We start from the raw sequence: 113,889 nt of genomic DNA, 5'->3' as shown, positions 1-113,889 counted from the left end.
ATGCGTCTGCCCCCTGACCGGGTGCTGATACTCAGCTTACTGATGATCGGGTGGCGGGCAACCGGCGGATGTAATCGTGCGCTTTCTTTGGCATGCTGGGGCCATGGCTAACCGAGCGGGCACCGTAGCCCTCCCCAGCGACCTCGTCGACGTGACCAAGCTGCTCGACGCGTACTTCGACGTCGAACCCGATCTCGGGGATCCCGCGCAGCGCGTGGCCTTCGGCACCTCGGGGCATCGCGGTTCGTCGCTGAAGTCCTCCTTCAACGAGGGACACATCGCGGCGATCACGCAGGCGATCGTGGAGTACCGCGCCGGGCAGGGCATCACGGGGCCGCTCTTCGTCGGCAAGGACACGCACGCCCTCTCCGAACCCGCGCAGAACACTGCCCTGGAGGTACTGGCGGCCAACCGGGTCAGCGTCCTCGTCGATGCGCGCGGCGCCTACACCCCCACGCCGGCCGTCTCGCACGCCATCCTCGCGTACAACGCGTCACGCACGGAACGGGCGGACGGCATCGTCATCACGCCGTCGCACAACCCCCCGGGCGACGGCGGCTTCAAGTACAACCCGCCGCACGGCGGCCCGGCCGACTCGGACGCCACGAACTGGATCGCCGACCGGGCCAACGTCCTGCTGGAGGGCGGCCTGCGGGACGTCAAGCGCGTCCCGATCGCGCAGGCCCGCACGGCTGAGGGCATCAGCAGCTACGACTTCCTGCAGCACTACGTCGACGACCTCCCGTCCGTGCTGAACCTCGACGCCATCCGGTCGGCGAACGTGCACATCGGCGCGGACCCGATGGGTGGCGCCTCCGTGGACTACTGGGGCGCGATCGGGGAGCGCCACAACCTGAACCTCACCGTGGTCAACCCGACCGTGGACCCGCAGTGGGCGTTCATGACCCTGGACTGGGACGAGAAGATCCGCATGGACTGCTCGTCGCCGTCGGCCATGGCGTCGCTGATCGGGCGCGCCACGGAATTCGACATCGCCACCGGCAACGACGCCGACGCCGACCGCCATGGCATCGTCACCCCGGACGCCGGCCTGATGAACCCGAACCACTACCTCGCCGTCGCCATCCAGTACCTCTACGCGAACCGCCCGAACTGGCGCGCGGACGCCGTGATCGGCAAGACCCTCGTCTCGTCGTCGATCATCGACCGCGTGGCGGCGGACCTCGGCCGCGTGCTGCAGGAGGTCCCCGTGGGCTTCAAGTGGTTCGTGCCCGGCCTGCTGAGCGGCGAACTCGCCTTCGGCGGCGAGGAATCCGCCGGAGCCTCCTTCCTGCGCCTCGACGGGACCCCCTGGAGCACCGACAAGGACGGCATCCTCCTGGCGCTACTGGCCTCGGAGATCACCGCCGTCACGGGCAGGACGCCGTCGCAGCACTACGCCGGACTGACCGACCGCTTCGGCGCGCCCGTCTACGCGCGGATCGACGCCGCGGCCACCCGCGAGCAGAAGGCGGCGCTGGGGAAGCTCTCGCCGTCGGACGTCACCGCCACGACCCTCGCCGGCGAGGAGATCACCGCCCGCCTGACGGAGGCCCCCGGCAACGGCGCCCCCGTGGGCGGGCTCAAGGTCACCACCGAGAACGCCTGGTTCGCGGCCCGGCCCTCGGGCACCGAGGACGTCTACAAGATCTACGCGGAGTCCTTCCGGGGCGAGGAGCACCTGAGGCAGGTGCAGGCCGAGGCGAAGGCCCTCGTGGACGGCGTCATCAGCTGACCGGTCAGAGGAGCCTGCGCAGCAGCCTCCTCTTCAGCGGCCCGAAGGGCGGGTAGGCGAGGCGCAGCGTGTCCACCCGTGCGGGCTTCGAGAACACGGGCTGCAGGTGGCTGAAGGTGGCGAAGGACTGCCGGCCGTGGTAGCTGCCCGTGCCGCTCGCCCCTACCCCGCCGAAGGGCAGCCCCGGCACCGCGAGCTGGATGGTGCAGACGTTGTGCGCCAGGCCGCCCGCCTGGACCCGCTCCGTGAACGCATGGAGGTCCTCCTCGCGGTCGCTGAACAGGTAGGCGGCCAGCGGGTGCGGACGGGCCCCGATGAAGTCGATCGCCTCGTCCAGGTCCTGCACCTCGAGGAGGGGCAGCAGGGGGCCGAAGATCTCCTCCTGCATGAGGGTCGAGCCGGGGTCGACGTCGCGCAGGACCGTCGGTTCGAGGTACCGCTCGGCGCGCTCGTGCCGTCCGCCGGAGACGACCGTCCCGTCGGCCAGAAGGCCCACCAGGCGGTCGAAGTGGCCGTCGTTGATGATGCGCCCGTAGTCCGCGGAGGTCCTCGGGTCGCTGCCGTAGAACTCGCGGACCGCGTCCGCGAGCGCCCGTGCGAGGACGGGGGCCGCAGCCGGGGTCGTCAGGACGTAGTCGGGGGCCACGCAGGTCTGGGCGGCGTTCATGAACTTCCCGTAGGCGATCCGCCGTGCCGCCGTGCGGAGGTCGCCGCCCACCACGACGGCGGGCGACTTGCCGCCCAGCTCGAGCGTGACGGGCGTGAGGTGCTCGGCCGCCGCCCTCAGCACGATCCTGCCCACCCGTTCCCCGCCCGTGTAGAAGACGTGGTCGAACGGCTGCGCCAGCAGGTCCGTGCTGGCCTCGGGACCCCCCTCGACGACGGCCACGGCCTCCGGATCAAGGTACTGCGGGACGAGGCGGGCGAGCACCCGGGACGTCGAGGCGGCCAGCTCGCTGGGCTTCAGCACTGCCGTGTTGCCCGCGGCGAGCGCGCCGACGAGGGGGGCCAGGACGAGCTGGAGCGGGTAGTTCCAGGGTCCGATGATCAGGACGACGCCGAGGGGACGCGCCTGGGCCCAGGCCCGGGCAGGGCGCAGCCCGCCCGGTACCGGGATCCTCTCGGGCGCCATCCAGCGGTCCAGGTTCTTCAGTGCGTAGTCGGCTTCGGCCCGGACGACGGCGATCTCGGACAGGAACGCCTCCGTGCTGCTCTTGCCGAGGTCCTCCTGCAGGGCACGGGTGAGCTCCTCCTCCCGTTCGCCGAGGAGCCGGAGGAGCGCGTGCAGTTGTCCGCGGCGCCAGGTGGCGGACCGCGTCGCGCCGGAGCCGAAGTAGCGGCGCCGGCCGTCGAGGAGCCGTGCGGCACCCATCAGGTCGTCCTCCGGTCCGCGGAGGAGTCGCCGGGGCGCCCGGTGAAGTGCTCCATCGAGCCGTACACCCTGAAGACGCGTCCGGCGACGACGTCCCAGACGGGTTGGGGCAGGAGGTTCCGGAGCGTCCCGGCGAGCTGCACGGTCCAGGGCAGCTGGACGCGGGCCCGGCCGGCGAGCATGCCGCGCCAGGCCTTGTCCACCACGTACCCCGGCTCCATGAGCGGCGTGAGGAGGGGACCGCGGGCTCCCTCGAACATGCCGGTCCTGATGTAGCTCGGGATGAGGGTCGTCACGGCGATGGGGTGCCCGGCCGCCACGAGTTCGAGGCGGAGCGAGTCGCTCCAGCCGATCACGGCCCACTTCGACGCCGCGTACACGCTCATCCTGGGCACGGCGAGGGTCCCGGACGCGGACGCGACGTTGAGGATCCTGGCCGGGGTGCCGCGCTCCATCATCGCGGGGAGGAAGGCACGCGTGACGTGCATCGGGCCGCCGGCGTTGATGCGCAGCGTGAGGTCGATGTCGGCGTCGTGGTCGTGCTCCCAGAAGTACTTGCCGCGCACGATCCCGGCGTTGTTCACCAGCACGTCCGGCACACCGACCTCGGCGAGGACCGCCCTCGCCGCCGCCCGGACGGACTCCGTCGACGCGATGTCCACCACATAGCTGTGCAGCGTGGACGCCTCCGCCGTGAGGCCCGCGACCACCTCCTCGAGGGCCGCGCCGTCCACGTCCCACAGCACGACGGCGGCCGCCCCTTCCCGCACGGCGCGTTCGGCGTACAGCCTGCCCATGCCCCTCCCCGCGCCGGTCACCAGTACGGTGCGTCCTCGGACCGTGAGTACCATCGCCTGCCCTTCTCCTCGGGAAGTAGCAACGTAACATCCCGGTCACGTCCTGCCGATAGGATTCCGGGAAACCCCTCGCCCCTTCCGGAAGGCATGTCCATGAGCTCACGAGGTATCGGCTGGACCCAGCACGGGGACGGCAGGAACGTCCTCCCCGGGCGGTTCGTCGCGCCCGAGGAACGCCTGAGCTGGCCGAGGACCGTCGGCATCGGCGCCCAGCACGTCGTCGCGATGTTCGGCGCGACCTTCCTCGTCCCGCTCATCACCGGGTTCCCGCCCTCCACGACCCTGCTGTTCTCCGGCATCGGGACCATCCTGTTCCTCGTGATCACGGCCGGGAAGGTGCCGAGCTACCTCGGCTCCAGCTTCGCGTTCATCGCGCCTATCGCGGCGGCGCAGGCGCAGCACGGCGCGGCCGGCGCCCTCGGCGGCATCATCATGGCCGGCGCCGCCCTCGCGATCATCGGCCTGGTCGTCCACACCGCGGGCGCCCGGTGGATCCAGGTCGCCATGCCGCCGATCGTCACCGGCTCCATCGTGGCCCTGATCGGCCTGAACCTGGCCCCCACCGCGAAGGCGAGCTTCGAGCAGGCACCCCTCACCGCCCTCGTCACCGTCGTCGCGATCCTGCTCGTCACGGTGCTGTTCAAGGGCATCCTCGGGCGGCTCTCCATCCTCGTCGGCGTCCTCGCCGGCTACGTCGTCGCGATGATCCGCGGTGAGGTCGACTTCGCGGCGATCGGCAACGCCGCGTGGATCGGCCTCCCGGACTTCTCGGCGCCCGAATTCCACCTGTCCGTCGTGGGGCTCTTCGTGCCCGTGGTGCTCGTGCTCGTCGCGGAGAACATCGGCCACGTGAAGTCGGTGGCGGCGATGACGGACCGGGACCTCGATCCCCTGACCGGGCGCGCACTGATGGCGGACGGGCTCGCGACCATGATCGCCGGCGCGGGAGGCGGCTCCGGCACCACCACGTACGCCGAGAACATCGGCGTCATGGCCGCCTCCCGCGTCTACTCGACGGCTGCGTACTGGGTCGCGGGGATCGTCGCGATCCTGCTGAGCCTCTTCCCGAAGTTCGGGGCGCTCATCGCCACCGTGCCCGCCGGGGTCCTCGGCGGCGCGGGCGTGGTCCTGTACGGCATGATCGGCATCCTCGGTGTCCGCATCTGGGTGCAGAACCAGGTGAACTTCTCGAACCCCATCAACCTCTCGACGGCGGGCGTGGCGCTGGTCATCGGGATCGCCGACTTCACCTGGGTCATCGGCGACCTGACCTTCGCGGGGATCGCCCTCGGAACGGCCGCGGCGCTCGTGATCTTCCACGGCATGACGGCGATCGCCAGGGCGCGGGGCAGCGAACACGTGGCCGGCCCGGAGGACCTCGAGTCGAGCGACCACGGGAGCAGGCCCTCCAAGCTCGGCTGATGCGGTGTAACAATGAACGCATGCGTCACTCCGTCACCCCGTCCAGCGGCCGATGAACCCCCTCGAGGTGTGGGCGTCCCCTGAATGGAAAGCGGAGGCGGACCAGTGGATCGACGCCGCGCTGGAGGCCTTCGGCGTCCGGCGGCTGGGCCCGTCCCACCAGCCGCGCCTCCGCCTGTGGTCCACGCAGCTGACCGTTCCGACGGACCACGGGACGCTGTGGTTCAAGGAGAACAACCCGGGGCAGCTGGCGGAGGCCTCCATCATGTCCCTGCTCGGGGAGCTGGCGCCGGACCACGTGGCGGCGCCCCTGGCGATCGAGCCGTCCCGCGGATGGATGCTCACCGCCGACCACGGCGCCACCCTGGATAGCCTGGACCCGGACGACCCCGCCGCCTGGTCCCGCATCGCGGGGGACTTCGCCGACCTGCAGCAGCTCGTCGCCCCGCACGGCGAACGGCTCACCCGGGCCGGGCTGGTCCTCATGAATCCCGAGGTGGCCGCGAACTTCGTCGAGAACCAGCTGCTGCTCCATACGGGGCTGCCGGCCGGGCACCCGCTGTACCTGTCCGCGGAGGAGGCCGACGCCGTCGTGCGCGGCCTCCCCGCCCTCCACAGCGCCGTGGACACGCTGCGCGGCATCCCGGTACCCCTCTCGCTCGACCACAACGACCTGCAGGCGCGGAACTGCTTCCTCCCCGGGGCGGACACCGATCCGGTGCGGTTCTTCGACTTCGCCGACGCCTACTGGGCGCACCCGTTCAGCGCCCTGCTCGTCCCGGTCACCGAGATGTGCGGGCGGTGGGGCACGACGGCGGACGACCCGCGGATCCAGGCCGTGATCGGCACCTATTTGGAGCGGTGGACGGCCTACGCCCCCCTCGCGGACCTGCGTGCCGCCGTCGAGCCCGCGCTGAGGCTCGCCCGGGTGCACAGGTACGGAGCCTGGCTGCGCCTGCTGGTGTACGCCGACGACGCGTCGATGCGCTCGTACGCGCCTGCCGCCCTGCACCACCTGAGGACGCTGGCCGGGCCGGTCCTGCGGGCATAGGGACCCCGGCAGGGGCGGTCAGGGTCCTTCGGGCCGGCCCGGGGGCCTCCCCGAGCGGTCCAGCAGGCAGGACGCGAGGACGTCGGCGGCATCGGACACGAGGCCGTCGACGCCGAGATCGAGCAGCCGGTCCATGTCCTCCCGCGCGTTGACGGTCCAGACGTGGACCTGGAGGCCCGCGGCGTGGCACGAGGCGACGAAGCGGCGCGTCACCACGCGCACGCCGCGGTACGTCTCGGGGATCTGGAGGGCCTGGACGGCGGCCAGCCGGGCGACCGGTGCTGCCAGCCCGAGCGGCGCGGCCAGCCTCAGGAGTGCGTTGACCGCCATGCCTGCCGAGGACGCCGTCGGCGCGTCGAGGAGGCGCAGTACCCTGCGGCGCCGGCGGTCCGAGAACGACGCCACGAGCACACGGTCATGGGCGCCGTGCCGGTTGATCAGCTCCGCGAAGGGCTCCACGCAGTCGTCGCTCTTGATGTCGATGTTCAGGCGGACGTCGGGCCAGCGCAGCAGGACCTCCTCGAGCGGGGGGATGCCTCCGCCGCCACCGACGGACAGGACGGCCAGCTCCTCCGCCGTCCGTGCGGCGATCGGCCCGACGGCGCCGGTGACCCGGCCCAGGGTCTCGTCGTGGAAGACCATCACCACGCCGTCACGCGACGCGCGGACGTCGATCTCGAGGTACCGGAAGCCGAGCCCGACGGCCCGGGCGAAGGCGGCCATCGTGTTCTCCCCGCCGCCGGGGGCGAACCCCCGGTGCGCGAGCGCGAGGGGAAGGGCGCCGTCGTCCCGTCCGGAGCGGTTGTCGAGGTAGCGGTAGGGGCCGGGGTCAGGCCGTGCGGAGCGCCGCAAGCCGTTCCTCCAGCACCTGCGCCACGCCGTCCTCCTCGAACGGCGGCGCCACGAGGTTCGCGGCGGCGAGCGCGTCCGGGTGGCCCGACGCCATGGCGTAGCCTTGGCCGGCCCAGTCGAGCATCTGGACGTCGTTGGGCATGTCCCCGAAGGCGACGACGTCGGCGGCGTCGATCCCGCGTTCGGCCGCGTACCGGGCGAGCGTGACGGACTTGTCGATGTCCGGGACGGCCATCTCGAGCAGCGCGATGGTCGGCGCGGAGTGCGTCGTGGAGACGAGGTGGGCGACGGCCGGCCGCACGGCGGCGAGGAACTCGTCGGGCGAGACGGTCCTCTCGCGCGCCAGGAACTTCACGACGTGCTCTCCCGGCAGGGACTCCTCGAAGGGCTGCGCCGAGATGCCGCCGAGGAGTTCGGAGGTCGCCGCCTCGGCGAACCCGGACTCGATCTTGAACCCGGTCACCGTCTCGGCGGCGAAGGTGGCCCCGGGGAAGAGATCGCGGATGATGTCACGCGCCGCGTAGACGTCGTCCGGTTCCAGCAGCCTCGCGTCGAGGACGCGCTCCGCCTCGAGGTCGTACGTGAGCGCGCCGTTGGAACAGATGACCGTCCCCGTGTGGCCCAGCTGGTCCCGCAGGGGCTGCAGCCAGCGCGGGGGGCGGCCGGTGACGAACACGACGTCGACCCCCGCCTCCGTGCACGCGCGGAACGCACGGACGGTGCGCTCGCTCATCCTGCCGTCGTGGCCCACGACGGTCCCATCCATGTCGCTCGCCACCAGGCGCATCGCTGACTCCTTCAGGTTCCGGACCTCCACCCTACCGGCGGCCCCGCTCGTGCCGGGCGCCGGGTTCCCCGGCTTCCCCCCGCTTGCGCGTGAGGGGACGGAAACGACCGGTGACCGGCGGGGCCACCGGCCCTTCCTGTCCTCCCGCCGGGCGCGGGCGTCCGCCTACTGCTCGAACGTGCCGATCAGGCGGGCCCTGCCGATGGTGCTCGAGAAGAGGTTGAAGCCGAGGTAGGCGGGGGAGGCCCCGGGCTGGATCTCGAGGGATTCGACGTCCAGGGCGTGCACCACCACGTGGTAGTGGTGGGGGCCGTGACCGGCCGGTGGGGCGGCGCCCACGAAACCGGCGAAGCCGCCGTCGTTGCGCAGCTGCACGGCGCCGTCGGGCAGGAGGCCGGAGCCGTCGGTCCCGGCACCTGCGGGCAGGGACGTGGTGGTCACGGGCAGGTTGGCGACGGACCAGTGCCAGAACCCGCTCGCGGTGGGGGCGTCCGGGTCGTAGACGGTGACGGCGAAGCTCTTCGTGCCGTCGGGGAAGCCGCTCCAGCTGAGCTGCGGCGACTCGTCCCTGCCGCCTGCTCCCATCACCCCGGACGCCTGCGCCGGATCGAGGGGCCCGTTGTGGACGACCGTCTCGCTGGTCAGCTCGAACTCGGGTACCTGCGGGAGGTCTGCGTAGGGGTCGCGGGTCATGGGTGTGCTCCTCGTGTCGTGGTGCGGGGTCAGGCCTGGCGCGCCATCTCGTCGCGCGAGGGCGGGTTGGCGCCCGCGCGGGAGACGGTGATGGCTGCCGCCCGGGCCGCGTACTGCAGCATCCCGGTCAGCTGTCCGAGGGTGATTCGGCGCAGGTCGTCCCGCCGATGGGCGCCGTCGAGCTCGAGGTCCACGAGGGCTCCGACCAGGGCGGCCATGAAGGAGTCCCCGGCGCCCACGGTGTCCACCACGCTGGTGGGGGGTGCGGGGACGGCGGCCTCACCGGCGCGGCTCACACCCCAGGGCCCGCTCGACCCGCGGGTCACGACGACGACGGCGGCGCCGGCGTCCAGCCAGGCGCGTGCGGTGTCCTCGGGGCTGCGGTCGGGGTAGAGCCACGCGAGGTCCTCGTCGGAGGCCTTCACCACGTCGGCGAGCGCGACGAACCGCTCGGCCTGCCGGCGGGCGAACGCGGCATCACGGATGATGGTGGGCCGGCAGTTGGGATCGTACGTGACGGTGACGAAGGGGTGGGCCGCCGTCACGAGGGCCAGGACGTCGTCGGCCCCGGGGGCGAGCATCGTGGCGATGGACCCGGTGTGCAGCAGGGTGGTGCCGTCGAGGAGCACGTCCTTCCGCCCTGCGAGGCCCGGCAGGTCCCAGACGAGCTGGAAGTCGTAGGACGCCCCTCCCGCGGGGTCGAGGCGCGCCGTCGCGACGCTCGTGGGCGAGGCGTCGGGTTCCACCGGGAACGGCACCGAGTTGTCGCGGAGGTGCTTCCCGATCATCCGGCCGTACTCGTCGTCGCCGTAGCGGCCCACGAACTGGGCGGGGTGTCCGAGGCGCGCGAGTCCCACGGCCACGTTCATCGGGCTGCCGCCCACGTGTGCGCGCATGGGGGCGGTGTCGCTGACGACTTCGTCGATGAGGGTTTCCCCGATCACGGTGAGCACCCGTTCAACGTACCAGCCCCGCGCCTCCCGCACCCGGGCGTCCCGCCCCGCCTACTCCGTCTCCGCGCGCAGCCCGGAGGGGCGCGCGGGCATGGGCCGGCCGCGGAACCGGCGCACGCTGTAGACGATCAGCGCGAGGGCGATGATGGAGGAGACGATGAGGCTGATGCCCGTGCCCGCTCCCCCGAACAGCCACCACCTGTCCTCGAGGAACCACCAGGACGGCGCCTCCGGTTGGAGGATCCAGACCACGCCGAGGGTCATGATCAGCAGCGCGCTGGCACAGCTCACGGCGATCCTCGGGATGGTCTTCACGCCGAGCGCGGCCGCGTGGTAGGCGTTCGTCTTCAGGGGTTTCAGGTACCGGCGCGCCCAGTGGTACTGCTGCGACAGGACCGCCAGCCCGGCGGCGAGCATCAGGAGTCCCGGTCCGGGCAGCACGAGGGCGGCGACGCCGAGTACCACGAGGGTCCAGCCGACCACCTCGATCCCGGTGCGGCGGACCCACCCGGAGACCCGCCCTCTCGCTGCCATGCGAACAGGATGACACAGGAAGCTGGGGGGCCACGACGGTCAGCAGGCTGCGGATCGCTCTCCGGGGCTGTTCGGGGTGCCCGGGAACAAACTCCAGGATGCATGCGTTTGCATCGACATGCCGGTGCCCGCCCGCCCGGTACCCCGAAGGAGGACAGCGTGACTGTACAAACCGAAGGTCTCCACCACGTCACCGCGATCGCCGGTGACCCGCAGAAGAACATCGACTTCTACATCAAGGGACTGGGACTGCGACTCGTCAAGAAGACCGTCAACTTCGACGATCCCGGCACCTACCACCTGTACTACGGCGACGAGTCCGGGCGCCCCGGCTCGCTCCTGACCTTCTTCCCGTGGCAGGGCATCCGCAGCGGACGCATCGGCAGCGGACAGTCGACCACCACGGCCTTCTCCGTGCCCCAGGGCACGCTCGGCTGGTGGCAGGAGCACTTCAGGGACCTCGGCGTCGAGTCGACCGTCTCCCGCGCATCGTCCGAGGAGGAGCGGCTCTCGCTCCGGGACCCCGACGGCCTGCAGATCGATCTCGTGGCCTCCTCCGTCTCCGACCCGCGCAACCCCTGGGACTCCGCCTCCGTGCCCGCCGAGTACGCGGTGCGCGGCCAGCACTCCTCCGTCCTGACGGTCCAGGACCCCGCCCGCACCCTCGAGACGCTCACGCGCGACCTCGGCATGAAGGTCCTCGGCGAGCGGGACGGCCGCTACCGCCTGAGCACGCACGACGGCGAACCCGGCACGGTCGTCGACGTCGTCACCGATCCCCGCGGCGAGCGCGGGCTCGTGGCCGGCGGCACGGTGCACCACATCGCGTTCCGCGTCCCCGACCAGCAGACGCAGGAGCTCTGGCGCCAGGAGCTCGCCGAGCGCGGCTACGCGGTCACCGCCATCCTCGACCGCCAGTACTTCACCTCGATCTACTTCCGCGAGCCGGGGGGCACGCTCCTCGAGATCGCGACGGACACGCCGGGGTTCGACATCGACGAGCCCCTGCTGGAGCTCGGCCGCTCCCTGAAGCTGCCGCCGTGGCTCGAACCGAACCGGGAAGCCATCGCGCACTCCGTCGCGAAGATCGAGCTGCCCGCCGAGAACAACCCGGCCGTCCAGGCCTTCTTCAGGAGCTGACATGACCGCGATCCACCAGTGGCCGCACCTGTTCGCCCCGGGAGCGGCGGACACACCCGTGCTGCTGCTCCTGCACGGCACGGGCGGCACCGAACACGACCTCCTGCCGCTCGCGGAGCGCCTCGCTCCCGGCGCGGGCTACCTCGCCCCGCGCGGGCCCGTGCAGGAGCACGGCCTGAACCGCTGGTTCCGCCGCTTCGGCGAGGGCGTGTTCGACGTCGACGACGTGGTCCGCCGCGCGGGCGAGCTCGCGGTGTTCATCGGCTGGGCGCGGGAGCACTACGGCCTCGGCGAGCGACCGCTCGTCGCCGTCGGCTTCTCCAACGGCGCGAACATCGCGCTCGCCACCGCCCTGCTGCACCCCGACGCCGTTCGGAGTGCCGTCGCGTTCTCCGGCATGTTCCCGCTGGAGGGGCGCGCCATCGAGGCGGACCTCTCGGGATCGTCCATCGCCCTGTTCAACGGGGAGTCCGACGCCATGGCCCCGATCGACAGCGTGGTCCGCGTGGGTTCGATCCTCGAGAGCCGCGGCGCCGAAGTAGACCGGAACGTCCGCGAGGGCGGCCACGGAATCCATCCCACCGAGGTGGACGGCGCAGCCGCCTGGATCGCCTCGCATACCCGGAAAGTACTCCATGACTGAAGCACGCAACGACCTCGCCACGAAGGCCACCACTCTCGCCCGACTGCACTCCGCCCCCGGGATCCTGCAGGTCGTCAACGTCTGGGACGTCATCAGCGCGAAGACGGTCGCGGACGTCCCCGGCACGACGGCCCTCGCCACGGCGAGCCACTCGATCGCCGCGTCGCTCGGCTACGAGGACGGCGAGAACATCCCCCTCGAGGAGATGATCACCGCCGTCGGACGGATCGCCGCCGCGACGGACCTGCCCGTCTCCGCGGACCTCGAGTCCGGGTACGGCGACCCCGAGGACACCGTCCGCCGCGCGATCGGCGTCGGGATCGTCGGCGCCAACATCGAGGACCAGATGCGGCCGCTGGCCGACGCCGTGGCCCAGATGGAGGCCGTCCTCAGGGCCGGCACCGCGGAGGGCATCGACTTCGTGCTCAACGCCCGTACGGATGCCTTCGTGAAGGCGGGCGACCGCGCCCCGGCGGACGTCCTGGCCGACGCCGTCGAGCGCGGCAGGGCCTACCTGGCCGCCGGAGCCACGTCCGTCTTCGTCCCCGGCCTGCTGGACGAGCACGCGGTGACCGCGCTCGTCGAGGCCTTCGGGCCGCAGCGCCTGAGCGTCATCAACGTGCCGGGCAGCCTCGCGCCGTCGCGCCTGCAGGAGCTCGGCGTGGCCCGCATCTCCTACGGGCCGTGGACGCAGCGCGTGGCGCTCACCGCCCTGGCGGACTCCGCGCGGGAACTCCTCGCCGGCGGCGCCCTGCCCGAGGGCACGCTCCCGCTCAACTAGGCGCGCCCGCCCCCCGGACCCCGGTCAGCCCTCGGGCGGGCCGGGGTCCGCCGCGTCCGCAGCGGCGTCGAGCAGTCCGACGATCCGCCCCCAGGCCTCCGACCCGGGCGTGATGACGGCGAAGTGGTCACCCGGGACCAGGACCAGTTCGGCCACGGCACCCGCGGAGGTCGCCGCCTCGACGTAGTCCTCGGACTGGCTGAGCGGGACGGTGGTGTCCTTCGTGCCGTGGACCGCGTACACGGGGACGTCGAGGGGTATCGCGGTCATCGGATCGGCGAGCCGGTACCGCTCGGGGTCCTCGGGGGCGCCCAGCAGGTTCTCGACGGCGTCACCGCTCAGTCCCAGCTCCCGGGCCCCGCCGAGGTCGAGCACGCCGGCCTGGCTGACGACGGCCGTCAGCGGCACCGCGGGGGTCCCGGCCCCCGGCGCACCGGGCGGCAGCCCGGACCTGCCCGCCGCCCAGACCGCGAGGTGCCCGCCCGCCGAGTGGCCGAGTGCCGTCGTCGACCGCAGGTCGAGTCCGTGCTCCGCCGCAGCGGGCGCCAGGGCGTCGATGCCGGCGGCGACGTCGTCGAACGTGGCCGGCCAGCCGCCCCCGTTGCCCGCCCGCCGGTACTCGAGGTTCCAGCACGCGTACCCGCGCCCCGTGAGGTCCTGCGCGAGGGGCTCCCCCAGTTCAGCGCCGTAGGTGGAACGCCAGTAGCCGCCGTGGATGATGACGACGACGCCGCGGACGGCGAGGTCCGCGGCGGGCAGGTAGAGGTCCGCGAACTGGCTCGGATCGTCGCCGTAGCCGTACCGCCGGGGCACCGCCGCGGGCGTATCGCCGCGGGACCCCGTCCCCGTGTCCCCGATGCCGCACGCGGCGAGCACGGAGGCCCCGGCGGCGGCGAGCAGTGCGAGGAGGGAGCGTCGGCCCACGGGGTTCACCGGATTCACAGCTGAAGCGTAACCGTCGGCCGGGTTGGCTACGATGAAGGCTCTCCTCTCGAAAGGCACGGTGCATGGGCGCATGGGATGATCTCGACGAACGGCTGAGGCCGGCCGTCGAGGCGCATACGCGTGAGTACGAGCGCGTCCGGCCGGCCCTCGACCGCGTCACCGCCGCCATGCGGGACAGCATCGAGGCCATCTTCGACGGCACGGACCTCAAGCCCCTGTTCGTCACCGCGCGCACCAAGACCGTCGAGTCCTTCCGCGACAAGGCGTCCCGCACCCTGCCCTCCCCCGACGCCGGGGCGCCGCCGGTCGTCGTGTTCCCGGATCCCCTGCGGAACCTCACCGACCTGGTGGGCGTCCGCATCATCACCACGCTCCCGCACGAGGTGGACCTCGCGGCGACCCTGCTCAAGCGGCAGCGCCACGAGTTCGACTGCCGCGGCGACCGCGAGAAGGACATCGGGTCCATCGAGTCCGGTACGTACGGCTATTCGAGCCGCCACCTCATCATGCGCACCATCCACAACGACGTGGTCCGCGCCTTCCAGCAGACCGTGGACCCGGAGACGAAGGCGGCCGGAAGCTACCTGTTCGAGGTGCAGGTGCGTACCGTGCTCGCCCACGCCTGGTCGGAGATCGAGCACGACATCCGCTTCAAGGCGTCCAACCCGAAGGCCTGGAGCCCGTACTTCGACCGGCAGTTCACCGGGACGGCGGCCATGCTGGAGACGGTGGAATCGGCCTTCGCCGAACTGCACGAACGGTACGAGACGGTCACGGGCTTCTGGGACGAGGACGGGGAGGGCAGCGCACCCCTGACGCCGAACCGTATCCGCGACGTCTGGCAGACGCTCCTGCCGCACGTGGACCGGAAGGCCGACGACAACTGGGGCTGGGCGGCCGAACTGCTCGCCGCCCACGACCTGAAGACCACCCTCGGGCTCGTGGCCCTGCTGCAGGCGGACACCATCACCACCGTCCGCAAGGCGCTCGACCACCGGTACTCGCCGGGACCGGACCGGCTCCTCGACGACATGCTGCTCTGGCACTACGGCGAGCGGCACATCGATCTCACCGCCGAGGCGGCGGACGCGGAGAGCACTCCCCGCCGGGACAGCCTCCAGCGCCGGTACCGGCAGATGGAGCTGTACCGGGCGCAGCACCCCGCCTGACCGGGCGGCATCCCGGGGTCCCTCGTGGGAGCCGTGGCACCCGGTATCCGCGTCAGCCGGTCCCCGCCCGGTACTTCGCGGCGCGGCGCTCCAGCCGGTCCTCGGCAGGGAGTTCCTTCACGCGCGCCAGCTCGTACTCGATGGCATCCGCCATCCGCTCGCAGAAGGCCCGGCCCTCCTCGGCGGCGTCGGGCCGCTCGTCCACCACGTGGTCCACGACGCCCCGGCGGACGAGTGCGGCGACCTTCACACCCTGTGCCTCCGCCATCTCCGGCGCGCGGTCCACGGTGCGGTGCACGATGGCGCTGGCCCCCTCGGGCGGCAAGGGGGAGAGCCACGCATGCTCGGCGGCGATCGTGCTGTCCGCCGGCAGCAGGGCGAGCGCGCCGCCTCCGGCGCCCTGCCCGAGCAGCAGGGACACCGACGGCGACGCGAGGCCGATGAGATCGTGCAGGGACCGCGCGATCTCGCCTGCGAGCCCGCCCTCCTCGGCCTCCTTCGACAGGTCCGCTCCGGCGGTGTCGACGACCGTGAGCAGGGGCAGGCCGAGCTCCTCGGCGAGCTTCATGCCCCGGCGCGCCTCCCTGAGCGACGCCGGGCCCATGACGGAGTCGTCCGGCCGGCGGGGCCGCTGGTGTCCGAGCACGATGCAGGGCTGCTCCCGGAAGCGCGCCAGGGCCAGCAGGAGTCCGGGGTCCTTCTCGCCCTGGCCGGTGCCGTTGAGCGGCAGGACGTCCCGGGCACCGTAGGCGAGGAGGCGGCGGAGATCCGGCCGCCTCCGGTTGCGGGAGACGAGGATCGACGTCCAGGCGTCACCGGTGCCGGGGCGGACGGCGGTGGACGGCGGCGGTGCGGGCTTCCCCGCCGGCTGTGCGAGCAGGACGGTCAGGGCCTTGTCGACGATGCCCGCGAGGTGCTCCGGCGGGACGACGGCGTCGATGAGGCCCTTGTCGAACAGGTTCTCGGCGGTCTGGACGCCGGCCGGGAAGGGCTCCCCGTACAGCGCCTCGTACACGCGGGGGCCCAGGAACCCGAGGAGCGCGCCGGGCTCGGCGACCGTGACGTGGCCGAGCGACCCCCAGGAGGCCATGACCCCGCCCGTCGTGGGATGCCGCAGGTAGACGAGGTAGGGCAGGCCGGCCTGCCGGTGGGCCCGCACGGCCGCGGTGATGTCCACCATGGACAGGAACGCCGGGGTGCCCTCCTGCATGCGGGTGCCGCCCGACGCCGGACCGGCCAGCAGGGGCAGCCGCTCCGCCGTCGCCCTGCGGATCGCGGCGGTGATCCGGTGCGCGGCGGCGCTGCCGATCGAGCCCGCGAGGAAGGTGAACTCCGAGACGATGACGGCCACCCTGCGGCCGTGGATGAGGCCTTCGCCGGTCAGGACCGACTCGTCCGCCCCGCTCTTCTCCCGTGCGCGTTCGAGCTCCTGCTCGTAGGCGGGGCTCGCGCCGGGATAGGGGGACACCTCGCCGTCCCACGAGGTGAAGGACCCGGCGTCGAGGACGGCGCCGATGAGTTCGCGGGCCGTGAGGTGCCGTGGGGAGGTGCTCACGCCCGGGATCCACCCGGGGCGAGCCAGGCGCGGATGGCCTCGCCGTCGCCGTCGAGCAGGGGCGGGGCCCTGTGGCCGGCGGGCGTGGTCTCGGAGGCGCCGTCGAAGAAGCGCAGCGGCGGCCCCGGCAGGGCGATGTCACCCAGGACCGGGTGCTGCACGGTGAGGAGCAGCCCCTGCGAGTGCACCTGGTCCCAGGCGTAGACCTCGTCGAGGGTCCGCACCTTGCCGGCGGGGATGCCCACCTCGTTGAGCCTGGCGAGCAGCGGTTCCGCCTCGTACGCGGAGAACGCGTCCTCGACGACGCCGATCAGCAGGTCGCGGTTCCGCACGCGGTCGGCGTTGGTCGCGAACTCCGGGCGGGCGCCGTCGAGCCCGAAGGCGGCCGTGAAGGTGGCCCACAGCTTCTCGCTGCCCACACTGATCTGCACCTTGCCGCCCCGGCAGTTGAACAGCCCGTACGGCGCGATGGAGGGGTGGTGGTTGCCCTGCGCGCGCGGCACCTCGCCCGCGACGGTGGTGCGCGTGCCCTGGAAGGCATGGACGCCGATGATCGCGGCCAGCAGGGAGGTGCGGACCACCTGCCCCCGGCCCGTGTGCTCGCGCTCGAGCAGCGCGGCGACGGCGCCGTACGCCCCGTACATGCCGGAGAGCAGGTCGGCGATCGGCACGCCGACGCGCTGCGGGTTGTCGGGGTCGGGCCCCGTGACGGACATCAGCCCGGCCTCGCCCTGCACGATCTGGTCGTACCCGCTGCGCTTCGCCTCGGGGCCGTCGTGGCCGAACCCGGTGATGGAGAGGACGACCAGGCCCGGGTTCAGCTCGAGCATGGCCTCGGTGGAGAAGCCGAGCCGGTCCAGCACGCCGGGCCGGAAGTTCTCGACGACGACGTCCGCGCGGCGCAGCAGGTCCGTGAGGACGGTCCTGCCGTCGTCGCTCTTGAGGTCGAGCGCGATGGATTCCTTGTTCCGGTTGCAGGACAGGAAGTAGGTGGACTGGCGGTCGTCCTCCGGGCCGACGAAGGGCGGGCCCCATCCGCGGGTGTCGTCCCCCGTACCCGGGGTCTCGACCTTGATCACCCGCGCTCCCAGGTCGCCGAGCATCATGCCGGCGTGCGGTCCGGCGAGTGCCCGGCTGAGGTCGACGACGAGGCGACCGGCCAGCGGTCCTCCGCGCCCGGTCGTGCCGGCGGCGGTCTGTTCGGCGCTCATGCTTCCTCCGGTGGTCGTGCTGGGTCGGTCGGGTCGATCAGGACGATCAGGCCGGTCGGGTCGGTCGGATCGGTCGGGTCGGTCGGGGCCGGCCGGCTCAGAGCCAGCCGGGTACCACGAGGACGAGCCAGGCGATGATCGGCCCGGCCACGACGACGATCGCTCCGTAGCCGAGGATCTGCCTGTAGAAGCGGTCCTTGTCCGTCCCCTCGGGGGCGTTCGCGAGGACGAGGGCGCCATTGGTGGAGAACGGCGAGACGTCGACGATCGTGGAGGATACCGCGAGCGCGCAGACCACGCCGACGGCGCCCACGGCGCCGGTCTCCAGGAACGGGATGGCCAGCGGGATGAGCGCTGCGAGGATGGCCGTCGAGGAGGCGAACGCGGAGACGACGGCGCCGATGTAGCAGATGAGCAGCGCGGCCAGGAGCGGCATGCCGAGGCCCGCGACGCCGTCGGACACGTACTCGATGGTGCCGGCCGCCTGCAAAACGCCGACGAAGGTCAGCATGCCGCAGATGAGCAGGACGGTGGACCAGGCGATCTTGTTGACGGCCCCGCTCTGCGCCTTCGGGGAGATCAGGGCGAGGACGACGGCGACGGTGATGGCGACGAAGCCGACGTCGACCTTGAAGCCGAGCGCGATGACGGCGAGCGCGACGAGTCCGAGGATGGTGGCCCCCTGCGAGAAGCGGTCCTCCTTCGTCCTGGTGGCAAGGACGCCGTCCCCCGCGGGATCGCGGGGGCCGTAGGTTCCGCTGCCGGTCCCCTTGTAGGCGACGTCGGCCGCGCGGGCACCGGGGCTGGCCTTCAGGCGTGCCTCGGCGGCCTCCTCGACGAACTCGGTCATGCGGGAGGAGAGGAGCTTCCGGCCGCCGAGGACGATGAAGAGGACGACGGCGATGAGCAGGTTGAAGATGAAGCTCGCCAGGAAGACGGCGAGGGGGCTCGACTCGAAGCCGGATTCGCCCACGATGTCGTTCACGATCACGCCGTACACCGCGATGGGCGAGAACCCGCCGGCCTGCGCACCGTGGACCACCATCATGCCCATGAGCAGCGGTGAGATCTTGTGGCGGGCCGCGAAGCCGAGCGCCACGGGGGCCATGATCGCCACGGCGGCCGGGCCGAGGGCCCCGACGGCCGTGATGACGGCCGTGATGAGGAACATGACCCACGGGATGAGGGCCACCCGGTTGCGGACCAGCTTCACCGCACCCTGCACGAGGAGGTCGATGGTCCCGTTGTTCTGCGCGATGGCGAACAGATAGGTCACCCCGACCAGCGTGAGGAACAGCCCGCCCGGGAACTCGGCGATGATGTCGTCGGTATCCATCCCCAGGACGACGGCGCCGAGCAGGAAGGCGCCGACGAAGGCGAGGGCTCCCATGTTGATGGGGAGCAGGGTGGCGATCAGGAACATCGCCGCGAGGATGATGATCGATAGGAGTGGGGCGGACATCGTTATCCTCCAGCAGGCGACGGGCGGGGGCGGGCGAGCGTGTGACGTGGCTTACAGGACCACTGGCCTAGCCTGTAGGAGAGTATGTGTCCGTGTCAACTATTCACCGGTACCATGAGCGCACCACTATCTGGGGAGAGCCAGGATGACCGACGCCGCCAGTCCGCAACCGTTGGGACGCCTCGCCCGTCCGCGCCTCTACGAACAGCTCGTCGAGCAGCTGCTCGGTTACATCGAGTCCGCGAAGCTGCGCCCGGGGGACCTCCTGCCGGCCGAGCGTGAACTCGCCGAGCGCCTCGGGGTGTCGCGGGCCACCCTCGCGCAGGCCCTCGTGGCCCTGGAGGTGCTGGGGGTCATCGACGTCCAGCACGGCACCGGCGCGGTGCTGCGCCACCGGGCCAGTGTGGCGAGCGTGATCAAGGGGCTGCGCGAGCACCGGAGCCGCCTTCCGGACATCGTCGAGGCCCGCAGCACCCTCGAGGTGAGACTCGCAGCCCTCGCGGCCGAACGCCGCACGGCCGAGGACCTGGTCGCGATCGGGCGGGCCCTCGACACGATGCAGGCGGAGATCGACGACGGCGACCGCGGCGCGCACGGGGACGAACTCTTCCACCAGGCGGTCACGGCGGCGGCCCACTCACCCGTGATGGCACAGCTCATGGCGTTCATCGGCGAGATGGTGCTGGAGACGCGCCTGGAGTCCCTCGCCCAGCCCGGCCGTCCCGAGCAGTCCCTGGAATCGCACCGGGTCATCGCGGTGGCCATCCGCGGCCAGGACGCGCCCGCTGCCGCCGAGGCCATGCAGCGCCACATCGAGCTGGTCTCGGACGTCGCGCTGCTGAGGTAGTCCGCCGACGACGGCCGGGCCCGAGGGACCGGCCGTCGCTCGTCCGCCGGGCCTCCCTAGGCCTCCGAGACCTGCGCCGCGAGGTTGGCGAGCGTCGAGTCCAGGGCGTCCTGCGACACCTCGGGGAAGGTCAGCTTCTTCAGGATCTCCTTGTCCGTCACGCCGGACCAGTCGTAGCTCACGGACACCTCGGTGGAATCCGGTCCCGAGGGTTGCAGCTCCCACACCCACTCCCAGCCCGGCGGCACCTCGCCGGCGGGCGCCGTCTTCCAGGCGAGCAGCTTGTTCGGGTCGTAGCCCACCACGTGGTTGTCCGTCTGGTAGTCGCCGCCCATCTTGTCCCAGTGCTGGTTCATGGTGAACACCTGGCCCACCGCGGTGATGCGGTCCGACTTGCTGTCCGACTGCACCATCCCCGAGCCGTCGAGTGCGGCATGCTGCGCGGGGTTGGTGAGCAGGGTGAAGATCGCGTCTGCTGGTGCGTCGATGGTCCGGGTGGCGGAAAAGCGTGTCTCGGTCATGCGGTGTTCTCCTTCTGGTGGGGTTCGTCAGTGCTGTGCGTCGTCCGGTGAGGACTCGTCGAGGGTCCAGCCGGTGATCGACTCCAGGTCTTTCCCGGCGTCGCGCGTGTACTGCCAGGCGCGCTGCCGCTGGTCCTGGAGGTCCTGCCGGAACCGGGCCTGGGTGGCCCCGAGGGCCGGCACGCGGTCTATCACGTCCATGGCCAGCTGGAACCGGTCGATCTGGTTCAGCATCGCCATGTCGAACGGCGTCGTCGTGGTGCCCTCCTCCTTGTAGCCGCGCACGTGCAGGTTCGTGTGGTTGCTGCGCCGGTACGTCAGGCGGTGGATGAGCCACGGGTAGCCGTGGTAGGCGAAGACCACGGGCTTGGACGTCGTGAACAGCGTGTCGAAGTCGCGCGCCGACAGTCCGTGGGGGTGCTCCGAGCTGTCCTGCAGGCGCATGAGGTCCACGACGTTGACCACGCGGATCCTGAGCCCCGGGATGGCTGCCTTGAGCAGTCCCGCGGCGGCCACGGCCTCGAGTGTCGGCACGTCGCCCGCGCAGCCGAGGACGACGTCGGGCTCCAGGCCCGGCTCCTCGGAGCCCGCGCAGTCGAGGATCCCGATCCCGCGCCTGACGTGGAGGTGCGCCTCCTCCGGCCCCAGCCAGGTGGGCGTGGGCTGCTTGCCCGTGACGATCACGTTGACGGTGTCGCGGGTCTGCAGGCAGTGCTCCGTCACGGCGAGCATCGTATTGGCGTCCGGCGGCAGGTAGACCCGGATGATGTCGGCCTTCTTGTTGACCACGTGGTCGATGAAGCCCGGGTCCTGGTGCGAGAAGCCGTTGTGGTCCTGCTGCCAGACGTGGCTGGAGAGCATGTAGTTGAAGGAGGCGATGGGCTGCCGCCAGGGCAGCGTGCGATGCACCTTCAGCCATTTGGCGAACTGGTTGAACATCGAGTCCACGATGTGCACGAACGCCTCGTAGCAGTTGAAGACGCCGTGGCGACCGGTCAGCAGGTAACCCTCGAGCCACCCCTGGCAGAGGTGTTCGCTGAGGACCTCGAGGACGCGGCCGGAACGCGCGAGGTGCTCGTCGACGTCCTCGATCCGCGGCTGCCACGCCTTGTCCGTCACCTCGTACACGGCGGACAGGCGGTTCGACGCCGTCTCGTCCGGGCCGAACAGGCGGAAGTTGTGCGGGTTGAGGTCGATGACGTCGCGGAGGTAGCCGCCCACGGTGATCATGGGACTCACCTTCTCCGCGCCGGGCCGTGAGATCCCGACGGCGTGGTCGGCGTAGGAGGGCAGGACCAGGTCGCGGAGGAGCCAGCCGCCGTTGGCATAGGGCGTGGCGCTCATGCGGAGGTCGCCGTGCGGGGCGAGCGCGGCGATCTCGGGCCGCAGCTCCCCGGTCCCGGTGAACAGCGAGTCCGGGTCGTAGGACCGCATCCACTCCTCGAGCTGGTGCAGGTGTTCCCCGTTGCTGTGGATCTCGGTCAGCGGCACCTGGTGGGCGCGCCAGGTACCCTCCACGGGCTTGCCGTCCACCACCGCCGGGCCGGTCCAGCCCTTCGGCGAGCGGAGCACGATCATGGGCCACCGGGCCGCCGCGGCATCGGCTCCGGCGGGTGCTGTGCGGGCCTTCTCCTGGATGGCGTGGATGTCGTCGATGCAGGTGTCGAGGACGGCGGCGAAGTCCCGGTGGGCTTCCTCCGTGGCCGACGGATCGGACACGGTGACGAAGTGGGGCTCGTACCCGTACCCGTACATCAGCTGCCGGAGCTGCTCCTCGGGCATGCGGGCCAGCACCGTGGGGTTGGCGATCTTGTAGCCGTTGAGGTGCAGGATCGGCAGCACGGCGCCGTCCACGGCGGGGTCCACGAAGCTGTTCGAGTGCCAGCTGGTGGCCAGCGGCCCGGTCTCCGCCTCGCCGTCGCCCACCACGGCGGCGGCGATGAGGTCCGGGTTGTCGAAGACGGCCCCGTAGGCGTGGGCGAGGGTGTAGCCCAGTTCCCCGCCCTCGTGGATGGACCCGGGCGTCTCCGGTGCGGCGTGGGACGGGATCCCGCCGGGGTAACTGAACTGCCTGAACAGGGCGTTCAGTCCCGCGCCGTCCTTGCCGATGGTGCTGTAGATCTCGGAGTAGGTCCCCTCGAGCCACGCATTGGCCACGTTCGCGGGACCGCCGTGTCCGGGCCCGGTGACGAACAGCATCTCCTGCCCGCGCGCCGAGATCACCCGGTTCAGGTGCGCATAGACGAAGTTGAGCCCGGGCGTGGTGCCCCAGTGCCCGAGCAGCCGTGCCTTCACGTCCTCTCCGGCGAGAGGGCGCGTCAGCAGGGCGTTGTCCCGCAGGTAGATCTGCCCCACCGAGACGTAGTTGGCGGCCCGCCACCACGCGTCCAACCCCTGGATATCGAGACTGCTCATATATGCCTCCTAGGTGATAGTACGTGGATGGGGCGGAGTCAGAGTTCGACGACGACGTCGGACGGCGTCTTGTCCGGCCGCCAGCCGCGCCAGACGGGGTGGCGGAGACGGCCGGTCCCGGTGTGCTCGCTGTACTGGACCTCCCCCACGAGGGCGGGCCGGACCCAGTGCGCGTCGGACGCGTCGATGCCGGGCACGTCGTCGAGCGGTGCCGTCTTGCGGCCCAGCTTCCTGAGGCGGGCACCCACCTCGGCGAGGTCCCGCTCCGTCAGCCCGGACCCCACGCGGCCCACGTAGCGCAGGTCCACGCCGTCGGGGACGGCGACGAGCAGGGAGCCGATCTTCGAGGCCCGGGTCCCCTTGCCGGGCCGCCAGCCCACCACCACGACCTCCTGCGTGCGGAGGTGCTTGATCTTCACCCACGACGACGACCGCGCACCGGGCTGGTAGTCGCTCGTGAGGCGTTTGGCCAGGATCCCTTCCAGGCCCAGCTGCCGGCTCGCCTCGACCGCTTCCCCGAGCGTCGCGTCCAGGGCCGGGGGGACCTGCACGTGCCCGTCGTCCGCCGCGTCGACGGCTTTCTCGAGCAGCTCGCGCCGCTGGCGGTACTCCAGGTGCGTCACGTCGGTGCCGTCGAGCTCGAGCAGGTCGAAGAGCATGAGGCGGACGGGCGTCACTCGGCGGGCGGCGTCGATCTCCGCCCGGTGCGTGAGCTTCATGCGGGTCTGGAGCAGGCCGAAGTGGGGCCGGCCCCTAGGATCGAGGGCGACGATCTCGCCGTCGAGCACGGCGCCGTCCGCGTGGACGAGGTCCGGCAGGTCCCCGAGCTCCGGGTAGGTGGGCGTGGTGTCGATCCCGTTGCGGCTGAGCAGGGTCACGCTCCCGTCCCGGACCACCGCGATGCACCGCACGCCGTCCCACTTCATCTCGTAGGCCCAGGCCTCGGGATCGAGGATGGCCTGCTCGGAGCCGAGCGTGGCCATCATGGGCCGGACGACCTCCGCACCGCGCCGGGCGGGAGCCTGCACCGTCGTGTCCAGCGCCGTGTCGGACGCCGTGTCGGACGTCGTGTCCGACGTCGTGTCCAGCGCCGTGTCGGACGCCGTGTCGGACGTCGTGTCCGACGTCGTGTCGGACGACGTGTCGGACGCCGTGTCGGACGCCGTGTCGGACGCCGTATCCGCAGGTCCGCCCGGAGCGGTCCCCGCGGCGGTGTCCTCGGCGTGGTCCCTCGTGTCCCGTGCCTCCGCCGGCTGGTCCTTCATGAGGTGGATCAGCCAGTTGGCCTTGCCGTCGGGGCCGCCGCCGGTGTTGATGAGCGCGTAGCGGCGGATCGCGGTCCCGCCCTTCGCGAGGCCGCCGTCCGCCCTCCCGTGGAGCGTGCAGATGACCTCCTTCCCGTCCCGCCACTTCTCCAGCTCGTACGTGCCCGCATCCCAGATGGTCACCTCGCCGGCGCCGTATTCCCCGTGCGGAATAGTTCCATGGAACGTCCCGTAGTCGAGCGGGTGGTCCTCGGTCTGCACGGCCAGGTGGTTCCTGCTCGGCGTCAGCGGCGGTCCCTTCGGGAGCGCCCAGGAGACCAGCACGCCCTCGCGCTCCAGCCGGAAGTCGTAGTGGAGGCGGCGGGCGTGGTGCTCCTGGATCACGAAGCTGTTGCCCCCGGGCGGACCCACGGCCTCGGGGACGGGCTCGGGCGTCCTCGCGGCGTCGCGCATCCCCCGGTACGTGGACAGGCGGTCCGACGGCGCCGCACCGCCACCGCCTCCGTCATTGCCGTCCATGGCCGGCGGGGTCGCGGGAGCGAGGACGTCCCCGAGCTCCTGGACGCGCTGCGCGACCTCACTGTGGTCGAGGTGGCGGAGGTCCTCGCCGCCGTCGAGCTCGTCCCAGGTGCGGGGTGCGGCGACGGTCGGCTCGAAGCGTCCGCGGAGCGAATAGGGGCTCACGGTCGTCTTGTTCGCGTTGTTCTGGCTCCAGTCGACGAGCACCCTGCCGGGGCGCAGCGCCTTCACCATGCCGCTGACCGCGAGTTCGGGGTGGTCGGCCTCGAGGGCCCTGGCGAGTTCACGGGCCACGGCGGACACCTGCTCGGACGTCTGCCGGCCGTTCAGCGCGCAGTAGAGGTGGATCCCCTTGGAACCGCTCGTGACGGGGAACGGCTCGAGTCCCATGCCCTGCAGGATGGGCCGTGCGAGCCGCGCGACGGCGGCGCATTCCGGCAGCCCGGCGCCGGGGCCGGGGTCGAGGTCCAGGACGAGACGGTCCGGGTTCCCCCTGGCGCCGTCCGCGGTGAAGCGCCACTGCGGCACGTGGACCTCGAGCGCGGCGATCTGCCCCAGCCAGGTGAGCGTGGCGAGGTCGTCGACCAGGGGATAGACGTTCGTGTGGTCCTTGTGCCGGATCGCGTGGCGCGGCACCCAGGCAGGAGCGTTGTCGTCGATGTTCTTCTGGAAGAACACCTCGGCCGGCTCCTCGGGCGTGCCCACGCCGTGGACCCAGCGCTTCCGCGTCGCGGGCCGGTGGGCCGCATGCCGGATGAGGTGCGGGGCGACGGCGGCGTAGTAGGCGAGGACATCCGCCTTGGTGGTGCCCGTGGCCGGGTACAGCACCTTGTCCAGGTTGGAGAGACGCAGTGTGCGTCCGTCCACGGTGACGGTCTGCTGCCGTGCCGTGCGCGGAGGAGCCATGTCCCCAGTCTCGACCGGAGGGCCGAGGGCGGTCCAGTACCAATCGGCGGGGACGCCGGCCGGCGAGCGCCGACCGGGGTCCGGTCCTAGTCCTAGTCCGCGTCCTAGTCCTCGAACTGCTCGCGGTAGCGGGCCACGTAGACGTCCCACAGTGCCGGGTCCTGCCCGAGGCTGCGCTTGTTCAGGAAGTCGTCGAGGCCGGCGATGGTGAGGTGCCAGCCCGCGGCCATGGTGGCCGAGTGCCGCGGGCTGCCCGGGGTCAGGAGCAGCACGAGCCGCGTGCCGTTGTCACCCGTCCGCGTCAGTTCCCAGCGCAGGCTGTCCCTCTCCCACGTGTAGGCGAGCACCGTGGGCCGCACGGCCTCCAGCACGTCCCCGCGGAGGGGTTTCTGGTCGGCGTACCGGAACAGGATCTCCGCCGCGGCGCGCGGCTCGAACTCCATCTCGCACGGGAACCAGTACTTCAGCTTCTCGCCGTCCGTCAGGTGCTTCCACAGCACGGTCGGCGGGAACGCGAACTGGAATTCCAGGCGCAGCACGGTGCCGCCGTCGTCGCTGGTGGTCTTGCTGACGATGGGCTCTACGGTCTCGGAAGTCACCCCCCAAGTCTAGGGGTGGGCGGGCGGCGCCCTCTGGCCCGCCAAGCCTGCTTGGTGTTCACTGGACCCATGAGAGCCATCTGGAAGGGAGCGGTCGCGTTCGGGCTGGTCAACGTGCCGGTCAAGGTGTACAGCGCCACCGAGGACCACGACATCCCCCTCCACCAGGTGCACGACGAGGACGGCGGCCGCATCCGTTACCAGCGCCGGTGCGAGATCTGCAGCGAGGTGGTCGACTTCAAGCACATCGACAAGGCGTACGACGACGGCGAGCACACGGTGGTGTTGACCGATGAGGACCTCTCGTCCCTGCCCGTGGAGCGGAGCCGGGAGATCGAGGTGGTGGAGTTCGTGCCGACCGACCAGATCGATCCGATCATGCTCGACCGTGCCTACTACCTCGAGCCCGACGGCACCTCGACGAAGGCGTACGTGCTGCTGCGGCGCACGCTCGAGGAGACGGACCGCACCGCGATCGTGCAGTTCTCGCTCCGGCAGAAGAGCCGCCTGGCCGCGCTGCGGGTCCGGGGGGACGTGCTCATGCTCCAGACGCTCCTGTGGGACGACGAGGTGCGGGAGGCCTCGTTCCCGGCCCTCGAGGAGAAGGTGCGCATCTCGGCCAAGGAGAAGCAGATGTCGGCGGCGCTCGTCGATTCCTTCTCCACGGACTTCGACCCGGAGAACTTCACGGACGACTACCAGGTCCAGCTGCGCACCCTGATCGACGCGAAGATCGAGAAGGGCGACACGATCGACACCGAGGAGACCTTCGGTGCGACCAAGGACGACGACGACGGCGACAACGTGCTCGACCTCATGGAGGCCCTGCGCCGCAGCGTGGAGAAGAACCGCGAGAAGAAGGCCGGGGACGCCAAGGCCGCCGGCACCTCGAAGAAGAAGGGCGCGTGATGGGATTCTTCACCGACGACCTCGGCCGCCAGACCGTGGCGCAGCGGCCGAACGCGCCGATCCTGGGCTGGGCGCTGCTCGGCGCCGCGTCCTTCCTGGCCCTCGAGGAACGCAACCGCGAACGCCTCCGCCTCGCGAGCTCCCTCTGCCTGGCGGTCTGGGCGGCCCTCGAGGTGATCTCCGGCCAGAGCGGGTTCCGGCGCAGCTCCGGCGCACTGACGCTCTCCTGGCTCCTGCGAAAGGCCTGATGCCGCGGCAGGGCATCCAATGGAGGAAGCATGCAGCACGCCCTGGAGTTACGGGACCTGACCAAGAGGTACGGCACGCGGACAGCGCTGGACACCGTGTCGCTCACCGTACCTCCCGGCAGCGTGGTGGGGGTGATCGGCCCCAACGGCGCCGGCAAGACCACCACGATGCGCCTGATCCTCGGCCTGATCAGGCCGAGCGGAGGTACGGCGACGATCCTCGGCGCGGATCCCTGGCGGGCGGGACCGGGCCTCCGCCGCCGTATCGGCTACCTCCCGGGAGAACTGAGGCTCGACAGCCGCATCACCGGCGCGGATCTGCTCGGGCACTTCGCGCGCATCTCGGGCCCCGTCGACGGACGCTTCCGCAGTGAACTGGTCGAACGCCTCGGCCTGGATCCCTCCCGCCGGGTGGGCACCCTGTCCAAGGGCAACAAGCAGAAACTGGGCCTGGTCCAGGCGTTCATGCACCGGCCCGAACTGCTGGTCCTCGACGAGCCGACCTCGGGCCTCGATCCCCTGGTCCAGCGGGAGTTCCTCGCCCTCGTCCGGGAGGCGAGGGCGGGCGGGCAGGCCGTCTTCCTCTCCTCCCACGTGATCTCCGAAGTGCAGCACGGTGCCGACCATGTCGCGGTGCTCCGCGAGGGCCACCTGGTCCGCTCGGCACGCGTCGCCGACCTGCGCGACGAGGCTCCCCGCTCGGTGCGCCTCGAGCTGGACCACGCCCTGACCGAGGCGCAGACCCGGGCCCTGGACCGCGCGGGCCTGGAGATCCTCGCGACGGAGGAGTCGCACGGTGACGCCGGCAGGCGTGTGGTGGTGGAGGGTCGCCTGTCGGGTTCGCCCGCGGCCCTGATCCCCCTCGTGGCCGAGCTCGCGCCGCAGGACGTCGTCATCGAGGAGCCCGACCTCGAACAGGCCGTCCTCGGCCTGTACGGCCGGCCCGGCCCGCTGCACGCCGGAGCGCGCCATGGCTAGCACCCTGCCCCTCGTCCGCCACGCCGTGCAGCGCTCCCGCGTCGGGCTGGTCGGCTGGTCCGCGGGCGTGGTGGCCGCGAGCCTGCTCTACCTGCCGATCTATCCGTCCATGGGGGCGTCCGGCCAGCTCCAGTCCGTCGTCTCGTCCCTGCCTCCGGAACTGGTCTCCACCCTCGGCTTCGACTCGATCACCACGGGCGCGGGCTATGCGCAGGCGACCCTGCTGGGACTGATCGGTTTCGTCCTGCTGACCATCGCCGCCGTGGGCTGGGGAGCGGCCGCGATCGGCGGCGAGGAGGAGAGCGGCGCCCTCGAACTCACCCTCGCGCACGGCGTCACGCGCACGCAGGTGGCCCTCGAGGCGGCCCTCGCCCTCGGCCTCCGGCTCGCCGTCGTGTGCAGCGTCCTGCTGGTGGCACTCCTCGCGCTGGACGGACCCTCCGGGCTCGGGATACCGGCGGGCCACGCCGTCGCCGGGGCGTTCGCGCTGTACCTGCTGTCCCTGCTGAGCGGCCTGGCGTCGGTCACCGCGGGCGCCCTGACCGGTTCGAGGACGGCCTCGATCGCGGCGGGCGCGGGCGTGGCCGTCCTCGGCTACGCCTTCAATGCGCTCGGGAACCAGGCGGAGGCCGCGCGCTGGGTGAAGGACCTCTCCCCCTACGACTGGGCCTTCTCCCCGGCGCCGCTCGCCAACGGCCTCGGGAACGGTGCGGCGGGCGGCATGGCGGTGCTCCTCGGCCTCTGCGGCGTCCTGGTGGTGGCCGCCGTCGTGGGGCTGTCCCGCCGCGACATCGGCCGGTAGCACCGACCGGGCTACTACTGGCGGTACCCCTCCACCTGGCTGACGGGCCGCGCATCGGCGTCGGCGGGGTTCCCGCCGGCGTCGGCCTTCGCACGGCGCTGGCGGAGCAGGTCCCAGCACTGGTCGAGGTCCTCCCCCACCTTCTTCAGGCGTGCGACGTGGTCCTGGTGCGCCTCGGCCGCGCCGGCGTCCTGCGGCTGCTCGCGGAGGTCGTGTTCCTCCTGCACGAGTGCCTGGATGCGCTGGAGGAGGTCCTGGTCGTCCATCGTGCTATCCCTTCGTCGTCGCCGGTCCGGCGTGAGCGGATGATCAGCAGGCTTTTCTTCAGGCTACTGAGGCGGTGGGCGGTTGACCAGCACGATCACCGGCCTATCCAGAGGGGCGTGCCGGGGAATTTGGCGCGGCGCCCGGATGCCCTAAGCTGTTGGAGAACCAATTGCCTGTGTAGCTCAGTCTGGTAGAGCATCCGCTTCACACGCGGAAGGCCCGGGGATCGAGGCCCCGCGCAGGCACGAGGATCAGCTGGTGGCAGCACCCTGGAAGGCCCGTACCGATCCGTCGGTACGGGCCTTCTGCGTTGCCCCGGGACGTCGGGAGTTCGTTGTGGGCGAACACGGCGATTGCTGGCACTCGCAGGGGTCGAGTGCTAACATTTTTCCGTAGTTGAGCGAAGGACGCTCAACCTCCAGATGCGAAGGAGTTGTTTCCAGTGGCCATGAAGTTCGATCCATTCCGCGAGCTGGACCGCGTTGCCGGCGCCCTCCTCGAGAGCCGTCCCGGACTCCGCCTCATGCCGATGGACCTCTACCGCGAGAAGGACCACTACATCCTCTCGGCGGACCTTCCGGGCATCGATCCCGGATCGGTCGACATCGACGTCGACGGCCAGCTCCTCACCATCCGCGCGGAGCGCACGCTGCGCAGCGCCGAGGGCGTGAAGTGGCTGACCCGCGAGCGCGAGAGCGGCTCGTTCCTCCGCCAGCTCAGCCTGGGCCAGGGCGTCGACACCGAGGGCATCTCCGCCCGGTACGAGAACGGCGTCCTGAGCGTCGCGATCCCGGTCAGCGAGCGCGCCAGGCCGCGCAAGATCGAGATCGTCAGCGGCGAGGACTCGGCGCCGGTCCGGTCCAGCGCCGTCCGCGGTCCGACCTCCGGCAGCGGACACCAGGACGCCGTCGAGTCCTGATCGCCCTACCAGTACCCCCGGGCCCCGTGCCCGGGGGTACTGCGTCGGAAGGACCCCTTGCGGCGTCGCGCGCCGGGCACGAAGGATGGGGATATGGACTTCACACCCACCAAAGCAATCGTCACCGGCTCCGATTCCGGCATCGGCCGGGCCACGGCCATCGCCCTCGCAGCGGCAGGCTGCGACGTCGGCGTCACCTGGCACTCCGACCAGGAGGGCGCGGAGGAGACCGCGCGCCTCGTCCGGGAGAAGGGCGTGCGGTCCGCCGTCGCGCAGCTGGACACCACGGACGCCCCCGCCTGCGGTGACGTCGTCGACCGGCTCGCGGAGGAACTCGGCGGCCTCGACGTCTTCGTCAACAACGCGGGCGTCAACGGCGGCACCATGTTCATGGAGACCGACTGGGACACCTGGCGCGGCACCATGGGCGCCAACCTGGACGGCGCGTTCGTCTGCCTCCAGCGCGCCGCACGGCACATGCTTGACGGCGGCAGGGGCGGCCGCATCATCGCCGTCACGAGCGTCCACCAGGAGCAGCCGCGCGTGGGCTCCGCGGCCTACGACGCCTCCAAGCACGGGCTCGGCGGACTGATCCGCACCATCGCGCTCGAGCTGGCCGACCGTGGCATCACCGCGAACGCGGTCCTGCCCGGCGAGATCAACACCCCGATGAACTCCTCCGAGGACGAGGACCCCCGCACCATGGACCGCCCCGGGATCCCCGTGGGCCGTCCGGGAGCGCCGGAGGAGATCGCCGACGTCGTCGCCTTCCTCGCCTCCGGGGCCTCGAGCTACGTCAACGGCGCCTCGTTCGTCGTGGACGGCGGGATGCTCCTCATGGGTCCGCAGGCCGGCTCGCACCTCACGAGCGGGGACTGGCGCACCCTCTGATCCGTCGAAGGACGGGCGGCAGTCTTCAACGGACGTTCATGCGGCGTTCAGGAGCGGTGGCTAGCGTGGTGTTCCCGACCTCTCCGTGAAAGGCCCGCCATGGACGCCCCCCTCACCCCCGATACCGACCTGCAGGACTGGTCCGGCGTCAAGCGCGGCGAACACGTCACCCTCCAGCACTCGGCCGGGACGCAGCTCCGCGGGGTCCTGGACATGAGGACCGACGACGCGTCGGTGGTATGGATCCAGCTGAACGACGGCGGTGGCCGCCGGCTCGTGCACAGGAGCGACGGTTACCGCCTGCGCCGCGGCTGACCCGGGCCTGCGCGGCCCGTCCACCTGCTGTCCACCTGCTGTCCACCTCGTCTTCACCTGTAACGTGGCGGAGGTGACAACCCGCGCACCCCTCTCCCTGTCCCTCGCCGTGGTCCTCGGCCTCACGGCCTGCGGCTCCGACTACCCGCTGGGTGCCGAGCAGGAGGCCGCGGCGCAACGCGGGGACATGAGCCTGCAGGGCGCGGTGACGGCTGCCGGATCCTCCGCGCAGGGACCGGCCATGGACGCCTGGCGCTCCGGATTCACCACCCTCCACCCACGCGCGCAGGTGCAGTACTCGCCGGACGGCTCGGGTGCGGGCCGGGGCGCACTGCTCGCCGGAGCCGTGGGATTCGCCGGATCGGACGCCTACCTCAGCGATGAGGAGCTCGCCGGATCGACGCAGGCGTGCGGCCCGGGGGGCGCCTTCAACATCCCCGCCTACATCTCCCCGATCAGCATCGCGTTCAACCTGCCCGGCATCTCCGAGCTGAACCTCGACGCCGCCACCGTGGCGCGGATCTTCCGGGGTGGGATCGCGCGCTGGAACGACCCCGCCATCGCGGCCCGGAACCCGGACGTCGAGCTCCCCGCACTGCCCATCTCGGCGGTCAGCCGATCCGACGACTCCGGCACCACCGAGAACTTCACCGACTACCTCCACGCCGTGGTGCCCGGGATCTGGACCGAGGAGCCCGACGGCACCTGGCCGTCAGCACTCGGGAACGAGAACGCCAAGGGCAACGCCGGCGTGGTGAGCACCGTGGCCGCCACCGTGGGCGCCGTGACCTATGCCGACGATTCCGCCGTCGGGGACCCCCTCGGCCGCGTGGCCCTCGAGGTCGGGGACGCCTACGTCCCGGCCGGCGCCGAGGCCGCAGCGGCCGCCGTCGACCTCGCCCGCCGTGTCCCCGGCCGCGAGGGCTACGACATCGCACTCGACCTCGACCGGACCACCAGCGCACCCGGCGTCTACCCGCTGGTCCTCGTGTCCTACCACGTGTACTGCGCGCGCTACGAGAACGAGGCCACGGCCGCCGTCGTGCGTGCCTTCGGGACCTACGCGGTCAGTGCCGAGGGGCAGGCCGCGGCCGCGGAGGCGGCGAGGAGCTCGCCCATCTCGCCCGAGCTGTCCCGCCTCGCCACCGAGGCGATCGCGTCGGTCGAGGTCGGCGACATCCCCTAGGACGACCCGAGGCGGGCCCCCGGAGGGGACCCGCCTCGTCCTGTGCACGGTGCGTCAGTCGACGCGCGGTCCGCCCGAATCGGGATCGTCGGTGGACGCGTCCGGCAGGGTGCTGTTCGCCGGCTCGGCCTCCGAGCCGCCCGTGGGCGGGGCGTCGACGTTCCCGCGCCAGGCGCCCGTCTCCCCGCCGCTCTTCTCGATGAACTGCTTGAACCTCTTGAGGTCGCCCTTCACCTGCGCGGCATCCGCGTTGACCACGGCCCCGATCTTCTCGGTGAAGGTCTCGGGGTGCCAGTCGATCTGCACCATCAGGCGCGTGGTGTTCTGGTCGATGCGGTGGAAGGTCACCACGCCCGCGTGCGATTCACCGTCGGTGCTCTTCCAGGCCACACGCTCGTCCGGGTGCTGCTCGGTGATCTCCGCGTCGAACTCGCGGCGCACGCCGCCGATGCTCGTCACCCAGTGGGTCCGGGTGTCCGAGGTCTGCGTGATGGACTCGACGCCCCCCATGAACCGGGGAAAGCTCTCGAACTGGGTCCACTGGTTGTACGCCGTGCTGACCGGTACTGCTACGTCGATAGATTCCTGCACTGAAGCCAAAAGGTTCCTCCTTCGTAGAGACTCCGGGGCCGCCCCTCCCCCGTTCGCGGGGGATCCGGCACGGCTGACCATAAGTCCCCTTAGCGTATGCAGGTCGGCTGGAATTGACCAACGCGCGGGTCTAGGGTGAAAGGAGTCCACCCGGCGGGAATCGGCGTGTCCGGGACCCCCGCCGCGAGCAGGAAATCTAGTACTGGAGGATTCATGAAGGCTTCACCCACCCTCACGGACAACATGCAGGCCGTCCTGGTCGACCTCATCGAACTGCACCTGCAGGGCAAGCAGGCCCACTGGAACGTGGTCGGCAAGAACTTCCGCGATCTCCACCTGCAGCTGGACGAGATCATCGACGACGCCCGCGCCTTCGCCGACGAGATGGCCGAGCGCATGCGCGCCCTGCACGCGGTCCCCGACGGCCGCAGCGTCGCCGTCGCCGAGGGGACGAAGATCCAGCCGTTCCCTGCCGGCCTCGTCTCCACCAAGGACACCGTGGGCCTCGTGGTCAACATGCTGAACGCCTCCGTGCAGACGATGCGCGACGTCCACGACCAGATCGACGAGGAGGACCCGACGACGGCCGACCTGCTGCACGGGTTCATCGCGAAGCTCGAGCAGTACGCGTGGATGGTCGACGCCGAGAACATGGAGCCGACCGCCGAGGTCGTCACGCCCGTCGGCACGGACCACGCCACGGTCTGACGCACCGACCCGGTCCGCCAGGAGAGGGAGGCACCGGCCGGTGCCTCCCTCTCCACGTCCGAAGCGGGACCCCTCGTGCCGGCCCCCGGCACGGACATCGGACAAGGCCATCGGACAAGGACATCGGACATGGATGCACACCCCTGCCACGTCGTCGTCATGGGGATCTCAGGATCGGGCAAGACGACCATCGCCACGCGGCTCGCCGAGCGGCTGGGCTGGATCTTCGCCGAGGCCGACGACTTCCACCCCGTGGCCAACATCGAGAAGATGACCTCGGGGATCCCGCTGACCGACGAGGACCGCTGGCCGTGGCTGGCGTCGCTGCGGGACTGGACGACCCTCCAGTCCCGTGCGGGCCGCAGCACCGTGGTGACCTGCTCGGCCCTGCGGCGCTCCTACCGGGACGTCCTCACGCAGGCCGAGGGCAGTGTGAGGTTCGTGCACCTGCTCGGCGACACCGGCCTCATCCTCGAACGCATGAAGACCCGCAGCGGCCATTTCATGCCGGAATCCCTTCTGCCGTCCCAGGTCAGCACGCTCGAACCCCTGCAGCCCGACGAGCAGGGCGTCAGGATCGAGAACACCGGCACGCCGGACGCCGTCACGACCGCCGTCATCGACCGGCTCCAACTGCTGTCCGGGTGCAGCTGACCGGCGGCACCCGGTAGCAGGTCCGGCGATCCTCCGGGAGGCGCCCGCGGTTCTTGCGGGGGCACGGGTGCGATGCCACGGTGGAGGGAACGAGAGGGGCACACCATGCAGCAGAGGTTCGACGGCAAGGTCGTCATCGTCACAGGCGCAGGCTCGGGCATCGGCGAGGCCACGGCCCGGCGCTTCGTCGCCGAAGGAGCGAGGGTGGTCCTGACCGACTCCGTCGCGGACAAGATCGACGCCGTCGTCGCGTCCCTGCCCGAGGGGCAGGCCGTAGCGGTGCCCGCGGACTCCTCCGACTACGGGCAGGTGTCCGTCATGGTGCAGGAGACCGTGCAGCGGTACGGGCGCCTCGATGTCCTCGTCAACAACGCGGGTACCATCACGCAGGGCACCGTCCAGGACACGAGCGTCGAGGACTGGCACCGCGTCATCGAGACCGATCTCTCCGGCGTGTTCTACGGGACGAAGGCGGCCCTGGAGTACCTGCTGGACAGCAAGGGGTGCATCGTCAACGTCTCCTCCGTGTCCGGCCTGGCCGCGGACTGGCGCATGAGCGCCTACAACGCCGCCAAGGGCGGGGTCAGCAACTTCACGCGCGCCGTCGCCCTCGACCACGGCAAGGACGGCGTGCGGGTGAACGCCGTCGCCCCGGGCTTCATCTGGACGGACCTCACGAGCGACGACGGCGAGCCGCACGAACTCTCCGACGAGTTCGCCGGACGCATCGCGCTCGGACGCGGAGGCCTCCCGGAGGAGGTCGCCGCCGCCATCACCTTCCTCGCGAGCGACGACGCGCGCTTCATCACGGGCGTGGTCCTCCCGGTGGACGGCGGCACGATGGCCAGCAACGGCCAACCCGCCCAGGCCTAGGCGGGTCGGGCTCCGGAGCCTACAGCAGCGCCGCGAGGGAACGGCCCACGGCGCGGCCCGAGAAGATGCAGCCGCCCAGGAACGTCCCTTCGAGGGCGTTGTACCCGTGGGCGCCTCCCCCGCCGAACCCGGCGGCCTCCCCCGCGGCGTAGAGTCCGTGGATCGGTGCCCCGGCCGTGTCGAAGGCCCTGCCGGTCAGGTCCGTCTGGATGCCGCCCAGGGTCTTCCGCGTGATGATGTGCAGCTTCACGGCGATCAGCGGACCGGCGGCCGGGTCGAGGACCTTGTGGGGGCGCGCGGTCCGGGTCAGCCGGTCCCCGAGGAACCGGCGCGAGTTGTGGATGCTCATGACCTGCGTGTCCTTGGAGTAGGGGTTGTCCATCTCCGCGTCGCGCTGCCGGATCTGCCGCTCGATGAGCCCGTGATCCAGCAGCGGGGTGTCGGTCAGGGCGTTCATCGCGTCCACGAGGTCCGGCAGGGTGTCGGCGACGACGAAGTCCTCGCCGTTCCTCTTGAACGCCTCGACGGGTGGCGGCGCACCCTTGCCCAGCCGGCTCCGCAGCAGCAGCCGGACGTCCCGGTCCGTGAGATCGGGGTTCTGCTCCGACCCCGAGAGGGCGAACTCCTTCTCGATCATCCTCTGCGTCAGGATGAACCACGAGTGGTCGTACCGGGCGATGTCCGGCGTGGTGCGGAGGATCTGCAGCGTCCCGATCGTGTCGTGACCCGGCAGTCCCGGGGCGGGCAGGCGCCGCCCGAGCGCGTCGAACCAGAGGGAGGACGGGCCGGGCAGGATCCGGATGCCGTGCTGCGGCCACACCGGGTCCCAGTTCCGCACACCCTCCGTGTAGTGCCACATGCGGTCCCGGTTGACCAGGCGGACACCGGCGTCCGCCGCGATGTCGAGCATCCTGCCGTCCACGTGCTCCGGGACCCCGGTGATCATGGTCGACGGCGGCGTACCGAGGCGCTCGGGCCACCAGGCGCGGACCTGCTCGTGGTTGCCGCCGATCCCGCCGCTGGCGACCACGACCGCCTGCGCCCTCAGCTCGAAGTCCCCGACGGCCTCGCGGTTCGAGGAGACGCCACGGGCGGCGTCGTCGGGTGCCAGGACCGTCCCGTGCACTCCGGTCACGGTGTTCCCGTCCAGGACGAGACCGTCCACCCGGTGGCGGAAACGGAAGACCAGCGACCCCTCCTCGGCGGCGGCCCGCGCCTTGTCCGCGAAGGGCTCGGAGATCCCCGTCCCGGTCCCCCAGGGCACGTGGAACCGCGGCACGGAATTGCCGTGGCCTGCCGCCGTCCCGCTCCCCCGCTCGGCCCACCCCACGAGCGGCGTGAACCTGACGCCCTGCTCCTCGAGCCACGAACGCTTCTCCCCCGCGGCGAACTCGACGTAGGCGCGGCCCCACTGCGCGGCCCACTCGTCCTCCGGCAGCTCGCCGTCCAGCCGGTCCCAACCTGCGGAGCCCTGCCAGTCCTGCCAGGCGAGGTCGAACGAATCCTTCACGCGGAGGCGCCGCTGCATCGGGGTGTCCACCAGGAAGATCCCACCGAAGGACCAGAACGCCTGGCCGCCGAGGTTCCGGGCGTTCTCCTGCTCGACGACGACCACCCTCCTGCCCGCCCGCACCAGTTCGTTGGCGGCGACGAGTCCGGCGAGTCCGGCACCGATGATGAGAACGTCTGCGTCCATGGGCTGCTCCGGGTCGTGGCGGACGGTCACGGCGTGTCGGCGTGACCGGAGGGCAGGTCCATTCTGCACCGCCGCCCCGCGCCCAGGCCGTCAGCGCCGCCTGCCCCGCGTGCCCGACGGGCGGGCGGGTTTCCCCTGCTGCCCCTGCTGCTTCCCCGGCTGGGATCTCCCGGTGCCCTTCCGACCCGTTCCGCTCTTCTGCGTCCCGGCGCTTCCGGCGGCTGCCTTCTTCGCCGCCGCCTTCTCCGACGCACTCTTCTTCGGCGCCTCGCGCTGCGAGGGCTGCCTCGAGCTCTGGGCCGTCCGCCCGCGGACGATGCCGATGAACTCCTCGACGTCGTCGGACTCGTCCTCCGTCCGCCAGGCGATGCCGATCGTGGTTCCGGGGAGGCCCGGGACGGGCCGGTGCACGGCGTCCCTCCGGGCGTACAGGCGGGCCAGGGACATCGGCAGGACGACGACGCCGGTACCGGAGGCCGCCACCTCCACGGCCGTCTTCGGGCCGCCGCACGCGGCGACGTCGAGCAGGGTCTCCCCCTCGAGTTCCTCGAGCGGTACGTCCTCGTAGAGCGACAGCTCGTTCTCCCGCGACATGACCGCCACGGGCTGTTCCTCGTAGAGGGGGATGAGGTGGAGCCCGGCACGGTCCACGGGAAGCCGCACGAAGACGACGTCGTCGGATCCGTCGCGGAGCGCCGCCAGGGCGTCGTCGTGCTGGTGGAGCTCGAGGGGTGTCTCGGGATGCCGCTCACGCCACCGGGCCACCCACTTGCCCGGCGTGACACCCGGGACGAAGCCGACGGACAGGGTTCGGGACTGGTCGGCGGGCACCTCCTCACAGTAGCGCCTGACCATCCCCGGCAGACGTGGCCGTTAAGCTGGGACCATGAATCCCCCGAAGACCCCCCAGACCTTGAAGCCCGCCACCGCGGCCAAGAAACTGGGCATCTACCTGCCCGCGGCTCCCCAGGATTTCCAGGAGACCGAGCTGACGCGTGCGGAGTTCGACGAACTGCAGCAGACCCCGCCCGAGTGGCTCGCCCAGTTGCGCCGCACCGGCCCGCACCCCCGCCCCGTCGTCGCGCAGAAACTCGGCATCTCCATCAGCGGGCTGGCCCGCGGCGGGGTCACCGACCCCCTGACGAGCGAGCAGATCACCACCCTCCTGCAGGACCCGCCCGCCTGGCTGGTCGCCGAGAGGTCCACGCAGGCGGCGGTCCGCGCGGAAGCGGCCCGGGTCAAGGAACGCGAGGCGGCACGCAAGGCGTCCGACGCCTGAGCCCCGGACACGGGCGGCGGAGTGCGTCGGGGTGCCTCCCCGGGATGACGGGGACACCCCTGGGCGGCACCGATCGGAGCGTTTTCGTACCACGGGGACAGCAGTTTCCGGTGAAGACACGCCGATTGACTTAATCGAACAGGTATTCGAATATTAGGGAGTGACGCCTCCAGCCGCCGGACCCTCCCTCGCCTGGGATGAGCCCTCCCCCGACTCCGAGGACACGTTCCGGCCGAATCCTGCCGACCGTCGCGGGGCGTCCACGGCCGACGTCGCGCTCGGCCTCCAGGCCCGCATCAACAGCATGCAGGCCGGCAAGCTCGATTCCCGCCGGCTGCCCACGGTTCCGGCGCTCGCGCGGATCCTGCCCGGCGGGGGCCTGCAGTCCGGCGGCTCCTACTCCGTCCGGAACTCCACCTTCCTCGCCATGGCCCTGCTCGCCGGCCCGTCCGCGACGGGCGCGTGGTGCAGCGTGATCGGCATGCCCGACTTCAGCGTGGAGGCGGCGCAGGGCTTCGGCATCAACCTCGAACGCCTCATCCTGGTCCCCGATCCGGGCCCCCAGTGGCTCACCGTCACGGCGGCCCTCGTGGACGTCGTCTCGATCGTCCTGACCCGCTCCCCGGAACACCTCGCACCCACCGAATGGGCCCGGCTGAAGGCGAGGCTGCGCCAGCGCGGCGCGGCCCTGATCACCCTCGGCAACTGGAAGCAGAGCGACTCGACGATCGGCGTGGCGGAGAGCGCCTGGGAGGGCCTCGGCTCGGGGACCGGCCACCTCCGGGCGCGTTCCATGAAGATCACCGCCACCCAGCCCTCGGGGCGGCTCCGCCACGCCTACGTGGGACTCGCGGACCTGCAGGGGACGCCCGCGGGGATCGCACTCCGGGGCACGGCCCTGCCACCGCACCTGCAGCACGGCGACACCCCCGGTGCCGCGTCCGGGACCCTGTTCGAGCCCCGCCTGATGAAATCCTCATGACGCCCGACCCGCCCGCCGGGCCTCCCGGTACGGCCCCGGCAACCCGGACCCTGATGTTCTGGTGCCCCGACTGGCCCATCACGGCAGCGCTGCGCGAGCATGCGCTGCCCGCCGAGACGGCGCTCGTCCTCGTGGACCGCGGGGAGGTCTTCGCCTGCTCCCCTGCGGCCCGGCAGGACGGCGTGAAGCGGGGCCTGCGCATCCGCGAGGCCCAGGCCCGCAGCACCGGACTCGTGTCCCTCCCGTACGACCCGGCACTCGACGAGCGCACCTTCGAGCCCGTGACCGCGGCCGTGGAGGCCATCCTGCCCGGCGTGCAGGTCGTCCGCCCGGGACTGTGCGCCGTCCGGGCCAAGGGACCTTCGCATTACTACGGCGGCGAGCGCAACGCCGCGGACGTGGTCCTGCAGACCCTCGCCGCCATCGGGCTCACCGAGGTGAGGGTCGGCATCGCGGACGGGCCCTTCGCCGCCGAGCAGGCGGCCAGGGCCACCGACCAGCTGGACGACGACGAGCAGCAACTGGTCGTCATCCCGCCGGGCGGCTCGGCCTGGTTCCTCGGCAGCTACCCCCTGGACGTCCTCGGACAACCCCGGCTCGCCGTGCTGCTCAAGCGCCTCGGCATCCGTACCCTGGGCGACTTCGCGGCGCTCAGGGCCTCCGATGTGCGCAACCGCTTCGGCATCGAGGGGGCCATCGCGCACCGCCAGGCCGGCGGGCTGGACCACCGGAGCGTCGTCGTCCGGACGCCGCCGCCCCACCTCGACGCCGTCGCCGATTTCGAGCCTCCCCTCGCCCGCATCGACCAGCTCGCGTTCGCCCTCAGGACCAGGGCCGGTGAGTTCGTCGACGCGCTGCGCGAGGCGGGGCTCGTGTGCACCGCGCTGCACGTGTCGCTGCACACGGAGTCGGGTGGGACGTCCGAGCGCCGCTGGCGGCACCCGCGCTGGTTCGACGCCGACGACGTCGTGGACCGCGTGCGCTGGCAACTCCAGGGCACCGATGCCTCCGACTACGGCCTGACCTCAGGCATCACCCGGGTCCACCTGGTCCCCGACATCGTCGAGGACCTCGGCGACCACGCCGACGGCCTGTGGGGGACGGGACCGGACGAGGGCATCCACCACGGGCTGGCCCGGGTGCAGAGCATGCTGGGCCACGGCGCCGTGCTCACCGCGGTCATCGCCGGAGGGCGCCTGCTGGCGGACCGCCGCGTGTACATCCCGTGGGGGGACGCGCCGGCGGGGCAGCAGTCCGCGAAGGTGCCGGTGAAGGACCGCAACCAGCCCTGGCCCGGCAGGCTGCCCGGCCCGGCCCCCGCCACCGTGTTCGCCGAGCCCGTACCGGCCGTCGTCGTCGACGCGCACGGCAACCCCGTGGACGTCGATCCGCGCGGCCTCCTGAGCGCCGATCCCGCCTTCTTCAGCGCGGGGCCCGACGACGGCCGACGGCCCGTGCACTCCTGGGCCGGCCCCTGGCCGATCGACGAGCGCTGGTGGGACCCGAAGGGGCGCGTGCTCAACCGCTTCCAGCTGGTGGACCACTCGGGGTCCGCCTGGTTGCTGCTGCTCGAGGACCACGCGTGGTGGGTGGAGGCCGGCTACGACTGACGGCCCGGTCCGCCACCGAGACAACCGCAGGACATCCAGACAGGGAGGGACGCCATGGGCTGGAACAATCCACCGATCCCGTGGTCGGACTTCGAACGCAACCTCGCGGCCACCCGGCCCGGAGCGCCACCCCCGGGGGCCGACGGCGGCGACAGCCCCGCCTGGTCACGGAAACGCCAGCCCTACACGGCTCCCGCGGAGGCCTCCGCTCCCGAGGGTCCCGTGGTGCCGTACGCCGAACTGCACGCCCACTCCAACTTCAGCTTCCTCGATGGTGCGTCGAGCCCCGAGCACCTCGCCGAGGAGGCCCAGCGGCTGGGCCTCACCGGCATGGCCCTCACCGACCACGACGGCCTGTACGGCGCGGTGCACTTCGCGGAGGCCGCCGAGAAGTATCCCGGGTTCTCGACCCTGTACGGCACGGAGCTGTCCCTCGGCCTGTCCAGGCCGCAGAACGGGGAGGCCGACCCGGAAGGACGGCACCTGCTGGTCCTCGCCCGCGGATCGGCCGGCTACCACCGCCTGTCCACGGCCATCACCGAGGCCCAGCTGGCCCCCGACGCCGAGAAGGGGAAGCCCCGGTACAGCCTGGAGCGCCTCGCCGGGCATGCCGGCGGCCAGTGGATGATCCTCACGGGCTGCCGGAAGGGGACGGTCCGCTCCGCGCTCGTGACGGACGGAGTGGAAGCGGCCGAGGCCGAGCTCCGGGCACTCATGGACCTGTTCGGCAGGGAATCGGTCGCCGTCGAGCTCACCAACCAGGGCAACCCCCTCGACACCGCGCACAACGACGCCCTCGCCGCCGTCGCCGCCCGCCTGGGACTGCCGACGGTCGCCACCAACAACGTGCACTACGCGACCCCCCGGCAGCACCGCCTCGCCTCCGCCCTGGCCGCCGTCCGGGCACGCCGGAGCCTGGACCAGATGGACGGCTGGCTGCCCGCGGCCGGTGCCGCCCACCTGCGCAGCGGAGCGGAGATGGCACGGCGGTTCAGGGACTATCCGGGAGCTGTGGAACGCACCGTGGACATCGCCTCCGATCTCGCCTTCACCCTCCGCAGCGTCCGCCCCGGGCTGCCGAACATCGACCTCCCGGAGGGCCACACCCAGATGAGCTACCTCCGCGAACTCGTCTGGCGGGGCGCCGACAAGCTCTACGGGGGCAGGGCCGACGTCCGCGAGCGGATCGAACGCGAACTGGAGGTGATCGAGGACAAGAACTTCCCCGGGTACTTCCTGATCGTCCACGACCTCGTGCACTACGCGCGCCGCAACGGCATCCTGTGCCAGGGACGGGGATCGGCGGCCAACTCCGCGGTCTGCTACCTGCTCGAGATCACGGCCGTGGACTCCATCAAGTACCAGCTCCCCTTCGAGCGGTTCCTCTCGAGCATGCGGGACGAGGAACCGGACATCGACGTGGATTTCGACTCGGACCGCCGCGAGGAGGTCATCCAGTACGTCTACCGCAAGTACGGGCGCTTCAATGCCGCCCAGGTGGCCAACGTCATCACCTACCGTCCCAAGTTCGCCGTCCGGGACATGGCCAAGGCACTGGGACACAGTCCGGGACAGCAGGACGCCTGGTCCCGGCAGATCGAACGGTGGGGCGGCCTCGTCTCGAGCAGCGACCATGACATCCCGGACGCCGTGGTCGGCCTGGCGCAGGAGGTCCTGAAATTCCCCCGCCATCTCGGCATCCACTCGGGCGGCATGGTACTGACGGACCGGCCGGTGGGAGAGGTATGCCCCATCGAGCATGGACGCATGGACGGCAGGACGGTCCTCCAGTGGGACAAGGACGACTGCGCCTGGATGGGACTGGTGAAGTTCGACCTGCTGGGCCTCGGCATCCTCGCGGCCATCCAGTACAACTTCGATCTCGTGGCACGGCACTTCGGCGAGACCTGGGAGCTGCACACCATCCCCAAGGAGGAGCAGGGCGTCTACGACATGCTGTGCTTCGCGGATTCGGTGGGGGTCTTCCAGGTGGAGAGCCGTGCCCAGATGGGCATGCTCCCGCGCCTGCAGCCCCGCCAGTTCTACGACCTCGTCATCGAGGTGGCCCTCGTGCGGCCCGGTCCCATCCAGGGCGGCGCCGTGCACCCGTACATCAAACGCAAGATGGGCGAGGAGGAGGTCCGGTACCTCCATCCCGACCTCGAGCCCGTCCTCGAACGGACCCTCGGCGTGCCCCTCTTCCAGGAGCAGCTCATGCAGATGGCCATGGTGGTGGGCGGCTGTACCGGAGCGGACGCCGACCTCCTGCGCCGCGCCATGGGCTCCAAGCGGGGTGAGGAGCGGATCGACTCCCTGAAGGCGAAGCTGTACGAGGGGATGGCGTCCAACGGGATCACCGGGGACGTGGCCGACACCATCTACGACAAGATCCACGCCTTCGCGAACTTCGGATTCGCGGAGAGCCATTCGATCAGCTTCGCGCTGCTGGTCTACGTCAGCGCCTGGCTGCGCCTGCACTACCCCGGAGCGTTCCTCGCGTCGCTCCTGCGCGCCCAGCCCATGGGGTTCTACTCACCCCAGACCCTCGTGGCCGACGCCCGACGGCACGGCGCCGTCGTCCTGCGCCCCGACATCCTGCACTCCGGGGTGCATGCCGACCTGGAACCCCTCGAGGGCTACGACCCCCCGGAAGACCCCCGCGAACGGACCACCGGCATGGGCTGCTGCATCGAGGACGAGCAGGCCCCCGTCGGATACTTCGACCCGGGCACGCCCTTCGACTCGGCACCCCACCGCCGGGACGGCAACTTCGCGGTGCGGCTGGGGCTGGCCAGTGTGGAATCCCTCGGGGTGAAGCTCGCGGAGAGGATCGTCGTGGAACGGGAACGGAACGGCCCCTACGAGGACATGCCGGACCTGGCGCGGCGCACGGGCGTCAATGCGGGACAGCTCGAGGCACTGGCGGCATCGGGCGCCTTCGACTCGATGGGTCTCAGCCGCCGCGAGGCGCTGTGGAACGCCGGTCCCGCCTCGACGGAGCGCGCAGGGCAGATCAAGGGGACCGCCGTCTACATCCAGCCCCCGCTGATGCCCGAACTCTCCGACATCGACAAGGTGGGGTCCGACCTCTGGTCCACGGGCATCACCCCGGACGATCACCCGGTACGCCATGCCCGGGGGCGGCTGCAGCGCCGCGGCGCCCTGACCGCCGTGCAGCTGAAGACGGCGGAATCCGGCCGGCGGATCGAGGTGGCGGGAGTGGTGACGCACCGGCAGAGGCCGGCGACGGCGAGCGGCATCACGTTCATGAACCTCGAGGACGAGACGGGGCTGGTGAACGTCATCTGCTCGGTGGGGGTCTGGCAGCGCTACCGCCGGGTGGCGCGGGAAGCCAGCAGCGTGATCGTGCGCGGCGTCCTCGAGCGCTCGTCCGAGGGGGTGGTCAACGTCGTCGCCGACCGCATCGAGGTCCTGCAGCTGAAGGCCACCACCAGGTCCCGCGACTTCCGCTGACCGACACCCCGTAGACGAGGAAGGGCCCCCGCGGGGCGGGAGCCCTTGTCCATGTGCGCGAGGGGGGATTTGAACCCCCACACCCTTTCGGATACTGGCACCTGAAGCCAGCGCGTCTGCCGTTCCGCCACTCGCGCAATTTCGAGATTCCAACTCCGCACGCCAGGCGCCGGTGTTGTGAACAGCAGAGTCAAGCATAACGGAGCCCGGACGGAATCACCTAAACGACGCCGTCCTTCGCGCCCGGGCCGCCTCCCCGGCCGGACGCTGCAGCGGCGGATCGTTAGGACAAAGTAATGCTCCGGGCCCGCCGGTGAAGCCCATTCCCGGACCCTCCCAGTAGTATCGGATGGAACATGCCCGGCCGGACATCGCCGTGCCCGGGACTGGGAGAAGCCCCACAGCACACCGCTGGCGGGATCCGACACCACAGTGCAGCAAGAGGGAGGAGGGGACGGATGGGCATTCTCGACAACGTGGAGCGCGGGCTCGAGAAACTCGTCCGGGGCGCCTTCACCACGGGTTCGCGCTCCCAGGTACAACCCCTCGAGATCGCCAGTGCCCTGCGCAAGGAACTGGACAACCGCTCCCTCGTCCTGTCGCAGGGCCGCACCCTCGCACCCAACGTCTTCACGGCGCGACTGTCCGATTCCGACTTCGAGCTCGCCCAGCAGTGGGGCTCGGCCCTCGCCGAGGAACTCTGCGACGTCGTCATCGCGCACGTCAACAGCCAGCAGTACAGCCTCCAGGGGCCGGTCCGTGTCTCGTTCGAGCACGATCCGGACCTGAAGGCAGGAGTCTTCGAGATCGATTCGTCCATCGAGAAGCAGGCCGCCGCCCGCCGGCCCGCCGGGCCGGCCGCTCCGGCGGCACCCCGACGCCAGCCGACGCGCTACCAGCCAGTCCTCGAGATCGACGGCCAGCGCTACTCCATCAACTCCGGCTCGATCGTGCTCGGCCGTTCCTCCGAGGCGGACATCCTCGTCGACGACACGGGCGTCTCGCGGCGGCACCTCGAGATCCGCACGCAGGAGGGACGCGTGTACGCCGTGGACCTCGGCTCCACCAACGGCAGCTACGTCAACGGGCAGCGCGTCCAGGGGCAGGCCGAACTCACGGACGGATCCACGATCACCATGGGGCGTTCCCGCCTGACCTTCCGCCTGGTACCGACGCAGACCGGAGGGGTCCAGCGATGAGCGAAGCCGGCGAACTGACCGTCACGCTCCTGCGCTTCGGCTTCCTGATCCTGCTGTGGGCCCTCGTCCTGGGTACGGTGGGGGCCCTGCGCCGCGACCTCGTGGTGGGCCGGCGCAACAAGGTCGGCACACCGACCGCACGGGAGATCCGCAAGCACCCCGAACTGGTGGAGGAACCGGCACCGGCACGCGCCGCCGCCCGCAGGCTGGTCGTCACGGAGGGTCCGCTCACCGGGACGACCCTGGACCTCGCCGCGAGCCCGATCCTCCTCGGTCGCGCCCAGGAGGCGACCCTCGTCCTCGAGGACGACTACGCCTCCGGCCGCCACGCACGCCTGTTCCCGCAGGGCAGCCGCTGGTTCATCGAGGACCTCGGCTCCACCAACGGCACCTACCTCGCAGGCGCGCAACTCACACGCGCCCTGCCCGTCGAGCCGGGCCTCCCCATCCGGATCGGTAAGACGGTCATCGAATTGAGGCCATAGGCGTGCCGCTCGCCCTGAGGTTCGCCGCCCGCTCCGATGTGGGCATGGTGCGTGCGAAGAACGACGACTCCGCCTACGTGGGCCGGTTCCTCGCCGTCGTCGCCGACGGCATGGGCGGACACGCGGGCGGCAACGTCGCGTCGGCCTCCACCGTCCTGGACCTCGTCCACCTCGACCACGGCTCCCACGGGGGCAAGGGTGCCACCCACCTGGCCGACGAGATCCAGACCGCGAACTCGCTGCTCTCCGAACTCGTCACCACCAATCCCCAGCTCGCCGGCATGGGCACCACCGTCACGGCGATCCTGCTCGAGGACTCGAAGCTGCAGCTCGCCCACATCGGCGACTCACGCGCCTACCGTCTGAAGGACGGGGCCTTCGCCCAGATCACCACCGATCACACCTTCGTCCAGCGCCTCATCGACGAGGGACGCCTCCGGCCGGAGGAGGCGGAGATCCATCCGCACAAGAACGTGCTGATGCGGGTCCTCGGCGACGTCGATGCGAGCCCGGAACTGGACCTCGAGGAGTTCGACGCCGAACCGGGGGAACGCTGGCTGCTCTGCTCCGACGGCCTGAACGCGGTACTCAACGACCGCGTGGTGGAGCAGGTCATGCGTGAGACGACGAACATCCGCGCGTGTGTCGACACCCTCGTGGAACTCACCCTCGCGGGGGGTTCGCCGGACAACATCACCATCGTGGTCGTCGAGGTCGTCGAGGCGGACGACGACGACGCCGTGCCTCCCGTCTCCATCCCCCCTGCGCGGCAGGCCGCCGGAGAACGGGACAAGCCCGCGGACGCGGCGTCCGCAGCGCACGGCATCGACCGGAACGGGGACCTCCCCGGTGCCGCGATCCGCGCCGACATCATCCGCCAGGACCTCCTGACCCGCCCCCACGTCCTCGTGGGATCCGCCGCCCTCGCCACGGAGACCGGCCAGATCCCCATCGTGACCCAGCGCTCCACGGAGCGCCGCGCCGCGATGATGCTGACGCACAAGGCCGAGCCGGGGACGGGCGACGCCGGCGAGGACGCGGGGCACGAGACCGGGAAGCGGGGACGCCGCTGGCTCGTCCCGGCATTCCTGTCCCTCATGACCCTCATCCTGATCGCCGTGCTCGGCCTCGGCTACACGTGGACCCAGACGCGCTACTACGTGGCGGAGTCGGAGAACCGCGTCGCGATCTTCACCGGCGTACCGCAGCGGGTCGGGCCGATCAGCCTCAGCGAGCTCTACGAGATCACCGACATCCCGGTCTCGAACCTCCCCGAGTACCAGCGGTCGCAGGTGGCGAAGACACTTCCGGCGGCCGGCCTGGAGGAGGCCGAGAGGATCGTCGGCGACCTGCGCAGCGAACTGCGGGCCGTGACCTGCGATCCGGCAACGCCGCAGACCCCGTCCGCCTCGCCGGGCCCGTCGGGAACGGCGGGAGCATCCGCCCCGGCTCCGTCCGGAACCCGATCCGCAACCGCGGCACCGTCCGCAACCGCGTCCCCGACGCCGTCGGCCGCCCCGTCCGCGGGCCCGTCCGCGGGCCCGTCGCCGTCGGCGACGGCCGGGGCATCCGCCACCCCGTCGGACGCACCGGAGCCCTCGCCGAGTCCTTCGTCCCCCGCCGACGCCTGTGGAGGTGCAGCCAATGAGTGATGTCCTGACCGTGCCCAGGTCGCGGCGCAACATCGAGCTCCTGCTGCTGGTACTGGCCCTCGTCGTGGCAGGCGGGGCCAACTACCTGGCCGGCGTCGGCCGGGAGGAACCCTTCGGCGACTACTTCTGGTCGCAGGTACTGACGCTCGGCCTGATGAGCCTCTTCATCCACGTCATCCTGCGCTTCCGCGCCAAGTATGCCGACCCGGTGATCCTTCCGCTGGTGGTCGCGCTGAACGGGATCGGGCTGGCGATGATCCATCGCCTCGATCTCTCCGCCGCATCGGGTGCCACGTCCGTCGCGCCGCAGCAGGTCCTCTGGACCGCCGTGGCCATCGGGGCTGCAGCCGTGCTGCTGATCCTCTTCCGGGACCACCGGATCCTGCGCCGCTTCACCTACATCTCCCTCATCGTCAGCGCGATCCTGCTGCTCCTGCCCCTGACACCGCTCGGCCTGGAGATCAACGGGGCACGCATCTGGATCTCCGTCGGCGTCGGCACCTTCCAGCCCGGCGAGATCGCGAAGATCACCCTCGCCATATTCTTCGCCGGGTATCTTTCGACCAACCGCGACCTCATCCTGCTGGCCGGCAAGAAGATCGGTCCGCTGCAGTTCCCGCGCTTCAGGGACCTCGCGCCGATGGCGGCGGCCTGGCTCGTCAGCATCGGCGTCCTGATCTTCCAGCGCGACCTCGGTTCATCGATCCTCTTCTTCGGCCTCTTCATGGTCATGATCTACGTGGCGACGAGCCGTGTCAGCTGGGTCCTGATCGGCCTCGCGATGATCGGGGCCGGCGTCTTCGTGGCCCTCGAGCTGTTCAGTCACGTGGCGCTCCGCTTCGATTCGTGGATCAACGCCTTCGCGCCCGAGGTGTACGACCGCGCTCCGGGTGGGAGCCGTCAGGTGGTCCAGGGCCTGTTCGGTCTGGCGAACGGTGGCCTGATCGGTACGGGGTTCGGTGAGGGCCGACCGGATCTCGTGACGTATGCCAACAGCGACATGATCATCGCCGCGCTGGGCGAGGAGCTCGGACTTCTCGGCGTCGTCGCGATCGTGATGATGTACGTGATCCTGGTGTCCCGCGGCATCCGGGCTGCTCTCGGCACGAAGGACGGGTTCGGGAAGCTGCTCGCGTGCGGCCTCTCGTTCACCATCGCCCTCCAGTGCTTCGTGGTGATCGGCGGCATCACGCGCCTGATCCCCCTGACGGGCCTCACCACGCCGTTCATGTCCGCGGGCGGATCCTCGCTGCTGGCGAACTGGCTCATCGTCGCCCTGCTCCTCCTGATCTCGGAGACCGCGCGCCGGCCGGCGCCGACGGCGCCCATGAAGGATTCGTTCCCCGAGATGCTCGGCGTGAACGGGAAGCCCGTGAAGAAGAGGCCCGCGAAGGAGGTCACCCGATGAACCAGGCCATCCGCAGCGCATGGGTCGTGGCGATCGGCATGTTCGCCCTCGTCCTCGGCGCCCTCACGTACGTCCAGTTCTTCCAGGCACAGGAGCTCAACGAGAACGACTGGAACAGTCGCCAGCTCTACCAGGACTTCGGCCGGGAGCGCGGAGCCATCCTGGTGGACGGCCGGGCGATCGCCGAGTCGGTCCCCTCCGACGACGAGTTCAACTTCCAGCGCGTGTACAACGAACCCGAGCTCTACGCGCACCTGACGGGCTACTACTCCCTGTCGCTGGGGTCGACGCAGCTCGAGGACAAGGAATCGGACATCCTCGCCGGGACCAGCAGTTCGCTGTTCTACGACCGCGTTGTCGGCCTGTTCTCGGGCGTCGAGGCCCAGGGCGCGTCCGTCGAACTGACCATCGACCCGGAGATCCAGCGCCTCGCGTCGGACCTGATCCCGGAAGGGCAGCGGGGCTCGATCGTGGTCATGGAGCCCTCCACGGGCAACATCCTCGCGATGGTCTCCAAGCCCACCTACGATCCGAACCTCGTCTCCGGGCACGACACGGCGATCATCGAGGAGAACGTCGCGGCTCTGTCCGAGCAGCCGGGCCTGTCCATCTACACGAATCCCGCCACGCAGTCCCTCGTGTCCCCGGGGTCCGTCTTCAAGCTCGTCGACGCCGCGGCCGCCCTCGAGTCCGGGAGATACGACGCGCAATCCGAGATCCCGAACCCGCCGGCCCTGCAGTTCCCCGGCATCGAGTACGCCCTGCCGAACTTCGTCACCGGCGGTTGCTCCAGCAGGACGACGGCGGACCTCGAGTTCGCGCTGGAGCAGTCCTGCAACACCCCCTTCGCGCAGATCGCGCTGGATCTCGGTGAGGAAGCGATCCAGGAGCAGGCCGCGGACTTCGGGTTCGGCGAGGAGCTGTTCATCCCGACGCAGGTCATCGCGAGCAGCTTCCCCTCCGACCTGACGGAGCCCGAACTGGCCCAGTCCGCCGTCGGGCAGTTCGACACGCGTGTCACACCCCTCCAGATGGCCATGGTGGCCTCCGCGATCGCCAACGACGGGCAGCAGATGAAGCCACAGCTCATCAAGTCGATCCGGGCAGCGGACCTCGAGCTGATCGAGTCGCCCCAGCCCGAGGTGCTCCGCCAGTCGGTGAGCGAGGAGACCGCGAACCAGCTCACCGACTGGATGGTGAACGTGGTGGACAACGGCACGGCGACCGGGGCGCAGGTCCCGGGCGTCGAGGTGGCCGGCAAGACGGGGACCGCGGAGGTCTCCGAAACCGGCGACAACGCCTGGTTCACGGGATTCGCGCCGGCGGACGATCCGCAGGTCGCCATATCGATCGTGATGGAGAACGTGGACATCCCTACCGGTCAGCAATTGACCTCACCCAGTGCCAAGAGACTCATAGAGGCGGTGTTGAACAGATGAGGCCCACGTCAGGAATCACCCTGGGCGGCAGGTTCGAACTGACCGAGCGCATCGCCATCGGCGGCATGGGCGAAGTCTGGAAGGCGCGGGACCAGATCCTCGGTCGCGTCGTCGCGATCAAGATCCTCAAGGAGGAGTACTCCGGGGACCCGGCGTTCCTCAACCGCTTCCGTGCCGAGGCACGCCATACCGCGCTGCTGAACCACGAGGGCATCGCCAACGTTTTCGACTACGGCGAGGAGGCCGGCTCTGCCTACCTCGTCATGGAACTCGTGCCGGGGCAGCCGCTGTCCGCCGTCATCGAGAAGGAGCAGGTCCTCTCGCCGGACCGCACCCTCTCGATCATCGGACAGACCGCCACGGCCCTTGCCGTCGCGCACCGGCAGGGCCTCGTCCACCGCGACGTGAAGCCCGGCAACATCCTCGTGATGCCCGACGGCCGCGTGAAGATCACCGACTTCGGCATCGCCCGGCTCGCCGACCAGGTCCCCCTGACCGCCACCGGGCAGGTCATGGGGACGGCGCAGTACCTGGCGCCCGAGCAGGCAACCGGCCAGCCCGCCACCGGCTCCTCCGACATCTATGCGCTCGGCGTCATCGGGTACGAACTGCTCGCGGGCCGCCGGCCGTTCTCGGGCGAATCCCAGATCGCCATCGCCCTCGCCCAGGTCAACGACGCCCCGCCGCCCCTGCCGGAATCCATCCCGCAGCCGGTCCGTGCACTGATCGCGTCCATGCTCGCCAAGGACCCGGCCGGGCGGCCGCGTGACGCCGAGTCGCTCGCGCGCGGCGTCGACGCCATCCGGGCCGGTGACCTCCGCGGGGCCGAAGCGGCCGTCCCCGGGATGCTCGCCTTCGGAACCGGGGCGGGCATCCCGACGGCCGCCGTCCCCCGCCAGGACACCCAGGCGACGACGGCGGTCCCCGCGCCGACCACCTCCGCCCTGCCCACGGTCGCGGCACCGGCTGCCGCGGGTGCCGCGGGTGCCGCGGGTGCCGCGGCCGGCCTCGCCGCGTCCCGGGACTGGTCGGAGGAGGACGTCGACCCCGCGCCGGACCAGCCGTACCGTCGGGAGGAGGAGAACCGCCGGAGCCCTTGGCTGATCCCGCTCATCGTGCTGCTCCTGCTGGCGCTGGCCGCCATCGCGTTCCTGGTCCTCCAGCCCCTGCTGGCGGGCGACGATCCGGACGGCGTGCCGGCCGAGTCCAGCACGTCGGCGAGCGCCACCCCGTCGCAGTCCCGCGCCTCCACACCGTCACCGGCGCCCACCACACCGACACCGACACCCGAACAGACGACGAGCGAGCCGAACGAGGTCATCATCTCGCCGAGCGAGTACCGCGGCATCACCGAAGCCGAGGCGACACAGCGACTCATCGGCCTGGGCTTCGGGGTGAACATCGAGAGGCAGTTCGCGGAACAGGACCAGGGCATCGTCCTCGACATCAATCCGAGCGGAGCCCAGATCCCTCCCGCGACGATCACCCTGATCGTCTCCGACGGCCCCGAGCCCGTCGAGCAGGTCACGGTCCCGGGCGGACTGCAGGGACAGAGCGCCGCCGACGTCGAGGCGATCCTCGTGGACCTCGGTCTCCGGCCGGTCAACGTGGGGAGCGAGGAGTCGGAGCAGGCAGAGGGCACGGTGCTCCGTGTCGAACCCGGGGCAGGAGCCCAGCTCCCAGCCGGGACGCAGGTGAACTACGTCGTCTCCTCGGGCCCGCCCCCGACCCAGGCACCCACGGCCCCTACGCCGACCCCTCCGCCGAACCCGACGGCGACCCCGACGGCGACCACCGGCCCATGACCTGCGGGACGAGCCCGGGCGGGAAGGGCACCGAGTGATGACCACCGACCGTGTCCTGAACGGGCGGTACGAGGTCCGCGAGCTGATCGGGCGCGGCGGCATGGCCGACGTGCACCTCGGCCGTGACCTCCGTCTGGGCCGGTCGGTCGCGATCAAGGTGCTCCGCTCGGACCTCGCCCGGGATCCACTGTTCCAGTCCCGGTTCCGCAGGGAGGCGCAGGCCGTGGCAGGGCTCAACAATCCCAGCATCGTCGCGGTGTACGACACGGGCGAGGAGGAGATCCCCGACCGGCCGGAACACGAGGTCCGGGTCCCGTTCATCGTGATGGAGTATGTCGCCGGCCGCACCCTGCGCGACCACGTGAGGGCGGGCGACCTGACCCACGAGGACAGCATCACCTATGTCGCCGGGGTGCTGGGCGCCCTCGACTACAGCCACAAGGCGGGCATCGTCCACCGGGACATCAAGCCCGCCAACGTCATGATCACGCCCGACGGCGCGGTGAAGGTCATGGATTTCGGCATCGCCCGCGCCATGGCCGATTCGCAGGCCACGATGACGCAGACACAGGCCGTCCTCGGGACGGCACAGTACCTCTCGCCGGAACAGGCCCGGGGCGAGACGGTGGACGCCCGCAGCGACCTGTACTCGGCGGGCTGCCTGCTCTTCGAACTGCTGACCGGTCGGCCGCCGTTCGTCGGGGACAGCCCCGTGTCCGTCGCGTACCAGCACGTACGCGAGGAACCGCCGGCTGCCAGCAGTCTCGATCCCGAGGTGACGCCCGCCCTCGACTCCGTCCTCGCCAAGGCACTCCGGAAGGACCGTGAACACCGCTTCCAGGATGCGCTGTCCTTCCGCAGGGCGCTGCTCGACGCCGCCCGGGGCATCGCCGTCGCCGGTTTCACGGGCGCGGCGACCGAGACGATGGACGTCTCCGCGCCCCGTCCTCGTGCCGGCGGCGCTGCGGCGGTGGCCGTGCCGTTCGCCTCCGCCGACCCGCAGACGCGCGCGATGGACCGGGTCGCGGCGGAGGAGGCACTGCCGGACGATCCCGACGACGGTCGCCTCGATGTGCTCGGCGCCCGGGAGGCCGTGGATCCGAAGGACCATGAGCACGACCGGAGGCGCAGGTCGTCGAGGGCGGCCTGGATCACCGTCTTCTTCGTCGCGGTCCTGCTCGTGCTCGCGGGCGGCTATGTCGTCCTGAACAACCTCCCGGACAACCAGCCCTCCCAGGAGGCCGTGACGGTCAGCGTGCCCGACCTCGTGGGTCTGGCCGAGGCCGACGCCACCGACGCCATCGTGGACGCCGGGCTGGTGCCGTCGAGCGACGAGCAGTTCAACGCCTCCGTGGAGGAGGGCGACGTGATCGCCTCCGATCCTGCCGCGGGGGCATCCGTGGACAGGGAGTCGCGGGTGAACATCACCGTCTCGCTCGGTCCGGCGAACGTGGTGCTGCCGGATACGCTCGCCGGGCTCACGGAATCCTCGGCCCGTGACGCGCTCGAGGTGCTCGGGCTGCGGGGCGGCGGGATCACGGAGGAGACCAGTGCCGACGTCGCGGAGGGCAGGGTCATCACCACGAGTCCGCAGGCCGGCCAGTCCGTGCCGGTCGGCAGTCCGGTGGACCTGGTGCTGTCCAACGGCAAGGTCACCGTACCCCTGCTCACGGATCTCACGCTCGGACAGGCGCAGGCCCTGCTGGCCGATTCCGCGGTGAAGCTGCCCTCCACCGTGCGCGAGGTCGAGAACAGCGTCGTCGCGCCGGGGATCGTCACGGCGCAGTCCGCGCCGGCTCGGTCCGAGGTGGACCAGGGCACGGAGATCGTCCTGACGGTCGCGAAGGCACCACCTGCAGCACCGGTGGTACCAGTGGTGCCGGTGGTACCGGCACCGGCACCACCGGCACCGGCACCGGTGCCGGAACCGTCACCGGTCCCGGTCCCGGTCCCGGAACCCTCGCCGACACCGAGCGGCCAGCCGACCGGCGGCACAGGCGAACAGTCCGATCCGCGGCCCACCGAGGGCGACGACTAGCTGCACCGCCCCCGCCGTCCGGCCCTGCCGGTGGCTGCAGTGAGACCGCTGATCGGAGCCGGAGAGCGGTCAGCGTGCGATGAGCGGGCTCAGCCCTGCGGCGGTGGTCGCGGCGCCCTCGAGCCCGAGGGACTCCAGCCAGTTACCCAGCATCTGGTAGCCGCCCTCGGTCAGGACCGACTCCGGGTGGAACTGGACGCCGCACAGTGGAGCCGTCCTGTGCTCGAGTCCCATGATGATGCCGCTGGCCGTACGGGCCGTGACGGTGAGGTCCGCCGGGACGTCGTCGCTCACCGCCGCCAGGGAGTGGTAACGCGTCGCCGTGACGGGAGACGGCAGGCCGGCGAAGACGCCCGTCGCATCGTGTTCCACCAGGGAGGTCTTGCCGTGCATGAGCTCCGGAGCGTGCGTCACGGTTCCGCCGTAGGCCTCGGCGAGCGCCTGATGACCCAGGCAGACCCCGAGCATCGGCTTGCCGTGGTCACCGCACCACCTGATGAGGTCCACGCAGACACCGGCCTCAGCGGGCGTGCCGGGACCCGGGGAGATCAGCACCCCGTCGCGGGACGCGGCCATGTCCTGTGCCTCGGCGAGGGTGACGTCGTCGTTCCGGACCACTGTCGTCTCCGCACCGAGTTCCTGCAGGTAGCCGACCAGCGTGTAGACGAAGCTGTCGTAGTTGTCGACGACGAGGATGCGGGTGGTGTCAGCCATGAGCTACGGGGAACCAATCGTTGAATCTGTGAGCGGGTTGAACTGGGAGACCCAGGGGAACACGAAGAGCATGAGCGCCAGGACGGCCACGAGCACCAGCATCACCGACAGGACGACGCGCATCCAGAGCGGACCGGGCAGTGCCCGGAAGATCCATCCGTACATCGCGGCTACCCCTGTCCTGCTGCGCGGGCGACATTCTCCGCGATCTCGGGGGGCGGCCCGGCCCCGGTGGGACGCCAGGACTCCAGCACCGAGTACGCAATGATACGCTCCTGGGCACCGAAGCGCGGATTGCAGCTGGTCAGCGTCAGGATCCTGTCCTCCGGCGTGGCATCGGGTCGGGTGGGAACCGGTGCGATGACGTCCGCACGATCGGGCAGGACGATCTCGGTGTTGCGGAAGACGTACGTGTAGTACCCGTCCCGTGTCTGCACGTAGATCCGGTCTCCCGGGACCAGCGTGTGGATCTGGTCGAGTACCTGACCGTGGGTCTGGCGGTGGCCCGCCAGCGCGAAGTTCCCCACCTCGCCCGGCGCACCCGTACCCGGGTAATGGCCGAGTCCGAGGTTGTCCAGCACGTCGGTGCCCACGCCGGAGGTGACGGGCCGTGAGTAGCCCTCACCGAAGCGCGGGATGTAGACCACCCCGAACGTGCCCATGAGGTCCTGCTGCGGGAGGACGGCCGGGTCGCCGAAGTCCTCGGGCGCCGCCGGCCCGGGGCCGCCCGGGGCGGGGTCGGGGACCGCGACGGGAGGCACGTCGGAGAAGAACTGCTCGAGGGCCTGTTCCTGCTTGATGCCGGAGTCGATGTTGGTCCACCAGAGCTCCCACCCGACGAACAGCAGCAGCACCACACCCGCGGTGATCAGGAGTTCGCCCAGGACCTGCGCGGCCAGCTGGAAGGGCGTACGACGACGGCGCGGCCGCTGAGGGCGTCCCACCCGGGTATCGGGTGCGGCGTCCATGGTCGATCGGGCCACTGCCGCTCCTGCCCTTGGGAATGCACCGGTAGCCGGCCGATCTTGGCTAGAATCGATCGGAGAACCGGCCGGATGAAAGTCTTCCCACAGGATAGCCTGCGGGAAGGAGCGCGTCGGGGCCGCCACCGAGCTACCGGTGCCACTGACCCCAGTCGCACCCCGTCGAGGAGAATCCGTGCCTGAATCGAAGCCCCGCAAGAGAGCCAGTACCGCTGCGCCCGCCGCGAAGTCGTCACAGCCCAAGCCGAACCCGGTCTGGTACAAGCCGGTGATGTTCGGGCTGATGATCATCGGCCTGCTGTGGATCATCACGTTCTACATCTCCGAGGCGACCCTCCCCGTCGCCGCCTGGGGATCATGGAACATCCTCGCGGGCTTCGGGATCGCGATCGTCGGCTTCCTCATGACGACCCGCTGGCGGTAGGTCCGGCAGCGCACCGGACCGGGGACCCGGGCCCGCGGACGGCTCGTAGGGCCGCTTCTGCTCTGTACACACGCTGTGCATGAAGTTATCCACAGATGTGCATGGGATTGTTGATGATTCACGGATTGCCGCAGGATTCCGGGCCCCGCTTATCCACAGGTGTGGAATTACATGTGTGTAAGTTATCCCCCGTGTGGATAAGGGGTGTGGAAAACGATGAAGGAGCCGGTACCCGGGTACCGGCTCCTTCGTCGTCCGGGCGGTCCTAGACAGGGAGTCGGGAGAGGCCCACGACGGTCAGCAGGGCGAGCAGGACGACGACGCCCCCCAGACCGAGCATCTGCGTCCGCACCTGCCGCTTCCCGTGCGGGGCGTACGCGATGGCCGCGGCACAGGCGGCACCGGCCACCAGGCCGCCGACGTGCGCCTGCCAGGCGATGCCTGGCACCACGAAGCCGAGCACCGCATTGATCGCGATCAGGACCACGATCTGGCGGACGTCGCCGCCGCGCTTCCGCTGGACGATGAACAGCGCTCCGAACAGTCCGAACACGGCGCCCGACGCGCCGACCACGCCCTGGAGCGGGTTGTCGCTCAGGAGCAGGACCCCGATGGACCCGCCGACGGCGGAGATGAGGTACAGGGCGAGGAACCGTGCCCGTCCCATCGCGGGCTCGAGCACCTTGCCGAGGATGTAGAGCGCGTACATGTTGAACGCGATGTGCAGGAACGAGTTCTGCGAGTGCAGGAACGCGGCCGTGAGCATGCGCCACGGTTCGGCGGGGATCACGCCCCCTGCACCTGCGGTGAACACCGGGGCGTAGGTGAAGGCCCGGGTGATCCCCGGGACCAGGAGCTGCAGGAGGAACACCACCACGCAGATGCCGATGAGCGTGTAGGTGACCACCGGGGTGTCCCCCCGCGAGACGCCGCCGAAGGCGTTCTTGCGGGCCGGCACGTTGGCAGCCTGCTCGCGGACGCAGTCCACGCACTGGAAACCGACCGCGGCGGGACGCTGGCAGTCAGCGCATGCGGGGCGTCCGCACCGCTGGCATCTCACATAGCTGACGCGGTCGGGATGCCGGGGACAGACCGGGGCCTCCTGCCCGCCGGCGTCGGGCGCGGGGACACCGTAGGACATTCGGCTAGAGCTGTTCCACGGTGATGCTGTCGATCACGACGTCGTCGAGGGGCTTGTCCCTCATGTCGGTGGCGATGGCGTTCAGCTTGTCGACCACCTTGCGGGATTCCTCGTCGGTGACGTCACCGAAGATGGTGTGCTTGCCCTGCAGCCACGTGGTGGGGACGGAGGTGATGAAGAACTGCGACCCGTTGGTCCCGCGTCCGCCCTGGAGGCCCGCGTTGGCCATGGCCAGCTTGTAGGGTTCGGTGAACGTGAGGTCTGGGTTGATCTCGTCGTCGAACTTGTAGCCCGGTCCGCCGATGCCCTGCCCGAGGGGGTCACCACCCTGAATCATGAAGTCCTTGATGATCCGGTGGAACACGGTGCCGTTGTACAGAGGAGCGTTGCTCTCCTCGCCGGTCTGGGGGTGGGTCCACGTGATCTCGCCCGTCGCGAGGCCGACGAAGTTCTTCACCGTCTTCGGGGCGTGGTTGCCGAAGAGATTGATCTCGATATCGCCCTGGTTGGTGTGGATGGTCGCTTTTGCTGTCGGAATAGCAGTCATCCGCCCATTCTTCCACGCGCCTCCTGACAATAAGCTGGAGGAGTGCCATTCCGCGCACAGTGAAACGTTCCCCCGGAACCGACCCTGCGCCCGGCACGGATAGCACCCTCCGCGCATGCCACGTAGGCTGATCAAAACGAGCAATCACCCCTGGAGGTATTTGTGAAGAAGAACGAACACGCCACCCACCAACTCGAAGAAGGCGTCGCTCTCGGGCTGGCAGCCGCTGCCGGAATAGCCGCAGCACGCGAATGGGCGACCCCGCGGGTCGATGCCGCATACGGCTGGGCGAAGCCCCGATGGGAGAAGGGTCTCGAGACCGCCAGACCGGCTCTGCAGGACACGGTCCGCAAGGCGACCGAGGGGATCGCCGGAGGGGTCGCCGTCGTCACCCCCCTGATCCAGGAGAGCATCGACACGGTGGGCTCCCGGATCACCCAGGTGATCGACGAGACCACCCCGAAGATCCAGGGAACCCTCGACAAGGCCACGCCCGCGCTGAACTCCGCCAAGGGCAAGGTCGTCGACGAGTACCTCCCCGCGCTGTCCACGAGGCTCGGCGAGGCAGCCGATACGGCCTCCCGCTCCCTCGCGGCGGCAACCGTGCCGCCCGTCGTGGAGAACGCCGTGATCCGCGTGACGGGTGACAAGAAGGCGGTCAAGAACGCCCAGAAGCGCCTGGTCGCCGCGACCCTGCAGGCATCGAAGGACCTGAAGAAGAGCCAGGCCCGCAAGTCCGGCAAGGGCTGGCTGATCTTCGGCATCATCACGGCCGCGATCGTCGCCGGCGTCGCCGCATGGCGCGCCTCGCGACCCGTCGAGGATCCCTGGAAGACTCCCGCCCCGATCAAGGCCACCGCCGGTCCGGCCTCGACCCAGAAGCCGCAGGACTCCAAGGACACCGTCATCAGCATCAAGGAGGCCGCGGATCGCGCCTCCGCGACGTCCGGCGAGGTCCCCGCGGCCACCGCCACCACGGGCACCCCTTCCGTGTCGGACACGGCGAAGGGCACCGACGGCGCCAAGCACGCCGCCGAGCCGACGGACGACCCGAAGGTCTGACACCCGTCCTCGACGACGAAGGGACCCCCGGCCGAGCGCCGGGGGTCCCTTTCTTTCTCGGGGTACATACCCCACGTGAAATATACGTGAGCGGTACTATTCCCCGCCCAGCACAGGAGGGGGAGCCGGGGCGATCCCCTCGTCCAGCGGGCGGCGTGAGCGGCGCCTCTGCTGTCCCCTGATCACGACGGCGAGGCCCACGAGGATCAGTGCCAGTCCGCCGTACGTCCCGGCGGGCAGCGTCTCGTCGAGGAACACGGCCGCGAGGATGGCGGCTCCCGGGATCTCGAGCAGGATGATCATCGAGACGACGAGCGGGCTCATGACGGCGAGCAGGTGATTGAACACCGAATGTCCCATGATCTGCGCGAGAAGCGTGACGGCGAGGATCCCGGCCCAGGCGGCCGGTGAGAAGCCGATGATCGGTTGCCGCGTGACGGCACAGAGAGCCAGCAGGATCACGGCGCAGGCGCCGTAGCACAGCGTCGTGTACGTCCCGGTGGACAGGGTGCGGCGGGCCGAGGCGCCGGCCATCTGGTAGACGCCCGCCAGCGCACCTCCCGCGAGGGCCAGGATGTCACCGAGCAGCGCGTCCGGGGACAGGGAGAGGTCGAACCCGGTGATGACGACCACGCCGATGAACGCCACACCGAGCCCGGTCACCACGGCACCCTGCGGGCGGGACCCCCGCAGGGCGTCGAACAGCGCGATCCACGCCACCTGCAGGCAGACGAGGGCCGTGGCGGCAGCCACGGAGGTCAGCTTGAGGGCCGTGATGAAGCATGCGAAGTGCAGGGCGAGGGCGACGGCCGCGACGGCGAGCCTCCGGCAGTCCGCCGCGGTGAGCGCTGCGAACTCCGCCCGCTTGGACACGGCGGCCGGTCCTCCCATGAGGAGGGCCCCGAGCAGGTTCCGCCAGAAGGCGATCGCCAGGACGGGCGCGGCGGTCGCAGCCATGATCGGCCCGGAGGCCGAGACCCCGATGACGCCGAGGATCGAGAGGAAAATGGTCACGCGGCAACCCTATGGCACGCCGTACGGGGCACCGCACCAGGGGGGCCCGGACGGAAAACGCAGGAAGTCCCGGTCGATGACCGGGACTTCCTTTCGGTGGAGGCACGGGGACTCGAACCCCGAACCCCCTGCTTGCAAAGCAGGTGCGCTACCAATTGCGCCATGCCCCCGAACGGACCTCGTCCGGCGGACGTCCGCCGGATTCTGCTCCTTGCTACGCTACGTCGTCCGTCGCATTGCTCCAGACGCCCTTGCTCTTCTCGGAATCCTGCCAGCGCTTGTACACGAGGAGACTCGCTGCAGCCGCTGCCGCGATGAGCAACTTCTTCACAACAGTCTCCTTGCAGTCGCCTGCCGGTGGTGGATCCGTGGGCGTACCAGGACTTGAACCTGGGACCTCTTCGTTATCAGCGAAGCGCTCTAACCGCCTGAGCTATACGCCCCGATACCTCTTCGGGCCGAGATACGACTTTACAGTAGTGGCTCGGCATTCTTCAAATCGCCTGGCGGCGCCGGAGAGGCCGGTCTCCTAGTCGTCGGTCAGCGTGACGCCGATACCGCCGACGAGGGTGGACGAGATGTTGTACAGCACCGCGGAGAGCATCGCGAGGGCGGTCAGGAGCACCACGTTCACCACTGCGAGGATGGTCGCGAAGGACAGCACCTGCGGCAGGGAGGCGAACTGCCGGAGGTCGAACCCGCCGCTCTCGGATCCCGCGATCTCCCGCAGGAGCGCATTGACGCCGTCGAAGATGCCCGTGAGGTCCAGGACCGTCCAGATCACGAAGGACGCCACGACGGTGACGATGCCGAGTGCCACCGAGAGGAGGAAGGACATCTTGAGGACCGACCAGGGGTCCACCTTGCTCACGAGCAGGCGTGCCTTGCGGGCCTTCGCCTTCGGGGCCGGCTTCACGAGTCCGGGTCGTCCGGGCCCACCTGCGGAGGCGGGGCGCTGCGTGGGCCGTGCGGGGGCATTGACGCGCGGAGGAGCCCCAGGCGTTCGCACTTGTCCGCTGGTCGACCGCGGGTTGGTGTTGGCCGAGCTCACTCAGTACCTCCGTGTTCCGGCGACTCAGCGTCAGGCTCAGCCGTTTCCTCTGTCGACAACCGTACTTCATCCGCCGTGAACTCCGCAGGATCCTCCTGCGGCGTCATCGTGCCGATCACGTCGACGTCCGGGCTCGCCTCGGCGGGATCGTCGATGAGTCCCTCCTCGACGGCGACGCTCCGCTCGCTGTTGCGGGCGACCGCGATGATGCGGTCGGTCTTGTCGGGCTTCGCGAAGATCACGCCCATGGTGTCGCGCCCCTTCGCGGGCACACCGGCGACGGCGGAGCGGACGACCTTGCCGCCGCCCATCACGACGAGCACCTCGTCCTCCTCCTGGACGACGAGGGCACCCACGAGGTCACCGCGTTCCTCGGCGAGCTTCGCGACCTTGATGCCGAGCCCGCCACGTCCCTGCACACGGTAGTCGTCGACCTTCGTCCGCTTCGCGAAGCCGCCCTCGGTCACGATGAAGACGTACGAGTCGTCGGTGACCACATTGGCCGCGAGCAGTTCGTCGTCGTGGCGGAACTTCATGCCCGTCACGCCGGACGTCGCGCGGCCCATGGGGCGCAGGGCGTCGTCGTCCGCCGTGAAGCGCAGCGACTGTCCCTTGCGGGAGACGAGCATGATGTCGTCCTCGCTGGAGACCAGCTGCGCGGAGACGAGCTCGTCGTTGTCCCGGAGGTTGATCGCGATCACCCCGGCGGTCCGGTTGGTGTCGTAGTCCTCCAGGCGGGTCTTCTTGACCAGTCCGCGCTTCGTGGCGAGCACGAGGAACGGAGACTGCTGGTAGTCGCGCAGGTCGAGGACCTGCGCGATGGTCTCGTCGGGCTGGAAGGCGAGCAGGTTCGCGACATGCTGGCCCTTGGCGTCGCGCGCCGCCTCCACGAGCTCGTACGCCTTCGCGCGGTACACCCGGCCGAGGTTCGTGAAGAACAGCAGCCAATGGTGGGTGGTGGTCACGAAGAAGTGCTCGACGACGTCGTCGCCGCGCAGCTGGGCACCCTTGATCCCCTTGCCGCCGCGCGCCTGCTGGCGGTAGTTGTCGCTGCGGGTGCGCTTGACGTACCCACCGCGGGTGATGGTGACGACCATCTCCTCCTCGGGGATCAGGTCCTCCATGCTCATGTCGCCGTCGTAGCCCATGAGGATCTCGGTGCGGCGGTCGTCGCCGTACTTCGCGACGATCTCCGCGAGCTCGGTGCTGACGATGCCGCGCTGGACGTCCTCGGAGGCGAGGATGCGGTTGAACTCGGTGATCATGCTCTCGAGTTCCGCGTGACGGTCCTGGATCTTCTGCCGTTCGAGGGCCGCGAGGCGTCGCAGCTGCATGTTCAGGATGGCGGTGGCCTGCAGCTCGTCGATGGACAGCAGTCCCATCAGCCCGTCGCGTGCCTGCTCGGTGGTGGAGGACGCGCGGATCAGGGCGATGACCTCGTCCAGGGCGTCCAGCGCCTTCAGGAGACCGCGGAGGATGTGGGCCTCCTCCTCCGCCTTGCGCAGCCTGTACCGGGTGCGGCGGACGATGACCTCGAGCTGGTGGGTCACCCAGTGGCGGATAAACGCGTCGAGGCTCAGCGTGCGGGGCACGTCGTCGACGATGGCGAGCATGTTTGCGCTGAAGTTGTCCTGCAGCTGCGTGTGCTTGTAGAGGTTGTTGAGCACCACCTTGGCGACGGCGTCGCGCTTCAGCACGATCACGAGGCGCTGGCCGGTGCGGCCCGAGGTCTCGTCACGCAGGTCGGCGATGCCGCTGACCTTGCCGTCCTTGACCAGTTCGGCGATCTTGATGGCCAGATTGTCGGGGTTGGCCTGGTAGGGGAGTTCCGTGACCACGAGGCAGGTCCGGTTCTGGATCTCCTCGACGTTGACGACGGCCCGCATGGTGACGGAGCCGCGTCCGGTCCGATAGGCGTCCTCGATGCCCTTGTGCCCGAGGATCTGCGCGCCGGTGGGGAAGTCGGGTCCCTTGATGCGGAGGATCAGGGCCTCGAGCAGTTCCTCCTTCGTGGCGCCCGGGTTCTCCAGGTACCACTGGACGCCCTCGGCGACCTCGCGCAGGTTGTGCGGCGGGATGTTGGTCGCCATGCCCACGGCGATGCCCGAGGATCCGTTGACGAGCAGGTTCGGGAACCGCGACGGCAGGATGGTCGGTTCCTGGTTCTTGCCGTCGTAGTTGTCCTGGAAGTCGACGGTCTCCTCGTCGATGTCCCGCACCATCTCCATGGCGAGCGGGGCCATCTTCGTCTCGGTGTACCGGGGCGCCGCAGCGCCGTCGTTGCCGGGTGAGCCGAAGTTCCCCTGCCCGAGGGCCAGCGGGTAGCGCATGGTCCAGTCCTGGATCAGCCGCACCAGGGCGTCGTAGATCGCGGAGTCGCCGTGCGGGTGGTACTGGCCCATGACCTCACCGACGACACGGGCGCATTTGTTGAAGGAGCGGTCGGGGCGGTAGCCGCCGTCGAACATCGCGTAGAGGACCCGGCGGTGGACGGGCTTCAGGCCATCGCGGACGTCGGGCAGGGCCCGTCCGACGATGACCGCCATCGCGTAGTCGAGGTAGGACCGCTGCATCTCGGTCTGCAGGTCGACCTGCTCGACGCGGTCCGTCAGGACCTCGCCCTCGAGGACGTCGTCGGACCCGTTACCAATGCTGTCGTCGCTCATCAATCAATTCCGTTCGTGATGGTTTTCAGCCCCAAAGGTCGCTCGACGGCAAGCCGATACCCTGCATCTCGTGTAGGCGCTCGACCGGACGTCTCCCTATCCCTCGCAAGCTCGGGCAGGGACCCTGAGTCCGCTCTTACTCTCGTTGCGCCGGCACGATGCCGGGTCTCGGCACTCAGATATCGAGGAAACGCACATCTTTCGCGTTCTGCTGGATGAAGTTGCGGCGGGACTCGACGTCCTCGCCCATGAGCACCGAGAACACCTGGTCCGCGGCGGCGGCGTCGTCCATGGTGACCTGGAGCAGCGTGCGGTGGTCGGGATCCATGGTCGTGTCCCACAGTTCCGTGTAGTCCATCTCGCCGAGGCCCTTGTACCGCTGGATCCCGTTGTCCTTGGGCAGGCGCTGGTTGTTGGCCAGGCCCATCTTGATGACCTCGTCGCGTTCGCGGTCGCTGAACACGTAGTCGTGCTTGGCGTTCGACCACTTGATCCGGTACAGCGGGGGCTGCGCCAGGTACACGAAGCCGTTCTCGATCAGCGGGCGCATGTAGCGGAAGAGCAGGGTCAGGAGCAGGGTGGTGATGTGCTGGCCGTCCACGTCGGCATCGGCCATGAGCACGATCTTGTGGTACCGGGCCTTCTCCACGTTGAAGTCCTCGCCGATCCCCGCGCCGAACGCGGTGATCATGGCCTGCACCTCGCTGTTGCCGAGCGCACGGTCGAGGCGGGCCCGTTCGACGTTCAGGATCTTCCCGCGGAGGGGGAGAATGGCCTGGGTCTCCGGGTTGCGCCCACGGACGGCCGAACCGCCGGCCGAGTCGCCCTCGACGATGTAGATCTCGGACCGTGCAGGGTCCTTGGACTGGCAGTCCTTGAGCTTGCCGGGCATGCCGCCCGACTCCAGGAGCCCCTTGCGGCGCGTGGACTCGCGCGCCTTGCGGGCCGCGAGGCGCGCCTGCGACGCCTGGATGGACTTGCGGATGACGTCACGGGCAGGCCCGGGGTTGCGTTCGAGCCAATCGCCGAGCTGGTCGGTGACGACGCGCTGGACGAATCCCTTGACCTCCGAGTTGCCGAGCTTCGTCTTCGTCTGGCCCTCGAACTGCGGTTCGGAGAGCTTCACAGAGATGACCGCCGTCAGGCCCTCACGGATGTCATCACCCGTAAGGTTGTCGTCCTTCTCCTTGATGATGTTCTTCTCACGCGCGTACTTGTTGATCAGTGTGGTCATCGCCGCACGGAAACCCTCTTCGTGGGTGCCGCCCTCGTGCGTGTTGATCGTGTTCGCGTAGGTGTGCACGCTCTCGGAATACGCCGAGGTCCACTGCAGGGCGATCTCGACGGACATGGTCCGCTCCGTGTCCTCGGTCTCGAAGGCGATCACGTCCGGGTGGACGACGTCCACGCGCTTCGACGAGTTGAGGTGGCGGACGTAGTCCAGCAGCCCGTTCTCGTAGAGATACACCACGGACCGGTGCTTCGGCTCCCCGTCGGACTCCTGCGCCTTCTCCAGCTCCGCCACTTCGTCGGTCTGCACGGCGTCGACCCGCTCGTCCGTCAGCGTGATGCGCAGTCCCTTGTTGAGGAACGCCATCTGCTGGAACCGCGCGCGAAGCGTCTCGAAGTCGAATTCGGTGCTCTCGAAGATCGTGTCGTCCGGGTAGAACGTCTGCGTGGTCCCCGTCTCCGAGGTCTCCTCGCCCTGCTCCAGTTCACCGAACGGCTTGCCGCCGTCCCTGAAGGACTGGCGCCAGACGTACCCCTGACGGCGCACCTCGGTCTCGACGCGCTCGGACAGGGCGTTGACGACGGAGATGCCGACGCCGTGCAGACCGCCCGATACCGCGTACCCGCCGCCGCCGAACTTGCCGCCGGCGTGGAGGATGGTCATGACGACCTCCACGGTGGGCCGCCCCTCGGTGGGGTGCATGTCCACGGGAATGCCGCGCCCGTTGTCGACGACCTTGACGCCGCCGTCGATCTGGAGCGTAATCTCGATATGGTCGCAGTACCCGGCCAGCGCCTCGTCCACCGAGTTGTCCACCACTTCGTAGACGAGATGGTGGAGGCCGCGCGGGCCCGTCGATCCGATGTACATGCCCGGCCTCTTGCGGACCGCTTCCAGGCCTTCCAGGACGGTGATCTCACTGGCGCCGTACGCGTGTTCCGTCGCGGCCTCCAGGATCGGGGACTCACCCTCGCCGATCAACACATCACTTGCGTTCAACTCGTTCTCGTGTGCCACAGGCGTAGACGGCTCCTCAGCTGGATAGACCACATGAATCTCGTACTATTCTACCCTGCGGATGGTTGCGGGAGCGTACCAACCGCCTCTCACCGGCCAATAAAGCGGGTCCAGAGCGGACGGCGGGTCCTTCCATGAGGACCGATACGCCGGAGGGACCTCCGATTGCGCTACAGGCCGTCCAGCGGACACGGCATTGCGCTCCGGCTCACCCGTAGGTGTCGCGCGGACCGCGTCCCTTGACCGTGCGCCCACCCTTGCGCCAGCTCGGCGCGGCCGGCCCGACGACGGAGAGCCGCTTGACCACGCCCGGGCCGAGCTCGGCCTCGAACCTCCGCAGCACGTCCGGTGAGATGAGGCGCAACTGCGTCGCCCACGCGGTCGAGTCGCACCGGACCAGGACGGTATCGGCGTCGAAGCTCTCGGGCACGCAGTGCGCCGCGATGTCCGTCCCGACGATCTCGGCCCACCGGGACAGGACCGACCCGATGGCCACCGGGGATTTCCAGCCACGCTCCGCGAGCATCCGCGAGAACACGTTGCCCACGCCTTCCGGGTCGCGTCCGCCGTAGACGGGTTCGGGCGAGTACCGGCGTCGGGGTGTCTTCCCCGGCTGCTTCGCCGCAGGTCCGCGCGGCGTGCCGCGGGCCTCGGACGCACTGCGCAGCCGGTTGAGGAGGGCCTGGGGGGCGTCCTGTTCGGGGAGGTCGGGTCCGGGCCGGGCCGGGGCGCCGCCGTCGTCCGTGGCCTCCGTGTCGCGGCGTCCCCGCGACCCCGCGACCCCGGTGTCCGACGGATCCTCCCCGCGATCCTCCCCGCGATCCTCAGGCATGTGCCCCTCCTGCAGGGAGGTCCGTGACGCCGTCCCGGTCCTTCCCGACGCGACCGTCGTCGCCCGCCCCGGCGTCGTCCGGCCCGGCATCCGTCCGCTCGGCCGTCAGCTCCCCGTCGGGGGCGGCGCCGTCCGCCGCTCCGGCCAGGGCGCCCGGGATCACGCGGATCTGACGGCCGAGGAGTGCTGCGGGGATGTCGTCACCCACGGCTGCCGTCACCAGCACCTGCTCGGCCGGAGCCACGATGGCGGCGAGGCGCGTCCGTCGCTGGGCGTCGAGTTCGGCGAAGACGTCGTCGAGGATCAGGACCGGACCGCCGCCGGGGGTGTGGTCCTCCTCGAGCAGCAGGTAGTAGGACGCCAGCCGCAGGGCGAGGGCCATCGACCAGGTCTCGCCGTGGGAGGCGTATCCCTTGACGGGGGCCCCGCCCAGCAGGAGCCCGAGCTCGTCCCGATGCGGGCCCACGAGCGAGAGGCCCCGGTCCAGCTCCTTCTTCCGGTGCCGGAGGAGACTCGCCGTGAACAGCTCCGTGAGCGCCGGGAGGGCGAGCTCCCTCAGGCCGTCGGCCGTCCCGGCGTGCGCAGAGTCCGCCGCGTCGTCGTCCACCGCGAGGTCCATCGAGGACGAGACGCTCGAGATGTAGGTGATGTCGGTGACCTTCGAACCGTCCGTCAGCTCCTGGTAGGCACGCTGGACATGGGGCCGGAGATGATCGACGAGGAGGAGCCGGGCGGACAGCAGCCGTGCCCCGGCCTCGGCGAGGTGCTGGTCCCACACGTCGAGGGTCGCCTCGTGTCCCGTCGAGAACCGTCCGGCCGCCCTCGCCGACTTGAGCAGGGCGTTGCGCTGCTTCAGCACACGCTCGTAGTCCGCCCGCAGCGCGGACTGGTGCGGGAGCAGGGACACCATGACGTCGTCGAGGTACCGACGCCGTCCCGAGGGATCCCCCTTGACCAGCGTCAGGTCCTCGGGAGCGAAGAGGACGGTCTTCAGGATTCCCGCGGCGTCCCGCGCGCGCACCGGGTTGGCCCTGTTGATGCGGGCACGGTTCCCGGATTCCGCGTTGATCTCGACCTCGACGCCGGTGCGCTGGGTCCCGCGGACGAATCTGCCGCGGATGATCGCGCGGTCCTCACCGAAGCGGATGAGCGGCTTGTCGCTGCTCACGCGGTGCGAGGACAGGGTGGCGAGGTAGCCGACGGCCTCGACGATGTTCGTCTTGCCCACGCCGTTCGGCCCGACGAAGACCGTGATGCCGGGTTCGATCGCCGTGTCGAGGTGCTCGTAGCTCCGGAACCCGGTGAGTGAGAGGTGCTCCACGTACACCGGGACCCGCCTACTCCGGTTTCGGCTGGGCCGGCTTCACCGCGTGGCCGCCGAACTGGTTGCGGAGCGCCGCCACCATCTTCATCGACGGCGAGTCCTCCTGCCGGGACGTGAAGCGGGCGAACAGGGCTGCGGTGATGGCGGGGGCCGGCACGGAATTGGCGATGGCCTCCTCGACGGTCCATCGTCCCTCGCCGGAATCCTCGACGAAGCCCGCGATCTTCGACAGTCCCGGATCCTCCTGCAGCGCCTTCACGAGGAGGTCCAGCAGCCAGGACCGCACGACGGTGCCCTTCTGCCAGGCGGCGAACGTGCCGTGGACGTCCTTGACGATGTCCTTGGCCTCGAGCAGCTCGTATCCCTCGGCGTAGGACTGCATGAGTCCGTACTCGATCCCGTTGTGGACCATCTTGGCGTAGTGCCCGGCACCTACGTCCCCCACATGGACGAAGCTCTCGGCACGGTCGCCTTCCGGACGCAGGGCGTCGAAGATCGGCATGGCACGTTCGACGTCGTCCTGGACACCGCCGGCCATGAGGCCGTAGCCGTTCTCGAGTCCCCAGACGCCACCCGAGACGCCGCAGTCCAGGAAGCGGATGCCTTTCTGCGCGAGCAGCGCGGCGTGGATCTGGTCGTCCGTGAACTTCGAGTTGCCTCCGTCGATCACCAGGTCGCCCTCGGAAAGGAGTTCCGAGAGGTCCTTCACCACGGCGTCGGTGACCTGGCCGGCAGGGACCATCACCCAGACGATCCGCGGCGCGGGGAGCGTCGCCACGAGTTCCTCGAGACTCGGCACGTCGGTGCGGTCGGGGTTCCGGTCGAAGCCCGTGACCTCTATGCCCTTCCCGCGGAGACGCTCCCTCATGTTGAATCCCATTTTTCCGAGTCCAATGAGGCCGATGTGCATGAGCTTCTCTTTCTGACGATGTGCCCGACCGGCGGGCCGGCCGGCCGGGATATCTGCCTGGGCTGCTACTGGTTGGGCAGCCGGACCGGCATCAGGAGGTACCTGTAGTCTTCCCTGTCCTCGCCGGAGGCGTCGTCCTGCGCGGAGATGACCGCGGGCTTGGGCGGTGAGGTGAAGGAGAACCGCACGAAGGGGCTGCTGAACGCGCCGAGACCCTCGCTCAGGTAGTGCGGGTTGAACGCGACCGTGATGTCCTCGCCGTCGAGGGTGGCCTCGATGGCCTCCGACGCCTGGGCGTCCTCCCCCGTCCCCGCATCGAGGGTGACCTGGCCTTCCTGGAACGCCAGGCGCACCGGGGTGTTCCGCTCGGCGACGAGCGAGACGCGGCGGACGGCTTCGACGAGCGAACTGGTCTGGACCGTGGCGTGGATGGGGGTCTTGTCCGGGAAGAGCGAGCGGATCTTGGGGTAGTCGCCATCGACGAGCAGGGAGGTGGTCCGCCGCCCGCCGGACTCGAAGCCGATGAGCTCGGAATCGTCGGACAGGGCGATGTTCAGGTCGCCGGCCCCGCCGAGGGTCTTCGCCACCTCGTTCAGGGTCTTGGCCTTCACGAGCGCACTGGTCGAGATGCCCGGCGTGGACGGTTTCCAGGACACTTCGCGTAGTGCGAGCCTGTAACGGTCGGTGGCCAGGAGCGTGATGAGGTCGTCCTCGATCTCCATGCGGACACCCGTGAGGATCGGAAGGGTGTCGTCGCGGCTTGCCGCGATGATCACCTGCGACACGGCCTGCGCGAAGGCGTCCCCGTCGACGACACCGCTCACGGCCGGGAGCTTCGGCAGTTCGGGGTATTCACCCTCGGGCATGGTGGCGAGGTTGAAGCGGCTGTTCCGGCACGTCAGCGTGACCTTCGACCCGTCGGTCGTGACGTCGACCGGCGCGGAGGGCAGGCTCCTGCAGATGTCGGCGAGCAGGCGTCCCGAGACGAGGATGGTGCCTTCCTCCAGCACGTCGGCCGCGATCTCGAGGCGTGCCGAGATCTCGTAGTCGAAGCTCGCGAGGCTGAGCAGGCCACCCTCTGCCTTGATCAGCAGTCCTGCGAGGACGGGGACCGGGGGGCGCGGGGACAGGGAACGGGCGGTCCAGGACACAGCCTCCGCAAGTACATCCCGTTCAACTCTGAATTTCACGGAGCAGTGCCGCCTTTCGCCAGGTCAAAAAAACAGCCCCCGGCGAATCACCGGCGGATGGTCGGATCGGGTTCGCCCACGGAGTTGTCCGGGCACGGGGAACTACAACCCTACTGGGTGACAGCTTAGCCGCGTACCGGTCCGGCGCAGCAGGACCGGGGGCGACGGAGGACGGACGGGACGTGGAATGTTATCTGACGAACTTTTGAAGTTTAAGGTTCGTAGTGTTAATAACTGCTGTGGATACTGTGGATAAGTGCCTCGATCCCGGGGCTGGGGCCGATCCGGGGTGTGGATAAGGTGTGAGGCCGGACGACGGTCCGCTGCCGGCGGCTGTGGGCGAAATCCTTGTCATTTCGCGGATCCACAGGCTGGACGGGGGTTGTCCTCAGGATGAGGGGTGATGTGCCCCTGGTTATCCACAGCTGTGTCCACACCTGTTAATTACAGGCGTGGGATTCGGGTAGTCGCCCCGGTCAGGCCTCGCGTTGCTTGTGCTTGATGCGGTTGGTCAGTTCGGTGACCTGGTTGAAGATCGCCCGCCGCTCCGCCATCAGCTCGCGGATCTTCCGATCGGCATGGATGACCGTCGTGTGGTCACGCCCGCCCAGCTCCTGCCCGATCTTGGGCAGCGACATGTCCGTGAGCTCCCGGCAGAGGTACATCGCGATCTGCCGTGCCGTCACGAGGGTCCTCGTCCGTGACTTGCTGCAGAGCTCCTCCATGCTGATCTGGAAGTAGTCCGCCGTCTGCGCCATGATCACCGTCGACGTGATCTCCCGGGCACCGTCGTCGGAGATGAGGTCCTTCAGGACGACCTCGGCCAGGTTGACGTCCACGGGCTGGCGGTTGAGGCTGGCGAAGGCGGTGACACGGATCAGCGCGCCCTCGAGTTCGCGGATGTTCGTGGCGATCTTGGAGGCGATGTACTCGAGGACGTCGTCCGGCGCGCTCAGGCTGTCGCTGATCGCCTTCTTGCGGAGGATCGCGATGCGCGTCTCCAGTTCCGGCGGCTGGATGTCCGTCAGGAGGCCCCACTCGAAGCGGGACCTCATGCGCTCCTCGAATCCGATGAGCTGCTTGGGTGGCAGGTCGGAGGTGATGACCACCTGCTTGTTGTGGTTGTGCAGGGCGTTGAACGTGTGGAAGAACTCCTCCATGGTCCGGTCCTTGCCGGAGAGGAACTGGATGTCGTCGATGAGCAGGATGTCCACGTTGCGGTAGGTCTGCTTGAAGCTCGACCCCTCGTCGTCGCGGATCGAGTTGATGAAGTCGTTGGTGAACTCCTCGGAGTTCACGTACCGCACGCGGATGCCCGTGTAGAGGTGCCGGGCATAGTGACCGATGGCGTGGAGGAGGTGTGTCTTGCCCAGCCCCGAGTCCCCGTAGATGAACAGCGGGTTGTAGGCCTTCGCCGGTGCCTCCGCCACGGCGACCGCGGCGGCGTGGGCGAAGCGGTTCGACGAGCCGATCACGAAGGTGTCGAAGATGTACTTGGGATTGAGCCGACCGAACTCGGAGGAGTTGCTGGGCGGCGTCGGGGACGGCTTGGTCTCACCCTTCGGTGCCGGCGATGCACGCTCGGGCTCCTGCTCGGGTGCTTCCTCCCGCACGGGGGTCAGTTCGGGGTCGATGACGAACGCGCACTGGATGTCCTCGCGGAAAACGTCGCGCAGTGCCTCGTCGAGGGCTCCCTTGAGCTGGGTCTGCAGGACCTCGCGTGTCAGCTCGTTCGGGACGGCGATGAGCATGGTGGTGCCGATGAGTCCCTGGGCCTGGGCCAGCACCATGAATCCCCGCTGGCGGGGTGTCACTCGATCGTCGTGTTCCAGGGTCCGGATGACTTTACGCCAGGAGCTCCCGACGTCATTGACCTCATCTGTACCCACAAAGACCTCTCTCGACTGCACTGCCAGCGCTCGGAAAGATCCGTCATCCACAGAGTTGTTCACATGTCGTGGATAAACGGACCGGAGCCAAGACTAGAGGATGAAAAGTGCAGAAGATAGCGGACTGACGCGGTCCTGGGGGCACCGTGAAGGGCCTCACACGGGCGTCCGAGGGGGGCGTGTAGTGTGTCTCGGGCACCGGTTGTCCACAGGGCGGTGGAAAAAGTGCCCACAGGCTGGTGACAGCGAGTTTGACGCCCCCGAGTCGCGTCCCCTAACGTTATGTAGTCCAACATGTCTGCATTTCGCATGCCATCACAGGTGTTTCCGGGTACTAAGAGGCCTCGGGATGTGACAGCTCCAGCGCGAATGTCGGATGTACACCTTCATCGCGTCAGTCTGTTCTTCCCCCTTGTTGCAATGGGCCGGACGCATCTCAAGATCGTTCTGGAGTAACTACAGTGAGCAAGCGGACTTTTCAGCCGAATAACCGCCGTCGTGCCAAGAAGCACGGTTTCCGTCTTCGCATGCGCACCCGCGCTGGTCGTGCCATCCTGTCGGCACGCCGCGGCAAGGGCCGTACCGAACTCTCGGCATAAGCGGTTCCTCCTCCGCCATGCGTCCTTCGGGTGATCGCGTCGGCACCGGGTTCCCTGCCTCGGCAGACAGGACCCCGTCGTGCTTCCGATGATCCACAGGGTGCGGACGGCAGCGGATTTTGCACGTATCGTACGTTCCGGCGCCCGCTCAGGGCGCCGGAACGTTGTGCTATACGGCTCCAGGAGTACGATCTCCTCACCTTCGCGCGTCGGCTTCATCGTCGGCAAGAACGTAGGGAACGCGGTCACGCGCAACCTCGTTAAGAGAAGGCTGCGCCACGCCTCGGCGGAGTGGGTGGCTCTGCACCCCCACGGGTACGACGTCGTCGCCCGTGCGCTGCCTGCAGCGGCGGGCAGCGACTGGCCGGACCTGCGGAAGGATTTCACCGGCTCCCTGGCCGCTGTCGTCCGCAGGCTGGAAGGGTCCGACACGGCGGAAAGGCGAGGCAGAGTATCGTGAAGAGCGTCGCTGCCAGTGCCCTGTCCTTCTTCGTCGGGCTGCCTCGCCTGGCGGCGATCGGCTTGCTGATCGCGTACCGGAAGGTCGTCTCTCCGCTGTACGGGCCGGTGTGCCGGTTCTACCCGAGTTGCTCCGCCTACGCACTCGAGGCCGTGACCGTTCACGGCTTCATGCGTGGCACCTTGCTCGCCTCCAGGCGGCTCGTCCGCTGCCACCCGTGGAACGACGGCGGCGTCGACCATGTGCCGGCTGGTTCCAGGGTCTTCCCGGCAGGGAGGACCCCCTCGATTGTTGTGTTGAACCATCCGGTGATCCCGGCCGATGACGAAAGCCGCCCCGCGGCTTGAGGAGCTAACTGATTATGGGTTTTTTTGAGACGATCCTGGCACCGTTCCGGTGGCTCGTGTCGTGGATCATGTTCATGTTCCACGAGGGCTTCACCTTCCTCGGAATGGATCCGGCCTCCGGCTGGACCTGGGTGCTGTCGATCGTAGGGCTCGTCGTCGTCATCCGAGCCGCCCTGATCCCCGTCTTCGTGAAGCAGATCAAGGCGCAGCGCGGGATGCAGGCTCTGCAGCCGGACCTGCGGAAGCTTCAGCAGAAGTACAAGGGCAAGACCGACCAGCTCTCCCGTCAGGCGATGACGCAGGAGCAGATGGCGCTGTACAAGAAGCACGGGACCAACCCGTTCGCTGCTTGTCTGCCCATCCTCATCCAGATGCCGTTCTTCTTCGCGCTGTTCACCGTGCTGAACGGCGTCGCGCGGGCCAGTGAGGAAGGCACCGAGATCGGTGCGCTCTCCCCGGAGTCCGTCCGCCAGTTCGACGAGGCCACGATCTTCGGTGCTCCCCTCTCATCGACCTTCCTCGGCAGCTTCGGCGCCGACGGCAACCTCAGCGTCATCATCCTGTCCCTGCTCATGATCATCGCGATGACCGCGTCGCAGTTCATCACGCAGAAGCAGATCATGGCGAAGAACATGTCGGAGGAGGCCATGCAGAGCCCCTTCATGCGTCAGCAGAAGATCATGCTCTACATCCTTCCGCTGGTGTTCGGTATCGGCGGTATCAACTTCCCGATCGGCGTCCTGGTGTACTGGACCACGACCAACCTCTGGACCATGGTCCAGCAGTTCTACGTGATCCGCAGGATGCCGACTCCCGGGTCGCCCGCCGCCAAGGCGCTGGCGGAACGGCGCGCGAAGAAGGGGCTGCCCGCGGTTCCGCTGCTCGGTGAGCGGAAGACCGAGCCGGCGATCGAGACCGTCCAGGAACAGCGGGTCCAGCGGGTCCAGCCCCAGCGCAAGAAGAGGAAGAAGCGATGACGGTAGACAACGAAGAGCCCACTCCCGACCTCGGCGATCCCGAGTCCGACGACGACGTCGCGGCCGGTGGCGAGACGAAGGCAGCCCGGCTCGACGAGGAGGGCGATGTCGCCGCGGACTACCTCGAGGAGCTGCTCGACATCGCCGATATCGACGGCGACATCGACATCGAGGTGCGCAGCGGTCGTACCTACATCTCCATCGTCTCGGAGGACACGTCCGACGCCGGTCTCAGTACCCTGGTCGGCCATGACGGCGAGGTGCTGGAGGCCCTCCAGGAGCTGACGCGCCTCAGCGTGCTGACCGCCACCGACTCCCGTTCGCGCCTCGTGCTCGACGTCGACGAATACCGGGACCGACGTTCACGCGAGCTGACGAAGATCGCCCAGGACGCCGTCGCCGACGTGAAGGAGACGGGCGAGGACGTGGCTCTCGCGCCCATGTCGGCCTATGAGCGGAAGATCGTCCACGATGTCGTGGCGGACCTGGGCCTGGTGAGCGAGTCCGAGGGAGAGGGCCCAGCCCGGCACATCGTCGTATCACCCAGTGATGACTGACCAGCCCCTCCCGACAGTCATCGCAGTCCCGGAGCCCTCGGTGGAGGAATCCGTCGCTGCCGAGACCGTCTTCGGGTTGCGGCTTCCACTGGCCCGGTCCTTCGTCGCCCATCTGGCGTCGTCGGGGATCGAGCGCGGCCTGCTCGGTCCGCGGGAGGTACCCCGTCTGTGGGGCCGGCACGTCCTCAACTGTGCCGTCGTGGCCGAACTGATGAGCAGGGACGCCTCCGTCGTCGACGTCGGAAGTGGCGCAGGACTGCCAGGGCTGGCGATAGCTGTCGCGCGGCCGGATCTGCAGCTCCATCTGGTGGAGCCCCTGGAGCGGCGGGTGACGTGGCTGAACGAGGTCGTCGATGATCTCTCACTCACGAACGTGACGGTGCACCGCGCGAGAGCGGAGGAGATGGTCGGGAGGATCGCCGGGGACTACGTCACGGCGCGGGCTGTATCGGCCCTCTCCACGCTCGCCGGCTGGACCATTCCTCTGGCGAAGGCCGGCGGGGAGGTCCTCGCGATCAAGGGTCGCAGCGCAGCGGACGAGATCGAAAAGGCACGGAAGATCATCCGCAGACTCGGTGGTGGCAGCGTCGAGATCCTTACGGTGGGTGCAGGAGTGCTGGAGGAACCGACGACCGTCGTCCGCATCCCGCTGCGTAAGGCCTGACGTCCCGGGATCGCGGCCCCGGCGCTGCACCTGATCCCGCAGGGGACTTACGGCTACCCTTGTATCTAACGACGTCTGGCATGTGAGAGTGAGTTACTGAGTGACCATCAAGGACGCCCCCGCGACCCGATCCGAGCCCCTGTCGATGCCCGGAACACCGGTGGCCGTCGGTCTCGGCGGAAGACAACCTGCTTCGTTTGAGGCGCTGGCCAAGGCCGGTGTGGTTTCACGTGAAACTACGAGCGCCTCCTCGGGCGCCGTCGACGCACCCCCTGCCAGGAAGCAGGCCAGGGGCAGGAATGTCCTGGAGACGATGGACGACTCCTCTCCGCTGGGTCGGGAACTGGCCAGCGAGACGAAGCGTAGGGAGAAGCTGCTGGGCAAGCCCCTCCCCAAGCCGAGCAGTACCCGCATCATGACGATCAGCAACCAGAAGGGTGGCGTCGGCAAGACGACGACGACCGTCAATATCGCTGCGGCGCTGGCCACCGCCGGGCTGCAGGTACTGGTCATCGACATCGATCCCCAGGGGAACGCGTCGACGGCGTTGAACATCGACCACCACGCCGACGTCGACTCCATCTACGACGTCCTGATCGACGATCTACCCTTGAGCGACGTGGTCGCTCCCTGCCCCGACGTGCCGAACCTCATCTGCGCTCCCGCCACGATCCATCTGGCCGGCGCGGAGATCGAGCTGGTATCCCTGGTCGCCCGTGAGCAGCGCCTCCGGCGGGCCATCGACGTGTATGCGAAAGCACGCGAGGAGAAGGGCGAACCACGGCTCGATTTCGTCTTCATCGACTGCCCGCCCAGCCTCGGTCTGCTGACCGTGAACGCGTTCGTCGCCGCCAAGGAGGTGCTCATCCCCATCCAGTGCGAGTACTACGCGCTCGAAGGGCTGAGCCAGCTGCTCAAGAACATTGAAATGATTCAGAAGCATCTCAATGCTGACCTGACGGTGTCGACGATCCTGCTGACGATGTACGACGGACGCACCAACCTCGCTGCGCAGGTAGCCGCCGAGGTTCGTGAACACTTCCCCCAGCAGGTGCTAAAAGCAGTCGTGCCACGATCGGTGCGCATCTCCGAGGCCCCGAGCTACCAGCAGACGGTCATGACGTACGACCCGTCCTCGAGCGGGGCCCTGTCCTACCAGGAAGCCGCAGCCGAGATCGCCTCGCGTTCGTAGTACTGCACCCGGTCCGGCTCGTCCGGTCCGACCACCCAGAAGTCATGGTGGAGCTTCGCTCCACCGATCGGAAGGAATGTCATGGCGGAAAAGCGGCGCGGACTGGGTCGAGGGCTCGGGGCACTGATCCCCAGCGCCCCACCAGAAGAAGCCCCCGATGTCGTCGAGGCCGAGCGCGTTCCGCGGCAGGACCCACCGGCAGCAGAGCCTGAGACACCGAGGAAGCAGGGTGGCCGGCCCGTCGACCTCTTCTTCGAGCGGGTCACGGAGGAGGACGTCGCAGAGCAGCCCCGCTCCTACTCGTCCGCGCTGCGTAGCGGCATCAACAAGAATGTCCTCGAAGCGCAAACGAAACGGGTTGGTAAGACGTCTACCCGCAAGTCCGCTTCAGCGGGGTCGGCGCCAGCGGTTTCCGCGCCGTCAGGAAGGACTCGAGCATCCGACCAACCCGCGGGCGCCGATCATGCTACCTATGAGGCGACGGACGATGGCAGACTGCTTGCCGCCGCTTCGGTGGATGAGCCGTCTGCGTCGGACGCTCCGGACCCCGATGCGGGGATGGCCTTGACCGGCGAGCCGGCCGCTCGTGCAACAAGCGAGTCTGTTTCACGTGAAACCCCCGAATCCGCTGCCGCCGCGGGCGGCAGGGACCAGGGCGATTCCGCCGGCCTCGTACAGGTGCCGGGAGCGACCTTTGCGGAACTGCCGCTCGACAGCATCCATCCGAACCGGAAGCAGCCCCGCGTCGAGTTCAACGAGGACGAGCTGTCGGAGCTGGTGCATTCCATCCGGGAGATCGGCGTACTGCAACCGGTCGTCGTGCGCCCCTCGCAAGAGGAAGGCGAGCCCTCCTATGAGCTGGTCATGGGTGAGCGCCGATGGCGAGCATCCCGCGAAGCGGGCCTGGTGAGCATCCCCGCGATCATCCGCTCGACCCTCGACGACGATCTCCTCCGGGACGCGCTCCTCGAGAACCTGCACCGGAGCGCCCTCAACCCGCTGGAAGAGGCGGCGGCGTATCAGCAACTCCTGGAGGACTTCGGATGCTCGCACGACGAACTGGCAGGGCGTCTGGGACGGTCCAGGCCGCAGATCTCCAACACCCTGCGCCTCATGAAGCTGCCGCCGCTGGTGCAGCGCCGCGTCGCCGCCGGCGTCCTCAGCGCCGGGCATGCGCGGGCACTTCTCGGCCTCGGCGACGCCGCTGACATGGAGAAGCTGGCGCAGCGGATCGTGGCTGAGGGATTGTCCGTCCGCTCCACGGAGGAGATCGTCGCGCTGTCCGGCGGGCTCCGGAGGGCCAGTAAGCCGTCCAGTCAGCGCGACGGGGCCCGTCACGAGCGCCTCGACTACCTGGCGACCTCGCTGTCGGATCGGCTGGACACCAATGTCAAGATCACCCTCGGCGCCAAGAAGGGGCGGGTCAGCATCGAATTCGCCAGCGTGGACGACCTGAACAGGATTGTCGGCGTCCTCTCGCCCGCGAAGGACTGAGGAGGACATCATCGAAGGGCCGTGTTCCACGTGGAACACGGCCCTTCGTGATTACCCGGCTGCCTCTGCCGTGCGGGTCTGCATCTTCCCCCGCCCCCAGGGATACGCCATGAACGCCGATGGGACCAGAACAAAGTGGTGCATGGTCTCGACCTTTCGTTCCCGCGAACAGGGTGGCTGTTGCCAAGGGCCACCCCACGACCGCTCGCCCACCGATGCTCTGCCGGCCGTCCCTTCTGATGCAGACGTGAACGATTGACCGGTTCTCATCCTCGTGGTGGCGATTGAGTAAAAGGTGCACCCCGCAATGTTTCACGTGGACCAATGACGACCCTCCATCCAGGTGGGCGGAAGGCCGTACCTCACAAAGCACCGAAATCGTCTCGGTGCTCGAGAACGCGCTTCGAGACCTACTACATCGACAGTGCACGATCGGTACTTGTTTCACGTGAAACATAGGGCGATCGAGCTGCCCCCCGAATCCGCGCACCAACGGTGCGGTTCGTTATGGGCAGTGGATTCCCGTTGCACGGCTACCAAGGGCTCGCGTCGTGCATCCAGCCCGCTGCTCCTGGGAGCGACCGGCAAGGAACGGTCGGGAGGCCGCGAGCAACAAGGAACGCTCTGCAATCACTGGCCGTGCCCTTCCAAAGGTCGACCCTGACGCCGTTCATCGACCGCCGACGCGCGTCGCCGATGCTTGCTGGCAGATGCTCAATCGCGCCCGGCTCACGGCATACGGCACACGGCACATAGCCAGCTCCATCGGGCACATGGCACGGTACACGCCATACGACCAACGGGACGCGGCACACTGCAGGCACGGAGGGAGGACAGCTGAAGACGAGAAGCTGCCGGCGACTGGTCGGCATAACATTCCATGATCTGCCGGGTGCAGTCCGGTTCGCTCGAGAAAGCATGTTCCACGTGGAACCAAGCTCGAGCGTCCTGTCGGCGCCCGTTCGTACGCTGATCGTGTAGGACGAGTCCTGAGGATACGGCAGCTTCATACGGGGCGTGCTGCGAGTTCTGTGGTGCGCACGGGCACCCGCCGAAGCGTCACGTTCGGTGAGCCGCCGCCACTGCGTTCGCTGGAGAGATACATGCGGTTCCCAGTGAATCAGGGTCCGAGCGCCTAGCGTGGATCGGGATGCGTCGGCGGTTCCCGGACAACTTTCAATCAGCAACTAACCTGTTTCACGTGAAACGTCGTCGGCGAGGACTGCTCAATGCGGATGCCAGAAGGGTGCCCGCTCAACGGGTTGCTCGTTCGTAGGTCACGTCCTCAACATCCTTGCCACGCAGTTCCTCCTGCACGTTGACGAGACATCGCCCGTTGCGCGCGGTGCATGCCAGACCCAGGGTCGTGGGCGACGGCACCGGAGGTCGAACGCCGACCACGTGTACCCTGCAATGTTTCACGTGGAACTGGTCGTCGGTCACCCGCGAGTGTTGGCAGTCCGAGGTTTCTCATGGCGAGCTGCGCCCCACTCGCGGTGGAACCGACGGTGGGTTCGACAGCGCAACGCAGAGGTCCTGACGAAGGCGTGGCGGAGGGCGGCCCCAACGGCCGCCACGAACGTTTGCGGCTGGATGGCCGGTCGCCCATGCGAACCTGTCGCCTGGCACGGAATGCAGGTTCGGCCCGGTCCAGGATCGCCTGGCGCCTCCCGCCTGCCTGCGGCTGCCCCCGACGAGGAGCACCGTTTCAGTAGTGGCTCAGTGAAGAGCACTTGGCAACCAGTCGTTCCCGACCGCGATCGATGTCGCGCGGCCGCCGCCCGCCAGCACCTCCGGTTTCACGTGAAACCGATGACCAGCCGGAGCCCCATTCTTGACGGTCACCTACAGGACGAGGCATCTCGGGCTAAGAGCTTGCAGTCGCTCCCAGAAAAATGAGTGTCAAGCGATTACCCGTGTATTTCGTCCTACTGCAGCCTCCTGGGCAGCGCACAGGCGCCCAAACCGTGGGTCGTCCGGTGGGCTCCATCGACCGACCTGCGGGGAACAGCCGCCACAAGACAGTCCACCGGGCAGGCTCTCGCCCAGTGGTCAGGCGTCGTCACTGACACGGCTCACAGGGCGCGGGACGCGGACCCCCCCGTTCGCCGAACTCGTTCACGGGTCGATGCCGGTGCAACCCTGGTCCGTGCCCACGAAGACCGGCGACGGAGCCACGGGTCGGTTTCACGTGAAACGCCGGACAGGGCAGCTGCTGATCGGTCGCTCGTGCAATCCAGCGAACCTCGGTGGGCCCCCTGTGTACGGCGGGCATTCTGCGCATAGGGACGGGTTCGGGCGAGGAGGACAGGGTGGGGGCACCCCGGTGGATAGGCGCGAGGATCGTCGCAGTGCGTCCCGTGATGGCCGGGACGAAGAAGGAGGACCCGTCGGTATCCGACGGGCCCTCCAATTCAGCGCGATATCAATTGATGAAGGCTGCGAACTCCTGCTCGAGGACCTGCTTCGGCTTCGCGCCGATCGAGGTCGCGGCGACCTCTCCGCCCTGGAAGACGTACACGGCAGGGATCGAGGTGATGCCGTACTTCGCGGCGATCGCGGGATTGTCGTCCACGTTCACCTTCACCACATCGACCTTCTCCGCATGCTCGGCCGCGATGTCGTCGAGGATCGGCGAGAGCATGCGGCAGGGGCCACACCATTCCGCCCAGAAGTCGACGATCACGGGCTTGCTCGACTGCAGGACGTCGGCGTCGAATGACGCGTCCGTCACATCCTTTGCGTTGCTCATTGCACTGCTCCTTGTGGTTGGTCGATCAGAGGGAAGCCGATTCGGAGACTGCCTCGGCGGGTGGGGTCGGAACCCGGGCCGCGGTCTCCGAGAGGTCGGCGGTATCGGCGAGGTAGTGCTCCACGTCGAGGGCGGCCACGCAGCCACTGCCCGACGCGGTGATCGCCTGGCGGTAGGTCGGATCGATCACGTCGCCCGCGGCGAACACGCCGGCCAGCGATGTCTTGGACGTACGTCCCTGGACCGCGATGGTCCCTTCACTGGTCAGCTCCAGCTGGTCCTTCACGAGGTCGACACGCGGGTCGTTGCCGATCGCGACGAAGATGCCGGTGACGTCGACGTCGCTGGTGGTCCCGTCGACCGTGCTCGCGACGCGGACGCCGGTGACCTTCTCGCCGCCATGGATACCGACCACTTCCGAGTTCCACAGGAAGTTGATCTTCTCGTGGGCGAAGGCGCGGTCCTGCATGATCTTGGAGGCCCGGAGGCTGTCACGGCGGTGGATGACGGTGACGGAGCGGGCGAACTTGGTGAGGAAGAGTGCTTCTTCCATGGCCGAATCGCCACCACCGACGACGGCGATGTCCTGGTCGCGGAAGAAGAAGCCGTCGCACGTCGCGCACCAGCTCACTCCGTGGCCTGACAGCCGCTTCTCGTCGTCCAGACCGATCTCGCGGTACTCCGAGCCGGTCGAGATGATAACGGCACGTGCCAGGAATTCCTCACCGGTCGCGATGGTCAGCTTCTTGATGTCACCCGCGAGGTCGGCCGAGACGACGTCCTCGTAGAGGATCTCGGTGCCGAATCGGCGGGCCTGCTTCTCGAACTGCTCCATGAGGTCCGGTCCCATGACGCCGTCCGCGAACCCTGGGAAGTTCTCGACGTCGGTGGTGTTCATCAGCTCACCGCCGGCCTTGACCGAACTCGCGATGAGGATGGGCTTCAGGTTGGCCCGGGCGGTGTACACCGCTGCCGTGTACCCGGAAGGTCCGGATCCCACGATGACGACGTCGTGGATCTTCGGTTCGCCGGAGGGGCTTCCTGCGGTAGGCGTGTCCAACTGGACATCGGTTTGCACTGTCACGTTTCGAAAGACCTTTCTGTCTTCTCATGCGCTGATACGGCCGCATCGGGCATATCCGCGGACACTTCCCTCAACGGAGCCACGGTCCTGGATATTCCGCCGACGGACGCTCCCGCGCGCACCCGATCACGGCCCGGACGGTCGTCCGGCGGTAGCTCCCGGGGTCAGCCGACCCGGATCTCGGCGATCCGCAGGCCGAAGGGGTACTGGGCCTGGATGTTGAAGAGCCTCGGCAGCTGGGTGAAGTTGACGATGACGTATCGTCCGGTCTGCGGGCCGGCCGTACCTGCCGGAACGGGAAGGGTGACCGTCGGCGCGGTGAAGCCGCTCTGCGCGATCTGCTGTGCGCCCTCGAGGTTCGGCTGGTCGTTGACCAGTACGGAGAAGCTGCCACCGGCACCATTGAGCTGATCGATGGAGACCTCCGAGATCTCCGATTCCTCCTCCAGCTCGACGACCAGGGCCAGGCTGGATGCCAGCCCACCGAAGGTGTCGCTCGCGTAGACCTGGTTGCCCCAGAAGGTGGCCGGATTGCCGTCGATGATGAGGGGCAGGTTGGCGTCGTTGGCAGCGTCCAGCGCCTGGTTGTCCGGTACCACGCGGGTGATCCCGGAGACGACAGGGGCGACGGGTTCGACCACGGGCTCGGCCGAAGGCTCGGCGGTCGGAGCCGCCGTGGGCTCCTCCGTCGGCGGCGCACTCGTCGCCTGGTCGGAACCGGGGTCGGCGAGGGTGCTTCCGCCGAAGAGCGAGCCCAGTTGTGTCGCGGCCAGCACGACGGCGACCACCAGGACGACGCTGAGGACCACGCCCACGAGGACCCGGGTGAACTTGCGGCCACCGCCGTCGTCGTCCGACGGGTCGAGGTCGTCGCCACGGTCGGCGTCGTCGTGCTCGGGAGCGTCCCCGTGCTGGGGGAAGAGTGAGGCGGCCCGTGTGGGACGCTCCGCCGTCACTGCGGGCGCGGCAACCGCTGCGGCGGCGCCGGCCGCGGTGGCCGCTGCTGCGGTCGCCGGGACCGGATGCGACCGTTCCTCGTCGCGCGACTGCCCGCCGTCCCCGCCGCCCCGAGTGGACGAGACGACGGCGGGCGATGCTCCGCCGGGCCGACGGCTGGGCGGCGGAGGGACGAGATGCGAGCTGGGTCGGCGCTCCGCCACGACCGGAGGGAGGTCGGAAGTCTCCTCCTGCGGAGTGTCCTCGGGATTCTGCCGTCCGAAGCGCCGTGTCAGGCCGGCGAGGCGGGGCTTCCGGTGGTGCCGCGGATCGTCGTAGTCCTCGTCGTCGTCGTGGATCTCGGGCTCCGTGGAACGGGGGCCGCCGAAGATCTCCGAGCCGAGCGTGTCCGTGAAGAACGGCTCGATGTACGGCGTGTCCTGTACCGGGGCCTCCTGCTGCACGATCAGGTCGAGCATGTCCGCTGCAGGAGCGCGATTGGTGACGAGGTAGGTGCCCGACTCGGTGATGCCGAGATCGAGGACCTGGATGTTCCCGTTCCGGTCACCCGTCGCCAGCTCGCGGGCGCTCTCGGCGACCTGGGAGGCGTTGCCGGCCGATGCCACGAGGATGCTGACGGGCCGGTTGAGCACCTGGTCGACGCCGTCGAGCACGAGGTCCCGTTCAGCAGAGGCCAGCACATAGGCGGTCACCTTGTAGCGCCCGCCCAGCACCGATCCGACGTCTACTGCTTCTGGCACGTGTTCCTCCCGGCGGACCATGGCTGATTTCTACCCATGCTACCGGTCGGTCAGGCGTTTCCCGGGCTGGACGGTGGGGCGCCGCCGCGGCGGAATCTCGCGAGAAGGGGCCCCACGAAATCGTCCAGTTCGGTGACGCGGAGCAGTTTCAGCATCCCGAGGTAGACCGCCGACATGACCAGCCCGCCGATCGCGAGCACGACGACGGCGTCGAGTTTCGACTGCCAGACGAAGCCCTCGGCGTCGTACCCGCCGAACACCCAGCACAGCGCGGTGCCGGCGATGGCGGCGGCGATGCCGGCGACCGCGAGGCGCACATGGACGTCGAAGACGTGCCCGGCCCCGTACGGTCCGATGGTGCGGGTGAGAAACACATGGCTGATCACGACGGCGATGATGTTGCCGACCGAGTAGGCGACCGCGAGCATCGGCACGATCAGCCGCGGGTCGAACATGGCCGCCGCCAGGGCGAACACCACCCCAATGACGGACAGGATGAGCTGGATCTTGAGCGGGGTCTTCACGTCCTCGCTCGCGTAGAAAACCCGGTTCAGGAAGAAGTTGGCGCTGAGAAACGGGGCTCCGACGGCGAGGATCGCGATGATCACACCGTTGATGGCGGCGCTCTCCGGGGATTCACTGAACAGCATGCCGAGGGGACCGGCGAACGTGAGCAGGGCCGCGGCGCCGAACACGGTCGCGACGCCGATGGTACGCAGCCCGTGGGAGAGGGTGGCACGGACGGTGGGCAGATCTCCGTCCGCATGCGCCGAGGACAGCTGGTTGAACATGACGGTGGCCAGGGACAGCGCGATCACCGCATGCGGCAACTGGTACACCATGGCGCCGAACTCCAGGTTGGTCGACCCCGCGATCTGCACCGGCGGATCCTGGGCCAGGAACCGCGGCCGGGCATCGGAGGCGATCGTGGCGACGCGCTGGTTCACGAGGTACAGGCCGTTGCCGATGAGCATGGTCACGATCGTGACGGACGCGAGTTTCCCCGTCCGGCCGAGGCCCGTCCCGCGGACACCGAACTTCGGGCGCAGTCCCAGGTTCAGGCGCTTCAGCGGGACGAACAGCACGAGCGCCTGGATGATGATGCCGAGGGTGGTCCCGCCCGCGAGGAGCAGTGTCTGCGTGGAGGTCCAGGTGTCGGGGCTGTGCAGTTCCACCTGCTCGGTCCCCATGAGCACGATGAAGACCGTCAGGAAGGCGATCGACACGATGTTGTTGACGACGGGCGCCCACATGTAGGGACCGAAGGACCCGTTGGCATTGAGGATCTGCCCGGTCACCGCGTACATGCCGTAGAAGAAGATCTGCGGCAGGCACCAGTACGCGAACACGGTGGTCAGGGCGAGGTTGGCCCCCGTGAAGCTCGTCGTCAGGCCCACGATGACCGGTGCCGCGAGCGTCACCAGCACCGTCAGCACGAGGAGGGCCGCCGCCGCGAGGGTGAGGAGCCGGCTGACGTAGTCCGCTCCGCGGTCGGGCTGGCGGCTGGCACGGATGATCTGCGGCACCAGCACCGCATTGAACACGCCGCCCGCGAGCATCAGGTAGAGGAAGTTCGGCAGATTGTTCGCCGACGTGAAGAGATCGGACACCTGCCCCGAGGCGCCGATCGCCGTGGCGAGCAGTGCCACCCGGACGAGGCCCAGGAGGCGCGAGACGAGGGTGCCGGCCGCCATGATGGCGCTCGAGCGTGCGGTGGACCCGTTGCGGGGGGCCGAGGGATCGTCGCGGACGGGCCGGCCGGCATCCTGCAGGGGGGTCGAGGCTGTGTTGGTGTCGGACATCGCTCTCCATCGTCTCATCCGGAGGGCGACGGCGTGCGCGGGCTCAGAGGTACTCGGGCAGGACCTCACGGGCCAGGTCGGCGATCCGGCGTTCGTTCGGGAAGGACAGTTTGCGTCCGAGTTCCTGCAGGGGGACCCAGGCGACGTCGACGGCCTCGTGATCGGGGTCGTTCTCGATGGTGAGGTAGCCGCCCGTGGCGATGAGCAGGAAGTGGTGGACCGTCTTGTGGACCCGGTGCCCGCTGACGGTGAACCAGTAGTCGATGCTGCCGAGGGCGGACACGATCCTGCCCTCGATACCGGTCTCCTCGGCGATCTCGCGGACAGCAGCTTCCTCGCTGTTCTCCACGCCTTCCGGGTGGCCCTTCGGCAGGCACCACTCGAGCCGGCCGCCGCGGTTCAGGCGGGCGATGATGGCGACGTCGAGCGTCTCCCGCGTGGTGTCGACGACGATCCCGCCGGCCGACACCTCCTCCACCGTGGGCAGCTGGTGCTGCACGGCAGGCATACCCGTGGTTCCCATTGACACTGTCAAGGGAGTGCGCTTGGGAGCACTTGGAACGGGTCGGTCCATGCAGTCCACTCTAACGATCTTTCAGGAGCCCCGATGACGGCGCGACGCGTCGCCCACCCGTTCGTACAGCTTCCGCGCGGGGCCGCACGCGGTGTGGGAAACGGGCCCCGATCTGGCACCCTTAAGGGACTATGGCGCACCTGCTGGACACTTCCACACTCACCGCACCCCTTCCTCCCGTGGTCCTCGAGGTCGGCGAACTCTTCGACGCCGCGGGGCACGAACTCTCGCTCGTCGGGGGCCCGGTGCGCGACCTGTTCCTCGGCAGGGTGTCGCCCGACCTCGACTTCACCACGGACGCCGACCCGGACCGGACCATCGCACTCATCAAGCGCTGGGCCGACGCCTACTGGGAGATCGGCCGCGCCTTCGGCACCATCGGCCTGCGCAAGGACGGGTACCAGATCGAGATCACCACGTACCGCGCGGAGGCCTACGATCCGGCGTCCCGGAACCCGACCGTCGCCTTCGGCACGAGCCTCGAGGACGACCTGGTCCGCCGCGACTTCACGATCAACGCGATGGCACTCAGGCTGCCCTCCCTCGAACTCGTCGATCCCTTCGGTGGCGTCCGTGACCTCCACGCCGGGGTCCTGCGCACCCCGGGCACGCCGTCGTCGTCGTTCTCCGACGACCCCCTGCGCATGATGCGCGCCGCGCGCTTCGTGTCGCAGCTGGGGGTGGCCGTGGCCCCGGAGGTCTCGGAGGCCCTGGTATCCATGGCCGAGCGGATCTCGATCATCTCCGCGGAGCGGATACGCGACGAACTGGTGAAACTGCTGCAGGGAGCCGCCCCGGACGCCGGGATCGACCTGATGGTGGACAGCGGCCTCGCCGAGCACGTGCTCCCGGAGGTCGCCGCGCTGCGCCTCGAGACGGACGAGCACCACCGCCACAAGGACGTCTACCAGCACTCGCTGACCGTCCTGCGCCAGGCCTGCGCCCTCGAGACCGGCGACGACGGACCGGTGCCCGCACCGGACGTCGTCCTGCGCCTCGCGGCACTCCTGCACGACATCGGGAAGCCGTCGACACGGAAGTTCGAACCGGGCGGTGCCGTGAGTTTCCGACACCACGACGCCGTCGGTGCGAAGCTCGCCGCCAGGAGGCTCAGGACGCTCCGGTTCGACAACGACACCGTCAAGGCCGTCGCGCGGCTCGTGGAACTGCACATGCGGTTCTACGGCTACGGCGAGGCGGGGTGGACCGACTCCGCGGTGCGACGCTACGTGAGCGACGCCGGCCCCCTCCTCGAGCGGCTCCACCGCCTCACCCGCTCCGACGTCACCACCCGCAACCGCAAGAAGGCCGAGCGCCTCGCCTTCGCGTACGACGACCTCGAGGCGAGGATCGCGGCGCTCGCCGACCAGGAGGAACTGGCCTCGATCCGTCCGGACCTCGACGGAGAGCAGATCATGTCGCTCCTCGGCATCCGCCCCGGCCCCGTGGTGGGGCGGGCCTACCGGTTCCTCCTCGAGGAACGGATGGAGCACGGGCCGCACGACCCCGCAGAGGCCGAGACCAAGCTCCGCCAGTGGTGGAGCGTGCAGCCCGAATCCCAGGAGAACCCATGAAGCCGATGACCGGCGCCGCAGCACCCGACCTCACCCCCTCCGGGACCCCGCTCCCGAAGCTGTGGCTCCTGCGGCACGGTGAGACGGAATGGTCCAGGGACGGCCGCTATACGGGACTCACCGACCTCCCGCTGACGCAGCACGGGGAGGAGCAGGCGCTCGCCGCGCGCGAACACCTCGAAGGCGTCGGGTTCGACCTCGTGGTGACCTCGCCGCTGCAGCGCGCCGTTCGCACCGCGGAGCTCGCCGGATTCCCCGACGCCGAGGTGCTGCCGTTCGCGCACGAGTGGGACTACGGCGACAACGAGGGCAGGAACAGCGCCACGGTCCGTGAGGAGAACCCCGGATACCTCATCTGGAACGACGGGGCGCCCCACGGGGAGACACTGGACCAGGTGTCGGAGCGCGCGGACCGGGTCATCGCCCGGGTGCAGGCCGGATGCGGCACCCCCGCCGACCGCGATCCCGGGGCGAAGCCCGTGGAGAACGCGCTCCTCGTGGCCCACGGCCATTTCCTGCGCATCGTCGCCGCCCGGTGGCTGCAGTTCGGCGGGATCGAGGGCCGCCGTTTCGTCCTCGGCACGGCCGCGGTCTGCGCGCTCGGCTGGGACAAGCACACCCCGGCGATCGTGCATTGGAACCTCTAGCCGCCCGCGGCCACGCCGAATTCGCCGTCCGCGAGAATCAATATCGATCGATCTGCGCAAAGGGCTGTACCCACGACATTCGATGGGGTAACTTAACTCTTGTGCCATTGGGCCTTCCCAACTCGATCTTCGGGAGTCGCCCCGGCCGCCCGACCGCACGTGCTAACAACGAAATGGAGGTGGAGATCGTGAATACAATGCTCACCGGAGCTTTCGCCCGCAGCGCCGATCCCGCCTTCATCCTCCGTACGCACTAGGAAGTCGGCGCACCGGCACCAGCCGGCTCATCCCGTGCCCCCGCGCGCGGCTTCCTCCTGTCTCCTTTTCCGGCGTCACCCACGTCGTTCTTCGCGGCCTTTTCCCGCCTTTCCTCATAGGAAGTTCTGTCATGACCAATTCCCGGCTCATTCCTGCCCAATTGCCGGACGAATCGGAATCCTCGGCCGTCATCGTCGATCCGGTGATTCCTGCACGCGGCGAATTCATTCTGAGCGGATCGCTGACTCCGCTTCCGCACGATTCCGGTACCGACGACCTGCCGGGCACCCCGGTGGGTCCCATGCCCGGGTTCCACCACAGGAAGGAGGTGCAACTCATGCTGAGGAGATGGAGGAACGGCCTCTCGCTGTGGGGACGGATCCTGTCGTCGCCGTCGCACGGCTCCCGTGAGGCCCGCGACCGGTTGCTGCTGCCCTCCCACTCGATGTACATCAGGTGACGGCCACCCGGATCCCACCGACGCGCCACGGTCCGACGCCGGTCCGACGCCGGTCCGACACCGGTCCGACACCGGGCCGGCGACGACAGGCCCCCGGTCGAGCCAGCCAGCGAAGCCCGCGCCTCCCGCGCGGGCTTCGCTGTCGTGGCACGCTCTTCGCCGGTGGCTACTCCGTTGACGCAGGCACACACCGGAATGTAGCGCGCGGACGACGCGTTATAAGGTCGACAGGGTCGTTCGACCGGCGCTGCCCCAGCCGGTCGGAGAGGAGAGGATGTGGTCGGCGTCAGGCGCGTAGCCATGCTGTCCCTGCACACCTCGCCGCTCGAGCAACCCGGTGCGGGCGACGCCGGCGGGATGAACGTCTACGTCCGCAGTACGGCACTCGAGCTCGCCAGGGTGGGCATCGACGTCGAGATCTTCACGCGGGACGCGGGAGAGGGGCGGCCCGGCCGCGAAGCCCTCGACGACGGCGTCGTGGTCCACCACCTCGAAGCCGGTCCGCGGCGACGCGTCCCGAAGGAGACCCTCCCCGGCCTCACGGGGACCTTCGCCGATGCCTTCACCGATGTCGCCGATCTCCTCGCGGACGGCCACTTCGACGTGCTGCACTCCCACTACTGGGTGTCGGGCGCCGTGGGCCTCACCCTCAGCCGTGAGATGAACCTCCCACTCGTGCACTCGATGCACACCATGGCGAAGGTGAAGAACCTGCGCATGAAGTCCCTCGTCACCCCGGAGCCGGCGGACCGGGTCGTGGGTGAACAGGACATCGTCGCCGGGGCGGCCCGCCTCATCGCGAACACCACCACCGAGGCCTCCGAGCTCGTCGCGCTGTACGGCGCGTCGCGGGACCGGATCGACGTCGTGGCGCCCGGCGTGGACCTCTCGACCTTCCACCCCGGGAACCGGGACGCCGCACGTACCGGGCTCGCAGTCCCGCCGGGGCAGTTCCATGTGGTGTTCGCGGGCAGGATCCAGAAGCTCAAGGGTCCGCAGGTGCTGGTCGCGGCGGCCGCCGAACTCCGCCGTCGCAGGCCGGACATCCCGCTCGCCGTCAGCATCCTCGGCTCGGGCAGCGGCTCCGAGGCGCTCAGGCTTCAGCCCGTCATCGACGCGGCGGGCCTGACCCACGACGTCCGGCTGTACCCGCCGGTCACCGCCGCCCATCTGGCGCAGTGGTTCCGCTCCGCCGACGCCGTCGTCATGCCGTCCTTCAGCGAATCCTTCGGCCTGGTCGCGCTCGAGGCGCAGGCCTGCGGCACGCCCGTGGTCGCGGCGAACGTGGGCGGCCTGCCGCAGGCCATCAGCGACGGACGCAGCGGACTCCTCGTCGACGGCCACTCCGCCCACCACTGGGCGGACGCCCTCGAACGGCTCCACGACGACGTCCGGCTCCGGGAGACGCTCGGTCGCGGCGCAGCCACCCACGCGCTCGCGTTCGGCTGGCAGCGCACCGCCCTGCTGACGGCGCAGAGCTACCGGACCGCCGTCGACCGCTTCTCCCCGGCGGGCGCGCGCTGAGGCCGTCCGTCCACGTACCCAGGACCCGCGCCCCTAGGATGGGAGGGTGAATGCCGCCGAGCTCGCCGCCTACCTCGACTCCGTCCGCATCACCGGCCAGGTGGCCACTTCCCGGCAGGACAACCTGAAACACATGCGCCTCTTCCTCGAGGGTGACGAGCACCTCGGGTTCGGTGTGCAGCTCACGCGTGCATGGACGTTCGACGACGTCTTCGACCTCATGCACGCGCGTGTGGGCACCAGCCGCGACCGCGGGCACACCGAGGGCCAGGACACCATCGACGCGACGAGATGCGTGGCGGCCCTCGACCGCTTCGCCGACCGCCTGAGCACATCGGTGCGCCGCCGCGAGCGCATCCTCTTCGCGACGGGCCACCCCGCGGGCCTGCTGCCCGTGCACGCGGCCCTCGCCCGCGCCGCGGCCGCTGCGGGGGCGGAGGTCGTGCAGGTCCCCGAGGGGCGGCACTTCGGGGCCGGTGACATCCGCCAGGTCCTCGGGGTCCTCGTGTGGCACCAGCACGGCGGCCTGATGCACACGCACTTCCCCGACCCCATGCGGCTGAGCCTCGACACCCTCACCGAGCACGGCCTCGCGCTGCCCGACCTCGTGGTCGCCGACCACGGGTGGGCGGGACACGCAGCCAGTACGGGCCTGCCCACTCTCGGATTCGCGGACTGCAACGATCCGGGACTGTTCGTCTCCGAGGCCCAGGGCCAGGTGGAGGTGGCCGTCCCGCTGGACGACAACGTCTGCCCCGGGCTGTATGCGCCGCTGATCGCCTACGTCCTCGAGCGCGCCGGGCTGCCCGCGACCTGACCGGCTCCGCTGGTAGGTTGGCCGCATGAGCGATCTTGAGATTGCCCGCGCCGCCGCGGTCAGGCCCATCGAGGACATAGCCGATGCGGCGGGGATCCCGCGGGAGGCGCTCGAGTTCCACGGCCGCTTCAAGGCGAAGATCGATCCCCGGCTCCTGCCCGACGACGGCGGGACCCGGGGCAGGGTGGTCCTCGTGAGCGCCATGAGCCCCACACCCGCCGGCGAGGGCAAGTCCACCTGCACCGTGGGCCTCGCCGATTCCCTCGCCCGGGCAGGACGGCGTGTCATGATCGCTCTCCGCGAACCGTCCCTCGGGCCCGTCCTCGGCATGAAGGGCGGCGCGACGGGCGGCGGGTACTCCCAGGTGCTGCCCATGGACGAGATCAACCTGCACTTCACGGGCGACTTCCACGCCATCACCTCGGCGAACAACGCCCTCGCCGCCCTCATCGACAACCACATCCACCAGGGCAACCAGCTCGGCATCGACCCGCGGCGGATCACGTTCAAGCGCGTCCTGGACGTCAACGACCGTGCGCTGCGCGAGGTGGTGATCGGTCTCGGCGGTCCCGCGCAGGGCACGCCCCGCCAGGACGGCTTCGACATCACCGTGGCGTCCGAGATCATGGCCGTGTTCTGCCTCGCCACGGACCTCCAGGACCTGAAACGGCGGCTCGCGGACATCACCTTCGGGTACACCTTCGACCGCAGGCCGTTGACGGTCCGGGACCTCCAGGTCGAGGGCGCCCTGACGCTGCTGCTCAGGGACGCCCTCAAGCCGAACCTCGTGCAGACCATCGCCGGGACGCCCGCACTCGTGCACGGCGGACCCTTCGCGAACATCGCCCACGGCTGCAACTCCGTCATCGCCACGCAGACCGCCCGGCGCCTCGCGGACATCGTGGTGACGGAAGCGGGCTTCGGTGCGGACCTCGGCGCGGAGAAGTTCATGGACATCAAGGCACGGGCCGCCGACGTGGCGCCGGACGCCGTCGTCATCGTCGCCACGATCCGGGCGCTGAAGATGCACGGGGGTGTCGCGAAGGAGGATCTGGCGCACGAGGACCCCGACGCCCTCCGCGAGGGGACGGCCAACCTCCTCCGCCATGTACGGAACATCGAGAAGTTCGGCGCCTCGCCCGTCGTCGCCATCAACAGGTTCGCCACGGACTCGCCCGAGGAACTGGACTGGCTGCTGGCGTGGTGCTCCGGTGAGGGCATCGACGCAGCCGTCGCGGACGTGTGGGGTCAGGGGGGCGGCGGGCCCGGCGGCGACGACCTCGCCGCCAAGGTCCTCGCGGCGCTCGAGCGGCCCGTCGCGTTCAGGCACCTCTACGCCCTCGACCTTCCCGTCCAGGACAAGATCCGCATCATCGTCCAGGAGATGTACGGTGCCGACGGCGTCGACTTCTCCGTGCCGGCCCTGCGCCGGCTCCGCGAGATCGAGGCGAACGGCTGGTCGGGACTGCCCGTGTGCATGGCCAAGACGCAGTACTCCTTCTCCGACGACCCCGGCCTGCTCGGTGCACCCAAGGGCTTCACCGTGCACGTCAGGGACCTCATCCCGAAGACCGGGGCGGGCTTCATCGTCGCCCTCACGGGGTCCGTGATGACCATGCCGGGACTGCCGAAGGATCCCGCCGCCCTGCGTATGGACGTGGACGGTGAGGGGAACGCCGTCGGGCTGACCTAGACGCCCAGCCCGTCCTGCAGGTCATTGCCCCCGCCCAGGCCGGCCACTCCATCCGGCGCTACGGTGCCGCAGGCAGCCCGGACACGACAGGGCCGGGACGGCCGTAGCGCGTCCCGGCCCCGTCGTGGAGGTCCCGGCGGTCGAACCGCCTCCTCTAGCGCTCGATCTCGCCGCGGATGAAGGCCTCGACCTTCTCGTGGGCGATGTCGTCCGCGTACTGTTCCGGCGGGGACTTCATGAAGTAGCTGGAGGCGGAGAGGATCGGGCCGCCGATGCCGCGATCCAGGGCGATCTTCGCCGCCCGGATGGCATCGATGATGACACCGGCCGAGTTCGGGGAGTCCCAGACCTCCAGCTTGTACTCGAGCGAGACGGGGGCGTCGCCGAAGTTGCGGCCCTCGAGGCGCACGAACGCCCACTTGCGGTCGTCGAGCCACGCGACGTAGTCCGACGGTCCGATGTGCACGTCATTGGCGCGCAGTTCGGCCTTGACGTTGGACGTCACGGCCTGTGTCTTCGAGATCTTCTTCGACTCGAGACGGTCGCGCTCCAGCATGTTCTTGAAGTCCATGTTGCCGCCGACGTTCAGCTGGTACGTGCGGTCGAGCGTCACGCCGCGGTCCTCGAAGAGCTTCGCCATCACGCGGTGCGTGATCGTGGCGCCGATCTGGCTCTTGATGTCGTCGCCGACGATCGGCACGCCCGCCTCGGTGAACTTGTCCGCCCACTCCTTGGTCCCCGCGATGAAGACGGGCAGGGCGTTGACGAAGGCCACGCCGGCATCGATGGCGCACTGGGCGTAGTACTTGGCGGCGTGCTCGGATCCGACGGGCAGGTAGCAGACCAGCACGTCGGCCTTCGAGGCCCTGAGCTGCGCGACGATGTCGACGGGCTCCTCGTCGGACTCCACGATGGTCTCGCGGTAGTACTTGCCCAGACCGTCCAGCGTGTGGCCACGCTGCACGATGACACCGGTGGGCGGCACGTCGGCGATCTTGATGGTGTTGTTCTCGCTGGCACCGATGGCCTCGGCGAGGTCGTGGCCGACCTTCTTGCCGTCGACGTCGAACGCCGCGACGAACTCGACGTCCCCCACGTGGTACTTGCCGAACTCGACATGCATCAGGCCGGGAATGGCGCCCGAGGCGTCCGCGTCCCGGTAGTAGTGCACACCCTGCACCAGCGACGCGGCGCAGTTGCCGACTCCAATGATTGCCACGCGAATGGGGTTCTGTCCCACAGTTCTCCTCGAAAGCCAGTCGAATATGCCCCGCCCGTCATCGCTCCAGCGCGGTGGGCAGGAAATGCCAGTCTACGTTCCGTTTCCAACCACGCGGTCGGCACTCCCATTCCCGCGGCCTCCGCCGGCCCGTGCCCTCCGGCGCGGAATCGCCCGGCGACGGACCCGTGACGGCTAGGCTCGGGAGATGACGTCGGGTGCGGGACCACGCGGACCGTACCGCATCAGCATCCCGAGCCGGTCGGATCCGCTGCTCCGGCCGCTCGTCGAGGGGGCGGGTGGACCGCTGGGCCGGCACGCGGACCCGGGGCGCGTCACCCCGGGCTGGTTCACCGTGGAGCGGGTGCTCATCCTCCTCACGGTCGCCTCGGCCGTCCTCGCCGTGATCACCAAGAATCCCTGCCGCGTGACGGGGTGGAACTCACCGGAGTACTTCTACCGTGCTTGCTACTCGGACTGGACCGAGCTCTTCCAGAGCCGCGGTCTGGGCGAGGGCATCCGCCCGTTCGTCACGCCCGGCGCCCTCTTCGAGTACCCGGTCCTCCTCGGCCTCATCGCATCCGCCACCGCATTCCTCGTCGACGTCGCGGCCGGCGATGCCGCCGCCGGGACGAAGTCGCTGCTGTACTTCGACGTGAACGCCGTGCTCGTCGCCGCCGTGTGGATCCTGACCGTCCTCGCCACCCTCCGCCTCGCCGGCCGACGCCCGTGGGACGCGGCGATCGTGGCCACCGCACCGGTGATCGTCCTGTCCGGCACCATCAACTGGGACCTGTGGGCGGTCCTGCTCGCGACGGCGGGGATGCTCGCCTTCGCCCGCGACCGGCCGGTGCTCGCCGGCGTCCTCTGGGGACTCGGCACGGCGCTGAAGCTCTACCCCGTCCTCCTCCTCGGAGCCGTGCTGGTCCTGGCCGTCCGGACGGGGCGGTACCGGCCGTGCATCGCCGCCTCCGCGGGCCTGGCGGGGGCGTGGCTCGCGGTGAACGTCCCCTTCATGCTCCGTGATCCGGGCAGCTGGGGGTACTTCCTCACGTTCTCCGAGACCCGCGACGCCGGGTTCTCCTCCGGCTGGTACGTCTACAACGCCCTGGCACGCCAGGCCGGCGGCACCGTGATCCCGCCGTCCGCCATCAACGCGGGGGCCGCGGCCCTCTTCGCCCTCGCCTGCCTGGGCATCGCCGTCCTCGGGCTGCGCGCGCGGCGGCGCCCCCGCCTGGCGCAGCTCGCCTTCCTGATCGTCGCGGCCTTCATCCTGTGCAACAAGGTCTACTCGCCGCAGTACGCCCTCTGGCTCGTGCCCCTGATCGCGCTCGCCGTCCCGCGATGGCGTGTGGTCCTGACCTGGCAACTCGTCGAGGTGCTGCACTGGTGGGCCGTCTGGCTCTACCTGGGCGGCCGGACGAGTGGCGGCGTCCCCGAGCACAACCTGGGGCTCGGCATGTACGCGTGGGCAGTTGCCGCTCATATTCTGGCAACTGCATATGTGATGGCGGTGGTGATGCGGGAGATCCTCGATCCGCGGCTCGACGCCGTGCGGCGCATCGGCATCGACGATCCGCAGGGAGGCGCCTACGACCAGGCGGCGGACCGGGTCATCCTCCGGCCCAGGCCTCGGCCGGAAGCGACAGGGCCGGCGCCCGGACGGATCCGCAGGGGACCGGGACGCGCTGCTCCGATAGGGTTGCAGGACGGCGCGGGCACTCCGCCCGGTCCGCCCGACGGAGCCGTTGCGCTGCGGGGAGCAGGCCCGGGCCCCCCGAACCGTCACGACCGAGACCGACCAGCGGAAGATCATCAGTGAGCGCAGCACCCCTGACCTACACCCCCCTCGATCCCGTCGCCTTCGAGGAGCTGGCCGCCGCGCACCCGGACGTCGTGATCCCCATCGAGCAGACGCCGCACTGGGTCGACTTCGAGCGGGCCCTCGGCCGCACGCCGCTGGGGATCTGGGCCTACACGGACGCCGCCGGCACCCTCGTCGCCACTGCGAGCTTCGTGCACGTGGTGCGCCGGCTCAGGGAGTCCGTGGTGGTCGTCAACGGCCCGGTGTGGTTCGCCGAGCGCACTCCCGCAGCGGAACGCCTGCTGATGGAGGCCGTGCGCGGGCAGTTCCGGGAGCACCCCGCGGTCGATCCGCTGTACGCGCGGATGCAGGTCGCGACCCTCCAGGCACCGGCCACCGGACCGATCGAGCACGGGTGGTACGAGCGGGAGATCGTGGTCGACCTGACGCCGAGCGAGGCGGACCTGCTCAAGGGCTTCCGCCCGAATGCCCGCAACGCCATCCGCCGCGCGCGGCGCAACGGCGTCGAGGTCAAGCATATTCCTCAGGAGGAATGGAATGAGGTGTTCGCCGAGGAGCTGTTCCCGATCATGCAGGAGACCGCGGCGCGCGACGGTTTCCAGGCGTTCGATGCCTCCTACTACGAGACGCTGCTGACCGTGCTGGGCGATCACCTGCGGCTCCTCGTCGCCTACCGTGACGGCGTGGCGCTCAGCTGGCTCATCACCACCGAGTACCGGGGCTACTCCGTGTACTACTTCGCCGGCAGTACGCTCGAGGCCCGTACCACCTTCGCGCCGTACCTGCTCCTGTGGGAGGCGTTCCGCGTGCTGAAGGCTGCGGGCAACACGGCGTGTGGACTGACGGGCATCGCGAGCGCGAACTACCCCGGTCTCGCGAACGTCACCACCTTCAAGCGGAACTTCTCGAAGAACGTGGTGGTGGTTCCGACCACCTACGACATCCCGCTCGATCCGATGCGCTACACGGCCGTCGCGTCCCTGCTTGCGGCCCGCCGCACGGGTCCTGCGGCCCTCGGGGCCGCTGCGCGGCGCGCTACGGGTCTCGCCCGGCGGGTGGGGAGCAGGCCGGGCGCCGTCGGCGCGTCCGCAGGGCACAGCTAGCAGCGCCCTGCGGGGACGGACCCCGGAGGGCAGGAGAGGAAACCCCATGCCAGATGTCGTGGTCGTCGGAGCGGGCCCCAACGGACTCGCGGCGGCCGTCGTCATGGCTCGCGCCGGACTGTCGGTGAGGGTGCACGAGGCCGCGCCGACGCTGGGGGGCGGATCGAGATCCCTCCGGCTCATGGACGAGGAGCACCTCCACGACTTCTGCTCGGCCGTCCACCCGATGGCCCTCGCATCACCCTTCTTCCGGGACTTCGAGCTGAGCCGTCGCATCGGGTTCGCCGTTCCCGACGTCTCCTTCGCGCACCCCCTGGACGGCGGGCGGGCGGGGATCGCCTACCGGAGCCTGGAGCGTACCGTGGCGGGACTGGGCGCCGACGGGGAGGCGTACCGCCGGCTCCTGCAGCCGCTCACCGAGCGCGAGCAGGGCATCCTCGCTTTCACGCTCGATTCCGTGGTGCGCGTCCCGAAGAAGCCGGAGGCGGCGCTGCGTTTCGGCCTCGCCGTCCTCGACCAGGGTCTGCCGTCCTGGAACCGCCGCTTCAGCACCGACGAGGCACGTGCGCTCGTCACCGGTGTCATGGCGCACCCGGTGGGCACGCTGCCCTCGCTGACCGGTGCGGGGGCCGGCCTGGTGCTGAACCTCCTCGCCCACACGGTCGGCTGGCCCATCCCCGTCGGCGGCTCGCAGTCGATCGCCGAGGCCCTCGCCCTCGATCTCCGCGAGCACGGCGGGGAGATCGTGACCGACAGCAGGATCGAGACCCTCGCCGAGGTGTCCGACGCGAAGGCGGTGCTCCTCGACGTGGCACCGAAGACGTTCCAGGCGATGTCCCGCGGACGGCTGCCGGCCGTCTACGAGGCGGCGCTGTCCGCCTTCACCTACGGCAACGCGGCCTGCAAGGTGGACTTCATCCTGTCCGGGCCCGTCCCCTGGACGCATCCCGAGCTCCACCGGGCCGGCACCGCGCACCTGGGCGGCACGCGCGAGGAGATCGCCGCCGGGGAGAAGCAGGTCCGGCAGGGCAGCCACCCCGACAGTCCGTACGTGCTCCTGTCCCAGCCGTCGTCCTTCGACCCCACACGGGCGCCGGAGGGCAGGCACACGCTCTGGACCTACTGTCATGTGCCACGCGGTTCCACCCGGGACATGGCCGGGGCCATCACGGCGCAGATCGAGCGGTTCGCGCCCGGTTTCCGCGACGTCGTCCTCCGCAGCCACACGACGACGGCGAGCGCGCTCGAGGCCTACAACGCCAACTACGTGGGCGGCGACTTCAGCAGCGGCGCCGTGAACCTGCGCCAGATCGTGGCCCGCCCCGTCCCGTCACTGCACCCCTGGGCGACCCCCCTCGAGGGGGTGTACCTGTGCTCCCAGTCCACGCCGCCGGGGCCGGGGGTGCACGGCATGGCAGGGCTCCACGCGGCACGGCTCGCTCTCAAGCGTGAGTTCGGCCTGCCCGTGCCGGCGCTGGGGCTGCAGCCCCGACCCTGAGGACGGGGGATCAGCCCGCCGGTCCGACGACCCGCCGGGCGGCCTCCACGGCGCAGGCGCGGTGCGCGGACAGCGGCGTCGTCGCGGCGTTCTCATGCGCCACGAGGGGAGCCTGCACCCAGGCCTGCGCGATGCCGAAGAGGATCGGGAGGAGTTCCTCCGGCACCCAGGACGCATCGACGTGGCCGAGGTCCTGCGCCTGCCGCACCGCCATCAGCTTGGCGTCCGGCGAGGTGCCGCCCGGGAGGTCGTAGTCCACGCCCTCGAGCCGCGCCCAGGTGAGCATGCGCAGGATGTCGGGGTGCTCGTACGCGTGGTCGAAGACGGCTCCCACGAAGGCCGGGACGTCGGCGGGGTCGAGCACCACGGCCTCGTGGAACTCGGCGGCATTGGTGTCGAGGACGGCCTGGAACAGGGCCGCCTTGTCGGTGAAATGCGCGTAGAGGCGTTCCTTGCTCGCCGAGGCCGCCCTCGCGATGCGGTCGATCCGTGCCCCTGCCAGTCCGTAGGTCGCGAACTCGGTCCTCGCGGCCAGGAGGATGCGGGAGCGGACGTCCGTCGGGGAAGGCATCCCTCGAGTATACCCAAACGAACTAGTTCGTTTGACTTTGGCGCGAGGCCGGACCTACTGTCGGATCGCCACCACTACGAGGAGATCCATGTCCGTCCCCACCCCGGGCCCGTCCACCCTGGATGATGCTGCCATCCCGAGAGCGGCCGCGAACCGCTGGCTCGTGCTCGCGATCGTCGCGCTCGCCCAGCTCACCGTCGTCCTCGACGGGACCATTGTCAACATAGCCCTGCCGCAGGCCCAGGCGGAGCTCGGCATGTCCGACAGCGACCGGAGCTGGGTCGTGACCCTCTACGCCCTCACCTTCGGGGCCCTCCTCCTCCTCGGCGGCCGGGTCGCCGACTTCTGGGGGAGGAAACGGTCCTTCCTCCTCGGCATGGGCGGCTTCGCGCTCGCCTCCGCCCTCGGCGGCATCGCAACGTCGGGCGACATGCTCCTCGTGGCCCGCGGCCTCCAGGGCGCCTTCGCCGCGCTGCTGGCTCCCGCCGCGCTCGCCATCCTCTCGGTGACCTTCCCGGGCGGCAAGGACCGCGTGCGGGCCTTCGCCGTGTACGGGACGATCGCCGGCGGTGGTGCGGCCGTCGGCCTCCTGCTCGGCGGCGTGCTGACCGAGTACACCAGCTGGCACTGGTGCCTGCTCGTGAACGTGCCGATCGCCGTCGTGGCCATCGCCGTCGGCATCCCCGTGCTCCGGGAGAGCCGCGCCGACGGGAGCACCCGCTACGACGTGCCGGGGGCCGTCCTCGTCAGTCTCGGTCTCGCCTCCGTGGTCTACGGTTTCTCGCGGGCCGAGGCCGGCTGGATCCGGCCCGACACCCTCGGGTTCCTCGCACTCGGCGTGGTGCTGCTGGCCCTGTTCGTCCTCGTCGAGTCCCGGGCGGCCCATCCCCTCCTGCCGCTGCGCATCGTCACGAACCGGGCGCGCGCCGGCGCATACCTGTCCTCCATCGCGGTCGGTGCGGCACTGCTGGGCGCGCTGCTCTACCTGACGCTCCACTTCCAGATCGTCCTCGGCATGAGTCCGCTCGTGTCCGGGCTGGCGTCCCTGCCCATGACGGCCGCGATCATCGTGTCCGCGGGTTTCGTGTCACGGCTCCTGCCCACGGTCGGTCCGCGCATCCTCATGACGGCCGGCCCCCTGATCGCCGCCGCGGGACTGCTCCTGCTGAGCCGCATCACGGTGGGCGGCTCGTACGCGCTCGAGGTGCTGCCCGCCCAGATCCTCCTGGGCATCGGCCTGGCCCTCGTCTTCGTGCCTCTCCAGAACGTCGCCCTGCTCGGTATCGCTCCGCGCGATTCGGGCGTCGCCAGCGCCGCGGTCACCGCGACGCAGCAGATCGGCGGTTCGATCGGCACGGCGGTCTTCACGGCGCTGTACACGGCCGGTGCGGGCGGCCTGGCGGGCGGCGCGGCCGGCGGGCTGCAGCCGCTCGTGGACGGGTATTCCGTGGTGTTCCTGGCTGCGGCGATCGCCCTCGCGCTCGCATCGCCCGTGTCCTGGTTCATGATCAACGTGCCGAGGGACGCCTTCACGACGTCGAACGAGGCCGTGCACCTCGGCTAGGTCACGCGCTGGCGGGGTGCTCGTGCGCCTCGCTCTGCAGCCAGGCGACGGCCAGGTGGCGCGATGTGAAGAACCGGGTGGGGCAGGGCGGTGAGTTCACGCCGAGGAAGAAGTTCGCGAGCATCCGGTCCACGGGCGACGACCCGAGCAGGGCGATCCGCGACGCGGCACAGGGGATGGCGAAGACCGCGCGGGCTGAACGCGTGACCGTCCTCGTGGTCTCCATGTCGACGAGCATGGGGTGGCCCGCGCCGGCGGCGAGGCCGTTGACGGCCGCCATGGCCCACTCGGCGTCCTCCGCCGTGATGGTGCAGTCCCGGTCCCACTCGAGGTGGAGGATCCCGTCGGGCAGCAGCTCGAGCGTGGCCTTGCCGCCCTCGATCGGTTGTGCGGGCATGGCCGGGCCTCCTGACGACGCTGAGGCTTCCGGACCGGAGGCCGTGCGTTCCCTGTGAGACCAAGGATCAGCGAGCGCCCATCATAGCGAAGTATCCGGGGATGCTGGTGCTGGTCCTCCCGCTCATCGGGACCGCCTCGATGGTGACCGGGCCGTCCGCGAGCACCGTCCAGGAGCCGTCGGGGAATGCTGCGCGGCGCTCGGCCCGGCCGAAATGGCCCGGCACCGGGATGCCGCCGATGGCGCGCTGGAGCGGAGCCGGGATGCTTCCCGGTCGGGCACCGAGGCTCTGCATGTAGGAGAGCGGGTTCCCCCGGAAGTTCGTCTCGGTCAGCAGCACGCGGCCCCGGCCGCCGACGATCTGCCGGAGATTGTCGCCGAGATCCCTCCGCTGCCGGGGCCGCAGCACGTGGAAGACCCCGCGGACGAAGACGTTCGCATCACCGTGCTCCTCCTGCAGCAGCCTGCCCGCGCCCGGCACGGTCAGGTCGAGGGTCCGGAACACGACCCCGGGCAGGCCCTCCGATTCGCCTGCCGCACGCCGGACGGCGCTCTCCGCGACGTCGACACCCAGGGCCGAGGGGAAACGCCCTGCCAGCCAGCGGGTCCACCGGCCGTTGCCGCACCCCACGTCGATGATCGGCAGGCCGCCATCCATGTGGCCCTCCATGGCGTGCGCGTACTGATCCGCCTCCGTGCCGATCTCGGCGTCCCACAGCACCTCCCCCTCGGTCCCCGTGCTGCGCACGCGGCTCCAGTACCCCTCCCAGGCCGCGGCAGGATCGCGCGGTGTCCGCTTGGCGAGGCGAGCCACTTCGGGCATCATCCGGAGCTGGTTGAGGATGTTGAGCATAGGAAGAGGGTACCGAGGGCCGCGCGTCCGCCGATCCAAGCCAAGCATTGCCGCAGGATACGGCGTCCGGGGACCGAAGATCGCCTCCGGTCCCCGGACGCCGACCTATGCTTTCGGCACCAGGACCACGACCGAGGAGAGTTCCATGCGGCGCGACGATGCACGCGTCGAGAGGCGTCCGATCGGGTGGGGCCCCTCCCGGGTGCTGATTCACGCGATGGGCGTCCTGATGGCGCTCTACACGGCGGGGCTCCTCCTCGGCGATCCTGAGACCTTCGATCCCCTGCTGGATGGCTGGCTCTCCATCCTGACCGAGCTGGCGGGCGTCGGCCTGTGTGTCAGCGCGGCGGTGCGGACACGGTTCGCCCAGCCCCGGATCGTCCTCGGCGCGGCGGCCGTGACCGCCTACACCGCCGGGGACGCCTACTACGCCGCGTCCCTCGGCAACGAGGAGGCGCTGGCCTACGCATCCCTCGCCGACGTGGCCTATCTCGCCTTCTACCCGCTCATGCTCGGGGCACTGGGCGTGGTGGTGGTCCGTCAGCTGAAGAGCCTGCTCTGGCCGCTGCTGCTGGAGAGCACGGTGGGAGCGCTGGCGGCCGCGTCGGTCATGGCCCTGATCCTCGCGCCCGTCCTGGGTCCGGGAGCCACGGCCGGCACGACGGTCGAGCTGATCGTCGCGGTCGTCTACCCGCTCCTCGACCTCCTCCTGATCACCGCCATCGCCGGCATCCTGGCGACCCGGGGCCTCGACATCGGCCCCCGCTGGCCCGTCCTCATCGGCGGCATGATCGTCTTCTCCGCCGCGGACGTCGCGTACGCGCTGGGCATGCAGGACTACGCGGTCGGCTCGATCCTCGACATCGGGTGGGTGGCGGGGGTCGTCGCCGTCGCCGTCTGGGTCGACGGCGCCGCGGACACCGGCCGTGCAACGCTCCGTCCTCGCCGCGGGGTGCCGGAGCTCGCCGCTCCCGTCGTGTCCACGGCCGCGGCGCTCGCCGTCCTGGTCGTCGGGAGCCAGGTGCGGATCCCGCTGCTCGCCGTGGTGTTCGCCGCCTCGACCCTGGCCCTCGCGGCCGTCCCGCTCGTGTTCCGGCACCGCATGCTCGTCCTGCTCGCGAGGACCGACGAGCTGACGGGCCTGCCCAACCGCCGCGCGCTGCTCTCCGATGTGCCCGACCGGCTCGCCGGCGGGAGCACCGGTGCGCTGCTCCTGCTCGACCTCGACCGCTTCAAGCACGTCAACGACGCGCTCGGGCACGACGTCGGCGACGCCCTCCTCGTGCAGGTGGGTGGCCGTTTCGCAGGTCAGCTGAGGCCGGGCGACCTGCTCGCGCGGCTGGGCGGCGACGAGTTTGCCGTGTTCCTCGAGGGCGTGTCGGAGGCGGAAGCGGTCTCGGCGGTACGGCGGCTGGAAGCCGAACTCGCGGAACCGGTGCGGGTGGGCACCGCCCTCCTGCAGGTCAGCGCCAGCATCGGCATAGCCCTGACGCCGCGGCACGGCACCGACCTGGGGCTGCTCCTGAGGAAGGCCGACATCGCCATGTTCCGTGCCAAATCCGGGCACACCGGCCACCACGTCTACGACGCCACGGACGACGACGACGGCGCCCTGCGGCTGCGGACGGTCCAGGAGCTCCGCACCGCACTGGCCGAGAACCAGTTCGAACTGCACTACCAGCCGCAGGTACGCCTCTCCGACCGCCGGATCACGGGGGTCGAGGCGCTGCTGCGCTGGAACCATCCGACGCGCGGCAGGCTGTCCCCGGCCGCCTTCGTGCCCCTCGCCGAGGAGGCGGGCCTGATGCCCGCGCTGTCGGAACTCGTGCTCGGGCGCGCCATCCGCCGGGCCGCCCACTGGCGGGCCGAGGGCCTCGACCTGACCGTCGCGGTGAACCTGTCGGGCTCCTGCATCCTGCCGTGCCTGCCCCACCAGATCCTCACCCTCCTCGAGCAGCACGGCGTGCCGCCGTCGTGCATCGTGCTCGAGATCACCGAGGACGTGCTGATGTGCACGCCGGCCGGCACCGCCGCGATCCTCGCGCGGCTGCGCGCCGAGGGCGTCCGGATCTCCATCGACGACTTCGGCACCGGCTACAGCTCCCTGGCCTACCTGCGGGACCTGCCCGTCGACGAACTGAAGCTCGACAAATCCTTCGTCACGGCCATGCGGGAGGGTCCGCGCGCCATCGGGCTGGTGGGCTCGATCATCGACCTGGCGCACAGCCTGGGCCTCCGGGTGGTCGCGGAGGGCGTCTGCGACGAACAGGTGCAGGAGGAGCTGCTCGCACGGGGATGCGACGTCGTGCAGGGGTTCCATCTCTCCGAGCCGCTGCCCGCCCGGGAGGTCTCGACCTGGATCGCCGCCCGCGGCGTGGGGGCGGACCGCTGAGGGCGGGCGGGCCCGGCCGGTCCGGCCGACCGATCGGCGAAAGAAACGCCCTGCCGGCCCCGACACGCTCGGTGGTTGATCCAACATCTGGCAGTGTGTCACCCATGACATCCGACCCCCATGCGCGCGTCGCACTCATCATCGAAGACGACGCCGATGTGCGGCAGCTGCTGGTCATGACACTCGGCATGAACGGCTTCACCACCTTCGAGGCGGAGAACGGACGACAGGGCGTCGCCCTCGTACGGGAGCACCGCCCCGACCTCGTGACCCTCGACCTGAACCTGCCGGACATCGACGGGGTGGAGGTGTGCCGCCAGATCCGACCGCTCACCGACGCGTACGTCGTCATGATCACGGCGCGGCAGGACGAGATCGACCGCCTCATCGGCCTCGAGATCGGCGCGGACGACTTCGTCGTCAAGCCCTTCAGTCCGCGTGAGGTCGGCGCCCGCGTGAACGCCATGTTCCGCCGCCCGCGGAGCACCGGCCGCGACGGCTCGCAGCCCCGGGCCGACGCCGGGACAGCGGTGGCGCCGCAGCCTGCTGCGGTCGCCACGGTGACGGTCGGACAGCCGGTCCAGGCCGGGAACCTGCTGACCCATGGGCCCATCGACATCGACACGGAAGGCCGGATCGCCCAGCTCGACGGCGTCGAGCTGCCGCTCACGCGGATCGAGTTCGATCTCCTGGCGACGCTCGTCTCGGGTCCGCGGCGCGTCTGGCAGCGGGAGACCCTGCTCGCCCGCATCTGGGGCGACGGCTGGGTCAACGACCAGCACCTCGTGGAGGTGCATATCCGGAACCTGCGGAAGAAGCTGGGCGAGGACACCAAGGCCCCGCGCTTCATCCGGACCGTCCGCGGGGTCGGTTACCGCATGATCCCGCCGAGTGCGGCCTGAAACTCCCCGCTCAGGATCAGCAACCGTGCGACGATCGCCCGGTGCTCACGCGGCTCGTCGATCAATCCCATCGCCGCGGACGAGCCCTCCTCGAGCCGGCGTGCGCCGACCATCGACGCGCTGACGTTCAGGCTGAGCAGTGCGACGACCGCGGCATCGGCATCGCGGGAGGCGAAGGCGTCCTCGACGGCACGGACCCGCTGCGGGAGCAGGTCAGCGAACGCCCCGGCGAACTGCAGTGCACCGGCCCGGCTCGCCAGTTCCTCCCCGAGCCCCTCGAGGACCGCCCGGTCGAGCGCAGGAGCCCCGACGCGGTCCGGAGTGGGGCCCGGGGCGGGGCCCAGGTCGCCTCGCCCGGCAGGGTCGACCGTTCCGACCACCCCGTCGGCGTCGTCCCCGGCATCCTGCTCGGCGGAGTCCTGGCCGGGGCGTGACCAGATCATGAGGAGCAGGGCACCGACGAGCACCGCGGGGATGCCGTAGACCAGGACGTGGCTGACCACCGGGGTGCGGAGGGCGCGGATCGCGTTGCCGACCTGGGGGATCACCGCCCGGGCCTCGTAGACGGATTCACCCTCGAGTGTGGCGATCCACGGGTCCACGGATCCGTTGGCATCACCCTTGGTCCGCACGGCGGTGGTGCCGTCGGCCCCCCGGATGACCTCGACCACGCGGTGGGTCTCCACGCGGTGGTCCTCGACCGGGATGTGGTAGCTGATGACGTCCCCGACGGCGATCCCGCTGACGGGCTGCAGCGTGGTGACCACGACGTCGCCCGGGACGATCTCGGGCGCCATGCTGCCGGTGAGCATCGTGGCCGTCTGGTACCCGAGGAAGCGGGGGCCGATGGCGAAGAACAGGACGGCGATGACGGCGAGCACCATGAGCAGCGTGCCGAGGAGGCTCGCCAGTCGCTGGACGAAGGACCGCCGCTGCGCCGCGCAGGCCGGTCCGGCCGGAACGGTCCCGGGGCCGGCTTCCGGGGCGACGGCGGGGCGGAGGGCGTGCCGGGAGGCCCGCATCCCCGGGGTGGACGGGAGGTCGATCGTCGTCACGCCTGCTCCTTCCTACTGCCGCTGGTGCGGAGCAGCCGCTGTGCTGCGTCCGGTTCCCGATGGAGCTGCCCGCCGGCTCCGGTGGACGGTCCGGAACCGGCGGGAAGATCTCGGAGTGCTGTGCTCCTGAGGTCCACTCTCCCCGACCGCGCTCAAACGCGACGTGCCCGAACTGCGAAAGAAGACCGAAGAAAGAGCGAAGGCCGCGCCGACACCCACGGGGACGCCGGAGGGCGGGCATCCTTCTGCCCGCCCTCCGATGGATCGATGGGGAACCCCTACGCGAGCATCTCCCGCACGAGGGGGATGACCTTCGTGCCGTACAGCTCGATGCTGTGCATGAGCTTCTCGTGCGGCAAGGGACCCGCGCTGTACTTCAGGTCGAAACGGTCGATCCCGAGGACCCGCGCCGTCGCCGCGATCTTCCGGGCGACCGTCTCCGGCGAGCCGACGTACAGCGAGCCGGCGTCGGCCTCCTGGTCGAACTCCGCGCGCGTCGTGGGCCCCCAGCCGCGCTCGCGGCCGATGCGGTCGCGCATGATCCGGTTGTCCGGCCAGAGTTCCTCGCGGGCCTGCTCGTCCGAGTCCGCGATGTAACCCGGCGAGTGGACGCCGATGGGCAGGGTGGGCCGGCCGAGCTGGTCGAGCGCACGATGGTAGAGGTCCACGTAGGGGGCGAAGCGGGCAGGGGCGCCACCGATGATCGCGAGCATCAGCGGCATGCCGTAGCGAGCGGCCCGCACCACCGATTCGGGGCTGCCGCCGACACCGATCCACGTCTTGAGGCGCCCGCCCTCGGTCTTCGGGTACACCTCGTGGTTCTCGAGCCCGGGACGCGTACTGCCCGACCAGGTGACGGGGCCCTCCTTGATCAGCTCCGAGAAGAGATCGAGCTTCTCCTCGAAGAGCCGCTCGTAGTCGGAGAGGTCGTAGCCGAAGAGGGGGAAGGACTCGGTGAAGGACCCGCGCCCGAGGATGACCTCGGCCCGGCCGTTCGAGGCGGCGTCGAGTGTGGCGAAGCGCTGGTAGACGCGGACGGGGTCGTCGGAGCTGAGGACGGTGACGGCCGACCCGAGGCGGATGCGCTCGGTCTGCCCGGCGATGGCTGCGAGGACCGTCTCCGGGGCGGAGACGGCGAAGTCGTCGCGGTGGTGCTCGCCGAGGCCGATGAAGTCGACGCCGACCTCGTCGGCGAGGACGCCCTCGGCGATGACGTTGCGGATGACCTGCGGGTAGGGAAGCGGCCGGCCGTCCTCCCCGCGCGTGACGTCCCCGAAGGTGTCGAGACCGAGTTCCAGTTCGCGTGCCATGGCTGTGCTCCCGTGGTTTCCGTGCGGCCCACCGTGGGCCTGCTGGTAGAACGGGCCGCACCCGGTCGTTATTCCATGCATATGTATGTACCCGAGGGGAGCCGGAGGGTCGCCGACTCGCTCCGGGTCGACGGGAGCATCGGAAGCCGCCCCACCGGCAGATCCGGGAGATTTGCACCTCGTCCGCCGCGCGCCCCTATGATGAGTTCGCGTTCAGAAGCGGGCGCACACCGAACGGGTCCTCTGCGACCCATGACCTCGGGGTTCATGACCATGCCTCCTTCGGGCACCACCTCCTTCCTCGCCGCGGCGAGCCTCCCCCGCAGGTGCGCCTCATGAGGACCGGCGACGACTCCCAGGATCTGTTGCTGCAGGATCGGGGCATCGCGGATTTCCTGCAGCATCTGGCGGCGCTGGGGGAGAAGCTCTTCGGCGACGAGGGTGAGGTGCCGTGCGGGCTGATGTCCCAGCGCGGCAACAGGAGGTCGACGGTGGCCAGCAGCTCCCCGACCGCCGAGGTCCTCAACGAGGGCCAGTCCCGGGTGGGCGAGGGTCCGGCGCTGGAGGCGTCGGCGACCGGGGAGGTCGTGGTGGTCGAGGACGCCTCGACCGACGCGCGGTGGGCGCAGTACTTCCGCCTCAATGACGCGCTGGGATTCGCGTCCGCGCTCGCGGCGCCGTTGCGGCTGGGTACCGAGGGTGTGGGCGTGCTGACGTTCTATGCCCGGCCGCGGTCGTTCTTCACGCGCGAGCGGCAGCGGATGGTGGGGGTGTTCGTGGAGCAGGCGAGCCGGGCGCTGGAGATGGCGATGCGGGTGGCCCGGCACCAGGACGCGTCCGAGGATCTGCTGCAGGCGATGGAGTCGCGGACGAGTATCGACATCGCGATCGGCATCATCATCGCGCAGAACCGGTGCACCCAGGAGGAGGCGTTCGCGTTGCTGAAGAGTGCCTCGAACTCACGGAACACGAAGCTCCGCGAGGTCGCGGAGTCCCTGATCGTGCAGGCCACCGGGAAGGCCTCGAGCACCCACTTCACCAACTGACCCGAGCCACCCGGGGGCGCGGGGTCTCCGTCCCGGACGGCAGGCACGACAGGGTGACGGAGGTGTCAGCCCTGCAGAGGCTCCGGGATGTACTCGGAGTCAGGGATCGGGCGATCCGATCCATATCTCGATCTGGACCTGCGCGGCGCGGAGCCGGAGGTCCCGCTCGTCCGTCTCGTCGAAGGATCTGGGACGGTCGTCGATCAGGCAGAGGGTCCCGATCCTCCACCCGTCGGCGCTGCAGATGGGATGACCGGCGTAGAAGCGCACGTTCGGCGCGCCGACGACCAGCGGATGGTCGCTGAAGTCCGGTGACGCCGCGGCATCGGGGATGACGAGGGTCCGGTCGGCCTCGATGGTCCGGGCGCAGAGGGCGACGAATCGCGGCAGGTCCTGCCCGATGGGTCCTGCGACGGACTTGATCACCTGGCGGTCCTCGGTGATCAGCGCGATGGACGCCGAGCTCACCCCGAAGTGTCGGCGGGCTTCGGCCGTGAACCGGTCGAAGCGGTCCTCCGCGCCCCTGTCCAGCAGGCCCGTCTCGAACAGCGCACGACACCGGCGCTCCTCGTCCTCGTCCTCGCGGTCCTCGCTGTCCTCGTCCTCGCCGGGGGGAGTACTCCCGTCGCACGCGATGCCGCCCGGTTCGGTGCGGGCGGGACGGTCGAACCGGTACCCCTCGGGGGAGAGGATGAGTCTGCGGAGCGACTCGGCGAATCCGGACTCCTCGGCCACGAGATCGGTGCTGTAGTGGGCGCCGTCCAGGGGCAGGTCCCGCGCGCTGATCAGGTGGTTGATGGCGTGGGCCACGAGGTCCCGTTCGAGCGCGGGAAGGACGGTCATGCCTGCCAGGTAACCGGCCACCTCGACCTCGTCGTGGTAGCCGCCGATGCTCAGGTAGGCCACCCAGACGTCGGCGCCGGAGAGGCCGGCGGCGGCGACCGTCTCGATGGCCGTCCACTGCTGCACGTACTCGCTGATCACAGGGTGCACTTCCCGCCCAGTCCGGCAGGGACAGGCCGCACCGGACTGTCCTCAGGGTCAACCCTAGGTCGGACCGCCCCGTGACGCGCCGGAAGAAGCCGGTTGCATGCGGTGGACAGCGGCACCACGACGCACTAGTGCGCGGTACCGACCCGGCGGCCCCGGACGTGTGCGGGTGCCAGGCTGTAGAAGACGTCCCGCTGCCCCGACGCCCACGGCTCGTCGACGGATCTACCCCACAGCGTCGTCAGGAGCGCCGGATCCTCCACCCGGGTCGCGGGGCCGTTGAGGAGGATGGTCCAGCCGGTGCGGGCGTCGCCGTCCACGTGGTCGAGCTGGAATGCAGCATGGTCCAGGTAGCTGGTGGCGATGGTGCCGTCGGCGGAGGTGCGGAAGTACACGTGCTCGTCCAGGACGACGTAGTTCACGGGGAAGATGTCCAGGAGACCGTCCCGGAAGAAACCGAGTCGGCCCGTGGACCGTGTCGTCGCCAGGGCCCAGCATTCGGAAGGCGCGAGCTCTTCGGAGGTGCGCAGCGCCCCGGGCGAGTTCCAGTAGGCATCCTGGTCGGGTGTGGTCGTCATGGTGGGTCCTTGTCCCTCGGTGGGATCGCCTGCCGGTGGTTCGAGGCCGCGACGGATGCGGGAGTGCATCCGCTGCCTCGGACCGGCGATGGTGCCCGGCGATCTCCTCAGGTGAACCGTACGGAGGAATGACCGGCCCGATCAGGGTCGAAAGGCCCTGACCGGGCTGCCGGTTTGCGGCGACGGTTAAGGGGAGTGCTCTCCCCCCGGGTATTCGGTATCGACCGACCAGAGGCCCTCGTGCTGCAGGAGGATGCCTCTGCGGTCGCGTCAACGGTAAGGACACGGCAGATGACAATCCCGGCACCGCAGTATCGACCGACCACGAGCAGGCGTTCAGGGTCCGCTTCCCGACCCTCGTCCGTCGGGTCCGCACATCAGCTCGACGACGGCGCCCCGAAGCGGGAACCAGCGGTTCCGGTGCTGACGGCCACCCCGGGGGAGCCGGTGCCGCCGCACCCGGCGGACCGGCGGGCGATCCTCGTCGCCGTGCGGGGCGCCCTGTGCCTGAACCCGTCGCTCGAGTGGGCGGCGCGTCGGGCGCGGTCGGCGGACCTCCCGCTGACGCTGGTGCACGCCGTCCCGGCTGCCGATTCGGTGCCTCCCGGCACGTGCTACGCCGACGTGGTCGCTGCGGGCAGCAGGATGCTGCAGGACGAGGCCGCCCGGTGGTCGGCCCGATACCCGACGCTGCGGGTGGGCACCTACCTCCACTGCGGGGATGTCGTCCACGCTCTCCTGGGGCTGTCGGCCGATGCGTCCCTGCTGGTCCTGGGCGCGGATCGCATGAACACCCTCACCGGCGTGTTCGAGGGCTCGGTGGCCATCCAGGTGGTGCTGGGTTCACTGGCTCCGGTCCTGATCATCCCCGCAGGTCACAGGGACAGCGGCGACCGGAACGGTACCGCCCACGGCCACGTGGTGGTGGGCGTCGACGGTTCCGGTGAATCCTATGCGGCGCTGGCCCGGGCAGCGGCCGAAGCGCATCGGTCGGGTGCCGCGCTGCGCGTCGTCGCGGCGGTGAAACCGGGATCGCCCGCCTCGGATGCGCTGGCCGCGAGCGCTCCCGGGATGCTGCGGTCGATCCACGCCGCCTACCCCTCCCTGGGGGTGAGCTGGATCGTGGACGTGCTGCGGACGCCCGCCCGCGCCCTGATGCGCCACAGCCGGGACGCCGAGCTGCTCGTGATCGGCCGTCATGGATGCGGTGCCAGGGCGGGGATGGGGGTCGGCTCGGTCACGCACACACTCCTCCTGCGGCCGCCCTGCCTGACGCTCGTCGTCACGTCGCCCGAACGGGCCGCACCCGGCGGCGACGCCGACGCGGGGATCGCCCGGGGTGCGACGCATCGGTCGCCGCCGGTGGCGGAATGAACGCCCGCCCGAACGCCCGCGGACACGCCGCGCGAACCGGCCCCGCACGTCCGCCTGCCTGCCGGGATGCCGTCCGCCTCCTGGCCTGCAAGGGCTTTCTCCGCCGGGGGTCGCTCCACGTACCGTGACACTATGAGGGGGACGCTGGGGCTGTCGGAGCCCCATGACCCTGTTCACGCCGCTTGCCGTCCGTGACCTCGCCATCGTCAGCCCGAGGATCGCATCGGCGAGCAGCGGATCCCCGGGACGAGGCACACCAGAACACTTTGGGAGCGTCCAGTGGTCGCACCGTCCAAGCACCCATCAGCAACCGTCCTCGATGACGAGCCGGCCGGTGGAGCCACCGCCGGGATCGGCAACCTGCTCGCGGCCTTCGCCGCCATGGCCGACGACATCGACCTGGACACCGTCCTCGAACGCGTGATCGCGGCCTCCTGCCAGCTGGTCGATGCCCGGTTCGGGGCCCTGGGGGTGATCGGCCCGGACGGGACCCTGGGGCAGTTCATCACCGTCGGGCTGGACGGTGACGAGATCACGAGGATCGGCCCGCCGCCGAAGGGCGACGGCGTACTGGGGCTGCTCCTCGCCGATCCCTACCCCCTCCGGCTCCACGACCTGCGAGCGCACGATCTCGCCGTGGGGTTCCCGGAGCATCATCCGCAGATGAGTTCGTTCCTCGGCGTCCCAATCCGGACCCACGGCACGGTCTTCGGGAACCTGTACCTCACGGAGAAGAACGGGGGAGAGGACTTCACCGACACCGACGAGGAACTGCTCGTCGCCCTGGCGGCCGCGGCCGGCGTCGCCATCGAGAATTCGCGCCTCTTCGACGACTCGACGCGGCGGACGCGATGGCTCGAGGGCGGCCTGAACGCAGCACGTGAACTCCTCGAGCAGACCGACCACGTCCGCAACGACCTCGAGCTGGTCGCCCATCACGCGCTGCACGCATCGCACAGCGACCTCACGGTCGTGCTGCGTGACTTCGGCCATCAGCGGGGCCTCATCTGCGAGGCCGCCGGCGGCGTGCATGGCGGTTCCTTCATCGGACGATCAGGGGCCCACAGCGCGCTGCTCGACGGGCTGACGGCGCAATCACCGCCGCTCCTGCTGACGGAGGAGGACATCGATCGCCTGCTGCCGGGAGCGCCACCGGCCACCATCTCGACGGCCCTCCTCACACGCCTCGCGGGGACGGGGGAACGCCAGTTCCTCCTCTTCGGCAGGCCGGCGGAATTCCCGCCCTTCTCCGACGTCGACCATGAGATGGTCCGCTCCTTCACCTCCCATGTGTCGCTCGCCCTGGAGCTGCTCCGGGTCCATCGGCAGCGGGAGCAGGAGGCGGTCTTCGGGGACCGGGACCGGATCGCCCGCGACCTCCACGACCTGGTGATCCAGCGGCT

At 69.8% G+C, this 113,889-nt stretch carries 102 protein-coding genes and 4 tRNA genes (1 of these 106 cut by a window edge); 56 read left to right on the top strand and 50 right to left on the bottom strand.

Annotated features, from left to right (window positions below; translation table 11 throughout):
- Positions 1–103 precede the first annotated feature (103 nt).
- Positions 104–1,735 carry a phosphoglucomutase (alpha-D-glucose-1,6-bisphosphate-dependent) gene (gene pgm / locus ACX80K_RS09465; protein ID WP_459271607.1) on the top strand — a complete coding sequence of 544 codons (1,632 nt, stop codon included), beginning with the start codon at positions 104–106 and terminating at the stop codon, positions 1,733–1,735.
- A gap of 4 nt (positions 1,736–1,739) precedes the next feature.
- Here the strand turns inward: pgm and ACX80K_RS09460 are convergent, their stop codons facing one another.
- Both ACX80K_RS09460 and ACX80K_RS09455 read right to left on the bottom strand, forming a co-directional pair.
- Positions 1,740–3,107: an aldehyde dehydrogenase family protein gene (locus ACX80K_RS09460; RefSeq protein WP_459271606.1), complete on the bottom strand. Its 1,368-nt coding sequence runs from the start codon at positions 3,105–3,107 to the stop codon at positions 1,740–1,742.
- The gene (locus ACX80K_RS09455) at positions 3,107–3,958 is read right to left on the bottom strand and encodes an SDR family NAD(P)-dependent oxidoreductase (RefSeq protein ID WP_459271605.1); all 852 of its coding nucleotides are present in this window, start codon (positions 3,956–3,958) and stop codon (positions 3,107–3,109) included. Before ACX80K_RS09455 ends, ACX80K_RS09460 begins: the two co-directional genes overlap by 1 nt.
- Positions 3,959–4,057: 99 nt before the next feature.
- Here ACX80K_RS09455 and ACX80K_RS09450 point away from each other — a divergent pair, with 99 nt between their 5' ends.
- Positions 4,058–5,386 carry a uracil-xanthine permease family protein gene (locus ACX80K_RS09450; protein WP_459271604.1) on the top strand — a complete coding sequence of 443 codons (1,329 nt, stop codon included), beginning with the start codon at positions 4,058–4,060 and terminating at the stop codon, positions 5,384–5,386.
- Positions 5,387–5,438: 52 nt separating this feature from the next.
- Positions 5,439–6,437, top strand: coding sequence for a hypothetical protein (locus ACX80K_RS09445; protein ID WP_459271603.1), 999 nt, complete (start codon positions 5,439–5,441; stop codon positions 6,435–6,437).
- 18 nt (positions 6,438–6,455) lie between these two features.
- Here ACX80K_RS09445 and ACX80K_RS09440 read toward each other — a convergent pair whose 3' ends face one another.
- The 5 genes from ACX80K_RS09440 to ACX80K_RS09420 all read right to left on the bottom strand — a co-directional run bounded on the left by ACX80K_RS09440 (position 6,456) and on the right by ACX80K_RS09420 (position 10,256).
- Positions 6,456–7,289 (bottom strand): glycerophosphodiester phosphodiesterase family protein, encoded by an 834-nt coding sequence (locus ACX80K_RS09440; RefSeq protein WP_459271602.1) that lies wholly within the window; start codon positions 7,287–7,289, stop codon positions 6,456–6,458.
- Positions 7,267–8,076, bottom strand: coding sequence for an HAD family hydrolase (locus tag ACX80K_RS09435; RefSeq protein ID WP_459271601.1), 810 nt, complete (start codon positions 8,074–8,076; stop codon positions 7,267–7,269). The genes ACX80K_RS09440 and ACX80K_RS09435 overlap by 23 nt, the downstream gene beginning before the upstream one ends.
- A 165-nt stretch (positions 8,077–8,241) precedes the next feature.
- Complete coding sequence (locus ACX80K_RS09430) at positions 8,242–8,769, bottom strand: YbhB/YbcL family Raf kinase inhibitor-like protein (RefSeq protein WP_459271600.1); 528 nt, start codon at positions 8,767–8,769, stop codon at positions 8,242–8,244.
- A gap of 29 nt (positions 8,770–8,798) precedes the next feature.
- Entirely contained in the window at positions 8,799–9,722 is a 924-nt protein-coding gene (locus ACX80K_RS09425) for a carbohydrate kinase family protein (RefSeq protein ID WP_459271599.1), read from the bottom strand.
- 51 nt (positions 9,723–9,773) lie between these two features.
- Entirely contained in the window at positions 9,774–10,256 is a 483-nt protein-coding gene (locus ACX80K_RS09420) for a PGPGW domain-containing protein (RefSeq protein ID WP_459271598.1), read from the bottom strand.
- Positions 10,257–10,415: 159 nt separating this feature from the next.
- On the opposite strand from ACX80K_RS09420, the gene ACX80K_RS09415 reads away from it, so the two are divergent.
- Genes ACX80K_RS09415 through ACX80K_RS09405 form a run of 3 tightly spaced genes read left to right on the top strand, consistent with a single transcriptional unit; the run spans position 10,416 to position 12,820 of the window.
- On the top strand, positions 10,416–11,396 hold the full coding sequence (locus ACX80K_RS09415) for a ring-cleaving dioxygenase (protein ID WP_459271597.1): 981 nt from the start codon (positions 10,416–10,418) through the stop codon (positions 11,394–11,396).
- Position 11,397: 1 nt separating this feature from the next.
- Positions 11,398–12,039, top strand: coding sequence for an alpha/beta hydrolase (locus ACX80K_RS09410; RefSeq protein WP_459271596.1), 642 nt, complete (start codon positions 11,398–11,400; stop codon positions 12,037–12,039).
- Entirely contained in the window at positions 12,032–12,820 is a 789-nt protein-coding gene (locus ACX80K_RS09405; protein WP_459271595.1) for an isocitrate lyase/PEP mutase family protein, read from the top strand. The genes ACX80K_RS09410 and ACX80K_RS09405 overlap by 8 nt, the downstream gene beginning before the upstream one ends.
- Positions 12,821–12,844: 24 nt before the next feature.
- Here ACX80K_RS09405 and ACX80K_RS09400 read toward each other — a convergent pair whose 3' ends face one another.
- Positions 12,845–13,678 carry an alpha/beta hydrolase gene (locus tag ACX80K_RS09400; protein WP_459271734.1) on the bottom strand — a complete coding sequence of 278 codons (834 nt, stop codon included), beginning with the start codon at positions 13,676–13,678 and terminating at the stop codon, positions 12,845–12,847.
- Positions 13,679–13,827: 149 nt separating this feature from the next.
- On the opposite strand from ACX80K_RS09400, the gene ACX80K_RS09395 reads away from it, so the two are divergent.
- The gene (locus tag ACX80K_RS09395; RefSeq protein ID WP_459271594.1) at positions 13,828–14,934 is read left to right on the top strand and encodes a GTP pyrophosphokinase; all 1,107 of its coding nucleotides are present in this window, start codon (positions 13,828–13,830) and stop codon (positions 14,932–14,934) included.
- 52 nt (positions 14,935–14,986) lie between these two features.
- On the opposite strand, the gene ACX80K_RS09390 is transcribed toward ACX80K_RS09395, so the two are convergent.
- The 3 genes from ACX80K_RS09390 to ACX80K_RS09380 all read right to left on the bottom strand — a co-directional run bounded on the left by ACX80K_RS09390 (position 14,987) and on the right by ACX80K_RS09380 (position 19,162).
- Positions 14,987–16,489, bottom strand: a complete 1,503-nt coding sequence (locus ACX80K_RS09390; RefSeq protein ID WP_459271593.1) for a carboxyl transferase domain-containing protein — start codon at positions 16,487–16,489, stop codon at positions 14,987–14,989.
- Entirely contained in the window at positions 16,486–17,700 is a 1,215-nt protein-coding gene (locus ACX80K_RS09385; RefSeq protein WP_459271592.1) for a CaiB/BaiF CoA transferase family protein, read from the bottom strand. Before ACX80K_RS09385 ends, ACX80K_RS09390 begins: the two co-directional genes overlap by 4 nt.
- 97 nt (positions 17,701–17,797) lie before the next feature.
- Positions 17,798–19,162, bottom strand: coding sequence for an SLC13 family permease (locus tag ACX80K_RS09380; RefSeq protein ID WP_459271591.1), 1,365 nt, complete (start codon positions 19,160–19,162; stop codon positions 17,798–17,800).
- A gap of 145 nt (positions 19,163–19,307) precedes the next feature.
- Between ACX80K_RS09380 and ACX80K_RS09375 the strand changes: the two genes are divergently transcribed.
- Positions 19,308–20,009, top strand: coding sequence for a FadR/GntR family transcriptional regulator (locus ACX80K_RS09375; protein ID WP_459271590.1), 702 nt, complete (start codon positions 19,308–19,310; stop codon positions 20,007–20,009).
- A 56-nt stretch (positions 20,010–20,065) separates the two neighbouring features.
- Here ACX80K_RS09375 and ACX80K_RS09370 read toward each other — a convergent pair whose 3' ends face one another.
- From ACX80K_RS09370 to ACX80K_RS09355, 4 genes are all read right to left on the bottom strand, one after another.
- Entirely contained in the window at positions 20,066–20,530 is a 465-nt protein-coding gene (locus tag ACX80K_RS09370; protein WP_459271589.1) for an SRPBCC family protein, read from the bottom strand.
- 27 nt (positions 20,531–20,557) lie between these two features.
- On the bottom strand, positions 20,558–22,945 hold the full coding sequence (locus tag ACX80K_RS09365) for a phosphoketolase family protein (RefSeq protein ID WP_459271588.1): 2,388 nt from the start codon (positions 22,943–22,945) through the stop codon (positions 20,558–20,560).
- Positions 22,946–22,983: 38 nt separating this feature from the next.
- Positions 22,984–25,635 (bottom strand): ATP-dependent DNA ligase, encoded by a 2,652-nt coding sequence (locus tag ACX80K_RS09360; protein WP_459271587.1) that lies wholly within the window; start codon positions 25,633–25,635, stop codon positions 22,984–22,986.
- Positions 25,636–25,739: 104 nt separating this feature from the next.
- The gene (locus ACX80K_RS09355; RefSeq protein ID WP_459271586.1) at positions 25,740–26,234 is read right to left on the bottom strand and encodes an SRPBCC domain-containing protein; all 495 of its coding nucleotides are present in this window, start codon (positions 26,232–26,234) and stop codon (positions 25,740–25,742) included.
- Positions 26,235–26,303: 69 nt separating this feature from the next.
- On the opposite strand from ACX80K_RS09355, the gene ku reads away from it, so the two are divergent.
- From ku to ACX80K_RS09335, 4 genes are read left to right on the top strand one after another with little or no spacing between them, the layout of a single operon-like run.
- The gene (gene ku / locus ACX80K_RS09350; RefSeq protein WP_459271585.1) at positions 26,304–27,143 is read left to right on the top strand and encodes a non-homologous end joining protein Ku; all 840 of its coding nucleotides are present in this window, start codon (positions 26,304–26,306) and stop codon (positions 27,141–27,143) included.
- Positions 27,143–27,391, top strand: coding sequence for a hypothetical protein (locus ACX80K_RS09345; protein WP_459271584.1), 249 nt, complete (start codon positions 27,143–27,145; stop codon positions 27,389–27,391). Before ku ends, ACX80K_RS09345 begins: the two co-directional genes overlap by 1 nt.
- Before the next feature lie 30 nt (positions 27,392–27,421).
- A complete protein-coding gene (locus tag ACX80K_RS09340; protein WP_459271583.1) occupies positions 27,422–28,369 on the top strand; it encodes an ABC transporter ATP-binding protein in 948 nt (315 codons plus the stop codon).
- Complete coding sequence (locus ACX80K_RS09335; protein WP_459271582.1) at positions 28,362–29,171, top strand: ABC transporter permease subunit; 810 nt, start codon at positions 28,362–28,364, stop codon at positions 29,169–29,171. Before ACX80K_RS09340 ends, ACX80K_RS09335 begins: the two co-directional genes overlap by 8 nt.
- 14 nt (positions 29,172–29,185) lie before the next feature.
- Here ACX80K_RS09335 and ACX80K_RS09330 read toward each other — a convergent pair whose 3' ends face one another.
- Positions 29,186–29,437 (bottom strand): DUF2630 family protein, encoded by a 252-nt coding sequence (locus ACX80K_RS09330; RefSeq protein WP_104181168.1) that lies wholly within the window; start codon positions 29,435–29,437, stop codon positions 29,186–29,188.
- A 172-nt stretch (positions 29,438–29,609) separates the two neighbouring features.
- On the opposite strand from ACX80K_RS09330, the gene ACX80K_RS09325 reads away from it, so the two are divergent.
- The 5 genes from ACX80K_RS09325 to pstS all read left to right on the top strand — a co-directional run bounded on the left by ACX80K_RS09325 (position 29,610) and on the right by pstS (position 32,749).
- Positions 29,610–29,683 (top strand) — tRNA-Val (locus tag ACX80K_RS09325).
- Between the two features lie 203 nt (positions 29,684–29,886).
- The gene (locus ACX80K_RS09320) at positions 29,887–30,357 is read left to right on the top strand and encodes an Hsp20/alpha crystallin family protein (RefSeq protein WP_459271581.1); all 471 of its coding nucleotides are present in this window, start codon (positions 29,887–29,889) and stop codon (positions 30,355–30,357) included.
- A 93-nt stretch (positions 30,358–30,450) separates the two neighbouring features.
- Positions 30,451–31,248, top strand: a complete 798-nt coding sequence (locus ACX80K_RS09315) for an SDR family oxidoreductase (protein ID WP_459271580.1) — start codon at positions 30,451–30,453, stop codon at positions 31,246–31,248.
- Positions 31,249–31,347: 99 nt separating this feature from the next.
- Positions 31,348–31,563, top strand: coding sequence for a hypothetical protein (locus ACX80K_RS09310; RefSeq protein WP_459271579.1), 216 nt, complete (start codon positions 31,348–31,350; stop codon positions 31,561–31,563).
- Between the two features lie 73 nt (positions 31,564–31,636).
- Positions 31,637–32,749 (top strand): phosphate ABC transporter substrate-binding protein PstS, encoded by a 1,113-nt coding sequence (gene pstS / locus ACX80K_RS09305; protein ID WP_459271578.1) that lies wholly within the window; start codon positions 31,637–31,639, stop codon positions 32,747–32,749.
- A 54-nt stretch (positions 32,750–32,803) separates the two neighbouring features.
- Here the strand turns inward: pstS and ACX80K_RS09300 are convergent, their stop codons facing one another.
- A complete protein-coding gene (locus tag ACX80K_RS09300; protein ID WP_459271733.1) occupies positions 32,804–33,340 on the bottom strand; it encodes an SRPBCC family protein in 537 nt (178 codons plus the stop codon).
- A 213-nt stretch (positions 33,341–33,553) separates the two neighbouring features.
- Here ACX80K_RS09300 and ACX80K_RS09295 point away from each other — a divergent pair, with 213 nt between their 5' ends.
- The 3 genes from ACX80K_RS09295 to budC all read left to right on the top strand — a co-directional run bounded on the left by ACX80K_RS09295 (position 33,554) and on the right by budC (position 35,575).
- On the top strand, positions 33,554–34,048 hold the full coding sequence (locus ACX80K_RS09295) for a Dps family protein (RefSeq protein ID WP_459271577.1): 495 nt from the start codon (positions 33,554–33,556) through the stop codon (positions 34,046–34,048).
- A 129-nt stretch (positions 34,049–34,177) separates the two neighbouring features.
- Positions 34,178–34,702 (top strand): gluconokinase, encoded by a 525-nt coding sequence (locus ACX80K_RS09290; RefSeq protein ID WP_459271576.1) that lies wholly within the window; start codon positions 34,178–34,180, stop codon positions 34,700–34,702.
- 105 nt (positions 34,703–34,807) lie between these two features.
- A complete protein-coding gene (budC, locus tag ACX80K_RS09285; protein ID WP_459271575.1) occupies positions 34,808–35,575 on the top strand; it encodes a meso-2,3-butanediol dehydrogenase in 768 nt (255 codons plus the stop codon).
- Positions 35,576–35,594: 19 nt separating this feature from the next.
- On the opposite strand, the gene ACX80K_RS09280 is transcribed toward budC, so the two are convergent.
- On the bottom strand, positions 35,595–37,271 hold the full coding sequence (locus ACX80K_RS09280; protein ID WP_459271574.1) for an FAD-binding dehydrogenase: 1,677 nt from the start codon (positions 37,269–37,271) through the stop codon (positions 35,595–35,597).
- Positions 37,272–37,361: 90 nt separating this feature from the next.
- Complete coding sequence (locus tag ACX80K_RS09275) at positions 37,362–38,102, bottom strand: LysR substrate-binding domain-containing protein (RefSeq protein ID WP_459271573.1); 741 nt, start codon at positions 38,100–38,102, stop codon at positions 37,362–37,364.
- 55 nt (positions 38,103–38,157) lie between these two features.
- Here ACX80K_RS09275 and ACX80K_RS09270 point away from each other — a divergent pair, with 55 nt between their 5' ends.
- From ACX80K_RS09270 to ACX80K_RS09255, 4 genes are all read left to right on the top strand, one after another.
- Complete coding sequence (locus tag ACX80K_RS09270; protein ID WP_459271572.1) at positions 38,158–38,550, top strand: DUF5997 family protein; 393 nt, start codon at positions 38,158–38,160, stop codon at positions 38,548–38,550.
- A gap of 160 nt (positions 38,551–38,710) precedes the next feature.
- Positions 38,711–39,532 carry a hypothetical protein gene (locus ACX80K_RS09265; protein ID WP_459271571.1) on the top strand — a complete coding sequence of 274 codons (822 nt, stop codon included), beginning with the start codon at positions 38,711–38,713 and terminating at the stop codon, positions 39,530–39,532.
- Positions 39,529–41,142, top strand: a complete 1,614-nt coding sequence (locus tag ACX80K_RS09260; protein WP_459271570.1) for a DNA polymerase Y family protein — start codon at positions 39,529–39,531, stop codon at positions 41,140–41,142. Before ACX80K_RS09265 ends, ACX80K_RS09260 begins: the two co-directional genes overlap by 4 nt.
- 54 nt (positions 41,143–41,196) lie before the next feature.
- Positions 41,197–44,616: an error-prone DNA polymerase gene (locus ACX80K_RS09255; protein ID WP_459271569.1), complete on the top strand. Its 3,420-nt coding sequence runs from the start codon at positions 41,197–41,199 to the stop codon at positions 44,614–44,616.
- Between the two features lie 54 nt (positions 44,617–44,670).
- Here the strand turns inward: ACX80K_RS09255 and ACX80K_RS09250 are convergent.
- Positions 44,671–44,753, bottom strand: a tRNA-Leu gene (locus ACX80K_RS09250).
- Between the two features lie 321 nt (positions 44,754–45,074).
- On the opposite strand from ACX80K_RS09250, the gene ACX80K_RS09245 reads away from it, so the two are divergent.
- Genes ACX80K_RS09245 through pknB form a run of 7 tightly spaced genes read left to right on the top strand, consistent with a single transcriptional unit; the run spans position 45,075 to position 54,642 of the window.
- Complete coding sequence (locus tag ACX80K_RS09245) at positions 45,075–45,815, top strand: FhaA domain-containing protein (protein ID WP_459271568.1); 741 nt, start codon at positions 45,075–45,077, stop codon at positions 45,813–45,815.
- The gene (locus ACX80K_RS09240; RefSeq protein WP_459271567.1) at positions 45,812–46,300 is read left to right on the top strand and encodes an FHA domain-containing protein FhaB/FipA; all 489 of its coding nucleotides are present in this window, start codon (positions 45,812–45,814) and stop codon (positions 46,298–46,300) included. The genes ACX80K_RS09245 and ACX80K_RS09240 overlap by 4 nt, the downstream gene beginning before the upstream one ends.
- 44 nt (positions 46,301–46,344) lie before the next feature.
- Positions 46,345–47,952 carry a PP2C family protein-serine/threonine phosphatase gene (locus tag ACX80K_RS09235; RefSeq protein ID WP_459271732.1) on the top strand — a complete coding sequence of 536 codons (1,608 nt, stop codon included), beginning with the start codon at positions 46,345–46,347 and terminating at the stop codon, positions 47,950–47,952.
- Positions 47,945–49,360, top strand: a complete 1,416-nt coding sequence (locus ACX80K_RS09230) for an FtsW/RodA/SpoVE family cell cycle protein (RefSeq protein WP_459271566.1) — start codon at positions 47,945–47,947, stop codon at positions 49,358–49,360. Before ACX80K_RS09235 ends, ACX80K_RS09230 begins: the two co-directional genes overlap by 8 nt.
- On the top strand, positions 49,357–50,799 hold the full coding sequence (locus ACX80K_RS09225; RefSeq protein WP_459271565.1) for a peptidoglycan D,D-transpeptidase FtsI family protein: 1,443 nt from the start codon (positions 49,357–49,359) through the stop codon (positions 50,797–50,799). Before ACX80K_RS09230 ends, ACX80K_RS09225 begins: the two co-directional genes overlap by 4 nt.
- On the top strand, positions 50,796–52,604 hold the full coding sequence (locus ACX80K_RS09220) for a protein kinase domain-containing protein (protein WP_459271564.1): 1,809 nt from the start codon (positions 50,796–50,798) through the stop codon (positions 52,602–52,604). The genes ACX80K_RS09225 and ACX80K_RS09220 overlap by 4 nt, the downstream gene beginning before the upstream one ends.
- 37 nt (positions 52,605–52,641) lie before the next feature.
- Positions 52,642–54,642, top strand: a complete 2,001-nt coding sequence (pknB, locus tag ACX80K_RS09215; RefSeq protein WP_459271563.1) for a Stk1 family PASTA domain-containing Ser/Thr kinase — start codon at positions 52,642–52,644, stop codon at positions 54,640–54,642.
- A 69-nt stretch (positions 54,643–54,711) separates the two neighbouring features.
- Here pknB and ACX80K_RS09210 read toward each other — a convergent pair whose 3' ends face one another.
- From ACX80K_RS09210 to ACX80K_RS09200, 3 genes are read right to left on the bottom strand one after another with little or no spacing between them, the layout of a single operon-like run.
- On the bottom strand, positions 54,712–55,356 hold the full coding sequence (locus tag ACX80K_RS09210; RefSeq protein ID WP_459271562.1) for an aminodeoxychorismate/anthranilate synthase component II: 645 nt from the start codon (positions 55,354–55,356) through the stop codon (positions 54,712–54,714).
- 3 nt (positions 55,357–55,359) lie between these two features.
- Complete coding sequence (locus ACX80K_RS09205) at positions 55,360–55,521, bottom strand: hypothetical protein (RefSeq protein ID WP_459271561.1); 162 nt, start codon at positions 55,519–55,521, stop codon at positions 55,360–55,362.
- A 5-nt stretch (positions 55,522–55,526) separates the two neighbouring features.
- Positions 55,527–56,324 (bottom strand): class E sortase, encoded by a 798-nt coding sequence (locus ACX80K_RS09200; protein ID WP_459271731.1) that lies wholly within the window; start codon positions 56,322–56,324, stop codon positions 55,527–55,529.
- A 190-nt stretch (positions 56,325–56,514) separates the two neighbouring features.
- Here ACX80K_RS09200 and ACX80K_RS09195 point away from each other — a divergent pair, with 190 nt between their 5' ends.
- A complete protein-coding gene (locus ACX80K_RS09195) occupies positions 56,515–56,763 on the top strand; it encodes a cell division protein CrgA (protein ID WP_104181187.1) in 249 nt (82 codons plus the stop codon).
- A gap of 265 nt (positions 56,764–57,028) precedes the next feature.
- Here ACX80K_RS09195 and ACX80K_RS09190 read toward each other — a convergent pair whose 3' ends face one another.
- Positions 57,029–57,721 carry a rhomboid family intramembrane serine protease gene (locus ACX80K_RS09190; RefSeq protein WP_459271560.1) on the bottom strand — a complete coding sequence of 231 codons (693 nt, stop codon included), beginning with the start codon at positions 57,719–57,721 and terminating at the stop codon, positions 57,029–57,031.
- A 187-nt stretch (positions 57,722–57,908) separates the two neighbouring features.
- A complete protein-coding gene (locus ACX80K_RS09185; RefSeq protein WP_459271559.1) occupies positions 57,909–58,451 on the bottom strand; it encodes a peptidylprolyl isomerase in 543 nt (180 codons plus the stop codon).
- A gap of 162 nt (positions 58,452–58,613) precedes the next feature.
- On the opposite strand from ACX80K_RS09185, the gene ACX80K_RS09180 reads away from it, so the two are divergent.
- Positions 58,614–59,513, top strand: coding sequence for a hypothetical protein (locus ACX80K_RS09180; RefSeq protein WP_459271558.1), 900 nt, complete (start codon positions 58,614–58,616; stop codon positions 59,511–59,513).
- A 96-nt stretch (positions 59,514–59,609) separates the two neighbouring features.
- On the opposite strand, the gene ACX80K_RS09175 is transcribed toward ACX80K_RS09180, so the two are convergent.
- The 12 genes from ACX80K_RS09175 to dnaA all read right to left on the bottom strand — a co-directional run bounded on the left by ACX80K_RS09175 (position 59,610) and on the right by dnaA (position 72,637).
- Positions 59,610–60,527, bottom strand: a complete 918-nt coding sequence (locus tag ACX80K_RS09175; RefSeq protein WP_459271557.1) for a DMT family transporter — start codon at positions 60,525–60,527, stop codon at positions 59,610–59,612.
- A gap of 97 nt (positions 60,528–60,624) precedes the next feature.
- Positions 60,625–60,697 (bottom strand) — tRNA-Ala (locus ACX80K_RS09170).
- A gap of 44 nt (positions 60,698–60,741) precedes the next feature.
- Positions 60,742–60,858: a DLW-39 family protein gene (locus tag ACX80K_RS09165; RefSeq protein ID WP_459271556.1), complete on the bottom strand. Its 117-nt coding sequence runs from the start codon at positions 60,856–60,858 to the stop codon at positions 60,742–60,744.
- A gap of 38 nt (positions 60,859–60,896) precedes the next feature.
- Positions 60,897–60,970 (bottom strand) — tRNA-Ile (locus tag ACX80K_RS09160).
- Between the two features lie 86 nt (positions 60,971–61,056).
- Positions 61,057–61,578, bottom strand: a complete 522-nt coding sequence (locus tag ACX80K_RS09155; protein WP_459271555.1) for a DUF3566 domain-containing protein — start codon at positions 61,576–61,578, stop codon at positions 61,057–61,059.
- Complete coding sequence (gene gyrA, locus ACX80K_RS09150) at positions 61,575–64,244, bottom strand: DNA gyrase subunit A (protein ID WP_459271554.1); 2,670 nt, start codon at positions 64,242–64,244, stop codon at positions 61,575–61,577. Before gyrA ends, ACX80K_RS09155 begins: the two co-directional genes overlap by 4 nt.
- Before the next feature lie 175 nt (positions 64,245–64,419).
- Complete coding sequence (gene gyrB / locus ACX80K_RS09145) at positions 64,420–66,432, bottom strand: DNA topoisomerase (ATP-hydrolyzing) subunit B (RefSeq protein WP_459271730.1); 2,013 nt, start codon at positions 66,430–66,432, stop codon at positions 64,420–64,422.
- A gap of 268 nt (positions 66,433–66,700) precedes the next feature.
- Entirely contained in the window at positions 66,701–67,324 is a 624-nt protein-coding gene (locus tag ACX80K_RS09140; RefSeq protein ID WP_459271553.1) for a DUF721 domain-containing protein, read from the bottom strand.
- Complete coding sequence (gene recF, locus ACX80K_RS09135; protein WP_459271552.1) at positions 67,317–68,651, bottom strand: DNA replication/repair protein RecF; 1,335 nt, start codon at positions 68,649–68,651, stop codon at positions 67,317–67,319. The genes ACX80K_RS09140 and recF overlap by 8 nt, the downstream gene beginning before the upstream one ends.
- Positions 68,652–68,661: 10 nt before the next feature.
- Complete coding sequence (gnd, locus tag ACX80K_RS09130) at positions 68,662–69,558, bottom strand: phosphogluconate dehydrogenase (NAD(+)-dependent, decarboxylating) (RefSeq protein ID WP_459271551.1); 897 nt, start codon at positions 69,556–69,558, stop codon at positions 68,662–68,664.
- Between the two features lie 65 nt (positions 69,559–69,623).
- Positions 69,624–70,748: a DNA polymerase III subunit beta gene (dnaN, locus tag ACX80K_RS09125; protein WP_459271550.1), complete on the bottom strand. Its 1,125-nt coding sequence runs from the start codon at positions 70,746–70,748 to the stop codon at positions 69,624–69,626.
- Between the two features lie 476 nt (positions 70,749–71,224).
- Positions 71,225–72,637 carry a chromosomal replication initiator protein DnaA gene (gene dnaA / locus ACX80K_RS09120; protein WP_459271549.1) on the bottom strand — a complete coding sequence of 471 codons (1,413 nt, stop codon included), beginning with the start codon at positions 72,635–72,637 and terminating at the stop codon, positions 71,225–71,227.
- Positions 72,638–73,098: 461 nt separating this feature from the next.
- Here dnaA and rpmH point away from each other — a divergent pair, with 461 nt between their 5' ends.
- The 8 genes from rpmH to ACX80K_RS09080 all read left to right on the top strand — a co-directional run bounded on the left by rpmH (position 73,099) and on the right by ACX80K_RS09080 (position 78,927).
- Entirely contained in the window at positions 73,099–73,236 is a 138-nt protein-coding gene (gene rpmH, locus ACX80K_RS09115; protein ID WP_022892375.1) for a 50S ribosomal protein L34, read from the top strand.
- Positions 73,237–73,324: 88 nt separating this feature from the next.
- Positions 73,325–73,696: a ribonuclease P protein component gene (gene rnpA, locus ACX80K_RS09110; protein WP_459271729.1), complete on the top strand. Its 372-nt coding sequence runs from the start codon at positions 73,325–73,327 to the stop codon at positions 73,694–73,696.
- Positions 73,693–74,043: a membrane protein insertion efficiency factor YidD gene (yidD, locus tag ACX80K_RS09105; protein WP_459271547.1), complete on the top strand. Its 351-nt coding sequence runs from the start codon at positions 73,693–73,695 to the stop codon at positions 74,041–74,043. Before rnpA ends, yidD begins: the two co-directional genes overlap by 4 nt.
- 14 nt (positions 74,044–74,057) lie before the next feature.
- Positions 74,058–75,020 carry a membrane protein insertase YidC gene (gene yidC, locus ACX80K_RS09100; RefSeq protein WP_459271546.1) on the top strand — a complete coding sequence of 321 codons (963 nt, stop codon included), beginning with the start codon at positions 74,058–74,060 and terminating at the stop codon, positions 75,018–75,020.
- On the top strand, positions 75,017–75,577 hold the full coding sequence (locus ACX80K_RS09095) for a Jag family protein (RefSeq protein WP_459271545.1): 561 nt from the start codon (positions 75,017–75,019) through the stop codon (positions 75,575–75,577). The genes yidC and ACX80K_RS09095 overlap by 4 nt, the downstream gene beginning before the upstream one ends.
- A complete protein-coding gene (gene rsmG, locus ACX80K_RS09090; protein ID WP_459271544.1) occupies positions 75,570–76,241 on the top strand; it encodes a 16S rRNA (guanine(527)-N(7))-methyltransferase RsmG in 672 nt (223 codons plus the stop codon). The genes ACX80K_RS09095 and rsmG overlap by 8 nt, the downstream gene beginning before the upstream one ends.
- Positions 76,242–76,341: 100 nt before the next feature.
- A complete protein-coding gene (locus tag ACX80K_RS09085; protein ID WP_459271543.1) occupies positions 76,342–77,433 on the top strand; it encodes a ParA family protein in 1,092 nt (363 codons plus the stop codon).
- Between the two features lie 81 nt (positions 77,434–77,514).
- Positions 77,515–78,927, top strand: a complete 1,413-nt coding sequence (locus ACX80K_RS09080; RefSeq protein WP_459271542.1) for a ParB/RepB/Spo0J family partition protein — start codon at positions 77,515–77,517, stop codon at positions 78,925–78,927.
- A 2,425-nt stretch (positions 78,928–81,352) separates the two neighbouring features.
- On the opposite strand, the gene trxA is transcribed toward ACX80K_RS09080, so the two are convergent.
- The 5 genes from trxA to ACX80K_RS09055 form a co-directional block, all read right to left on the bottom strand.
- Positions 81,353–81,679, bottom strand: coding sequence for a thioredoxin (trxA, locus tag ACX80K_RS09075; protein WP_307085713.1), 327 nt, complete (start codon positions 81,677–81,679; stop codon positions 81,353–81,355).
- 25 nt (positions 81,680–81,704) lie between these two features.
- Positions 81,705–82,757, bottom strand: coding sequence for a thioredoxin-disulfide reductase (gene trxB, locus ACX80K_RS09070; protein ID WP_459271728.1), 1,053 nt, complete (start codon positions 82,755–82,757; stop codon positions 81,705–81,707).
- Positions 82,758–82,927: 170 nt separating this feature from the next.
- Positions 82,928–84,460 carry an ABC transporter substrate-binding protein gene (locus ACX80K_RS09065; protein ID WP_459271541.1) on the bottom strand — a complete coding sequence of 511 codons (1,533 nt, stop codon included), beginning with the start codon at positions 84,458–84,460 and terminating at the stop codon, positions 82,928–82,930.
- 50 nt (positions 84,461–84,510) lie between these two features.
- Positions 84,511–86,262: a murein biosynthesis integral membrane protein MurJ gene (murJ, locus tag ACX80K_RS09060; RefSeq protein WP_459271540.1), complete on the bottom strand. Its 1,752-nt coding sequence runs from the start codon at positions 86,260–86,262 to the stop codon at positions 84,511–84,513.
- A gap of 43 nt (positions 86,263–86,305) precedes the next feature.
- Positions 86,306–86,785 (bottom strand): NUDIX hydrolase, encoded by a 480-nt coding sequence (locus tag ACX80K_RS09055; RefSeq protein ID WP_459271539.1) that lies wholly within the window; start codon positions 86,783–86,785, stop codon positions 86,306–86,308.
- A 182-nt stretch (positions 86,786–86,967) separates the two neighbouring features.
- On the opposite strand from ACX80K_RS09055, the gene ACX80K_RS09050 reads away from it, so the two are divergent.
- From ACX80K_RS09050 to ACX80K_RS09025, 6 genes are all read left to right on the top strand, one after another.
- The gene (locus ACX80K_RS09050; protein ID WP_459271538.1) at positions 86,968–88,410 is read left to right on the top strand and encodes a CCA tRNA nucleotidyltransferase; all 1,443 of its coding nucleotides are present in this window, start codon (positions 86,968–86,970) and stop codon (positions 88,408–88,410) included.
- Positions 88,407–89,057, top strand: coding sequence for a histidine phosphatase family protein (locus tag ACX80K_RS09045; RefSeq protein ID WP_459271537.1), 651 nt, complete (start codon positions 88,407–88,409; stop codon positions 89,055–89,057). Before ACX80K_RS09050 ends, ACX80K_RS09045 begins: the two co-directional genes overlap by 4 nt.
- A 388-nt stretch (positions 89,058–89,445) precedes the next feature.
- A complete protein-coding gene (locus ACX80K_RS09040) occupies positions 89,446–89,775 on the top strand; it encodes a hypothetical protein (protein ID WP_459271535.1) in 330 nt (109 codons plus the stop codon).
- Positions 89,776–90,051: 276 nt separating this feature from the next.
- A complete protein-coding gene (gene mshA / locus ACX80K_RS09035; protein ID WP_459271533.1) occupies positions 90,052–91,299 on the top strand; it encodes a D-inositol-3-phosphate glycosyltransferase in 1,248 nt (415 codons plus the stop codon).
- A 46-nt stretch (positions 91,300–91,345) separates the two neighbouring features.
- Positions 91,346–92,116 carry a phosphatase gene (locus tag ACX80K_RS09030; protein WP_459271532.1) on the top strand — a complete coding sequence of 257 codons (771 nt, stop codon included), beginning with the start codon at positions 91,346–91,348 and terminating at the stop codon, positions 92,114–92,116.
- Between the two features lie 25 nt (positions 92,117–92,141).
- The gene (locus tag ACX80K_RS09025) at positions 92,142–93,809 is read left to right on the top strand and encodes a formate--tetrahydrofolate ligase (RefSeq protein WP_459271530.1); all 1,668 of its coding nucleotides are present in this window, start codon (positions 92,142–92,144) and stop codon (positions 93,807–93,809) included.
- Positions 93,810–93,963: 154 nt separating this feature from the next.
- On the opposite strand, the gene ACX80K_RS09020 is transcribed toward ACX80K_RS09025, so the two are convergent.
- Positions 93,964–95,049, bottom strand: coding sequence for an inositol-3-phosphate synthase (locus ACX80K_RS09020; protein WP_459271529.1), 1,086 nt, complete (start codon positions 95,047–95,049; stop codon positions 93,964–93,966).
- A gap of 187 nt (positions 95,050–95,236) precedes the next feature.
- Between ACX80K_RS09020 and ACX80K_RS09015 the strand changes: the two genes are divergently transcribed.
- Genes ACX80K_RS09015 through ACX80K_RS09005 form a run of 3 tightly spaced genes read left to right on the top strand, consistent with a single transcriptional unit; the run spans position 95,237 to position 99,454 of the window.
- Entirely contained in the window at positions 95,237–96,850 is a 1,614-nt protein-coding gene (locus tag ACX80K_RS09015; protein WP_459271528.1) for a glycosyltransferase 87 family protein, read from the top strand.
- Complete coding sequence (locus tag ACX80K_RS09010; RefSeq protein ID WP_459271527.1) at positions 96,847–97,956, top strand: lipid II:glycine glycyltransferase FemX; 1,110 nt, start codon at positions 96,847–96,849, stop codon at positions 97,954–97,956. The genes ACX80K_RS09015 and ACX80K_RS09010 overlap by 4 nt, the downstream gene beginning before the upstream one ends.
- Before the next feature lie 46 nt (positions 97,957–98,002).
- Positions 98,003–99,454, top strand: coding sequence for a phytoene desaturase family protein (locus ACX80K_RS09005; RefSeq protein ID WP_459271526.1), 1,452 nt, complete (start codon positions 98,003–98,005; stop codon positions 99,452–99,454).
- Positions 99,455–99,464: 10 nt separating this feature from the next.
- Here the strand turns inward: ACX80K_RS09005 and ACX80K_RS09000 are convergent, their stop codons facing one another.
- On the bottom strand, positions 99,465–100,025 hold the full coding sequence (locus ACX80K_RS09000; RefSeq protein ID WP_459271525.1) for a TetR family transcriptional regulator: 561 nt from the start codon (positions 100,023–100,025) through the stop codon (positions 99,465–99,467).
- 88 nt (positions 100,026–100,113) lie between these two features.
- Here ACX80K_RS09000 and ACX80K_RS08995 point away from each other — a divergent pair, with 88 nt between their 5' ends.
- A complete protein-coding gene (locus ACX80K_RS08995; RefSeq protein WP_459271524.1) occupies positions 100,114–101,589 on the top strand; it encodes an MFS transporter in 1,476 nt (491 codons plus the stop codon).
- 1 nt (position 101,590) lies between these two features.
- Here ACX80K_RS08995 and ACX80K_RS08990 read toward each other — a convergent pair whose 3' ends face one another.
- Positions 101,591–101,986, bottom strand: a complete 396-nt coding sequence (locus ACX80K_RS08990) for a DUF7793 family protein (RefSeq protein ID WP_459271523.1) — start codon at positions 101,984–101,986, stop codon at positions 101,591–101,593.
- 67 nt (positions 101,987–102,053) lie between these two features.
- Complete coding sequence (locus ACX80K_RS08985; RefSeq protein ID WP_459271522.1) at positions 102,054–102,839, bottom strand: class I SAM-dependent methyltransferase; 786 nt, start codon at positions 102,837–102,839, stop codon at positions 102,054–102,056.
- Between the two features lie 145 nt (positions 102,840–102,984).
- Here ACX80K_RS08985 and ACX80K_RS08980 point away from each other — a divergent pair, with 145 nt between their 5' ends.
- Both ACX80K_RS08980 and ACX80K_RS08975 read left to right on the top strand, forming a co-directional pair.
- Positions 102,985–105,231: a putative bifunctional diguanylate cyclase/phosphodiesterase gene (locus ACX80K_RS08980; protein WP_459271521.1), complete on the top strand. Its 2,247-nt coding sequence runs from the start codon at positions 102,985–102,987 to the stop codon at positions 105,229–105,231.
- A gap of 104 nt (positions 105,232–105,335) precedes the next feature.
- Positions 105,336–106,133 carry a response regulator transcription factor gene (locus ACX80K_RS08975; RefSeq protein WP_459271520.1) on the top strand — a complete coding sequence of 266 codons (798 nt, stop codon included), beginning with the start codon at positions 105,336–105,338 and terminating at the stop codon, positions 106,131–106,133.
- Here ACX80K_RS08975 and ACX80K_RS08970 read toward each other — a convergent pair.
- Together ACX80K_RS08970 and ACX80K_RS08965 are read right to left on the bottom strand one after the other, a co-directional pair.
- Positions 106,103–107,188, bottom strand: a complete 1,086-nt coding sequence (locus tag ACX80K_RS08970) for a signal peptidase I (protein ID WP_459271519.1) — start codon at positions 107,186–107,188, stop codon at positions 106,103–106,105. The two genes, ACX80K_RS08975 and ACX80K_RS08970, sit on opposite strands and share 31 nt — an antisense overlap.
- Before the next feature lie 278 nt (positions 107,189–107,466).
- The gene (locus tag ACX80K_RS08965; protein ID WP_459271518.1) at positions 107,467–108,498 is read right to left on the bottom strand and encodes an LLM class flavin-dependent oxidoreductase; all 1,032 of its coding nucleotides are present in this window, start codon (positions 108,496–108,498) and stop codon (positions 107,467–107,469) included.
- Positions 108,499–108,833: 335 nt separating this feature from the next.
- Here ACX80K_RS08965 and ACX80K_RS08960 point away from each other — a divergent pair, with 335 nt between their 5' ends.
- Positions 108,834–109,544 (top strand): GAF and ANTAR domain-containing protein, encoded by a 711-nt coding sequence (locus ACX80K_RS08960; protein WP_459271517.1) that lies wholly within the window; start codon positions 108,834–108,836, stop codon positions 109,542–109,544.
- Positions 109,545–109,643: 99 nt separating this feature from the next.
- On the opposite strand, the gene ACX80K_RS08955 is transcribed toward ACX80K_RS08960, so the two are convergent.
- Both ACX80K_RS08955 and ACX80K_RS08950 read right to left on the bottom strand, forming a co-directional pair.
- Entirely contained in the window at positions 109,644–110,528 is an 885-nt protein-coding gene (locus tag ACX80K_RS08955; protein WP_459271516.1) for a GAF domain-containing protein, read from the bottom strand.
- Positions 110,529–110,662: 134 nt separating this feature from the next.
- Entirely contained in the window at positions 110,663–111,112 is a 450-nt protein-coding gene (locus tag ACX80K_RS08950) for a pyridoxamine 5'-phosphate oxidase family protein (protein ID WP_459271515.1), read from the bottom strand.
- A gap of 291 nt (positions 111,113–111,403) precedes the next feature.
- On the opposite strand from ACX80K_RS08950, the gene ACX80K_RS08945 reads away from it, so the two are divergent.
- Together ACX80K_RS08945 and ACX80K_RS08940 are read left to right on the top strand one after the other, a co-directional pair.
- Positions 111,404–112,486 (top strand): universal stress protein, encoded by a 1,083-nt coding sequence (locus ACX80K_RS08945; RefSeq protein ID WP_459271514.1) that lies wholly within the window; start codon positions 111,404–111,406, stop codon positions 112,484–112,486.
- 279 nt (positions 112,487–112,765) lie between these two features.
- Positions 112,766–113,889, top strand: partial view of a GAF domain-containing sensor histidine kinase gene (locus ACX80K_RS08940; RefSeq protein WP_459271513.1) — the 5' portion only. Its footprint extends 538 nt past the window's final position; the window shows 1,124 of its 1,662 coding nt (coding positions 1–1,124); the start codon lies at positions 112,766–112,768; the stop codon falls past the right edge of the window.

Source organism: Arthrobacter sorbitolis (assembly GCF_054510995.1).
The sequence above is the reverse complement of the archived record's forward strand: the minus strand, read 5'-3'. Positions and strand labels throughout refer to the sequence as shown.

What these genes read in the sequence shown, in the direction of transcription:
- ACX80K_RS09335 (WP_459271582.1), top strand. Translation starts at nt 28,362, where the DNA reads ATGGCTAGCACCCTGCCCCTCGTCCGCCACGCCGTGCAGCGCTCCCGC.
- murJ (WP_459271540.1), bottom strand. Translation starts at nt 86,262, where the DNA reads ATGTCCGACACCAACACAGCCTCGACCCCCCTGCAGGATGCCGGCCGG.
- ACX80K_RS09040 (WP_459271535.1), top strand. Translation starts at nt 89,446, where the DNA reads ATGACCAATTCCCGGCTCATTCCTGCCCAATTGCCGGACGAATCGGAA.
- ACX80K_RS09315 (WP_459271580.1), top strand. Translation starts at nt 30,451, where the DNA reads ATGGACTTCACACCCACCAAAGCAATCGTCACCGGCTCCGATTCCGGC.
- ACX80K_RS09295 (WP_459271577.1), top strand. Translation starts at nt 33,554, where the DNA reads ATGAAGGCTTCACCCACCCTCACGGACAACATGCAGGCCGTCCTGGTC.
- ACX80K_RS09140 (WP_459271553.1), bottom strand. Translation starts at nt 67,324, where the DNA reads ATGCCTGAGGATCGCGGGGAGGATCGCGGGGAGGATCCGTCGGACACC.
- ACX80K_RS09045 (WP_459271537.1), top strand. Translation starts at nt 88,407, where the DNA reads ATGAAGCCGATGACCGGCGCCGCAGCACCCGACCTCACCCCCTCCGGG.
- ACX80K_RS08945 (WP_459271514.1), top strand. Translation starts at nt 111,404, where the DNA reads ATGACAATCCCGGCACCGCAGTATCGACCGACCACGAGCAGGCGTTCA.
- ACX80K_RS09200 (WP_459271731.1), bottom strand. Translation starts at nt 56,324, where the DNA reads ATGGACGCCGCACCCGATACCCGGGTGGGACGCCCTCAGCGGCCGCGC.
- ku (WP_459271585.1), top strand. Translation starts at nt 26,304, where the DNA reads ATGAGAGCCATCTGGAAGGGAGCGGTCGCGTTCGGGCTGGTCAACGTG.
- gyrA (WP_459271554.1), bottom strand. Translation starts at nt 64,244, where the DNA reads ATGAGCGACGACAGCATTGGTAACGGGTCCGACGACGTCCTCGAGGGC.
- ACX80K_RS09230 (WP_459271566.1), top strand. Translation starts at nt 47,945, where the DNA reads ATGAGTGATGTCCTGACCGTGCCCAGGTCGCGGCGCAACATCGAGCTC.
- ACX80K_RS09220 (WP_459271564.1), top strand. Translation starts at nt 50,796, where the DNA reads ATGAGGCCCACGTCAGGAATCACCCTGGGCGGCAGGTTCGAACTGACC.
- ACX80K_RS09330 (WP_104181168.1), bottom strand. Translation starts at nt 29,437, where the DNA reads ATGGACGACCAGGACCTCCTCCAGCGCATCCAGGCACTCGTGCAGGAG.
- rnpA (WP_459271729.1), top strand. Translation starts at nt 73,325, where the DNA reads ATGATCCACAGGGTGCGGACGGCAGCGGATTTTGCACGTATCGTACGT.
- ACX80K_RS09435 (WP_459271601.1), bottom strand. Translation starts at nt 8,076, where the DNA reads ATGCGCCTGGTGGCGAGCGACATGGATGGGACCGTCGTGGGCCACGAC.
- ACX80K_RS09260 (WP_459271570.1), top strand. Translation starts at nt 39,529, where the DNA reads ATGACGCCCGACCCGCCCGCCGGGCCTCCCGGTACGGCCCCGGCAACC.
- ACX80K_RS09225 (WP_459271565.1), top strand. Translation starts at nt 49,357, where the DNA reads ATGAACCAGGCCATCCGCAGCGCATGGGTCGTGGCGATCGGCATGTTC.
- ACX80K_RS09210 (WP_459271562.1), bottom strand. Translation starts at nt 55,356, where the DNA reads ATGGCTGACACCACCCGCATCCTCGTCGTCGACAACTACGACAGCTTC.
- ACX80K_RS09345 (WP_459271584.1), top strand. Translation starts at nt 27,143, where the DNA reads ATGGGATTCTTCACCGACGACCTCGGCCGCCAGACCGTGGCGCAGCGG.
- ACX80K_RS09050 (WP_459271538.1), top strand. Translation starts at nt 86,968, where the DNA reads ATGGCGCACCTGCTGGACACTTCCACACTCACCGCACCCCTTCCTCCC.
- ACX80K_RS09365 (WP_459271588.1), bottom strand. Translation starts at nt 22,945, where the DNA reads ATGAGCAGTCTCGATATCCAGGGGTTGGACGCGTGGTGGCGGGCCGCC.
- ACX80K_RS09235 (WP_459271732.1), top strand. Translation starts at nt 46,345, where the DNA reads ATGGTGCGTGCGAAGAACGACGACTCCGCCTACGTGGGCCGGTTCCTC.
- pgm (WP_459271607.1), top strand. Translation starts at nt 104, where the DNA reads ATGGCTAACCGAGCGGGCACCGTAGCCCTCCCCAGCGACCTCGTCGAC.
- ACX80K_RS09205 (WP_459271561.1), bottom strand. Translation starts at nt 55,521, where the DNA reads ATGTACGGATGGATCTTCCGGGCACTGCCCGGTCCGCTCTGGATGCGC.
- ACX80K_RS09340 (WP_459271583.1), top strand. Translation starts at nt 27,422, where the DNA reads ATGCAGCACGCCCTGGAGTTACGGGACCTGACCAAGAGGTACGGCACG.
- ACX80K_RS09460 (WP_459271606.1), bottom strand. Translation starts at nt 3,107, where the DNA reads ATGGGTGCCGCACGGCTCCTCGACGGCCGGCGCCGCTACTTCGGCTCC.
- ACX80K_RS08975 (WP_459271520.1), top strand. Translation starts at nt 105,336, where the DNA reads ATGACATCCGACCCCCATGCGCGCGTCGCACTCATCATCGAAGACGAC.
- ACX80K_RS09055 (WP_459271539.1), bottom strand. Translation starts at nt 86,785, where the DNA reads ATGGGAACCACGGGTATGCCTGCCGTGCAGCACCAGCTGCCCACGGTG.
- ACX80K_RS09280 (WP_459271574.1), bottom strand. Translation starts at nt 37,271, where the DNA reads ATGGACGCAGACGTTCTCATCATCGGTGCCGGACTCGCCGGACTCGTC.
- budC (WP_459271575.1), top strand. Translation starts at nt 34,808, where the DNA reads ATGCAGCAGAGGTTCGACGGCAAGGTCGTCATCGTCACAGGCGCAGGC.
- ACX80K_RS08985 (WP_459271522.1), bottom strand. Translation starts at nt 102,839, where the DNA reads ATGCTCAACATCCTCAACCAGCTCCGGATGATGCCCGAAGTGGCTCGC.
- ACX80K_RS09405 (WP_459271595.1), top strand. Translation starts at nt 12,032, where the DNA reads ATGACTGAAGCACGCAACGACCTCGCCACGAAGGCCACCACTCTCGCC.
- ACX80K_RS08950 (WP_459271515.1), bottom strand. Translation starts at nt 111,112, where the DNA reads ATGACGACCACACCCGACCAGGATGCCTACTGGAACTCGCCCGGGGCG.
- ACX80K_RS08965 (WP_459271518.1), bottom strand. Translation starts at nt 108,498, where the DNA reads ATGGCACGCGAACTGGAACTCGGTCTCGACACCTTCGGGGACGTCACG.
- rsmG (WP_459271544.1), top strand. Translation starts at nt 75,570, where the DNA reads ATGACTGACCAGCCCCTCCCGACAGTCATCGCAGTCCCGGAGCCCTCG.
- ACX80K_RS08980 (WP_459271521.1), top strand. Translation starts at nt 102,985, where the DNA reads ATGCGGCGCGACGATGCACGCGTCGAGAGGCGTCCGATCGGGTGGGGC.
- ACX80K_RS09245 (WP_459271568.1), top strand. Translation starts at nt 45,075, where the DNA reads ATGGGCATTCTCGACAACGTGGAGCGCGGGCTCGAGAAACTCGTCCGG.
- ACX80K_RS09380 (WP_459271591.1), bottom strand. Translation starts at nt 19,162, where the DNA reads ATGTCCGCCCCACTCCTATCGATCATCATCCTCGCGGCGATGTTCCTG.
- ACX80K_RS09255 (WP_459271569.1), top strand. Translation starts at nt 41,197, where the DNA reads ATGGGCTGGAACAATCCACCGATCCCGTGGTCGGACTTCGAACGCAAC.
- ACX80K_RS08960 (WP_459271517.1), top strand. Translation starts at nt 108,834, where the DNA reads ATGAGGACCGGCGACGACTCCCAGGATCTGTTGCTGCAGGATCGGGGC.
- ACX80K_RS09385 (WP_459271592.1), bottom strand. Translation starts at nt 17,700, where the DNA reads ATGAGCGCCGAACAGACCGCCGCCGGCACGACCGGGCGCGGAGGACCG.
- ACX80K_RS09360 (WP_459271587.1), bottom strand. Translation starts at nt 25,635, where the DNA reads ATGGCTCCTCCGCGCACGGCACGGCAGCAGACCGTCACCGTGGACGGA.
- ACX80K_RS09185 (WP_459271559.1), bottom strand. Translation starts at nt 58,451, where the DNA reads ATGACTGCTATTCCGACAGCAAAAGCGACCATCCACACCAACCAGGGC.
- ACX80K_RS09015 (WP_459271528.1), top strand. Translation starts at nt 95,237, where the DNA reads ATGACGTCGGGTGCGGGACCACGCGGACCGTACCGCATCAGCATCCCG.
- pknB (WP_459271563.1), top strand. Translation starts at nt 52,642, where the DNA reads ATGACCACCGACCGTGTCCTGAACGGGCGGTACGAGGTCCGCGAGCTG.
- ACX80K_RS09080 (WP_459271542.1), top strand. Translation starts at nt 77,515, where the DNA reads ATGGCGGAAAAGCGGCGCGGACTGGGTCGAGGGCTCGGGGCACTGATC.
- ACX80K_RS09290 (WP_459271576.1), top strand. Translation starts at nt 34,178, where the DNA reads ATGGATGCACACCCCTGCCACGTCGTCGTCATGGGGATCTCAGGATCG.
- trxA (WP_307085713.1), bottom strand. Translation starts at nt 81,679, where the DNA reads ATGAGCAACGCAAAGGATGTGACGGACGCGTCATTCGACGCCGACGTC.
- ACX80K_RS09240 (WP_459271567.1), top strand. Translation starts at nt 45,812, where the DNA reads ATGAGCGAAGCCGGCGAACTGACCGTCACGCTCCTGCGCTTCGGCTTC.
- ACX80K_RS09095 (WP_459271545.1), top strand. Translation starts at nt 75,017, where the DNA reads ATGACGGTAGACAACGAAGAGCCCACTCCCGACCTCGGCGATCCCGAG.
- ACX80K_RS09370 (WP_459271589.1), bottom strand. Translation starts at nt 20,530, where the DNA reads ATGACCGAGACACGCTTTTCCGCCACCCGGACCATCGACGCACCAGCA.
- ACX80K_RS09430 (WP_459271600.1), bottom strand. Translation starts at nt 8,769, where the DNA reads ATGACCCGCGACCCCTACGCAGACCTCCCGCAGGTACCCGAGTTCGAG.
- ACX80K_RS09000 (WP_459271525.1), bottom strand. Translation starts at nt 100,025, where the DNA reads ATGCCTTCCCCGACGGACGTCCGCTCCCGCATCCTCCTGGCCGCGAGG.
- gnd (WP_459271551.1), bottom strand. Translation starts at nt 69,558, where the DNA reads ATGCACATCGGCCTCATTGGACTCGGAAAAATGGGATTCAACATGAGG.
- ACX80K_RS09455 (WP_459271605.1), bottom strand. Translation starts at nt 3,958, where the DNA reads ATGGTACTCACGGTCCGAGGACGCACCGTACTGGTGACCGGCGCGGGG.
- ACX80K_RS09310 (WP_459271579.1), top strand. Translation starts at nt 31,348, where the DNA reads ATGGACGCCCCCCTCACCCCCGATACCGACCTGCAGGACTGGTCCGGC.
- ACX80K_RS08990 (WP_459271523.1), bottom strand. Translation starts at nt 101,986, where the DNA reads ATGCCCGCACAACCGATCGAGGGCGGCAAGGCCACGCTCGAGCTGCTG.
- ACX80K_RS09410 (WP_459271596.1), top strand. Translation starts at nt 11,398, where the DNA reads ATGACCGCGATCCACCAGTGGCCGCACCTGTTCGCCCCGGGAGCGGCG.
- ACX80K_RS09450 (WP_459271604.1), top strand. Translation starts at nt 4,058, where the DNA reads ATGAGCTCACGAGGTATCGGCTGGACCCAGCACGGGGACGGCAGGAAC.
- ACX80K_RS08995 (WP_459271524.1), top strand. Translation starts at nt 100,114, where the DNA reads ATGTCCGTCCCCACCCCGGGCCCGTCCACCCTGGATGATGCTGCCATC.
- ACX80K_RS09395 (WP_459271594.1), top strand. Translation starts at nt 13,828, where the DNA reads ATGGGCGCATGGGATGATCTCGACGAACGGCTGAGGCCGGCCGTCGAG.
- ACX80K_RS09420 (WP_459271598.1), bottom strand. Translation starts at nt 10,256, where the DNA reads ATGGCAGCGAGAGGGCGGGTCTCCGGGTGGGTCCGCCGCACCGGGATC.
- ACX80K_RS09270 (WP_459271572.1), top strand. Translation starts at nt 38,158, where the DNA reads ATGAATCCCCCGAAGACCCCCCAGACCTTGAAGCCCGCCACCGCGGCC.
- ACX80K_RS09445 (WP_459271603.1), top strand. Translation starts at nt 5,439, where the DNA reads ATGAACCCCCTCGAGGTGTGGGCGTCCCCTGAATGGAAAGCGGAGGCG.
- yidC (WP_459271546.1), top strand. Translation starts at nt 74,058, where the DNA reads ATGGGTTTTTTTGAGACGATCCTGGCACCGTTCCGGTGGCTCGTGTCG.
- ACX80K_RS09025 (WP_459271530.1), top strand. Translation starts at nt 92,142, where the DNA reads ATGAGCGATCTTGAGATTGCCCGCGCCGCCGCGGTCAGGCCCATCGAG.
- ACX80K_RS09320 (WP_459271581.1), top strand. Translation starts at nt 29,887, where the DNA reads ATGAAGTTCGATCCATTCCGCGAGCTGGACCGCGTTGCCGGCGCCCTC.
- ACX80K_RS09375 (WP_459271590.1), top strand. Translation starts at nt 19,308, where the DNA reads ATGACCGACGCCGCCAGTCCGCAACCGTTGGGACGCCTCGCCCGTCCG.
- ACX80K_RS09005 (WP_459271526.1), top strand. Translation starts at nt 98,003, where the DNA reads ATGCCAGATGTCGTGGTCGTCGGAGCGGGCCCCAACGGACTCGCGGCG.